The 115,343-nt window shown below is 38.9% G+C and carries 114 protein-coding genes, 1 tRNA gene, 1 other RNA gene and 1 pseudogene (1 of these 117 cut by a window edge); 96 read left to right on the plus strand and 21 right to left on the minus strand.

All coding sequences use genetic code 11. The features are described from left to right. Positions 1 to 134: 134 nt before the first annotated feature. The 13 genes from fliS (ACOZIR_RS22245) (at position 135) to cudC (ending at position 9,677) form a co-directional block, all read left to right on the plus strand. Positions 135 to 566 carry a flagellar export chaperone FliS gene (gene fliS / locus ACOZIR_RS22245; protein WP_310878187.1) on the plus strand — a complete coding sequence of 144 codons (432 nt, stop codon included), beginning with the start codon at positions 135 to 137 and terminating at the stop codon, positions 564 to 566. A gap of 120 nt (positions 567 to 686) precedes the next feature. Beyond that, positions 687 to 1,124: a YaaR family protein gene (locus ACOZIR_RS22250; protein ID WP_045293757.1), complete on the plus strand. Its 438-nt coding sequence runs from the start codon at positions 687 to 689 to the stop codon at positions 1,122 to 1,124. A 106-nt stretch (positions 1,125 to 1,230) separates the two neighbouring features. Further along, positions 1,231 to 2,076, plus strand: coding sequence for a DegV family protein (locus tag ACOZIR_RS22255; protein WP_045293755.1), 846 nt, complete (start codon positions 1,231 to 1,233; stop codon positions 2,074 to 2,076). Positions 2,077 to 2,155: 79 nt separating this feature from the next. Beyond that, positions 2,156 to 3,664 (plus strand): DEAD/DEAH box helicase, encoded by a 1,509-nt coding sequence (locus ACOZIR_RS22260; RefSeq protein WP_421535824.1) that lies wholly within the window; start codon positions 2,156 to 2,158, stop codon positions 3,662 to 3,664. After that, positions 3,661 to 4,353: a ComF family protein gene (locus ACOZIR_RS22265; protein ID WP_152640858.1), complete on the plus strand. Its 693-nt coding sequence runs from the start codon at positions 3,661 to 3,663 to the stop codon at positions 4,351 to 4,353. The genes ACOZIR_RS22260 and ACOZIR_RS22265 overlap by 4 nt, the downstream gene beginning before the upstream one ends. A 61-nt stretch (positions 4,354 to 4,414) precedes the next feature. Continuing rightward, positions 4,415 to 4,828 carry a TIGR03826 family flagellar region protein gene (locus ACOZIR_RS22270; protein WP_421535825.1) on the plus strand — a complete coding sequence of 138 codons (414 nt, stop codon included), beginning with the start codon at positions 4,415 to 4,417 and terminating at the stop codon, positions 4,826 to 4,828. 159 nt (positions 4,829 to 4,987) lie between these two features. After that, on the plus strand, positions 4,988 to 5,242 hold the full coding sequence (gene flgM, locus ACOZIR_RS22275; RefSeq protein WP_014457790.1) for a flagellar biosynthesis anti-sigma factor FlgM: 255 nt from the start codon (positions 4,988 to 4,990) through the stop codon (positions 5,240 to 5,242). 21 nt (positions 5,243 to 5,263) lie between these two features. Further along, entirely contained in the window at positions 5,264 to 5,725 is a 462-nt protein-coding gene (locus ACOZIR_RS22280) for a flagellar protein FlgN (protein WP_237758516.1), read from the plus strand. A gap of 18 nt (positions 5,726 to 5,743) precedes the next feature. Beyond that, positions 5,744 to 7,255, plus strand: a complete 1,512-nt coding sequence (gene flgK / locus ACOZIR_RS22285) for a flagellar hook-associated protein FlgK (protein WP_421535826.1) — start codon at positions 5,744 to 5,746, stop codon at positions 7,253 to 7,255. A 2-nt stretch (positions 7,256 to 7,257) separates the two neighbouring features. Further along, a complete protein-coding gene (gene flgL / locus ACOZIR_RS22290; protein WP_045293746.1) occupies positions 7,258 to 8,139 on the plus strand; it encodes a flagellar hook-associated protein FlgL in 882 nt (293 codons plus the stop codon). Between the two features lie 79 nt (positions 8,140 to 8,218). Further along, positions 8,219 to 8,641: a flagellar assembly protein FliW gene (fliW, locus tag ACOZIR_RS22295; RefSeq protein ID WP_045293745.1), complete on the plus strand. Its 423-nt coding sequence runs from the start codon at positions 8,219 to 8,221 to the stop codon at positions 8,639 to 8,641. A gap of 24 nt (positions 8,642 to 8,665) precedes the next feature. Next, positions 8,666 to 8,896 (plus strand): carbon storage regulator CsrA, encoded by a 231-nt coding sequence (csrA, locus tag ACOZIR_RS22300; RefSeq protein WP_029714345.1) that lies wholly within the window; start codon positions 8,666 to 8,668, stop codon positions 8,894 to 8,896. Positions 8,897 to 9,122: 226 nt separating this feature from the next. After that, on the plus strand, positions 9,123 to 9,677 hold the full coding sequence (gene cudC / locus ACOZIR_RS22305; protein WP_421535827.1) for a choline uptake/conversion transcriptional regulator CudC: 555 nt from the start codon (positions 9,123 to 9,125) through the stop codon (positions 9,675 to 9,677). Positions 9,678 to 9,719: 42 nt separating this feature from the next. On the opposite strand, the gene ACOZIR_RS22310 is transcribed toward cudC, so the two are convergent. Continuing rightward, on the minus strand, positions 9,720 to 10,922 hold the full coding sequence (locus tag ACOZIR_RS22310) for an iron-containing alcohol dehydrogenase (RefSeq protein ID WP_045293741.1): 1,203 nt from the start codon (positions 10,920 to 10,922) through the stop codon (positions 9,720 to 9,722). 24 nt (positions 10,923 to 10,946) lie between these two features. Next, positions 10,947 to 12,434 carry a betaine-aldehyde dehydrogenase gene (gene betB / locus ACOZIR_RS22315; protein WP_193377161.1) on the minus strand — a complete coding sequence of 496 codons (1,488 nt, stop codon included), beginning with the start codon at positions 12,432 to 12,434 and terminating at the stop codon, positions 10,947 to 10,949. A gap of 630 nt (positions 12,435 to 13,064) precedes the next feature. On the opposite strand from betB, the gene ACOZIR_RS22320 reads away from it, so the two are divergent. Then, on the plus strand, positions 13,065 to 14,777 hold the full coding sequence (locus ACOZIR_RS22320) for a sodium:solute symporter family protein (protein ID WP_088567452.1): 1,713 nt from the start codon (positions 13,065 to 13,067) through the stop codon (positions 14,775 to 14,777). Positions 14,778 to 14,816: 39 nt separating this feature from the next. Here ACOZIR_RS22320 and ACOZIR_RS22325 read toward each other — a convergent pair whose 3' ends face one another. Next, entirely contained in the window at positions 14,817 to 16,214 is a 1,398-nt protein-coding gene (locus tag ACOZIR_RS22325) for an amino acid permease (RefSeq protein WP_310878158.1), read from the minus strand. A 325-nt stretch (positions 16,215 to 16,539) separates the two neighbouring features. Here ACOZIR_RS22325 and ACOZIR_RS22330 point away from each other — a divergent pair, with 325 nt between their 5' ends. The 5 genes from ACOZIR_RS22330 to hpf all read left to right on the plus strand — a co-directional run bounded on the left by ACOZIR_RS22330 (position 16,540) and on the right by hpf (position 20,723). Further along, the gene (locus ACOZIR_RS22330) at positions 16,540 to 17,226 is read left to right on the plus strand and encodes a hypothetical protein (RefSeq protein ID WP_340142157.1); all 687 of its coding nucleotides are present in this window, start codon (positions 16,540 to 16,542) and stop codon (positions 17,224 to 17,226) included. A 201-nt stretch (positions 17,227 to 17,427) separates the two neighbouring features. Next, positions 17,428 to 19,224 (plus strand): flagellar filament capping protein FliD, encoded by a 1,797-nt coding sequence (gene fliD / locus ACOZIR_RS22335; protein WP_421535828.1) that lies wholly within the window; start codon positions 17,428 to 17,430, stop codon positions 19,222 to 19,224. A gap of 16 nt (positions 19,225 to 19,240) precedes the next feature. Continuing rightward, the gene (fliS, locus tag ACOZIR_RS22340) at positions 19,241 to 19,642 is read left to right on the plus strand and encodes a flagellar export chaperone FliS (protein ID WP_045291680.1); all 402 of its coding nucleotides are present in this window, start codon (positions 19,241 to 19,243) and stop codon (positions 19,640 to 19,642) included. 2 nt (positions 19,643 to 19,644) lie between these two features. Next, positions 19,645 to 19,983 carry a flagellar assembly protein FliT gene (locus tag ACOZIR_RS22345; RefSeq protein WP_421535829.1) on the plus strand — a complete coding sequence of 113 codons (339 nt, stop codon included), beginning with the start codon at positions 19,645 to 19,647 and terminating at the stop codon, positions 19,981 to 19,983. Between the two features lie 188 nt (positions 19,984 to 20,171). Then, on the plus strand, positions 20,172 to 20,723 hold the full coding sequence (hpf, locus tag ACOZIR_RS22350; protein WP_013059750.1) for a ribosome hibernation-promoting factor, HPF/YfiA family: 552 nt from the start codon (positions 20,172 to 20,174) through the stop codon (positions 20,721 to 20,723). A 73-nt stretch (positions 20,724 to 20,796) separates the two neighbouring features. Here the strand turns inward: hpf and ACOZIR_RS22355 are convergent, their stop codons facing one another. Then, positions 20,797 to 21,201, minus strand: coding sequence for a GNAT family N-acetyltransferase (locus ACOZIR_RS22355; RefSeq protein ID WP_421535830.1), 405 nt, complete (start codon positions 21,199 to 21,201; stop codon positions 20,797 to 20,799). Between the two features lie 226 nt (positions 21,202 to 21,427). On the opposite strand from ACOZIR_RS22355, the gene secA reads away from it, so the two are divergent. The 6 genes from secA to cccB all read left to right on the plus strand — a co-directional run bounded on the left by secA (position 21,428) and on the right by cccB (position 28,644). Continuing rightward, positions 21,428 to 23,944, plus strand: a complete 2,517-nt coding sequence (gene secA / locus ACOZIR_RS22360; protein ID WP_013059748.1) for a preprotein translocase subunit SecA — start codon at positions 21,428 to 21,430, stop codon at positions 23,942 to 23,944. A gap of 99 nt (positions 23,945 to 24,043) precedes the next feature. Beyond that, positions 24,044 to 25,142 (plus strand): peptide chain release factor 2 gene (gene prfB / locus ACOZIR_RS22365; protein WP_114896991.1). Its coding sequence is split into 2 segments (ribosomal slippage): positions 24,044 to 24,106 and positions 24,108 to 25,142, totalling 1,098 coding nucleotides; the frame shifts between segments, so codons are not numbered across the junction. Between the two features lie 305 nt (positions 25,143 to 25,447). Continuing rightward, a complete protein-coding gene (locus ACOZIR_RS22370; protein WP_421535840.1) occupies positions 25,448 to 27,181 on the plus strand; it encodes an alkaline phosphatase D family protein in 1,734 nt (577 codons plus the stop codon). Positions 27,182 to 27,207: 26 nt separating this feature from the next. After that, complete coding sequence (locus tag ACOZIR_RS22375; RefSeq protein ID WP_045291676.1) at positions 27,208 to 27,426, plus strand: twin-arginine translocase TatA/TatE family subunit; 219 nt, start codon at positions 27,208 to 27,210, stop codon at positions 27,424 to 27,426. A gap of 59 nt (positions 27,427 to 27,485) precedes the next feature. After that, on the plus strand, positions 27,486 to 28,202 hold the full coding sequence (tatC, locus tag ACOZIR_RS22380) for a twin-arginine translocase subunit TatC (RefSeq protein ID WP_045291675.1): 717 nt from the start codon (positions 27,486 to 27,488) through the stop codon (positions 28,200 to 28,202). A 124-nt stretch (positions 28,203 to 28,326) separates the two neighbouring features. Next, positions 28,327 to 28,644, plus strand: a complete 318-nt coding sequence (cccB, locus tag ACOZIR_RS22385; RefSeq protein WP_045291674.1) for a cytochrome c551 — start codon at positions 28,327 to 28,329, stop codon at positions 28,642 to 28,644. Positions 28,645 to 28,669: 25 nt separating this feature from the next. On the opposite strand, the pseudogene ACOZIR_RS22390 reads toward cccB, so the two are convergent. Continuing rightward, positions 28,670 to 29,206, minus strand: a pseudogene (locus ACOZIR_RS22390) (flavodoxin family protein). 340 nt (positions 29,207 to 29,546) lie between these two features. Here ACOZIR_RS22390 and ftsE point away from each other — a divergent pair. The 7 genes from ftsE to ACOZIR_RS22425 all read left to right on the plus strand — a co-directional run bounded on the left by ftsE (position 29,547) and on the right by ACOZIR_RS22425 (position 36,934). Next, positions 29,547 to 30,233: a cell division ATP-binding protein FtsE gene (gene ftsE / locus ACOZIR_RS22395; protein ID WP_014457812.1), complete on the plus strand. Its 687-nt coding sequence runs from the start codon at positions 29,547 to 29,549 to the stop codon at positions 30,231 to 30,233. Continuing rightward, the gene (ftsX, locus tag ACOZIR_RS22400; protein ID WP_221813879.1) at positions 30,223 to 31,113 is read left to right on the plus strand and encodes a permease-like cell division protein FtsX; all 891 of its coding nucleotides are present in this window, start codon (positions 30,223 to 30,225) and stop codon (positions 31,111 to 31,113) included. The genes ftsE and ftsX overlap by 11 nt, the downstream gene beginning before the upstream one ends. A 163-nt stretch (positions 31,114 to 31,276) precedes the next feature. After that, on the plus strand, positions 31,277 to 32,485 hold the full coding sequence (locus tag ACOZIR_RS22405; protein ID WP_328120439.1) for a murein hydrolase activator EnvC family protein: 1,209 nt from the start codon (positions 31,277 to 31,279) through the stop codon (positions 32,483 to 32,485). Between the two features lie 173 nt (positions 32,486 to 32,658). After that, entirely contained in the window at positions 32,659 to 34,098 is a 1,440-nt protein-coding gene (locus ACOZIR_RS22410) for a S41 family peptidase (protein ID WP_013059738.1), read from the plus strand. A 163-nt stretch (positions 34,099 to 34,261) separates the two neighbouring features. Continuing rightward, positions 34,262 to 35,452 carry a PDZ domain-containing protein gene (locus ACOZIR_RS22415; protein ID WP_045291670.1) on the plus strand — a complete coding sequence of 397 codons (1,191 nt, stop codon included), beginning with the start codon at positions 34,262 to 34,264 and terminating at the stop codon, positions 35,450 to 35,452. Between the two features lie 20 nt (positions 35,453 to 35,472). Next, positions 35,473 to 35,703: a DUF2198 family protein gene (locus ACOZIR_RS22420; protein ID WP_045291669.1), complete on the plus strand. Its 231-nt coding sequence runs from the start codon at positions 35,473 to 35,475 to the stop codon at positions 35,701 to 35,703. Between the two features lie 316 nt (positions 35,704 to 36,019). After that, positions 36,020 to 36,934 carry a proline dehydrogenase family protein gene (locus ACOZIR_RS22425; RefSeq protein WP_045291668.1) on the plus strand — a complete coding sequence of 305 codons (915 nt, stop codon included), beginning with the start codon at positions 36,020 to 36,022 and terminating at the stop codon, positions 36,932 to 36,934. Positions 36,935 to 36,997: 63 nt separating this feature from the next. Here the strand turns inward: ACOZIR_RS22425 and ACOZIR_RS22430 are convergent, their stop codons facing one another. Further along, positions 36,998 to 38,659, minus strand: a complete 1,662-nt coding sequence (locus tag ACOZIR_RS22430; protein ID WP_045291667.1) for a sigma-54 interaction domain-containing protein — start codon at positions 38,657 to 38,659, stop codon at positions 36,998 to 37,000. 336 nt (positions 38,660 to 38,995) lie between these two features. On the opposite strand from ACOZIR_RS22430, the gene uvrB reads away from it, so the two are divergent. The 25 genes from uvrB (at position 38,996) to ACOZIR_RS22555 (ending at position 62,578) form a co-directional block, all read left to right on the plus strand. Beyond that, the gene (gene uvrB / locus ACOZIR_RS22435; RefSeq protein ID WP_045291666.1) at positions 38,996 to 40,975 is read left to right on the plus strand and encodes an excinuclease ABC subunit UvrB; all 1,980 of its coding nucleotides are present in this window, start codon (positions 38,996 to 38,998) and stop codon (positions 40,973 to 40,975) included. A gap of 6 nt (positions 40,976 to 40,981) precedes the next feature. Continuing rightward, positions 40,982 to 43,858: an excinuclease ABC subunit UvrA gene (gene uvrA / locus ACOZIR_RS22440; protein ID WP_045291665.1), complete on the plus strand. Its 2,877-nt coding sequence runs from the start codon at positions 40,982 to 40,984 to the stop codon at positions 43,856 to 43,858. 87 nt (positions 43,859 to 43,945) lie between these two features. Then, positions 43,946 to 44,257, plus strand: coding sequence for a hypothetical protein (locus tag ACOZIR_RS22445; RefSeq protein WP_014457822.1), 312 nt, complete (start codon positions 43,946 to 43,948; stop codon positions 44,255 to 44,257). 39 nt (positions 44,258 to 44,296) lie between these two features. Next, a complete protein-coding gene (locus ACOZIR_RS22450; RefSeq protein WP_310878153.1) occupies positions 44,297 to 45,388 on the plus strand; it encodes a DUF4097 domain-containing protein in 1,092 nt (363 codons plus the stop codon). A 41-nt stretch (positions 45,389 to 45,429) separates the two neighbouring features. Next, the gene (locus tag ACOZIR_RS22455) at positions 45,430 to 45,624 is read left to right on the plus strand and encodes a PspC domain-containing protein (protein ID WP_029714382.1); all 195 of its coding nucleotides are present in this window, start codon (positions 45,430 to 45,432) and stop codon (positions 45,622 to 45,624) included. 2 nt (positions 45,625 to 45,626) lie between these two features. Then, the gene (locus ACOZIR_RS22460) at positions 45,627 to 45,992 is read left to right on the plus strand and encodes a phage holin family protein (RefSeq protein WP_045291664.1); all 366 of its coding nucleotides are present in this window, start codon (positions 45,627 to 45,629) and stop codon (positions 45,990 to 45,992) included. Positions 45,993 to 46,182: 190 nt separating this feature from the next. Beyond that, positions 46,183 to 47,118, plus strand: coding sequence for an HPr(Ser) kinase/phosphatase (hprK, locus tag ACOZIR_RS22465; protein WP_013059726.1), 936 nt, complete (start codon positions 46,183 to 46,185; stop codon positions 47,116 to 47,118). Between the two features lie 16 nt (positions 47,119 to 47,134). After that, the gene (gene lgt, locus ACOZIR_RS22470) at positions 47,135 to 47,968 is read left to right on the plus strand and encodes a prolipoprotein diacylglyceryl transferase (RefSeq protein ID WP_045291663.1); all 834 of its coding nucleotides are present in this window, start codon (positions 47,135 to 47,137) and stop codon (positions 47,966 to 47,968) included. Between the two features lie 60 nt (positions 47,969 to 48,028). Further along, positions 48,029 to 48,676, plus strand: coding sequence for a pyrophosphatase PpaX (gene ppaX, locus ACOZIR_RS22475; protein WP_045291662.1), 648 nt, complete (start codon positions 48,029 to 48,031; stop codon positions 48,674 to 48,676). Continuing rightward, positions 48,673 to 49,200, plus strand: a complete 528-nt coding sequence (locus ACOZIR_RS22480) for an acyltransferase (RefSeq protein ID WP_013059723.1) — start codon at positions 48,673 to 48,675, stop codon at positions 49,198 to 49,200. Before ppaX ends, ACOZIR_RS22480 begins: the two co-directional genes overlap by 4 nt. A gap of 183 nt (positions 49,201 to 49,383) precedes the next feature. Beyond that, complete coding sequence (locus ACOZIR_RS22485; protein WP_045291661.1) at positions 49,384 to 50,565, plus strand: ATP phosphoribosyltransferase regulatory subunit; 1,182 nt, start codon at positions 49,384 to 49,386, stop codon at positions 50,563 to 50,565. Further along, on the plus strand, positions 50,565 to 51,197 hold the full coding sequence (gene hisG / locus ACOZIR_RS22490; RefSeq protein WP_013059721.1) for an ATP phosphoribosyltransferase: 633 nt from the start codon (positions 50,565 to 50,567) through the stop codon (positions 51,195 to 51,197). The genes ACOZIR_RS22485 and hisG overlap by 1 nt, the downstream gene beginning before the upstream one ends. Positions 51,198 to 51,212: 15 nt before the next feature. After that, on the plus strand, positions 51,213 to 52,481 hold the full coding sequence (gene hisD, locus ACOZIR_RS22495; RefSeq protein ID WP_310878152.1) for a histidinol dehydrogenase: 1,269 nt from the start codon (positions 51,213 to 51,215) through the stop codon (positions 52,479 to 52,481). A gap of 75 nt (positions 52,482 to 52,556) precedes the next feature. Then, the gene (gene hisB, locus ACOZIR_RS22500; RefSeq protein ID WP_310878151.1) at positions 52,557 to 53,141 is read left to right on the plus strand and encodes an imidazoleglycerol-phosphate dehydratase HisB; all 585 of its coding nucleotides are present in this window, start codon (positions 52,557 to 52,559) and stop codon (positions 53,139 to 53,141) included. After that, complete coding sequence (gene hisH, locus ACOZIR_RS22505) at positions 53,142 to 53,789, plus strand: imidazole glycerol phosphate synthase subunit HisH (protein WP_045291659.1); 648 nt, start codon at positions 53,142 to 53,144, stop codon at positions 53,787 to 53,789. After that, a complete protein-coding gene (gene hisA / locus ACOZIR_RS22510; protein ID WP_045291658.1) occupies positions 53,776 to 54,510 on the plus strand; it encodes a 1-(5-phosphoribosyl)-5-[(5-phosphoribosylamino)methylideneamino]imidazole-4-carboxamide isomerase in 735 nt (244 codons plus the stop codon). Before hisH ends, hisA begins: the two co-directional genes overlap by 14 nt. Next, a complete protein-coding gene (hisF, locus tag ACOZIR_RS22515) occupies positions 54,510 to 55,268 on the plus strand; it encodes an imidazole glycerol phosphate synthase subunit HisF (protein WP_045291657.1) in 759 nt (252 codons plus the stop codon). The genes hisA and hisF overlap by 1 nt, the downstream gene beginning before the upstream one ends. Next, positions 55,265 to 55,888 carry a bifunctional phosphoribosyl-AMP cyclohydrolase/phosphoribosyl-ATP diphosphatase HisIE gene (gene hisIE / locus ACOZIR_RS22520; RefSeq protein ID WP_045291656.1) on the plus strand — a complete coding sequence of 208 codons (624 nt, stop codon included), beginning with the start codon at positions 55,265 to 55,267 and terminating at the stop codon, positions 55,886 to 55,888. The genes hisF and hisIE overlap by 4 nt, the downstream gene beginning before the upstream one ends. Positions 55,889 to 56,069: 181 nt before the next feature. Then, a complete protein-coding gene (locus tag ACOZIR_RS22525) occupies positions 56,070 to 57,572 on the plus strand; it encodes a tetratricopeptide repeat protein (RefSeq protein ID WP_045291655.1) in 1,503 nt (500 codons plus the stop codon). A gap of 111 nt (positions 57,573 to 57,683) precedes the next feature. After that, the gene (trxB, locus tag ACOZIR_RS22530; RefSeq protein ID WP_013059713.1) at positions 57,684 to 58,637 is read left to right on the plus strand and encodes a thioredoxin-disulfide reductase; all 954 of its coding nucleotides are present in this window, start codon (positions 57,684 to 57,686) and stop codon (positions 58,635 to 58,637) included. A gap of 303 nt (positions 58,638 to 58,940) precedes the next feature. Continuing rightward, a complete protein-coding gene (locus ACOZIR_RS22535; protein WP_013059712.1) occupies positions 58,941 to 59,399 on the plus strand; it encodes an 8-oxo-dGTP diphosphatase in 459 nt (152 codons plus the stop codon). A gap of 41 nt (positions 59,400 to 59,440) precedes the next feature. Further along, positions 59,441 to 60,334, plus strand: coding sequence for an RNase adapter RapZ (gene rapZ / locus ACOZIR_RS22540; protein WP_013059711.1), 894 nt, complete (start codon positions 59,441 to 59,443; stop codon positions 60,332 to 60,334). Then, the gene (locus ACOZIR_RS22545; RefSeq protein WP_013085391.1) at positions 60,331 to 61,317 is read left to right on the plus strand and encodes a gluconeogenesis factor YvcK family protein; all 987 of its coding nucleotides are present in this window, start codon (positions 60,331 to 60,333) and stop codon (positions 61,315 to 61,317) included. The genes rapZ and ACOZIR_RS22545 overlap by 4 nt, the downstream gene beginning before the upstream one ends. A gap of 33 nt (positions 61,318 to 61,350) precedes the next feature. After that, entirely contained in the window at positions 61,351 to 62,295 is a 945-nt protein-coding gene (gene whiA, locus ACOZIR_RS22550; protein WP_045291654.1) for a DNA-binding protein WhiA, read from the plus strand. A gap of 28 nt (positions 62,296 to 62,323) precedes the next feature. Then, positions 62,324 to 62,578 (plus strand): HPr family phosphocarrier protein, encoded by a 255-nt coding sequence (locus ACOZIR_RS22555; RefSeq protein ID WP_013059708.1) that lies wholly within the window; start codon positions 62,324 to 62,326, stop codon positions 62,576 to 62,578. Between the two features lie 34 nt (positions 62,579 to 62,612). Here ACOZIR_RS22555 and clpP read toward each other — a convergent pair whose 3' ends face one another. Beyond that, a complete protein-coding gene (gene clpP / locus ACOZIR_RS22560) occupies positions 62,613 to 63,200 on the minus strand; it encodes an ATP-dependent Clp endopeptidase proteolytic subunit ClpP (protein ID WP_013059707.1) in 588 nt (195 codons plus the stop codon). Positions 63,201 to 63,420: 220 nt separating this feature from the next. Between clpP and ACOZIR_RS22565 the strand changes: the two genes are divergently transcribed. The 15 genes from ACOZIR_RS22565 (at position 63,421) to ssrA (ending at position 78,666) form a co-directional block, all read left to right on the plus strand. Next, positions 63,421 to 63,492, plus strand: a tRNA-Arg gene (locus ACOZIR_RS22565). Between the two features lie 201 nt (positions 63,493 to 63,693). Continuing rightward, the gene (locus tag ACOZIR_RS22570; RefSeq protein ID WP_045291653.1) at positions 63,694 to 64,368 is read left to right on the plus strand and encodes a hypothetical protein; all 675 of its coding nucleotides are present in this window, start codon (positions 63,694 to 63,696) and stop codon (positions 64,366 to 64,368) included. Between the two features lie 286 nt (positions 64,369 to 64,654). Beyond that, on the plus strand, positions 64,655 to 65,965 hold the full coding sequence (rpoN, locus tag ACOZIR_RS22575; RefSeq protein ID WP_045291652.1) for an RNA polymerase factor sigma-54: 1,311 nt from the start codon (positions 64,655 to 64,657) through the stop codon (positions 65,963 to 65,965). Between the two features lie 12 nt (positions 65,966 to 65,977). Beyond that, on the plus strand, positions 65,978 to 66,226 hold the full coding sequence (locus ACOZIR_RS22580) for a glutaredoxin family protein (RefSeq protein WP_045291651.1): 249 nt from the start codon (positions 65,978 to 65,980) through the stop codon (positions 66,224 to 66,226). A gap of 133 nt (positions 66,227 to 66,359) precedes the next feature. Then, the gene (locus ACOZIR_RS22585; RefSeq protein ID WP_014457838.1) at positions 66,360 to 67,388 is read left to right on the plus strand and encodes a sugar-binding transcriptional regulator; all 1,029 of its coding nucleotides are present in this window, start codon (positions 66,360 to 66,362) and stop codon (positions 67,386 to 67,388) included. A 45-nt stretch (positions 67,389 to 67,433) separates the two neighbouring features. Beyond that, positions 67,434 to 68,441, plus strand: a complete 1,008-nt coding sequence (gene gap, locus ACOZIR_RS22590; RefSeq protein WP_013059702.1) for a type I glyceraldehyde-3-phosphate dehydrogenase — start codon at positions 67,434 to 67,436, stop codon at positions 68,439 to 68,441. A gap of 309 nt (positions 68,442 to 68,750) precedes the next feature. Next, positions 68,751 to 69,935 carry a phosphoglycerate kinase gene (locus ACOZIR_RS22595; RefSeq protein ID WP_014457840.1) on the plus strand — a complete coding sequence of 395 codons (1,185 nt, stop codon included), beginning with the start codon at positions 68,751 to 68,753 and terminating at the stop codon, positions 69,933 to 69,935. Between the two features lie 175 nt (positions 69,936 to 70,110). Next, the gene (tpiA, locus tag ACOZIR_RS22600) at positions 70,111 to 70,866 is read left to right on the plus strand and encodes a triose-phosphate isomerase (RefSeq protein ID WP_013085385.1); all 756 of its coding nucleotides are present in this window, start codon (positions 70,111 to 70,113) and stop codon (positions 70,864 to 70,866) included. Then, entirely contained in the window at positions 70,866 to 72,398 is a 1,533-nt protein-coding gene (gene gpmI / locus ACOZIR_RS22605; protein WP_028412054.1) for a 2,3-bisphosphoglycerate-independent phosphoglycerate mutase, read from the plus strand. The genes tpiA and gpmI overlap by 1 nt, the downstream gene beginning before the upstream one ends. Before the next feature lie 24 nt (positions 72,399 to 72,422). Then, entirely contained in the window at positions 72,423 to 73,718 is a 1,296-nt protein-coding gene (gene eno / locus ACOZIR_RS22610; protein ID WP_028412055.1) for a phosphopyruvate hydratase, read from the plus strand. Between the two features lie 208 nt (positions 73,719 to 73,926). Continuing rightward, positions 73,927 to 74,160 (plus strand): preprotein translocase subunit SecG, encoded by a 234-nt coding sequence (secG, locus tag ACOZIR_RS22615; RefSeq protein ID WP_014457843.1) that lies wholly within the window; start codon positions 73,927 to 73,929, stop codon positions 74,158 to 74,160. A 272-nt stretch (positions 74,161 to 74,432) separates the two neighbouring features. Next, positions 74,433 to 75,173, plus strand: a complete 741-nt coding sequence (locus tag ACOZIR_RS22620; RefSeq protein WP_029714523.1) for an alpha/beta hydrolase — start codon at positions 74,433 to 74,435, stop codon at positions 75,171 to 75,173. Between the two features lie 38 nt (positions 75,174 to 75,211). Continuing rightward, positions 75,212 to 77,554, plus strand: coding sequence for a ribonuclease R (gene rnr, locus ACOZIR_RS22625; RefSeq protein ID WP_071269831.1), 2,343 nt, complete (start codon positions 75,212 to 75,214; stop codon positions 77,552 to 77,554). Positions 77,555 to 77,699: 145 nt separating this feature from the next. Then, positions 77,700 to 78,167 (plus strand): SsrA-binding protein SmpB, encoded by a 468-nt coding sequence (gene smpB / locus ACOZIR_RS22630; RefSeq protein WP_013059694.1) that lies wholly within the window; start codon positions 77,700 to 77,702, stop codon positions 78,165 to 78,167. Positions 78,168 to 78,304: 137 nt separating this feature from the next. Then, positions 78,305 to 78,666: a transfer-messenger RNA gene (ssrA, locus tag ACOZIR_RS22635) on the plus strand. A gap of 154 nt (positions 78,667 to 78,820) precedes the next feature. On the opposite strand, the gene modB is transcribed toward ssrA, so the two are convergent. The 4 genes from modB to fdhF form a co-directional block, all read right to left on the minus strand. Then, complete coding sequence (modB, locus tag ACOZIR_RS22640; protein WP_045291648.1) at positions 78,821 to 79,477, minus strand: molybdate ABC transporter permease subunit; 657 nt, start codon at positions 79,475 to 79,477, stop codon at positions 78,821 to 78,823. 7 nt (positions 79,478 to 79,484) lie between these two features. Next, a complete protein-coding gene (gene modA / locus ACOZIR_RS22645; protein ID WP_045291647.1) occupies positions 79,485 to 80,282 on the minus strand; it encodes a molybdate ABC transporter substrate-binding protein in 798 nt (265 codons plus the stop codon). A gap of 126 nt (positions 80,283 to 80,408) precedes the next feature. After that, positions 80,409 to 80,888 (minus strand): DUF1641 domain-containing protein, encoded by a 480-nt coding sequence (locus ACOZIR_RS22650; protein WP_045291646.1) that lies wholly within the window; start codon positions 80,886 to 80,888, stop codon positions 80,409 to 80,411. An 11-nt stretch (positions 80,889 to 80,899) separates the two neighbouring features. Continuing rightward, a complete protein-coding gene (gene fdhF / locus ACOZIR_RS22655) occupies positions 80,900 to 83,839 on the minus strand; it encodes a formate dehydrogenase subunit alpha (protein WP_340141674.1) in 2,940 nt (979 codons plus the stop codon). A gap of 366 nt (positions 83,840 to 84,205) precedes the next feature. Here fdhF and ACOZIR_RS22660 point away from each other — a divergent pair, with 366 nt between their 5' ends. From ACOZIR_RS22660 to moaA, 3 genes are all read left to right on the plus strand, one after another. Next, positions 84,206 to 84,550: a DUF2294 domain-containing protein gene (locus ACOZIR_RS22660; protein WP_013059689.1), complete on the plus strand. Its 345-nt coding sequence runs from the start codon at positions 84,206 to 84,208 to the stop codon at positions 84,548 to 84,550. A 66-nt stretch (positions 84,551 to 84,616) separates the two neighbouring features. After that, positions 84,617 to 85,363, plus strand: a complete 747-nt coding sequence (fdhD, locus tag ACOZIR_RS22665; protein WP_371129337.1) for a formate dehydrogenase accessory sulfurtransferase FdhD — start codon at positions 84,617 to 84,619, stop codon at positions 85,361 to 85,363. A 46-nt stretch (positions 85,364 to 85,409) separates the two neighbouring features. Continuing rightward, positions 85,410 to 86,426, plus strand: a complete 1,017-nt coding sequence (moaA, locus tag ACOZIR_RS22670) for a GTP 3',8-cyclase MoaA (protein ID WP_415383713.1) — start codon at positions 85,410 to 85,412, stop codon at positions 86,424 to 86,426. A gap of 12 nt (positions 86,427 to 86,438) precedes the next feature. On the opposite strand, the gene ACOZIR_RS22675 is transcribed toward moaA, so the two are convergent. Then, positions 86,439 to 87,008, minus strand: coding sequence for a molybdenum cofactor guanylyltransferase (locus ACOZIR_RS22675; RefSeq protein WP_415383712.1), 570 nt, complete (start codon positions 87,006 to 87,008; stop codon positions 86,439 to 86,441). A gap of 161 nt (positions 87,009 to 87,169) precedes the next feature. On the opposite strand from ACOZIR_RS22675, the gene ACOZIR_RS22680 reads away from it, so the two are divergent. From ACOZIR_RS22680 to moaD, 5 genes are read left to right on the plus strand one after another with little or no spacing between them, the layout of a single operon-like run. Beyond that, positions 87,170 to 88,186 carry a molybdopterin-synthase adenylyltransferase MoeB gene (locus tag ACOZIR_RS22680; RefSeq protein ID WP_367048856.1) on the plus strand — a complete coding sequence of 339 codons (1,017 nt, stop codon included), beginning with the start codon at positions 87,170 to 87,172 and terminating at the stop codon, positions 88,184 to 88,186. 17 nt (positions 88,187 to 88,203) lie between these two features. Further along, on the plus strand, positions 88,204 to 89,469 hold the full coding sequence (gene glp, locus ACOZIR_RS22685; RefSeq protein ID WP_421535831.1) for a gephyrin-like molybdotransferase Glp: 1,266 nt from the start codon (positions 88,204 to 88,206) through the stop codon (positions 89,467 to 89,469). Continuing rightward, entirely contained in the window at positions 89,457 to 89,984 is a 528-nt protein-coding gene (gene mobB, locus ACOZIR_RS22690; protein WP_415383710.1) for a molybdopterin-guanine dinucleotide biosynthesis protein B, read from the plus strand. Before glp ends, mobB begins: the two co-directional genes overlap by 13 nt. Continuing rightward, complete coding sequence (locus ACOZIR_RS22695; protein WP_025752620.1) at positions 89,981 to 90,445, plus strand: molybdenum cofactor biosynthesis protein MoaE; 465 nt, start codon at positions 89,981 to 89,983, stop codon at positions 90,443 to 90,445. The genes mobB and ACOZIR_RS22695 overlap by 4 nt, the downstream gene beginning before the upstream one ends. A gap of 2 nt (positions 90,446 to 90,447) precedes the next feature. Next, positions 90,448 to 90,681: a molybdopterin converting factor subunit 1 gene (moaD, locus tag ACOZIR_RS22700; protein ID WP_415383709.1), complete on the plus strand. Its 234-nt coding sequence runs from the start codon at positions 90,448 to 90,450 to the stop codon at positions 90,679 to 90,681. Positions 90,682 to 90,715: 34 nt separating this feature from the next. Here the strand turns inward: moaD and ACOZIR_RS22705 are convergent, their stop codons facing one another. The 3 genes from ACOZIR_RS22705 to ACOZIR_RS22715 form a co-directional block, all read right to left on the minus strand. Further along, positions 90,716 to 91,357, minus strand: coding sequence for a nitroreductase family protein (locus ACOZIR_RS22705; RefSeq protein WP_013059680.1), 642 nt, complete (start codon positions 91,355 to 91,357; stop codon positions 90,716 to 90,718). A gap of 27 nt (positions 91,358 to 91,384) precedes the next feature. Beyond that, complete coding sequence (locus tag ACOZIR_RS22710; protein ID WP_013085370.1) at positions 91,385 to 91,822, minus strand: MarR family winged helix-turn-helix transcriptional regulator; 438 nt, start codon at positions 91,820 to 91,822, stop codon at positions 91,385 to 91,387. A gap of 420 nt (positions 91,823 to 92,242) precedes the next feature. Continuing rightward, a complete protein-coding gene (locus ACOZIR_RS22715; RefSeq protein ID WP_221778376.1) occupies positions 92,243 to 92,869 on the minus strand; it encodes an undecaprenyl-diphosphatase in 627 nt (208 codons plus the stop codon). 153 nt (positions 92,870 to 93,022) lie between these two features. On the opposite strand from ACOZIR_RS22715, the gene ACOZIR_RS22720 reads away from it, so the two are divergent. The 6 genes from ACOZIR_RS22720 to ACOZIR_RS22745 all read left to right on the plus strand — a co-directional run bounded on the left by ACOZIR_RS22720 (position 93,023) and on the right by ACOZIR_RS22745 (position 98,768). Further along, positions 93,023 to 94,159: an MGDG synthase family glycosyltransferase gene (locus ACOZIR_RS22720; RefSeq protein WP_421535832.1), complete on the plus strand. Its 1,137-nt coding sequence runs from the start codon at positions 93,023 to 93,025 to the stop codon at positions 94,157 to 94,159. A gap of 158 nt (positions 94,160 to 94,317) precedes the next feature. Then, positions 94,318 to 95,043 (plus strand): response regulator transcription factor, encoded by a 726-nt coding sequence (locus tag ACOZIR_RS22725; protein WP_328120583.1) that lies wholly within the window; start codon positions 94,318 to 94,320, stop codon positions 95,041 to 95,043. Further along, a complete protein-coding gene (locus ACOZIR_RS22730; protein WP_045291627.1) occupies positions 95,021 to 96,376 on the plus strand; it encodes a sensor histidine kinase in 1,356 nt (451 codons plus the stop codon). The genes ACOZIR_RS22725 and ACOZIR_RS22730 overlap by 23 nt, the downstream gene beginning before the upstream one ends. 146 nt (positions 96,377 to 96,522) lie before the next feature. Continuing rightward, the gene (locus tag ACOZIR_RS22735) at positions 96,523 to 97,149 is read left to right on the plus strand and encodes an FMN-dependent NADH-azoreductase (RefSeq protein ID WP_045291626.1); all 627 of its coding nucleotides are present in this window, start codon (positions 96,523 to 96,525) and stop codon (positions 97,147 to 97,149) included. A gap of 157 nt (positions 97,150 to 97,306) precedes the next feature. Continuing rightward, positions 97,307 to 98,200: a LysR family transcriptional regulator gene (locus ACOZIR_RS22740; RefSeq protein ID WP_045291625.1), complete on the plus strand. Its 894-nt coding sequence runs from the start codon at positions 97,307 to 97,309 to the stop codon at positions 98,198 to 98,200. Between the two features lie 136 nt (positions 98,201 to 98,336). Then, complete coding sequence (locus ACOZIR_RS22745) at positions 98,337 to 98,768, plus strand: carboxymuconolactone decarboxylase family protein (protein WP_045291623.1); 432 nt, start codon at positions 98,337 to 98,339, stop codon at positions 98,766 to 98,768. A 37-nt stretch (positions 98,769 to 98,805) separates the two neighbouring features. Here ACOZIR_RS22745 and ACOZIR_RS22750 read toward each other — a convergent pair whose 3' ends face one another. Both ACOZIR_RS22750 and ACOZIR_RS22755 read right to left on the minus strand, forming a co-directional pair. After that, positions 98,806 to 100,008 (minus strand): MFS transporter, encoded by a 1,203-nt coding sequence (locus tag ACOZIR_RS22750; RefSeq protein WP_310878141.1) that lies wholly within the window; start codon positions 100,006 to 100,008, stop codon positions 98,806 to 98,808. Positions 100,009 to 100,137: 129 nt separating this feature from the next. Continuing rightward, positions 100,138 to 100,932, minus strand: a complete 795-nt coding sequence (locus ACOZIR_RS22755; protein ID WP_310878140.1) for an SDR family oxidoreductase — start codon at positions 100,930 to 100,932, stop codon at positions 100,138 to 100,140. Between the two features lie 170 nt (positions 100,933 to 101,102). On the opposite strand from ACOZIR_RS22755, the gene ACOZIR_RS22760 reads away from it, so the two are divergent. Next, positions 101,103 to 101,687 (plus strand): DUF502 domain-containing protein, encoded by a 585-nt coding sequence (locus ACOZIR_RS22760; RefSeq protein ID WP_310878139.1) that lies wholly within the window; start codon positions 101,103 to 101,105, stop codon positions 101,685 to 101,687. 24 nt (positions 101,688 to 101,711) lie between these two features. On the opposite strand, the gene ACOZIR_RS22765 is transcribed toward ACOZIR_RS22760, so the two are convergent. After that, positions 101,712 to 102,584 (minus strand): TetR/AcrR family transcriptional regulator, encoded by an 873-nt coding sequence (locus ACOZIR_RS22765; protein WP_310878138.1) that lies wholly within the window; start codon positions 102,582 to 102,584, stop codon positions 101,712 to 101,714. 269 nt (positions 102,585 to 102,853) lie between these two features. On the opposite strand from ACOZIR_RS22765, the gene ACOZIR_RS22770 reads away from it, so the two are divergent. Both ACOZIR_RS22770 and ACOZIR_RS22775 read left to right on the plus strand, forming a co-directional pair. Continuing rightward, entirely contained in the window at positions 102,854 to 105,964 is a 3,111-nt protein-coding gene (locus ACOZIR_RS22770; protein WP_045291617.1) for an efflux RND transporter permease subunit, read from the plus strand. Between the two features lie 36 nt (positions 105,965 to 106,000). Next, positions 106,001 to 106,138, plus strand: coding sequence for a hypothetical protein (locus tag ACOZIR_RS22775; RefSeq protein WP_014457868.1), 138 nt, complete (start codon positions 106,001 to 106,003; stop codon positions 106,136 to 106,138). A gap of 33 nt (positions 106,139 to 106,171) precedes the next feature. On the opposite strand, the gene ACOZIR_RS22780 is transcribed toward ACOZIR_RS22775, so the two are convergent. Both ACOZIR_RS22780 and ACOZIR_RS22785 read right to left on the minus strand, forming a co-directional pair. Continuing rightward, the gene (locus ACOZIR_RS22780; protein ID WP_013085357.1) at positions 106,172 to 106,345 is read right to left on the minus strand and encodes a YozQ family protein; all 174 of its coding nucleotides are present in this window, start codon (positions 106,343 to 106,345) and stop codon (positions 106,172 to 106,174) included. 109 nt (positions 106,346 to 106,454) lie between these two features. Next, a complete protein-coding gene (locus ACOZIR_RS22785; RefSeq protein WP_080890158.1) occupies positions 106,455 to 107,444 on the minus strand; it encodes an ABC transporter substrate-binding protein in 990 nt (329 codons plus the stop codon). Between the two features lie 179 nt (positions 107,445 to 107,623). Here ACOZIR_RS22785 and ACOZIR_RS22790 point away from each other — a divergent pair, with 179 nt between their 5' ends. The 6 genes from ACOZIR_RS22790 (at position 107,624) to ACOZIR_RS22815 (ending at position 112,635) form a co-directional block, all read left to right on the plus strand. Beyond that, positions 107,624 to 108,628, plus strand: coding sequence for a FecCD family ABC transporter permease (locus tag ACOZIR_RS22790; protein WP_045291616.1), 1,005 nt, complete (start codon positions 107,624 to 107,626; stop codon positions 108,626 to 108,628). Further along, a complete protein-coding gene (locus ACOZIR_RS22795; RefSeq protein WP_045291614.1) occupies positions 108,625 to 109,674 on the plus strand; it encodes a FecCD family ABC transporter permease in 1,050 nt (349 codons plus the stop codon). The genes ACOZIR_RS22790 and ACOZIR_RS22795 overlap by 4 nt, the downstream gene beginning before the upstream one ends. 26 nt (positions 109,675 to 109,700) lie before the next feature. Then, positions 109,701 to 110,528, plus strand: a complete 828-nt coding sequence (locus ACOZIR_RS22800; protein WP_013059664.1) for an ABC transporter ATP-binding protein — start codon at positions 109,701 to 109,703, stop codon at positions 110,526 to 110,528. Positions 110,529 to 110,631: 103 nt separating this feature from the next. Then, positions 110,632 to 111,288, plus strand: coding sequence for an IucA/IucC family C-terminal-domain containing protein (locus tag ACOZIR_RS22805; RefSeq protein ID WP_340141677.1), 657 nt, complete (start codon positions 110,632 to 110,634; stop codon positions 111,286 to 111,288). Then, positions 111,281 to 111,538 carry a YusU family protein gene (locus ACOZIR_RS22810; protein ID WP_045291611.1) on the plus strand — a complete coding sequence of 86 codons (258 nt, stop codon included), beginning with the start codon at positions 111,281 to 111,283 and terminating at the stop codon, positions 111,536 to 111,538. The genes ACOZIR_RS22805 and ACOZIR_RS22810 overlap by 8 nt, the downstream gene beginning before the upstream one ends. 179 nt (positions 111,539 to 111,717) lie before the next feature. After that, entirely contained in the window at positions 111,718 to 112,635 is a 918-nt protein-coding gene (locus ACOZIR_RS22815) for a proline dehydrogenase family protein (RefSeq protein ID WP_045291610.1), read from the plus strand. 79 nt (positions 112,636 to 112,714) lie between these two features. Here the strand turns inward: ACOZIR_RS22815 and ACOZIR_RS22820 are convergent, their stop codons facing one another. Continuing rightward, the gene (locus tag ACOZIR_RS22820; RefSeq protein ID WP_013059660.1) at positions 112,715 to 112,864 is read right to left on the minus strand and encodes a YuzL family protein; all 150 of its coding nucleotides are present in this window, start codon (positions 112,862 to 112,864) and stop codon (positions 112,715 to 112,717) included. 184 nt (positions 112,865 to 113,048) lie between these two features. Between ACOZIR_RS22820 and ACOZIR_RS22825 the strand changes: the two genes are divergently transcribed. Then, positions 113,049 to 115,343 carry the 5' portion of a 3-hydroxyacyl-CoA dehydrogenase/enoyl-CoA hydratase family protein gene (locus tag ACOZIR_RS22825; protein ID WP_328120610.1) on the plus strand. It continues 87 nt past the right edge of the window, so only the first 2,295 of its 2,382 coding nucleotides appear in the window; it begins with the start codon at positions 113,049 to 113,051; its stop codon lies beyond the right edge, outside the window.

Raw genomic sequence — 115,343 nt, forward strand, 5'->3', positions numbered from 1 at the left:
AGGAAGGTCTTCAATACATTCAGATACATATGAGGTTGTAGAAGAATTTATTCAAACCTCAACTGGTACCCTTTAAAAATTTAAAAGTTAGAGTGAAACAAATAGAAAACTGATTTAAATAAGGCAAGAAGGTGATGAAGCTGAATTTTATAACGGAAGAATTAATTTATCATAAATCTCCGCAAGAGCTAACAGCTATGATGTATGAAAAATTTATTCAAAATATTGATGAAGCTGTAATAGCAATTCACCACAGCGATTATTTTACAGCGAATGAAAAAATTAAACAGTGCAACGATATTTTATATCGGCTAGGAATTGGCTTAACATATCAAGCAGGTATTATTGCAGAGCAGTTAGATACCCTTTACAACTATATGTCTGAGCGATTAATTATGGCTAATTTTAAAAAAGATACGTTTATTTTATGTGAAGTTCAACAAGTGATGAAGAAGCTTTCTAACGCTTGGAATGAAGTGTTAAAAGCGACGCCTAAAGTTACCTCTTCGCCCCGAAAAAGCAAGCTGTCTTCTTATGAACAGCACATAAGTATCACTCTTAGCTAAAGGATAATCATCATATCCACGCATCAGATGCCTCTCGAAACTTTTCAGCTAATCAAGCTAGCACATCTAAAAGTCTAAACGCAATGGAGTGTATACTAACAGAGAAAGGAGAGGTACATAGTGGAGTTACAGCGAATTAACGGTCTTTCTTCTTCCGTGAATCTCATTAGAGAAAAAGAAGTAAGTAGTTCGGCTTCATTTACAGGAGTAATGGTAAAGAAACAAAAAGAACTGACCTATGAACATTTAACTCAAGTAATAAATAAAATTGAAGAACAGGGAAAGCAGTTAGTAAAAAGTAACACTATTGATTCCTTGCGAAAATACAAGACACTTGTGAAGCAGTTTATGAACGAAGTCGTTAAAAATGGTTTTGAACTGCATGAAGAAAGAGGATTTAATCATAGAGGAACGACTAAAATATATAAGTTAGTGAAAGAAGTAGATATGAAACTAGTTGACTTGACAAATGATATCCTTCAAAAAGAAAAAGACAGTTTAAATTTACTCAAGCGGGTTGGAGAAATCCAAGGTTTGTTAATTAATATGTATACGTGAGTGAGCTTTTACTAATAGGTAAACCTCTCGTTACATGCATTTTAATCCTAAATGTTGTAGAATAGAGTGAAATTATTTTATATAACAAAGGATGGATCCCTATCTTATGAAAACAGCAATTATTACAGATAGTACCGCCTATATATCAGAGGAAATTCGATCAAACTATCATATACATATGGTACCGCTAAGCGTTATTTTTGGTGAAGAAACATATCGTGAAGAAGTAGATATGACCGCAGATCAATATTTTGAAAAAATTAAAGAAGCAAAAAATCTTCCAACCACTTCTCAGCCTGCTATCGGAGAATTTGTAGAGTTGTTTGAACAGTTAAAACGAGATCACTTCGATGCAGCTATCGTTATTACGTTATCTAGTGGAATTAGCGGAACGTACCAGGGTGCTTTGACGGCAGGTAGCATGGTAGAAGACTTTGACGTGCACGTATTTGATTCAGAGATCAGCTGTATGGTTCAAGGCTTTTATGCGATTGAAGGAGCCGAGATGGTCCGCTTAAATAAACATCCTGACGAAATCATTGCGCGTTTCGAAGAGATGAAACTATCAATGCATGCGTATTTCATGGTAGATGATCTATCGCATTTACAGCGCGGAGGTCGCCTAAATGCAGCTCAGGCTATTATCGGAAGTCTGCTTCAAGTAAAGCCCGTGCTCCATTTTGAATCTAAAAAAATTGTTCCGTTTGAAAAAATTCGTACGCGTAAGCGAGCATTAAAACGAATTACCGAGCTTCTTGATGAAGATGCAAAAGAAAACGTACCTATGAAAGCTGTAGTTATTCATTCTAATCGTGAAAATGAAGCAAAAGAAATTCAACGAGACTTAGAACAAGAATATCCTCATATTGAATGGAGCCTTTCTTATTTTGGCGCTGTCATTGGCACGCATTTAGGTGAAGGTGCCATCGGTATAGGCTGGTATAAAAAGTAATCGAAAACCAAATCATTTGATTTGGTTTTTTTGCAGGAAAAAACACCTTTTTTTGCGTATATAGATGTGTACGATAAACATGGAAAGGAATGAAGATATGCTTTTTACTGTTAAACAAGAATTGCTAGATCCCGTTCAAGTACCTGGCCCAGCTGCTTTTCCACTCTCAAAAATCGATACGTGGAGAACTCCACCTTTAAATCCTTCATACCCCTACTCTTTAGATCTTCAGCGCTCTCTAAGCGGAAAGCAGCTTCTACTAACTCGGACTCCCTATCCTTTATCTCTTATTCATGAACATTATCTAAACGGATATATTTCCTATCAAAAAGCACTTACCCAGAAAGAAAACGGATATAAATGCAACCGGTGTGGAAGTGATAGCCCCTTTTATTTTGCTTCATTTCCATGCAGTAGATGTCACCAGGAGTGCTGCTATTGCCGAGCGTGTATTGTAATGGGCAAAGTAAGTGAGTGCACACCCTTTATAAACTGGGAAGGACCAGAAAGGAATGTCCTGCCAAAAAGCAGCGTGATGAATTGGGAAGGAACGCTGTCTAAAGCTCAAGAACGTGCTTCAAATGAACTCATTCAAGCTATAAAAAAGGATGAAGAGCTGTTAATTTGGGCTGTTTGCGGAGCAGGAAAAACGGAAATTTTATTTAAAGGTATTGAATCAGCGCTGAACAGCGGAAAGAAAGTCTGTATTGCTACTCCAAGAACAGACGTAGTTATTGAGTTAAAGCCAAGAATTCAATCGGCATTTCCGGATATGGCTGTGCTGGCTATGTATGGAGGCAGCGAAGACCGTTTTCATGAATCCTCTCTTATTATTTCCACCACTCATCAACTTCTGCATTATTATCAAGCGTTCGATGTGCTGATTATTGACGAAGTAGATGCATTTCCGTATTCAACAGAGCCTATGCTGCACTATGCTGTTGCAAAAGCAGCTAAACACGCTGCGTCAAAGATTTATTTAACAGCGACTCCAAGTGAATCATTAAAAAAAGACGTTGAGCAAGGAAGAAAACAAGTAGTTAAAATTCCAGCCCGCTATCACCGCATGCTTATTCCTGTTCCTCGGTTTGAATGGTGTGGCAATTGGAAGAAAAAAATAAAAACAGATACCTTACCTGCTAATGTTGAGAAATGGCTGAAAAAAAGAATAGACGAAGGGAAACAATGCTTTGTCTTCGTCCCGCAAATTAAGTGGATTGCTCCGATCACAGACATGATTCGAAAGCTGACCGAAAAGGTAGACGGTGTCCATGCTGAAGATTCCCAGCGAAAAGAAAAAGTAATGAAATTTAGAGAAGGACAGCTAGTTATTTTAGTAACGACAACAATATTAGAGCGAGGCGTAACGGTTCCCAACATAGATGTTGCAGTATTGGGAGCAGAAAAAACGATTTTTACTGAAAGTGCTCTTGTGCAGATTTCAGGAAGAGTAGGGAGGAGTGCACAATTTCCAACGGGAGACGTGGTCTTTTTTCATTATGGACAATCTCTGTCTATGCGAAAAGCAAAAGGACATATTGAATATATGAATGCTCTAGCTTATAAGGAAGGGCTGATTGATCGATGACAATATGTCTGATTTGTTTTGAACCCCTTGTTTCTTCTTTCGATTGGAGATCATTGTTAAAACCTTCTTCAACGGATAGGATTTGTACTGTTTGCTTGCAAAGATGTCCCATCATCACCAGCAGCATTTGCAGGGGGTGCGGCCGCTCTCTTGCAGACCTGGCTCCTTCTCATTATGAGCTAGACACATGTAAGGACTGTCAGAAATGGAATGATGGTTCTTTTTTTAACCGTTCTCTTTATACGTACAGCAATTTTATGCAAAGTATAATAGAACGTTTTAAATTTCAAGGAGACTATGAAATTATCCAAGCATTCAAGGAGCAGTGGTATAAGTTCTATAAAAAAGAATGTAATCCAAAAGCTATACTAGTTCCTATACCTTTAACGGACGAGAGATTATACGAAAGAGGGTTTAACCAATCTTTAGCACTAGCTGAACTGATCAGTGACAATATAGAAATGCCGCTTGTTCGCTGTTCAGGAACAAAGCAATCAAAGAAAAATAGGCGAAGTCGGCTGGCAGAAAGACCGGAATTTAAAGTGGTGAATTCCTCAATGGTTACGAATCAAGAATTTCTCTTGATTGATGACATTTATACAACAGGAGCAACCGTGCGCCAAGCGGCAAAGTGTTTGCAGGAAGCTGGGGCACGTTCAGTTCGTTCGCTCACTTTAATTCGTGCATGAAGATGTATAATTTAAAACTTTGACCGATAGTAAAATAAAAAACAAATGAGGAGTTTCGAATATGGGAACGTTAGATAATTGCAGGGAATGCGGTAATTTATTTGTAAAAATGGGATCAATAAACATATGTAAATCATGTTTTGACAAAGAAGAAGCTCTATTTCAACGTGTCTCTTCATTCTTGAAGAAAAGAGCAAATCGTACAGCAACAACTTACGAAGTGATGAAAGAAACGGGCGTTTCAGATTCGTTAATTCATCAATTTATTCGACAAGGTCGCTTAGTGCTAACTAATTTTCCAAATATAGGCTATCCATGCATGCAATGCAACGCTCAGATTCAGGAAGGAAAACTTTGCCATTCATGTTCTCAAGAAATTAAACATGGGTTAGACAAGCATAATCGTGAGATCATTCGTTCAAATGAAGAGCCGACGCGTCCCACCTATCGTTCTAATGAAAGGAAAAAAGAGTAAAAGTGTGCTGAGTGTTTGCAGGTTCTCTATCTATAGACCTATGTTTAAGGTGGAATGTGAAAATGGTCTCAACTTCCTTGGCGATGCTAAAGGTTTAGGTGGAAATTCCGATATAATGAATAGAGATAACGGATACAAATATAAAAAGAGGTGAGAGAGATGAAGATTAACCCATCGAACTTATTTGGAATAAATCCGTACAAAAAACAATCAGAAAAAACAGAACAGGTCTCTAAAAAGAATCCACAAGATCAGATTCATATTTCATCTGAGGCGAAGAAACTTCAGGGAAATGAACCATCTCCAGAAAGACTTGAAAAATTGGAGAAACTAAAACAGCAAATTAACAGCGGAACATACGAAATTAACGGAAAAGAAATTGCTAAAAGTATTGTAGATTTCTATAAAAAATAAAAGGACTGACATTGATTGAACGTGCGAGAAATTCAAACGATACTAGAAAAACAAGTAACGCTTCACAAAAGTTTGTCTGTCATTGTTAAAGAGAAAACGAATTTTATTATTAAACAAGATGTAAGGGCATTGACGGCTTCTTTGCAAAAAGAGCAATCTCATATAGCTGCTATTTCTGCACTGGAAACAAAACGTATAGAAGCGATGGAAAAAAGCGGACATGCTGCTCGCTCCATTGAAGAAATAGCAGGCTCATTCTCTGAATACTCCATCTTGATACCCTTTCAAAAACAGCTAATAGATATAATTCAAGATATAAAGTATGCAAATGACTTGAACAATCAGCTGCTCACACAGTCTTTGCAGCTGATTCATACCGAACTAGACCTTCTTGTTCCATCGAAACGAGAGGATTCGTTCAATTACACAAAAACAAATAATAGATCGTTTCAGTCCAACTCTATTTTTAATTCGAAGGCATAAAGAACGGAGGAAAGCAGAATGAGTTCAACATTTCATGGTTTGCAGGTGGCTAAACGAGGAATGGATGCCCAACAAGCGGCTCTTTACACGATTGGCCATAACGTATCTAATGCAAATACGCCGGGCTATACGCGTCAGCGAGTAAGTTTAGAAACGTTCCCAGCCTATCCAGCCCCAGGGATGAATCAGACTGGAGCTGCGGGTCAAATAGGAATGGGAGTAGAAGCCAGCACGGTAGAGCGAATACGTGATACATTTTTAGATACCCAGTATCGAGATGAAACCATTAAAGTAGGGTATTGGGATGCACGCGCTGGTGCTCTTGAAAAAATGGAAGAAATTATGAATGAACCTACTGAAGATGGACTTTCAGCTGTTTTTAATCAATTCTTTGAGTCCATTCAAGATGTAGCTTCACATCCTTCAGAAGCAGGAGCCAGGTCTGTTATGATTGAACGAGCTGAAGCAGTAGGTGATACTTTCTCTTATTTATCTACTTCTTTAAAAACGATTCAAGGTGATTTACAAAACGAGCGTGACGTAGCCGTAACACAAGTGAATTCGGTGCTAGAGCAAATAAATAATGTAAACCAACAAATACAAAACGTAGAACCGAATGGCTATTTGCCTAATGATTTGTACGATGAAAGAGATCGGCTGCTAGATGAAATTTCTAAATTTATGCCGGTTTCTTTAGAGTATACAAAAAGCAGCGGGAACGCTTCTGCAACGTCAGAAGGAGTGGTAACGGTTCAGCTTCAAATGTCTCAAGGGCCTATTACTCTTTTAGATGGGAAAACTCATCAAGTAAATGCCATCAGTTTGACAACAAATCAAGATTCCTATGTGACGGAAATTCATATAGGGGATGAGATACGGAATCCTGAGTCATTTCCTAAAGGAAAACTTAAAGGGTTAATTGAGGCTTCTGGATATATAGATAATAGTGGTGATAAAACAGGTGTTTACGCTTCAATGATTGATGATTTAGATGAAATGGCATATGAATTTGTGAACTGGTTTAATGATAAGCACCAACAAGGTATCACGCTAGATGGTGATAATGGTGTGTCCTTTTTTAATGAGATTTTTCAGAAAGAAGGGGCTGCAACTGGAATTGTTATTGCTGATAAAATTAAACAAAACACGAACAATATTGCTGCTGCTTCTGGTGCTGCTGGAACTGATCGCCAAGGAGATGGGCAAAATGCTCACCTATTGTCTCAATTTCGTCAAAAGGTGCTTATTAATTCCGGGAATCAAGCTGTTTCCCTAGACGGCTTTTATCAATCTGTTATTGGCCAAATGTCAGTAGATGCCCAACAAGCCAACCGCTTAAAAAGTAATTCAGAAACTCTCCAAGGAGCTGTGGAGCAAAGGCGCCAGTCTACCAGTGCAGTTTCATTAGATGAAGAGATGACCAATATGATTCAGTTTCAGCATGCATATAACGCTAGTGCCCGTATGGTGACTATGATTGATGAAATGCTTGATAAAATTGTAAACGGTCTTGGAACTGGAGGAAGGTAAAGATGCGTGTCACACAAGGAATGTTAGCGGCTAATTCGTTAAAACAGATTAGCAATAGCTATAATAAGCTGGAAACCCTTCAAAACCAATTATCAACGGGAAAGAAAATTACTCGTCCTTCGGATGACCCGGTAGTGGCTACGAAAGGAATGGCGTATCGTTCTAATCTTTCTGAAGTAAATCAATATAAGCGTAATTTAACAGAAGCTCAGTCTTGGTTTGATAGTTCAGAATCAGGACTTGAACAAGTCAATTCCATTCTTCAGCGCACTAAAGAGCTGGTCGTGCAAGGGTTAAACGGTACGAATGAAAGTGATGACCGCCAAGCGATTGCACGTGAAATTGAACAGTTAAAGCTGGATTATATGCAAGTAGGCAATACGCAGGTGGCAGGAAACTATATCTTTAACGGTGTAAATGTGGGAGCACCGCCTATTAGTGAGAATGCAAGCGGTATGATAGAATCGAATATTAACCTGGATCCTTTTTCGGTTGAGGTATCAAAAGGTATCCAGCTGAGAGTCAATATTCATCCTGAAAACATTTTTGGACAAGGTGCATTCGACTTAATGAACAATGTTCAAACAGCTTTTGAACAAAACGATGTAAACTCACTAAAAGAGCTTTCTAAACAGGTAGACACGCAGCTGTCTACGCTATTAGCGGAGCGATCTGAATTGGGAGCAAGGAGCAATCGGCTTGAGCTGATCGAAAACCGCCTTGATTCACAAGAGATTACGGCTACTAAGATGCTTTCAAATAATGAAGATGCAGATATTGAAAAAGTCATTACGGATTTAACCGTACAAGAAAGCGTGCATCGTGCTGCTTTGGGAGTAGGGGCTCAAATTATTCAGCCTACGCTGCTAGATTTCTTGCGTTAAAAAGCTCCTTCTAAACAGAAGGGGCTTTTTTACAATGAAAAAAGATAATAAAAAAATCAATTAGCAAAGGTGTGATGAGATGAAAATTTCCACAAGCTATCATGGAGATATAGAAATAGATAATCAGCAAACACTGACGTTCAATCAAGGGATTCCAGGTTTTTTGGAAGAAACTGAATTTGTTATTTTACCACTTCCGGAAGCCGAAGCTTTTCAAGTTCTGCAGTCTATTCAAACCAAAGAATTAGCTTTTATTATCACAGATCCATTTCAGTTTTTTTTAGATTATGATTTCCAACTAGAACCTCAGGAAATCGAAAAGCTTCAATTACAACAAGCGGAAGATGCAGCTGTTTACGTATTGCTTACGATGTCAGATTCTGTGGAAAAGATAACGGCTAATTTGCAGGCTCCTGTTATTATTAATACAAAGCAACAGCTTGCTAAGCAAGTGATTTTAATGAATACAGCTTACGAAACGAAGCACAGGTTATTTGAGTAAGAGGAATAGATAAGGAGTGAGTCCATGCTTGTTTTAACACGAAAGTTACATGAAACAATCAAAATAGGTGATGAAATTGAAGTGACCGTCCTTGCAGTTAATGGTGATCAAGTAAAGTTAGGAATTCAAGCTCCAAAGTCTGTAGATATTCATAGACAAGAGATTTATGAAGAAATACGTAACGAAAATAAAAGTGCTTCTCAAATTACATTACATGCTATTGATATGCTGAAACAATTACCGAAAAAGAAATAAAACGATTAGGTTGAAAATAATCAAAAATATACGGTATAAATAATATCTAAATCGGGAAAGATAAACATATAGTATTCCCCACTATGTCTTAAGCCTTTCTCTTTAAGAGAAGGCTTCTTTTTTATCAAAAAATTGAACTTAATTTCTGTTTTTTTCCTTTTTATCGTGTATCATTAAATTTATTAAGTATAATTCAAATAAATTTAACAAAAGAGGAGAAGAGTGAATGAGTGATGTTCAAGAGTATCATGATTTATTAAAAGAAGCAGAAGATGTGGTTATCAGCGCTTTAGCTGATACGATGGATTTATATGGTGTCACACCTTCAGTAGGAAGGCTGTATGGCATGCTTTATTTTATGGATGAACCTGTGACACTAGATCAAATGAGTGAAGAATTAGGTATGAGTAAACCAACGATGAGTACATCTATTCGTTCACTGCAAAATATTGATATGGTCCACAAAGTGTGGAAAAAGGGTGTTCGAAAAGACTTATATGAAGCAGAAAAAGATTTTTCTAAGTCCTTTTTTTCATTTTTCTGTAAGAAGTGGCAAAGAGAAATTTCAGTTAATTTAGAGGCAATCGAAGAAGCGGAAAACAAGCTGCAGACTCTTTTAAATGATGAAGATGTACCTGAGGAGATCGCAGTAAAAGCAAAGCGTAATTTAGCGCAGATTATAGAGTCTAAACATTATTATCATTTCTTAAAAAAAGTAGTAAAAGTTTTTGACGATCGAAGAATCATCGATATTTTAAATGAAGAATTAGCGAAAGAGTAAATAAAAAAGGCTGTTGAAAAATCAACAGCCTTTTTATCATTTTTATACGGTTAATGGTGCAGCTTCAAAACAGCGGTTATAAATCCATTCGTAACTTTTTACAGTTAAATCACGAGGGTTACCAACTGTTTGTGGATCATTAAATGCTTCTTGAGCTAAGCGAGAAACCGCTTCTTTTGGAACACCTTGTTCTTCTAAAGAAGGGATTTGTACATCTTTAACTAATTGATATACTTCACGAACAGCTGCTTGAGCTGCTTCTTCAAGCGTTAATTCATGTGTATTAACTCCTAAAGCTTGAGCTATGCGCGCAAATTTTTCAGGCTCACCCATCCAGTTATATTCCATTACAGGACCTAGCATTGCTGCTACGCAAGGACCATGGGCAATTGGATAAATGCCTCCTAATGTTTGAGCCATCGCGTGAGCTGCTCCTGCAGATTCACTTCCATATGAAAGGCCAGCAAGCATAGCTGCATGCGCCATTCCATAGCGTGCTTCGATATCCTGTCCATTTGCAACTGCACGTCGTAAGTATTTTCCAACGTACTCAATAGCCAATAAAGCAACAGAGTCTGTCATTGGTTGCGCAAAGTGGCATGTATAACACTCAATTGCATGAGCTAATGCGTCAATTCCTGTACCGGCCGTAATATGTGAAGGCATAGATACGTGCAGTTCTGGATCAATAATTGTTAAGTGAGCAGCAATTAAAGGTCCACCTGTATTAAATTTAAACTCACGAACAGGATCCGTAATGACAGCCCATTGCGTGACTTCACTTCCTGTACCCGCAGTTGTAGGGATTGTTGTTAAAGGAGGGATACGTTTTGTTAAAGGTTTTTTTCCTTCAGCTGCTTCATAATCTAAGACGGGAGCATTATGAGCTACTTCTACACCAATAGCTTTTGCCGTATCCATTGAGCTTCCGCCTCCAACAGCTACTAGTCCGTTGCATCCATTTTCTTTGTACATTTTTGAGCCGTCTGCTACTACGTGAATAGAAGGGTTGGCTTCTACTTGGTCAAATAGAATAACGTCTACGTCCGCTTCTTTTAAACTAGCGATTACAGGATCTGCTAAACCTACTTTTTTTACACCAGGATCTGTTACTAATAAAACTTTAGACACACCTAGGTTTTTTACTTCCTCTCCAGTATGTTTTACAGCACCAATTCCATGTTTTACAACCGTTGGCATCTCAAAACTTTTTAAACGTTCCATTCTTTCAAATCGCATAAACATCTTTAAATTCCCCCTTAATTTTTATTAAAACCAGCGCATTGGCTGTGGATTTGTGTTGGTATAAATATGTTTAATTTCCGTATATTCTTCTAGACCGATATGGCTAAGCTCTCTTCCAATCCCAGATTGCTTATAACCTCCCCAAGGAGCCTGCGGGAAGTAAGGATGATAATCGTTAATCCAAGTTGTTCCCATACGGAGTGCTTTCACTACACGTTCAGCTCGATTCATATCACTTGTCCAAACAGCTCCAGCTAATCCATAAATCGTATCGTTAGCAAGTGCGACTGCTTCTTCTTCAGTGCTGAAGCGCTCAATTGTCATAATCGGACCGAATGACTCTTCTTGGACAACCTTCATATCTCCATGACAGTTTGTAAAAATAGTTGGTTCGATAAATAAGCCTTTTTGTAAAGAGTCCTGAGTTGGACGCTTGCCTCCTAAAACAAGAGAAGCACCTTCTTGTTTCCCAAGCTCAATATAATGTTCCACTTTAGCTAGATGTTCTTTTGAGATAACGGGTCCCATTTGAGTGGCTTCGTGCATACCGTCTCCTAGCTTAATTTTTTTGGCTTGTTCAATAACTGCTGAAACAAATTTATCGTGAATATCATCTTGAACGAGTAATCTCGCACCAGCTGAACAAACTTGACCAGCATGAAAGAAAACCGCATTTAATGCATAGTCAACCGCAGTGTCAAAGTCAGCGTCAGCAAAGACGATATTCGGATTTTTCCCACCGAGTTCAAGAGCGATTTTTTTAAAGTTCCCTGCGGCAGCCTGCATGACTTTACGTCCAGATACACCGCCACCTGTAAAGGAAACTAAATCTACTAAGTGACTTTCTGCCATTTCTTGTCCAACGGTCGCACCCGGGCCGAGTACAATGTTAATGACGCCTGCTGGAAAGCCAACTCTTTCAAAAATTTTCATCATATGAATAGTTGTTAAAGGGGTAATCTCGCTTGGTTTAATAACAATTGTGTTCCCAGCAGCAAGTGCGGGAGCCAATTTCCAAGAGGCTTGCAATAAAGGGTAATTCCAAGGAGTAATTTGGCTGCACACGCCTACAGGCTCGCGGACAACGCGGCTAACAGAATCGGGATTAGGTGACTCAATCATCTGTCCGCCATCTTTATCTGCTAATCCAGCATAGTATTGAAAGACGTCAGCAATTCCATCCATGTCTGCTAGGCTTTCAACGAGGGTTTTTCCGGTATTTAAGGTTTCAAGCTTTGCTAGTTCCTCGCGATCATTGCGAATTTCTTCCGCTACTTTAAATAGCAAAGAACCTCTTTCGGCCGCTGTAAATTTAGACCATTCACCTGCATCAAAAGCTTTTCTAGCTGATTCAATGGCTTCTACGGCATCAGCACGATTTCCTTCTGTAACAACAGCGATAACCTCCTGATTAAAGGGGTTAATAATCTCTCTTTTCTCGCCGCTGCGTGCTTCAACCCATTGGCCGTTTATGTGCATTTTTTCAAGCGTAAGTGTTTGTTCCAATAGCATCGACCTCCAAATAATAGAATTTGTTAAATTTATATTTAACGTTCTTAACAATTCAAATTATAGCATTGGCCATTTAATTTAGTCAAATCAAAAAACTTTAAATGTTCTGAATTTAAATTAATCTTCTTCTCTATTAAGAGCTGATTATTCGGATATTAAGAAAAAATTTAACAAAAAGTAATTAAAAAATACTGATTGCTATGTCCCTTGATACAAAAGGTTTTTTTATGTATAAGCTATGAGAATATTATTCTTTTTTTATATGAAAACCCTTAAACTTTTTTGACAATATCCTAAACATTCAGATATATTAACCATAGTACGATATCTGCTTGCATACAAACCTTGAAAAACAAAGGATTTTGAATGTGGAAATTAAGAAAGGAGTTTAGAGGGAAGATGAAAACAATTATGAGTTCTTAGCAAAATAATAAAATAAGTCAATTTAAATTATTTTAATATAATTATATAAACGCAATTTCTCCCCTTCGTATTGGTATTTATAATCCAACTATTTATAGTTTATTCTAAAAAAATCTATTTTTAGGTTTAATTGTATGCTGGTAGGAAAAAGGAATAGAGGACAATTATGTCTTTAGATTTCTTTATCAATTTAAAGGATGTGAGACGATGCAAAATGCTAAAAAGCCATTTCGTTCAGACACACAACAAGCCAGGCCTGAAAAGTCGAATGAGACTTCTGACTTTTCAGGGAAATCAAACAGGAACAACCGTCTACTAACCCCCTTATGGACAACTATTATAGGATTTTCCATCTTTATGGTTGTCGCATTTATCTATTCTCTCTATAATCCAGATCTCTATTGGCCAGGCCTCATTTTAATGTTCATTATGTATGGTGTTATTTATTTTATTGGTGCTCGAGCTGCTGCAAGTAAAAAAGGAAAATCAGATGATATGCTTGTTGCGGGAAGATCTATGCCGCTATGGATTTCAATGTTCACAATGACCGCTACTTGGGTAGGTGGAGGGTATATTGCTGGAACGGCCGAAACCGTTTATTCCTCAGGGCTGACTTGGACGCAAGCGCCATGGTGTTATTCAATCAGCTTAATTTTAGGCGGTATCTTTTTTGCTAGAAAGATGAGAAGGTTTGAGTTTATGACAATGCTCGATCCTCTAGAATCTCGTTTCGGTAAGAAAATGGCTACGGTTCTTTATTTTCCAGCTATACTAGGAGAGCTGTTTTGGAGCGCAGCCATCTTAACTGCTTTAGGAACAACATTCGGTGTGATTTTAGGCCTCAGTTTTTCAATTTCCATCATTCTTTCCGCACTTATTGCCATTGCATACACCGTGATTGGCGGCTTGTGGGCAGTAGCACATACCGATATCTTACAACTTTCTATTATGTTTTTAGGACTATTTCTGGTGCTTCCTTTTGCATTTTCGAATACGGGAGGGGTGGGAGCCGTTTTTTCTACTTATTCAGAAGGTATGGCTGGTTCTCTTCATTTATTTCCTCCACTAAAAGGCTGGGAAGATCCGAAATGGGGAAATACATATTGGCAATGGTGGGATAGCACATTTTTACTTATTTTTGGCGGTATTCCATGGCAAATTTATTTTCAGCGCGTGTTATCTGCTAAAAATGAAAAAGCAGCAATGTGGCTATCTATTACAGCCGGCATTTTTTGCGCTCTAGCTGCCTTGCCTCCAACTTTAATAGGAATGATTGGTTATAGTGCAGACTGGTCTTCATTTGGAGCGTCAAGCCCTGAAAGCGCGTCTATGATTTTAACATACGTATTTAAATATCTAACGCCTGATTTAGTAGGAGCGATTGCGCTTGGAGGACTAGCTGCTGCCGTCATGGCTGCAGTAGCGGCTTCGCTACTTTCAGCTTCGGGAATGGCAGCTTGGAACGTGTATCGTCCGATTGTAAAACCAAATGCGACACAGGCGCAGTTAGATAAAGTTATTAAACGTTCTATCATTATTATTGGAACCGGAGCAACTTTAATTGCTTTAAACTCTGAGAGTGTCTACTCCTTATGGTATTTATCAGGGGACCTAGTGTATTGTATTCTTTTTCCACAGTTGGTTTGCGCTTTGTTCTTTAAAGGAGCGAACTGGTACGGATCTTTGGCTGGGTTCATTGTGTCTCTTGTTCTTCGAATCGGTGGAGGGGAACCGCTGCTTCATTTAAAAGCGCTGCTTCCGTATCCGATGATAGAAGACGGGGTGGTCATGTTTCCATTTCGTACATTTGCGATGGTAGGCGGGCTGTTAACTATTTTTATTGTTTCTTACGCAACGCGACGTATTTGCCCTCCTCAGCCGCTTCGAAATCTTCATCGTGACATATCGGTTGAGAAATAATCAAAAACAAAATAAAAAAAGCCGCATCTGCGGCTTTTTTTATTTTGCAATATTTTCTGACTCGGAAAATTGATCGTCAGGTCGCTTGTTGTTTGTTTTTTTGATGAACGAGTATGAAAGAAGAACCACAACGGTTAATCCAAGAGTTAAGAAAAACTGTGAGCGCATCGAATCAATAAATGCCATTGATAAAAAGATCACGGTAATAACAGCAATTGTTACGTATGTTAAATACGGAAACAACCACATTTTCATTCCTTTAATTGGCTGGTTGGCTTGAATCATTTTCTTACGCAGGCGTAAATGCGAAATAGCGATAGCTAAGTAAACAATAAGAGCAATGGCTCCTGATGCGTTAACTAAGAATAAAAAGAGTTTATCCGGCGAAACGAAGCTAAAGATAGCACATACATATGCGGCAGCTGTGCTAATCCATACGGCTCTTGCCGGCACGCCTGATTTGCTTACCTTTGCTAAAGCGCGAGGAGCTTGTCCTTTTTGAGCTAATGATAAAATCATTCGTGAGTTCGTATATAAAGCAGAGTTTAAGCAAGACAAAACGGATACTAATACGACTAAATTCATAATTTGTGCAGCTGCTGGAATGTTGACCATTTCTAACATTGTTACGTACGGACTTTTTAGTAAATCAGCTGAGTTCCAAGGTAAAAGAGTTACTAAAATAGCAACTGAACCAATATAGAAAATTAAAATTCGCCATACAACACTGCGAATAGCAGTTGTAATAGCTTTTGCTGGATTTTCTGATTCACTAGCTGCAATAGCCGCAATTTCAGCTCCAAAATAAGAGAAAATAACGGTAATAACTCCTAAAAAGATAGAGTTCGTGCCTTTTGGCATAAAGCCACCGTGCCCCGTTAAATTAGCTAAACCAGGTGAAGATGTACCTGGGATTAACCCGAAAATAATCGCTAAACCAATTCCCATAAAGGCAACGATTGCCACAATTTTAATCATGGCAAACCAATATTCAAATTCTCCAAATGATTTGACAGAGAACAAGTTCGTTAAGGTTAATGCAAAGGTTAAGATTAAACTTAAAAGCCAAATTGGTACGGAAGGGAGCCATTCATGAACAATTGCTCCTCCTGCAGTGGCTTCGATTGCAATTACAATTAGCCAGAAAAACCAGTAAAGCCATCCAACAGCATAACCTGCCCACGCGCCAATTCCTTGCTGAGCATATGTCGCGAATGAACCTTTATCTGGATTTACCATAGCCATTTCACCGAGCATACGCATTAATAGAACGACTAACAGTCCGGCTGCTGCATATGAAACTACTGCTGCTGGTCCTGTTGCGTTAATAACGGATCCGCTTCCTACAAACAAGCCGGCTCCGATAATACCTGCAATGGAAATCATGGAAACGTGACGTTGCTTTAACTTTCCGTGTGATTCTGTTTTGTTTCCCATCGTATTCACTCCTTTAAAATTATCGAAAGACTATTAGAAAATAAAGTAAATTCTGAAAATATAAATAGAAATTCCTCCCCTTACCTTTATAATAAGCAAGAAGTGTGCCAATTATCAAATTCCTATAAAAATCGCTTTTAAGTTACAGAATTTCAAAAAAATCGAGTCGAAAAAGACTTAATTTATTCGTTATAGACTTATTTGTTGCTCCGAATTTCCGCTATATACGTACATCTTATACAAGTTTTCGACATATATCTTATTTATCTTGTATGATAAAAGATAAATCGTTATTATGTTCCAAGAAGAATGTTTGAAAGGGTGCGTGTGTTTGAGAAAATTTATAGCTATTATTTTTCTATTTATTATCCTTTTATTTGGGTTGTATTTTTTCATTAGTCCAGTTAGAAATGTTGAAAAGCTTGATCAGACTGCTTCATTATCTTCAATAGCACAAGAAAAGTCCGCACATGCGACGTCGCTAGAACTGAACGGAGGCTCCCCTATTTTAGGCTACCGATTGAGCGAGAGCGACGTTAACGATTATTTGCGCAGCTACCTTTATGAAAATGATGAAACGGTTGAGGGAGCAGAAGCCGAGTTGCTTCCGGAACATATAAAATTTTATATTAATAAACATGTAGTATCTTTTATGGAATCACAGTTTGTAGTTGACGTAACACCAAATGCCGAAAATGGAAAGCTTGTTTTAAAGGTGAACAGCGTGCATTTAGGAAGAATGCCGATTCCTATGTCCCTTGTATGGGATCGCTTAAATATTGACGAGTCTTCTGATGTCACAGTCGATAAAGACATGAACGAAATTACTTTACTCAATAACTTGCCAGATTCCATTTCGTTTGAACAAGCGGATACAACGGATGAATATATAAATTTATCTGCCTCTGTAACCATTGATTCATTACGAGATATTATAAATATAGCACCATATCTTATTCCTAAGGATATTCAAAGAAATTTATCTCAGAAACTAAACTTGTTTGGCCAATAATAAAAAGCTCACTTATTGTAGGAAAATAAGTGAGCTTTTTCTATCTTGCACCATTTGACCTATGAAAATTTGTTTTGTTTCACCGATACAAAATAGAGAAGCGGTAAACCTATATTCTAATAGAAAGCTTTCATACAATACACTCAAATTTTATAACGAACAGTTAATGAATAGATAAATAAAAAACGGTGGTGATGATAAGTGGTAAGAGTAAGTGGGTTAGCAAGCGGAATGGATATTGATCAAATCGTCAGTGATTTAATGAAGGCCGAACGACTGCCTATTGATAAAATGAAAAAACAAAAGCAAACGTTAGAGTGGCAGCGAGATGATTATCGCTCAATGAACTTGCTTCTATCAGACTTTAATAATCTTGCTTTTAATATGACCTTGCAGTCTTCTTATTCATCTAAAACGGTATCTTCAGCAGATGAAACGAAAGTAAAAGCAACTGCAACTTCCTCAGCAGGAAACGCGTCTTATACCCTTTCAAACGTGACAATGGCGACTGCTGCGCAAAATATTAGTAGTGGGAAAATTTCAGAGGGCACTATTGACCCTACTAAAAGTTTATGGGAGCAAAAAACCTTGCTTGGCAGTGCGTGGAGTGAAAAAGAGGTCAAGCAACCTGATATTACAATAAGTGCTGATACAAAGACTGCCAAGCTATCCGAAGGAGCCATTTTTGAGGGGAGCCTGCCTTCTTCTATTGAAGTGAAAAATGGAGAATCTTCTCAAGAGTTTAATATAAAAACTACAGGCGATCCTACTTTAATAGGAGAGAATGATGTATTCGTTAATATGAATACAGGAGAAATGACATTCGGTACCACGTTAGCAAACGGTAGTACTATTCAAGGATTTACGTATAAGCAAAATGTCCTTCAGTTTTCTATTACAACGTATGATAGCAATGGAAAAGCAACAGGAGATAATGAAGACGGCAGTATGTCATTTGAATTTGATGGTTCAGCGTCATTAAATACTGTTTTGACCCAACTCAGTAATTCAAAAGTAGGTATTTCAGCCTTTTACGACGAAGGAACAGATAAAGTTGTTTTTACTCGCAAAGACACAGGAGATTTATCAAAATCCGGTGGTGCAGGCGGTCAAAAGATGGTTTTTTCAGGAGCGTTTTTAACAAATTTCTTAAAATTAGATACCCAAGAGGAAACCGGCGGAACAGATGCAACATTTACGCTAAACGGTCTAGAAACAGCTCGTAAATCCAATACGTTTACAACGGGAGGTGTGACTTATACCCTCCAAAATAATTTCACAGGAGATGTGCGCGTTAACGTAAGCAATGATACGCAAAAAGTATTTGATACAATTAAAGATTTTGTGACCAAATATAATGAGCTGATTGAGAAAATTAACGGAAAGATCACGGAAGAAAGGGACCGAAGCTATCAGCCTTTGACGGATCAAGAAAGAGAAAAGCTAACGGACAAACAAGCTGAGCAGTGGGATGATAAAGCAAAAAGCGGTTTGTTAAAAGGAGACACAATTTTATCAAGCGGGCTGAATCAAATGCGTTCTAACTGGTATGCCTCTGTATCAGGAGTGAGCGGAGCATTTTCACAGCTAACGGACATCGGTATTTCAACTAGCGCAAACTATAGTGATCGAGGCAAGCTAGTGATTGAAGGTGACGGGACTAAATTAAAAGAAGCAATTGAAAAAGACCCGCAGTCTGTTATGGATTTATTTATGAAAAGTGGAAGTACAACAAGTGAAAAAGGAATTGTACGACGTTTACGAGATACGATTACTCAAACCGTATCCAAAGTCGAACAGCGCGCTGGCCGTTCAACATGGACAAGCGAACAATTTTTGCTTGGGCGTAATTTAAAAAGCGTAAATAGCCAAATCACTAGTTTTGAAAGCAGGCTCACACAAATAGAGGACCGGTATTATCGCCAGTTTACAGCAATGGAGAAAGCTATTCAAAATGCAAATGCCCAAAGCGCGCAGTTATCGCAATATTTTAGTTAAGAAGGAGTGAACGTTTATGGCAGCAAATAATCCGTATCAGGCGTATCAGCAAGGAGCTGTTCAGACTGCCTCTCCAGGAGAGTTAACGCTTATGCTGTATAACGGGTGTTTAAAATTTATCAAGCTTGCACGAACAGGCATACAGGAAAAAAATATGGAGCTAAAAAATATGAATTTGTTAAAAGCACAAAATATTATTCAAGAATTAATGATTACCCTTGATACAAACGTGCAAGTTGCTAAGTCTATGATGACTATGTATGACTATATCAACCAGTGTTTAATTGAAGCTAACACAAAAAATGACATAGAGAGCTTGGATGAAGCCGAACAATATGTAACAGAATTCCGCGATACATGGAAGCAAGTTGTGCAGCTTCACCGCCAGCAAGTCCATGGAAGCGGCGGCCAAGCATAAATATGATAAACGAACTGTATCAGATAACTGATGAGATTTACCAGCTTACTCAAACATTTTCTGACAAAAATCGAGAAGAAGACATTCAGAAATTAGAGTATCTTCTATTAAAAAGACGTGACCTCATGGAGAAGCTGCCCCCAAAAAGTAGAGATTATGAATGGATGGGTAAGAAAATTGTCGAAATGAATAAGACGATTGATCAAAAGCTGATCTTCATTCGGCATCGAATCATGGAGGATCTCCGTTTGCTAAAAGCGAAAAAAAAGCATAATAACAGCTATGTAAACCCTTACGAAATGAAATCGTTTGATGGGATGTTTTACGATAAAAAAAATTAATTTTGCGTAAAAAATACAACCCTTCTTCTTATGAAGAAGGTCTATTTTTTTGGTTTTTTCATAAACTTTTCTCAGGTTCCAAAAATTTTCACTAAATTTTCAAAAAATTTTAATAGTTTAGGAAGGGATTGTGTCGGGTATTGTAGAATTGTAGAAGTATAGCAATGGATTAAAGGAGGAGTTCGAACATGATGTATAACATTCGCGGTGAAAACATTGAGGTGACTCCAGCAATTAGGGAATACGTAGAGAAAAAGCTTGGTAAGTTAGAGCGTTATTTCGACGAGACACCAACTGCTGACGTAAATGTAAACTTAAAAGTCTACAATAACGATCAAAAAATAGAAGTCACAATCCCAATGAATGATCTCGTATTGAGAGCTGAAGAGACCCACAGTGATTTATACGCAGCTGTCGATCTTGTCCTAGATAAATTAGAACGTCAAATTCGTAAGCATAAAACAAAAGTGAATCGAAAAATGCGTGAAAAAGGTGCTGAGAAGTATCTATTTGCAGCATTAGAAAGCGAAGCGAACGTAGCTGTTGCAACTGAAGAAGATGAATTAGAGCTAGTTCGTACAAAACGATTTAATTTAAAACCAATGGATAGCGAAGAGGCTATTTTACAAATGAATATGTTAGGACATAGTTTTTTTGTATTTACAAACGCTGAGACAAACATTACAAATGTCGTGTACCGAAGAAAAGATGGACGATATGGATTGATTGAACCAAACTAAAGGTTAAAGTCTTTCTTAAATAAGAGCAGTAAAATAAAAGCAGCGTGCTTCCGCACGCTGCTTTTTTAGCTGTTTAAAAAAATAGTTCCATGACTACATAGCGCGTAGAAGATTTGGTGAATATACGCGTGGTTTCTTTCATTTTGAATGCCTGATAAAAAGATACTTTATTTTCTCTTGCGTTACACCAGACCCTTCGTATCCCAAGATTCTTGGCTTTGAACAAAACCTCTTTTAGCAAATGACTACCGTACCCTTTTCCCTGTTCTTCTTTGAGAGTAGCAAATTTCCGAAATTGAGCTTCATCACCTTTTATAAATAAGGAAACAACTGATTTTAACTCTCCTTTTTCAAACAGTCCATAGTGCATTCCTGATGGATCATCTTTCAGCTGAACATAGCTGAAATCTTTATCAGGCCACATGACGATATGTCGGACTTCCCAAGCTTGTTCTTTCGTAATCATTTGAACGTTCATTCTACATTCCCCTTTTTTATTGTAAGAGTGAGGCAGGGCAAATCACAATAGAAAATAACTCGTTAATAGAGTAGCACTAGTAAAGAGACAGACGAAAAAGGGTACAAGTTGCTACTTGTTTAGCTGCAATGTTACAATTTTACTCAGAATGTTTTATAATGAAAGATACAGATATGAATGAAAATAGTATAAAATGTACTGATTATAAATAGAGGAGCGTTTTAATATGCTTGGATTATTTAAAAAAGTGTTTGACGGCAATCAGCGCCAAATCGGCCGTTTAGAAAAAATGGCGGACCAAATTGATGCGTTAGGTCCTGAAATAGCGTCTTTAACGGACGATCAGCTTCGTGAAAAAACAGCTGAATTTCAACAGCGCTACCAAAATGGCGAATCGCTCGATAACCTATTAGATGAAGCTTTTGCGGTTGTACGTGAAGCAGCGAAACGTGTGTTAGGCATGTATCCGTACAAAGTTCAGCTAATGGGGGGTATTTCTCTGCATGAAGGGAATATCTCAGAAATGAAAACGGGTGAAGGTAAAACGTTGACAGCTACTATGCCTGTATACTTAAACGCCATTACAGGCAAAGGTGTACATGTAGTAACAGTCAATGAATACTTAGCGAGCCGTGATGCTAGTGAAATGGGTCGTTTATATGAATTCTTAGGCTTGAAAGTAGGGTTAAACTTAAACCATTTGACGCGTGAAGAAAAACAAGAAGCATATGCAGCGGATATTACGTATAGTACAAATAATGAATTAGGATTTGACTATTTACGTGATAACATGGTGCTTTATAAAGAACAAATGGTTCAACGTCCGCTTCATTTTGCTGTAATCGATGAAGTTGACTCTATCTTAATCGATGAAGCACGTACGCCGCTTATTATATCCGGCAGCGCACAGAAATCAACTGCGCTTTATATTCAAGCTAATGCATTCGTTCGCACGCTTGATAAAGAAACCGATTTTACTTTTGATATCAAAACAAAAAGCGTTCAGCTAACCGAAGAAGGTATGTCAAAAGCCGAGCGCGCATTTGGCATTGAAAACTTATTTGATATTTCACACGTAGCACTAAACCATCACATCAACCAAGCGCTTAAAGCACATGTAACGATGCAAAACGATGTGGATTACGTAATTGATGAAGATCAAGTCGTAATCGTTGACCAATTTACTGGTCGTTTAATGAAAGGAAGACGTTTTAGTGACGGCTTGCATCAAGCTATCGAAGCTAAAGAGAACGTTGAGATTCAAAATGAAAGCATGACGTTAGCTACAATTACATTCCAAAACTACTTCCGTATGTATGAAAAATTATCAGGTATGACGGGTACAGCTAAAACGGAAGAAGAAGAATTCCGTAATATCTACAACATGCACGTTGTTGTTATTCCGACAAACAAGCCAATTTCACGTGATGATAAAGCGGATTTAATTTACAAGTCAATGGAAGGCAAGTTTAATGCGGTAGTGGAAGATATTGCCGAGCGCCACGCAAAAGGACAGCCTGTTCTTGTTGGTACAGTTGCGATCGAAACATCTGAAGTTTTATCAGCTTTATTAAAGAAAAAAGGCATTCGCCATCACGTTTTAAATGCAAAACAGCATGAGCGTGAAGCGGATATTATCGAGAATGCGGGTCACAAAGGTGCGGTAACAATCGCAACAAATATGGCCGGTCGTGGTACGGATATCAAACTAGGTGAAGGTGTCGTTGAAGCTGGAGGTCTTGCTGTAATTGGTACAGAGCGTCATGAATCACGCCGTATTGATAATCAGCTCCGCGGACGTGCTGGACGTCAAGGGGACCCAGGGGTATCTCAATTCTATCTATCCATGGAAGATGAATTAATGCGCCGATTTGGTTCTGATAATATGATGGCCATGATGGATCGTCTTGGTATGGATGATTCACAGCCAATTCAAAGTAAAATTGTAACAAGAGCTGTTGAATCCGCTCAAAAACGTGTTGAAGGTAATAACTTTGATGCGCGTAAACAATTGCTTCAATATGATGATGTTCTTCGTCAGCAGCGTGAAGTTATTTACAAACAGCGCTTTGAAGTACTTGATTCAGACAACTTACGTGCAATTGTAGAACGTATGATTGAATCAACGCTACAGCGTGTGGTTGAGGTAAATACACCGCGTGAAGAATTAGAAGAAGAATGGAATTTACAAGCGATTATTGATTACGTAAATGCTAATGTTCTTGAGGAAGGTGAAGTCACAGAAGAAGATCTTCGCCGTAAAGAGCCTGAAGAAATGGTAGAACTGCTGGTAGATCATGCAAAAGCTCGTTATAATGAAAAAGAAGAGCAGCTCCCTGAAGAACAAATGCGTGAATTTGAAAAAGTAGTTGTTCTTAGAGCAGTTGATTCTAAATGGATGGATCATATCGATACGATGGATCAGCTTCGCCAAGGTATCCACCTTCGTGCGTACGGCCAAACAGATCCTCTTCGCGAATACCAAATGGAAGGTTTTGCGATGTTCGAAAATATGATTGCAACCATTGAAGAAGAAGTGACGAAGTATATCATGAAAGCAGAAATTAACAACAACCTTGAGCGTCAAGAAGTAGCACAAGGCCAGGCGGCTGTTCATCCAAAAGAAGGAGACGCGCCGGCTAAGAAGAAGCCAAAAGTAAATGCGATAGAAGTTGGCCGAAATGATCCTTGTATCTGCGGAAGTGGCAAAAAGTATAAAAACTGCTGCGGTAAAGAATCATAAAATAAGAGTCAATTAGTATAGAATGAACTAGTACAGGAAGGAAATGAGTCTTCTCATTTCCTTCCTGTGCGTCAAAAATAAAATAGAGGTGTTTAACTCATGGATTTAGTAGAAATTAAGCAAGAACTTGACAAAACAGCTAAGCGATTAGCGGACTTTAGGGGGTCTCTTTGACCTCGATACAAAACAAGCTCGTATCGATGAATTAGATGAGACTATGGCTGATCCAAATTTTTGGAATGACCAGCAGGCAGCTCAGACTGTTATTAATGAAGCCAATGGTTTAAAAGATGCAGTAAATCAATTTAACCACTTAGATGAAACATATGAAAATTTACAGATATCTCATGAACTTGTAAAAGAAGAATACGATGAAGATTTAGCAGAAGAACTAGTTAGTGAACTAAAAGAGCTTATTTCAGGCATGAACGACTTTGAATTACAGCTGCTTTTAAGCGAGCCGTATGATAAAAATAACGCCATTTTAGAATTGCACCCAGGTGCTGGTGGAACAGAATCACAGGATTGGGGTTCAATGTTACTACGTATGTATACGCGCTGGGCGGAGAAAAAAGGTTTCAAAGTAGAAACACTTGATTACTTACCTGGGGATGAAGCTGGTATTAAAAGTGTAACGCTTTTAATTAAAGGCCATAATGCGTACGGGTATTTAAAAGCTGAAAAAGGCGTTCATCGTCTCGTTCGTATTTCTCCGTTTGATTCATCAGGCCGTCGTCATACGTCATTCGTATCGTGCGACATAATGCCGGAATTTAACGATGAAATTTCAATTGATATTCGTACGGAAGATTTGAAGGTTGATACGTACCGTGCAAGCGGTGCCGGAGGTCAGCATATCAATACAACAGATTCAGCTGTTCGTATTACTCACCTCCCAACTAATGTAGTCGTATCTTGTCAGACGGAACGTTCACAAATTAAAAACCGTGAGCAAGCAATGAAGATGTTAAAATCTAAGTTGTATCAGTTAGAAATTGAGAAGCAGCAAGAACAGCTAGCTGAAATCCGCGGAGAACAAAAAGATATTGGATGGGGAAGTCAAATTCGTTCTTACGTATTCCATCCGTATTCGTTAGTAAAAGATCACCGCACAAATACGGAAGTCGGAAACACGCAAAGTGTAATGGATGGAGATCTAGATCCGTTTATTGATGCGTATTTACGTTCTCATATTTAATCAAAAGGCAGTATACCTCGGTATGCTGCCTTTTTTTAGTTGTTAGGACTTTGTAAAATTTGAATGAAGAAAAACGAGCGTAAAGAACTATTTGTAGATAGAAAATTAAGAAAATGCAGAAATTTAAAGGTTGCTGTCGTCTGTTCGCTTATTTTGTCAATGAAATAAAATGGTTTAAAATACCTATTTTATGGTAAATTCTTCTTTACAATCCTTTATACCTCTTTTACAAACAGCTTTTATAATTTGAGTTAAATCAAGAGGAAGGGGCATGTGCAGTGGCAAATAAATCGTTACACGAATTAATAGAGCAAGTAAAACAGAACAGTTTTTCTTCGAGTAAAGGGTTTGATAGAAGGCGTTTTTTACAAGGAGCTGGAAAAGTAGCAGGAGTATCACTTGGCTTAACAATTGCTCAGTCTATCGGTTTAAATGCAGTAGAAGTTTCAGCGGCAACGCCTAAATTTTCAAGTTACCCGTTCACTTTAGGCGTCGCATCGGGAGATCCTTTAGCAGACAGTATTGTTCTTTGGACAAGATTAGCACCAGACCCATTGAATGGCGGGAGAATGCCTAATCAACCCGTTCCAGTAAAATGGGAGCTTGCCGAAGATGAAGACTTTCATCGAATTGTCAAACGAGGAACAGAAATAGCTAGACCTGAACTTGCTCACTCTGTTCACGTTGATGTAAAAGGATTAAAGCCAGGCCGTATTTATTATTATCGATTTAAAAGCGGTCATGAGTTAAGCCCGGTTGGAAAAACAAAAACACTTCCTTCAGCAAATGCAGAAATAGCCAGCATGACGTTTGCATTCGCTTCGTGTCAACAGTATGAACATGGTTACTTTACAGCTTATGAACACATGGTTAAAGAACAATTGGATTTTGTGGTTCATTTGGGCGATTACATCTATGAATATGGACCAAACGAGTATGTGGCTGCAAGCGGAAATGTTCGTACTCACAGCAGCGCAGAAATTCAAACGCTTCAAGACTATCGAAACAGGCATGCTCAGTACAGGTCAGATGCCAATTTGAAGTCTGCTCATGCTGCCTTTCCGTGGATTGTGACGTGGGATGATCATGAAGTAGAAAACAATTATGCAAATGTAATTCCTGAAAAAGGCCAATCAGTAGAAGCATTTATTCAACGCCGCGCGGCAGCTTATCAAGCTTATTACGAACATATGCCTTTGCGTCAAACATCCTTGCCTCACGGAACGGATATGAGATTGTATCGTGACTTTTCATATGGGAAACTAGCTTCCTTTCAAGTGTTGGATACGCGTCAATACAGAGACGATCAGGCAAACGGAGACGGAACAAAGCCGCAAACGCCAGAATCTCTTGATCCTAAACGTACGCTATTAGGGATTGAACAAGAAAAATGGCTTTTTACTAATCTTGAAAAGTCAGCGTGTCACTGGAACGTACTAGCTCAACAAATTTTCTTTGCTCCCAGAAAATTTGGAACGGCGGCTAAGCCTACATACAGCATGGATGCATGGGATGGGTATACGGCGAATCGTCAGCGTGTTATTGATTTTATTGAAAAGAAAAAGTTGGACAACGTCATTGTACTAACTGGAGATGTGCACGCTAACTGGGCTTCTAATTTACACACGGATTTCTCCAATCTTAATTCAAAAATTATTGGTGCAGAGTTCGTGGGCACCTCCATCACTTCCGGAGGGAACGGGGCAGATAAACGAGCTGATACGGATAAAATTTTAAGTCAAAATCCACACCTCACATTCTTTAATGATTATAGAGGATATGTAAGGTGTACGGTAACTCCTGATATATGGCAAGCCGATTATCGCGTTGTGCCTTTTGTAACAGAACCTGGTGCGGAAATTTCAACTCGAGCTTCCTTTCAATATAAAAAAGATGGAAAAGGTATGACGGAAGTTGAAGTGAATAACGTGCCGCGCGGGCTAAAGATTTCTAAGGAAGTAGAGGAAGATCGTATGCGGGCACACGGGAAAGCACATGAAAAACAAGAGTTGAAAAAGAAAGAAAAAGTACGGCAGTAAACTGAGTAAGGGAAAGGAGGTCAAGTATGTTTTCTAATATTGGAATTCCTGGTTTAGTTATTATTTTGGTCATTGCGTTAATTATTTTTGGGCCGTCTAAGCTGCCGGAAGTTGGACGAGCGTTTGGGAGAACACTAACTGAATTTAAAGGAGCTGCAAAAGGGCTTGTATCAGATGATGAAAGTATCAAAGAAAAGCAGGCAGCAACCGTTTCTGAACAAAAAGAGAATGAATCGACATTGTAAGTAAAGAAATAGACGAGGAAACTCGTCTATTTCTACTTGTCGGAAAGGAGAGGAATATGATGGGGGAAATGAGTTTGATGGAGCACCTTGAAGAATTGCGAATTCGTATTATAAAAACACTTTGTGCGTTTGTAGTATTACTTATTTTTAGTTTTGTATTTGTACAAGACATTTATCAGTGGCTGGTGAAAGATTTGGAAGGCAAGCTTGCTGTACTTGGACCAAGTGAAATTGTATGGATTTATATGGTGATTGCATTTGTCTTTGCGCTTGCTTTTACGCTTCCGGTAGCTGCTTATCAAGTATTTCGGTTTGTTTCACCGGGGTTAAAAAAGGAAGAATACAAGGTTATGATTACCTTCATTCCATTCTTTTTTCTCTTGTTTGTAAGCGGATTGGGGTTCGGTTATTTTGTTCTGTTTCCAATGGTTTTAGCGTTTTTAACAGGCCTGTCGAATGATCAGTTTTCACTGATGTTTACGGCTGAGCATTATTTTCGTTTTATGCTTAATCTGTGTTTACCATTTGGTTTTTTATTTGAAATGCCTTTAGTTGTCTTATTTTTAACGCGTTTAGGGGTTCTAAATCCATTGAGGTTAGCTAAAGCAAGGAAGCTATCTTATTTTGCTTTAATTGTGATATCCGTACTTATTACTCCTCCTGATTTTATTTCGGATATTTTAGTCATTGTTCCGCTGCTTCTTTTATATGAACTCAGTGTGACAATTTCGCGCGTAGTATACAAAAAACGTTTAGGAAACGAATTAATTGCTTAATCGTATACATAAATGTGATGAGAGAATTCATGAAATTGAAACAAAGTCCTTGTAAACAGAGTGTTTTAAACATTCTGGAGTAGGTTATAATAGAGTGAAAACTCTACAGCAAGGGGGAGAAGGCTTGAAAAAAGTATTACTGACGTTAACAATCGGTCTAGCGCTTGTATTGTCCGCATGCGGAGGAGGAGGCAGCTCTAAAAATGAATCTGCTGGTGAATCTTCAGCGAGTGCAGAAGATATTGTGAAGAAAAACTGTACGGGCTGTCACGGAGTAGATTTAGGAGGAGCCAATGGACCAAGCCTGCAGCATGTAGGCAGCAAGCACTCGGAAGCTGAAATTGAAAACATTATTAATAATGGTCAAGGCGGTATGCCAAAAGGACTGATTAATGAAGAAGATGCCAAAAAAGTTGCTGCTTGGCTGGCAAAGAAAAAATAAGACGGATATCCGTCTTATTTTTGTGTTAAAGCTGCTTTAATTCTTCGTTTAAGACAATGGCTTGCTGTTGGGCTTTGACATCTTTAACAATGTCTCCAGGTGCATTTGCTTCTCCAATAATGTACCCGCTAAAGGAAGAACCGATAAAATCGACAATATATTGAAATTGCATAATAAGAGGAAGGGCCTTTACAGATGCGCCTGTGCCTCCGACTACTAATACATAAACGCGCTTATTTTTCATTTGTTCTTTAAAATTAATCGTTGAATCTCTAAGGCTTTCAGACCAACGATCCACAAAGTTCTTCATCAATCCGCTCATAGCTTACCAGTAGAGAGGTGTAACAAATAAAATAGTATCGTGTGCTGCCATTTTCTCCGCTATGTCATAATAATCATCTTGTTGATTAGTAAACCCATGTTCATCGTGACGCATATCAGTAATAGGGTGAATGGTATGCTGACGTAAGTAAACTTCTTCCGTATTGATATCTTTTAAGACTGCTTTAGCCAATTCTTCCGTATTTCCGTTTTCCCGTGAACTTCCATAAATAGTGATCATGTTATCTCTCCTCATCTTTTTCTTATTTATCATACCTTGTTTGTACAAAAGTAGACATGAATGTCCTCTGCCTAACGCTATTCATAAGAAGCAAATGAACAGTCAAAAACAACAAAATTAAAAATAAGGATAAATTCTCATCCCTTACTAAAAATATCCTACTTATGTCATATTTGAAATAAAAATGTAATATTTTTGGGGCTTATTTTCACGAAGAGTGATGTTATAATGAGAAAGCGCGTGAGAAGAGTCGAATTTTTGGTTTGAATTGTAGAGTTTTGTCGTATTTTGACAAGTTTTACATAGTATTAAAATAACACACTTGATTAGGTGATTACTTATGATTGAAATGCAAAATGTATATAAAACGTATCCGAACGGTGTAAAAGCAATCAATGGCATTAGCATCAAGATTAATCAAGGTGAGTTTGCTTATATCGTAGGACCAAGTGGAGCAGGAAAATCCACTTTTATTAAAATGATGTATCGTGAAGAAAAGCCTTCTTCAGGAAATATCATTGTAAACGGTGCAAATGTAGCAAAAATAAAAGATAGCAAAGTTCCTATCTTTAGACGTCATATTGGTGTAGTCTTTCAAGATTTCAAGCTGCTTCCAAAATTAACGGTCTATGAAAACATTGCTTTTGCACTAGAAGTAATTGAGCAAAGTCCCGAAGAAATTAAAAAGCGAGTGCTAGAGGTGCTAGAGCTTGTTAAGTTAAAGGGTAAAATGGATTCTTTCCCCGATGAACTATCTGGAGGAGAGCAGCAGCGTGTGTCTATTGCGCGTTCGATTGTGAATAGTCCTAAGGTTGTCATCGCCGACGAACCGACAGGAAATCTTGATCCGGAGACTTCGTGGGAAATTATGGATATATTTGAGGAGATTAATAAACGCGGTACGACTATTTTAATGGCAACGCATAACCGTGAAATTGTAAATACAATTAGAAAGCGTGTAATTGCGATTGAAAATGGAAATGTTGTACGCGATGAAGTAAGAGGTGAATACGGATATGAAGGCTAGAACATTCGGTCGCCACTTACGTGAAGGATCTAAAAGTTTAGGAAGAAACGGCTGGATGACATTCGCATCTGCAAGTGCGGTTACCGTAACGCTCTTGCTTGTAGGCGTGTTTTTTATGTTGATGATGAATTTAAATCATATTGCTAAATTGATTGAAAATGATGTGGAAATTCGTGTTCACGTTGATGCTGCAGCGACAGCAGATGATCGCAAAGCAATGAAAGAAAAGCTAGATGCAATTAAGCAAGTTGATACGGTGACGTTTTCTTCTAAAGATAAAGAGTTAAAAGATTTAATTAATAGTATGGGTGATGAAGGACAAGCTTTTGAACCGTTTGAACAGCAAAACCCATTAAATGATGTATTTGTTGTTAAAACAAAAGAGCCGACTGATGTCGCAAAAGTAGCTAAACAAATTGAGAAATATCCGTATGCAGCAAAAGTTCAATACGGACAAGATCAAGTTGAAAAGTTATTTAAAGTGCTGAAAGTAGCTCGTAATATCGGAGCAGTACTGATTTTAGGGCTTCTATTTACAGCGATGTTCCTAATTTCAAATACAATTAAAATTACGATTGTAGCTCGCCGTGAAGAGATCGAAATTATGCGCTTAGTTGGAGCCACAAACTCCTTTATTCGCTGGCCGTTCTTTATTGAAGGTCTGTTTTTAGGAGTACTTGGTTCTATTGTGCCAATTGCTGTTATTATCGGCGTGTACAGCGTTTTATATAATGAAGTTCAACCTAAATTTGATGGATTCTTTGAACTTTTACCTGCCTTTCCATTCGTGCTTCAAGTATCGCTATTGTTACTAGTAATCGGCGGTCTAATTGGAATGTGGGGAAGTACATTATCCATTCGTAAGTTTTTGCGAAAATAAAAATAGATTTTTAACATAATAGATTATAACAACCTCACATTTGATGTTTATCAGATGTGAGGTTGTTGTGTAATTAAAGATAAAAATAGAAAAAAGTGCTAATGGGGGTCTTGCTAATGCCCGTTTTTTATACGGGGAAATATGTGCAAATGGGGAGAAACAAATGACACGTAAGACATTAGTAACGACAGCAGCAGTTTTAGTTGGACTAAGTGCGGCTTGGATAGGTAATGAAAAAATTGCTTATGCAGAAAGTGCCAGCACTACTAAACTCAGTGATTTAGAGAAAAAAAGTAACGATGTGAACCAAAATATTAATGAAAATAAAGAGAAATTAAAAGAAGTTCAAGAAAAGCAAAAAAACGAAGAAGCTGAGCTTGCGCGTTTGGATTCAGAAGTCGGGCAAACAAATGCAGACATCCGAAGTCGTGAAGCTGAAGTAGAAAAAGCAAAGCAAGACATCGAAAAGCTGAAAAACGAAATTGGCGTTGTCAAAAAACGAATTGAAAAACGAAATGAGCTATTAAAAAAGCGTGCTCGTGCTTTACAAGAAAACGGCGGGTCTGTGGATTACATAGATGTACTGCTAGGCTCTGAAAGCTTCGGAGACTTTATTAGCAGGGTGAGTGCGGTTTCGACAATTGTAGGGGCTGACCGCGATTTGTTAATGCAGCATGAAGCCGATAAAAAAGCAAAAGAAGAGAAAGAAACAAAAGTACAAAACAAGCTAACGGAAGTAAATCAAGCGCTTGAAGAGCTTAAAAACCTTCGCTCGCAGCTGAAAAAGCAAGTCGATGAAAAGAATCAGCTCATGCAAACACTCAAAGATCAGGAAAAAGAATTTAATGAAGAAGCTGTTGGATTAGAAGAGCAAGCTTCTATTTTAGCTGATCAAAAAAATGCAGCGCAAGCTCAACAGGAAGAAGTTGAAGAAGCCGGATCAGGGGAAGAGGCCCCCCCTGTTACAAGCGGGTTGTTTATGAGGCCGGCAAAGGGCCCGGTAACGTCTCATTTTGGATATCGAGAAACGTTTGGAAGAGGACATTACGGTATTGATATTGGAAAGCGAGGAGAAAGTGTGCCAGTTGTAGCCGCAGCAAGCGGAAAGGTAATTAGAGCATACCATTCTTCTTCTTTTGGTAATGCCGTATTTATTCGTCACAATGTAGAAGGTCAGACGTGGGTTACAGTTTATGCTCATTTAGAGAGCTACAGCGTTTCGAATGGTCAATCTATCAATAAAGGTCAACAATTAGGTTATATAGGGAACACAGGTCGTTCGTTTGGTGCTCACTTGCATTTTGAATTGCATAAAGGCGATTGGAAAGGCAAAAGTTCCGCTGTAAACCCCGAAAGTTATATTAAATTTTAAGTTCCTAGCATACGTGGTACAAGCTCAACATATAGTTTAACAAAAAGGCATCGCACTTGATTTGTGTGGTGCCTTTTGCTACAAATAACACATGCATCCTTTTTATTACATAGTTTTGATTGTATCTATTATAATAAGAAGAGATGGCTTAAGGTTGAGGAGGATGAAAGAACTTGAATCGGAAAATCGTTGCACTATTAATGGCACTCTCCTTAGTTGTTGGAGCAGCAGGTACATATTTTGGCATTCAGTATGCAAATGCTGGAACGGTCAGTACCCCGCTTACAACTTCTTCAAATGATAGTAAAGTGGAAAAGGAAGAGCTAGACAAAATCAAGCAAGCTTATGAACTGATATCTTCAAAATATTACAAAGATGTAGATGACAAAAAATTATTAGATGGCGCAATCCAAGGAATGGTACAAACCTTAGGAGACCCTCACTCATCTTACATGGATAAGAAAACAGCACAGCAATTCACGCAGTCTCTTGACTCATCGTTTGAGGGAATTGGCGCTGAAGTAAGCATGGTAGATGGAAAGGTAACAATCGTAGCTCCGTTTAAACAATCTCCTGCGGAAAAAGCAGGATTAAAACCAAATGATCAGATTTTAAAGATCGATGGTAAAAGTATTGCGGGTCTTGAATTGAATGAAGCGGTATTAAAAATTCGCGGTAAAAAAGGCTCTACCGTGACATTGGATGTTCAACGACCAGGCGTGAAAGAAACGATGAAAGTAAAAGTTGTAAGAGATGAGATTCCAATTGAAACCGTCTATTCTTCTGTTAAAAATGTAAACAATAAAAAAATTGGCTACATGGAAATTACGTCATTCTCTGAGTCAACGGGAGACGAATTTACGAAACAGTTGAAAAAACTTGAAAATAAAAATATTGATGGCTTAGTTCTAGACGTTCGTGGAAATCCTGGTGGCTATTTAACGAGCGTTGAAAAAATGCTCGATAAATTAGTAACGAATAAAAAGCCATATATCCAAATTGAAGATCGTAACGGTGAACGTCAAAAAGTGGTTTCTTCAATGAAAAAGCAAAAGGATTATCCAATTGTGGCCTTGATTGATGGAGGAAGTGCATCTGCTTCTGAAATTCTTGCCGGGGCTTTAAAAGAAGCAGGAGGATACAAGCTAGTCGGTGAAAAATCCTATGGGAAAGGAACGGTTCAACAAGCTGTTCCAATGGAAGACGGCAGTAATTTAAAATTAACGTTCTATAAATGGCTAACGCCTGATGGAAACTGGATTAACGAAAAAGGTATAAAACCAACAGTAGAAGTCAAGCAGCCGGATTATTATTATGCAAATCCAATTCAAGTTGATAAAAAGCCATTAACACGTGATATGACAGGTGACCAAGTGAAAAATGCTCAAGTGATGCTAAAAGGTCTTGGGTTTGAACCTGGACGTACAGACGGATATTTTAGTAAAGAGACAGAAACAGCTGTAACAGCATTCCAAAAAGCCAATAAGCAAAAAGCCACAGGTGAAATTGATGAAGATACAGCAGCGCTTTTACAAACAAAACTATTAGAAAAAATCAAATCCAAAGATGAAGATCGTCAGCTTCAAACGGCTTTAAAGCTAGCTAGTCAATAAGAAGCAGAAAAAGTTCCGTGCTTTTCCAAAGCACGGAACTTTTTTTAGTAAAAACAACATTGTCGGTTAGTGATGCATTTTGATAAAATAAAGAAGCCTATGATACATAACAATCAATTGTAAATGTTGTAATACAAATGTGAAAAATACAGGTGGTGAAAAAATGGATTTTGCATTAGAGCTTTTAAAAGGTATCGGGCGTTTATTTTTGCACCCGCTAACTTATTTATTTCTGCTCGTCTCGTTTTTTGTAGGTCTTTCTCGCGTCAAGAGAGAGCGTCAGAATTTTCATGTTCGCGTGTTTGATTTTATTTTAGAAGCAAAATATTTATTTTTTCCAGGTATCATTATTGGGTTGATTTTATCCGTTGTTACCGTGTTGCTAGGTGTCTATGTATCTATAGGAACGATTGTACTTGTAGCTGTTTTAACTTTTATCATAAGCGGCCCGTGGACGTTTAAATGGCTTTCTCCTTCTTATACGGTAGGACTGGCTGTGCTTGCGACCTTGCTTATTCCTGCAGATGGTTTCGGTGAAGGATTTATTCAAACGTGGTCTGCGCAAGCTCATAACGCAGATTTACCTTCTCTTACTATTTTAATGTCGCTGCTTGTATTAGCAGAAGGATATTTAATTTGGAAATTTGGAGCAAAAGGTACGTCTCCAGCCATTGTGAAAAGTAAAAGAGGACAGGAAATTGGGGCTCATTACTCTCAAAAATTATGGGTTGTTCCGCTTTTTGTCTTAATTCCAGGCAGCGCCATTACGTCTGTGTTTCCATGGTGGCCTGTGTTGTCTATTGACGGAACATCATTTAGCCTGTTTTTTGTTCCTTTTGCTATTGGTTTTTATCAGCGAATTCAAAGTATGGTTCCGTTTAAATCTATTGAATTTACCGGTAAGCGCGTATTAGCATTAGGCGTGGGATTAACGATCATTACGATTGCTGCTATTTTTTATCCTCCTGCCGCTGTAGCTGTTGTTATTCTAGCGATCATAGGAAGAGAGTGGATTCGTTTGCAGCAGCGTCGAAGCGATGAAAAAGCGCCCGCACTATTTACTAAGCGTACACAAGGTTTGGTTGTATTAGGAATCATCCCTCATTCTCCGGCAGAGAAAATGGGTTTGAAAGTAGGAGAAGTGATTATTAAGGTAAATGGAATCGCTATATCTGAAGTCCATAAATTTTATGAAGCATTACAAGTTAATAACCGTGCTTTTTGTAAGCTAGAAGTTATTGACGAAAATGGAGAAGTTCGCTTTACTCAGCGAGCATTGTATGACAACGAACATCATGAACTAGGTATTTTGTTTGTACACAATTATACAAAACGTGATTCACAAGCTGGTTAAAAGACGGATAAAAAGGAGAAATGTTTGTGGAAGTCAAAACGATTGCCGCGATTTTTCTACCCGCCATATTGCTTGTTCTGTTTGCTAGAGTAACATATAACCTATATGTTGCCACAGCGCTGACGCTTTTGTTGATAGCTGTTTCTGTATATAAAGGGTACGCAGATTATCCGCTTATTATTTTAATAGATTTACTTTCAGCAGCCGTTGGTTTTATATATGCAAAAAGCATGCTAGCAGCTGGAAAATAAAGATTGTTGCTTTGATGATAAGTTAATCGCTTATTATTAAATTGTACACAAAAGCTCTCTACACAACGTGGAGAGCTTTTTTATGTGAAAAAATGAGTTAGAACTTATAACAATATTGTTTCGGTTCATTTAATGAACGAGTATAATCAAGTTAATTACACAAATATGTTTATATACAGAGTATTTTAAACAATTATGTATAAATTTATTTAAATAAGTGTACAGAAATGTGAGAAGGGTATAGAAAAATAACATTATTAATCTGAAAATTTAGTTTATTTTTTAATCTAAAAAAATAAAAGGAGGTTTAGGATTGATGGAAGTATTAATGAGAACGATGTTTCAGTCGCTTGGCAAAAATCATTCAATGAACAAATTAGCTAAAAAGTATGGATTGAGGATGGGGGCAGCTCGTTTTGTTGCTGGAGACTCAACCGAATCAGCAATTCAAACATCCAAGGAGCTTAACAATAGTGGGAAAGTTGTTACACTCGATCATTTAGGAGAATTTGTTTTTACAGAAGAGGAAGCCAGGTTGTCTACTGCCATGTGCATTCAGACACTAGAAGCCATTGCAGAATCGGGCGTTCAATCAAATTTATCATTAAAGATGACTTCTTTAGGATTGGATATTAGCAAAGAGCTTTGTATGGAAAATATGCGCAGAATTCTACACACGGCCAGAATGAATGATATTTTTGTTCGAATTGATATGGAAGACTACTTGCACTGCCAAATCTCCCTTGATATATATAAAGAATTACGCAAAGAATTCGATAATGTTGGAATTGTGATTCAAGCGTATCTTTATCGTACAGAACAAGATATGAATGACTTACATCACTATCAAGCCAATTTGCGTCTGGTAAAAGGAGCTTATAAAGAATCACCAGAAGTATCATTTCCGGAAAAGAAAGACGTAGATGAAAACTATAGAAAAATCATTAAAATGCATATATTAAATGGGCACTATACAGCTGTAGCGAGTCACGATGAAGAAATGATTCAGTACACAAAACGATTAGTAAGAGAAAATGGTATTTCAAATGATCAATTTGAGTTCCAAATGCTTTATGGAATTTGCGTAGAGCTGCAGGATCGTCTGGTGAAAGAAGGATATAAAGTCAGGGTTTATGTTCCTTACGGTATTGATTGGTTTGGGTATTTCATGAGACGCCTAGCCGAGCGTCCCGCCAACGTATGGTTCGTGTTGAAAAACTTCTCCAAATAAGTTCAGTCTAAAAAAATCAAAAAATTCGACACGAAGCTAAAATGCTTGTGTCGAATTTTTTGATTAGTTTAATCCGTATTCTTTGATTTTGTTATAAAGGGTGCCGCGCGAAATGCCAAGCAGATCTGCTGCTGCACTTTTGTTTCCATAGGTTTTTTGAAGAGTCTCTTCTATTAGCCTAGCTTCTTGGAGAGAATCTTCTTCTTTTTGAACTTCTGTGAAAGAACTTGCATCCTTCAGATTGTCAGGAAGGTGCGTAAGGGTAATCAACGACTGATCACTTAGAAAAATCATTCGTTCAATCGTATTTCTCAGCTCGCGAATATTACCTGGCCAATCGTATTGCATAAAGGCTTCAAGAACTTCAGAGCTGATGAAAGGAGCCTTCTTTTTATACTTTTTACTAAATTCCTGTACAAATTGCTGAGTTAATGCTTCAATGTCTTCTTTATGGTCTCGAAGCGGCGGAATGATAATATTAATGACGGTCAGCAAATAGTAAAGATTTTCATGGAATTCACCGGCTTTTAGCAACTCTTCCAAAGGCGTCGTGGTAGAGGCTACAATTCGAGTTTGGACTTGAATTTCTTCCGTGCCTCCAACGTGATAAAAGGATCGTTCTTCCAAGTAACGGAGAAACTTAACTTGAATTTCAAGAGGCATTTTATCAATTTCTTCAATAAATAACGTCCCGTTATGAGCCTGCTCGAGTTTTCCTGCAATGGTCGTTGGATCTTCTGAAAAGACATCTTTTTGATGACCAAAGAGCTCAATTTCCAGAAGTCCGGATGGAATAGTGGCGCAATTTAAAGATAAAAAAGGTTCTTTATGTTTGGATCCCCCATAGTGGATGGCCTGAGCCAGCATTTCTTTTCCAGAACCAGCTTCTCCTGTTAATAGAATAGGCATATCTGTAGATGCCACTTTTTTGGCAATATCAACGGCTTGCTTAATTTCAGGACTGATACCCGCAAAAGAAGAAAATGGATTATCTTTCGGAATGAGAAGAGACACATCAATTTCTTCATTTAATCTTACAATATTGGTAATGTCATGTTCGGTTGCGACTCCACCTATGACTCGGTTATTTCTTATAATAGGAGATGCATTGATGAGCACGTGAGTTTGTTCATTAGGACGATGATACGTTCCGCGCACAGGACGCCCTTCATTTAGAATCGTATGTAGAATGATGGATTCATCTTTGAAATGCTCTCCGATTTTTCTACCAATAATATCATCTCTCTGAATCTTATACGTATGTTCCGCAGCAGTATTCCACAAGATTACATTTCCTTCATTATCGACCGCTGTCACTGCATCATTAATGGTTTCTGCCAATGTATCAAAATAGGAAGCTAATATCTCATTTTGGCTATGCAAATGTGTAATCCACTGTGAAGGTGTTACAAGTCCTATTATGGTTTCTTGGTTTTCTGCTTGAATGAGGACTGGTCTATTCCAGTTTGTGTTGGCTTGTAAATTGGCTAACGTAGAAGTAGAAGATGAAGGCCAATTTGTGTCCGCTATTACTTTTTTAATGGACGATGCCCCGTCATGACCTGTTAAAAGGTATCGTTCATCTTTTTGTATTACATAAAAGGTACTTGCTGTGACTACAACGAAATCATAGTTAGAAAGTTCCGATTTCACTTTAGCTAAAGAAGTTGATTCTTCAACTGTTATAAAGGAGTTATTTATAAGAACTTGATCAACGCTTGCCATACTAAACCCCTCTCAGTACATATTTTTTATACTGTATCATAATTTAGAAATTGGCGCAAAAGCCTATCCTTTTCAAACAATTAAGCAGCTTACTCTCTTTTAATGCTTTCATCCAAAGAGTTGTATTCCTTTCGATAAGGGTAGCATAAGAATTTAGTGGGTAATAAAGTAACAGGGTAAAAAATAAAAACAAACAAACACTATATAAGATTAATACTCATTAGTTTCATTTATGAGTATAAAGTGATAAAATACGAATATCAGTTCGTGTTTTTCGGTTTTTACATATCGTAATAAAAATAGATAAAACAAGAAAATAGAAACGGAGGCCTTCATTTGAAAGATCAGTTTGAATTAGTATCCCCATATCAACCGCAAGGTGATCAGCCAAAGGCAATTGAAAAGATTGTGAAAGGAATTAAAGAAGGTAAGCAGCATCAAGTTTTGTTAGGTGCTACAGGAACGGGAAAAACCTTCACCATGTCTAATGTTATTAAGGAAATAAATAAGCCGACACTAATTATGGCTCATAATAAAACGCTTGCTGGTCAATTGTACAGTGAGTTTAAAGAGTTTTTTCCTAATAATGCAGTCGAATACTTTGTCAGTTACTATGATTACTATCAGCCTGAAGCTTATGTACCTCAAACAGATACATTTATTGAAAAAGATGCAAGCATTAATGACGAGATTGATAAACTTCGTCACTCGGCAACTTCCGCTCTTTTTGAACGAAAAGATGTCATTATTATTGCCAGCGTGTCCTGTATTTATGGATTAGGGTCTCCGGAAGAATACAAAGAAATGGTCGTATCTCTTCGAGTAGGAATGGAAAAAGAACGCAATCAGCTGCTTCGTACGCTAGTGGATGTCCAGTACGAAAGAAACGATATTGACTTCAAGCGCGGAACGTTTCGCGTTCGCGGTGATGTTGTTGAGATTTTTCCTGTGTCTCGAGATGAACATTGTATTCGCGTGGAATTTTTCGGGGATGAAATTGACCGCATCCGAGAAGTCGACGCCTTAACAGGAGAAATTATTGGAGATCGTGAACACGTGGCTATCTTCCCGGCATCTCACTTCGTCACGAGGGAAGAAAAAATGCGTGTGGCCATTCAAAATATTGAAAAAGAACTAGAAGAACAGCTAGAAAAGTTAAAAGAAGCAGGAAAGCTTTTAGAAGCGCAGCGATTGGAGCAGCGCACGCGCTACGACCTAGAAATGATGAGAGAAATGGGGTTTTGTTCGGGAATCGAGAATTACTCTCGTCATTTAACGCTTCGTCCGGCTGGTTCTACACCTTATACACTGCTGGATTTCTTCCCGGAAGATTTCCTCCTTGTGGTGGATGAATCCCACGTTACGATTCCTCAAGTTAGAGGAATGTATAATGGAGACCAAGCGCGTAAACAAGTGTTGGTGGACCATGGTTTCCGCCTGCCGTCTGCATTAGATAACCGTCCGCTTAAATTTGATGAATTTGAACAGCATATTAAACAAATCGTCCATGTTTCAGCAACACCAGGTCCTTACGAACTTGAGAAGGCGCCTGAGGTGATTGAACAAATTATCCGTCCAACGGGATTACTAGATCCAAATATTGAAGTTCGACCAATTGAAGGGCAGATTGATGATTTAATTGGAGAAATTCATGACCGGATTAAGCGAAATGAACGAGTGCTTGTTACGACGTTAACAAAGAAAATGTCTGAGGATTTAACGAACTACTTAAAAGAAATTGGCATTAAAGTTCAATATCTTCACTCTGAAGTGAAGACGCTCGAGCGCATTGAAATCATCCGAGAGCTGCGTCTTGGAAAATATGATGTGCTTATAGGGATTAACTTACTCCGTGAAGGTTTAGATATTCCGGAAGTTTCGTTAGTAACCATATTAGACGCGGATAAAGAAGGATTCTTGCGTTCAGAACGATCGCTTATTCAAACCATTGGACGTGCCGCGCGAAATGCTAATGGACATGTCATTATGTATGCAGATCGCATCACAAACTCCATGGACATTGCAATCAATGAGACAAAGCGTCGTAGAAGTATTCAAGAAGCTTACAATGAAGAGCACGGCATTACGCCGACAACGATTCAAAAAGAAGTTCGAGGTTCAATTCGTGCAACAGTAGTGGCAGAAGATACAGAAACGTATGAAGAAGCACCGGCATTTGATAAGCTCAACAAAAAAGAAAAAGCAAAGCTCATAGAAGAAATGGAACAAGAAATGAAAGAAGCAGCCAAAGCGCTTAACTTTGAGCGCGCAGCTGAGCTTCGTGACTTGATTCTAGAATTAAAAGCGGAAGGGTGATCAAACATGGCGATGGAAAAAATCGTGGTAAAAGGTGCACGAGCTCACAACTTGAAAAATATCGATATTGAAATACCGCGGGACAAATTAGTGGTGTTAACAGGGTTATCAGGTTCTGGTAAATCTTCTTTAGCTTTCGATACAATCTATGCAGAAGGACAAAGACGTTATGTTGAATCGCTTTCGGCGTATGCAAGACAGTTTTTAGGTCAAATGGATAAGCCCGATGTAGATTCGATCGAAGGGTTGTCGCCTGCTATTTCAATCGATCAAAAAACAACGAGCCGAAACCCTCGTTCCACCGTCGGAACTGTGACCGAAATCTATGACTATTTGCGCCTTTTGTTTGCTCGTGTAGGAAAGCCTATTTGTCCTAATCATGGAATTGAAATCACGTCTCAAACGATTGAGCAAATGGTAGATAGAATTTTAGAGTACCCTGAACGGACAAAACTTCAAGTACTGGCCCCTGTGGTATCTGGCCGAAAAGGCACCCATGTAAAAGTATTAGAAGATATTAAAAAGGAAGGGTACGTTCGCATTCGAGTAGACGGAGAAATGCGTGAAATAACAGAAGAAATTGAACTGGAAAAAAACAAAAAGCACTCCATTGAAGTAGTGATTGATCGCGTTGTTGTAAAAGAAGGTGTAGCCGCTCGCTTGTCGGACTCTTTGGAATCAGCTCTTCGCCTTGGAGATGGGAAAGTAATTATTGATGTAATAGGTGAGGAAGAACTGCTTTTTAGCGAGCATCATGCTTGTCCAAAATGTGGCTTCTCAATTGGAGAACTTGAGCCCCGCATGTTTTCATTTAATAGTCCGTACGGGGCGTGTCCAACGTGTGACGGGTTAGGAACGAAATTGGAAGTGGATAAAGATTTAGTGATTCCTAACTATGACTTAACACTTCATCAGCACGCAATTGCACCTTGGGAGCCAACAAGTTCTCAATACTATCCGCAGCTGCTTGAAGCCGTATGTACACATTACGGCATTGATATGGATGTGCCGGTTCGAGATATTCCGGAACATTTATTTGATAAAGTATTATATGGCAGCGGTAAAGAAAAAATTTACTTTCGCTATGAAAATGACTTTGGCCAAGTAAGAGAAAATCATATCGAATTTGAAGGCGTGCTTCGGAACGTAGAGCGTCGCTATCATGAAACAAGTTCAGATTATATCCGAGAGCAAATGGAAAAATATATGGCTCAGCAGGCTTGTCCAAAATGTAAAGGAAATCGCTTGAAACGCGAAAGCTTAGCGGTGCTTATTGACGAAAAGCATATAGGAGATACAACGCGTTTTTCAGTAAAAGAAGCATATGACTTTTTTGAAAGTCTCAGTTTATCTGAAAAAGACATGAAGATTGCGGATATGATACTGCGTGAAATTCGTGAGCGTCTAAGCTTTCTCATTAACGTGGGACTTGATTACTTAACTTTGAACCGCTCTGCTGGAACTCTTTCAGGAGGAGAAGCGCAGCGCATTCGCTTGGCTACTCAAATCGGTTCTCGTTTGACCGGGGTTCTTTATATTTTAGATGAACCTTCTATCGGTCTTCATCAACGTGACAATGATCGCTTAATTCGCACAATGCAAGACATGCGCGATATTGGGAATACGTTGATTGTTGTAGAGCATGATGAAGATACGATGATGGCAGCTGATTATTTAATTGATATCGGACCAGGAGCCGGCGTACACGGGGGTGCCGTGGTTTCTCAAGGCACCCCTCAGGAAGTGATGGATGATGAAAATTCCTTAACGGGTCAATATCTATCAGGAGAGAAGTTTATTCCACTTCCAGCCGAAAGACGTTCGATAGATAAAGATCGGATGATTGAAATTATAGGAGCAAAAGAAAACAATTTAAAAAATGTAAAAGCAAGGCTTCCGTTAGGTGTATTCACGGCTGTTACAGGTGTATCTGGATCAGGTAAGAGTACGCTTGTAAATGATATTCTTCACAAGTCATTGGCGCAAAAGCTGCATAAAGCAAAAAGCAAAGCAGGAGAACATAAAGAAATCAAAGGCATTGAACATTTAGATAAAGTCATTGATATTGACCAGTCTCCAATAGGTCGTACGCCTCGTTCAAACCCTGCAACCTATACAGGTGTATTTGATGACATTCGAGATGTATTTGCACAAACAAACGAAGCAAAAGTGCGCGGATATAAAAAAGGCCGTTTTAGCTTTAACGTGAAAGGCGGCCGCTGTGAAGCTTGTCGAGGAGACGGTATTATTAAAATCGAAATGCATTTCCTGCCAGATGTATACGTCCCTTGCGAAGTCTGCCACGGCAAACGATATAATCGTGAAACTTTAGAAGTAAAATACAAAGATAAAAACATTTCAGATGTGTTGGATATGACGGTTGAAGACGCGCTTCACTTCTTTGAAAACATTCCAAAGATCAAGCGGAAGCTGCAGACCATTTACGATGTAGGACTTGGCTATATCACGCTTGGACAGCCGGCCACTACTTTATCCGGTGGAGAGGCACAGCGTGTAAAGTTAGCTTCAGAGCTTCACCGTCGCTCAACAGGAAGAACGCTGTACATTTTAGACGAACCGACTACCGGTCTTCATGTCGATGATATCGCACGGTTATTAAAAGTGCTCCAGCGTTTAGTTGAAAATGGAGATACAGTTCTAGTGATCGAACATAATTTAGACGTGATCAAAGCAGCTGATTATCTACTTGATTTAGGGCCTGAAGGTGGAGATAAAGGCGGACAAATCGTGGCTACGGGTACGCCGGAAGAAGTGGCAAAAGTAAAAGAATCCTATACGGGTCATTATTTGAAGCCAATTTTAGAACGTGACCGTAAGCGTATGGAGAAAAAAGTTGAAAAAGCAGAGGCATTAACTCGTTAAAAGACACCAGCACTGGTGTCTTTTTTATAAAGAATGAAACTTTTTAACTCATTAAACCGTAATACATGATATAAGGAGTTGATTATCATGGAAGGAAATCGCGTACTATCTTCCTTAAATTATTTCAGCGTTTTCTTTGCACCATTTTTATTACCTATTATTATTTATTTTGTTGTTCATAACATAGAAGTAAAGAAACATGCAAAAACTGCATTTTTGTCACATTTATTACCTATCGCTACAGCGATCTTGTTCTTATTCTTCTTGCTTCCTGCTCTTACTGGCTCTAGTGGAACGGTATTTATTCTTTTAATTGTAGCTTTAGTTGTTGTTTCTTTAGTTAATGTTGTTGTGTTTGTATGGAATATTGTAAAAGGGATACAAATATTAAGTAGATAAAAAATTAAATGACTAAAACGTAAAGAGGAGATGGAACGTATGAGTGAAAAGCGCAAACAAATTTTACAGATGGTAGAAGAAGGAAAGCTTAGCGTAGATGAGGCTTTAACTTTGCTAAATTCACTGGAAAAAGACTCAGCTAATGATTCTTCCTCTGCTACGCCTGATAAAGCTGAGCTTTCCCCTTATGTAGGAGGAAAACAGAAAAAAACGTACGCTTCTAAGTCATCTCAAAGCTCTTTAAAAGAAAAATTATTTACATTTGTAGATCAAACGGTAAAAAAAGTAAAAGAAGGAGATTTAGATTTTAACTTTGGTCCTTCGATTGACGTTCAGCACATCTTTCAACAATCAGAAGCATATATTCAAGAGATTGACGTAGATTTAGCAAATGGAAGCGTCCAACTCCGACCATGGGGGAGTACAGAAGTAAGAATAGAGTGTGAAGCTGCTATCTACAAAGTAGAGAATTCGGATGAAGCGCGCCGCACTTTTTTGCAGCATACGGCATTTTCCATTGAAAATGGCAAACTGCGCTTTGCAATTCAGCAAAAGCAAATGAAGGTGAAAGCAATTATTTATATTCCAGAAATGGAATATGAACACGTTAAACTCCGTATGTTTAATGGTTCAATCGATGGGGAAAGACTAAGCGTACGAGACCTGAAAGCCAAAACAGCTAATGGCACCATCCGCTTTTACGATGTGAATAGCCATTCTCTTGAAATGGAGACGTCAAATGGGCATATGGAACTTTCTCGAATACTCGCTTCAAAATGTGAGCTTGAAACAATCAATGGAACGGTTAAATTTGATGGGGACACAAAGAAAATTGACGTTCAAACATTTAACGGAGATATTGATACGTATTTAAAAGGAGAGCGCATTGAAAAAGCATTTTTCAAAACGACTACGGGGAGCATTACGCTCTATACGCCGCCCCACCTCTCCGTTGATGGAGATTTGAAATCTAACTTTGGGAATTTTACATGTACCCTTCCTGAGATGGAAATAGTAGATGAGAAAAAAGAAACAGTGATGAAACAACTTCGTTTCAAAGCCAATGTCGCTTCGCCTAAAGGCTATAAATTGTTAGCGGAATCCAAAACGGGCTCAATTGTTATAAAATAGAAAACGCTTGTTTTAGTAAAAAAGCAAAGGAGATGATTAACGTGCGAAAGTTGTATCGTTCGCGAACAAATCGCAAGCTTGCGGGTGTTATCGGCGGTATTTCTCAGTATATCGGACTAGACGCTTCGCTACTGCGCGTATTGTTTATCATCAGTTTATTTTTTACAGTAGGTACCCCGGTCATTTTATATATGATTTTTGTGTTTTTAGTTCCAAATGAAGAAGGAGATTTCTAAAAATGTTATTGCGTGGAATCATTAGTATTTTAATCAATGCCCTCGTATTAATCGTAATCGCAGGTTATATTGACACCTTTCACTTGGAATCAGTCAGTGCAGCTATTATCGCAAGCTTGATTCTATCGATTTTGAATGTGTTTGTTAAGCCGATTTTAATTTTACTCACCCTGCCGGTGACATTTCTTACGCTTGGCCTATTCTTATTCGTCATTAATGCCATTACGCTGATGATTACACAAAGTGTTATGGGAGATTCTTTTAATATTGACGGGTTTGGTACAGCGCTTTTAGCCTCGGTAATCATGTCGCTTCTAAATGCGCTTATTCAACGAGTGATTGTTGAACCGCTTCAAAATAAAAGATAACTTTCTTGCAATATTTAATTTTCTAAAAAAGATGGTAAGGCGATGCAGCCTATGCCATCTTTTTTTCTTTTCTTTCCGTATTAATGATAAAATAAAGTGGCTAGTAGAACCAAACGCGACATAAAAGCGAGAGTTGGATATACTGTAGACATGAACAGGTATATGACTGTTCATAAAAGGAGGATGCACGGTGGTTAAAGTACGTACAAAAGACATCATTGAGAAATTTAAATTAGAGCTTATTAGCGGAGAAGAAGGAATCGACCGCCCGATTTCAACGAGTGATATTTCACGTCCAGGTATTGAAATGGCAGGTTATTTTACATATTACCCAGCAGAACGTATCCAGCTGTTAGGTAAAACAGAACTATCATTTTTTAAACAGTTAGATGATGAACAAAAAAAAGTTCGAATGGAAAAAATGTGTACAGATATCACGCCGGCTATCATTGTTTCCCGCGAAATGGATGTACCGAAAGAACTTATTGAAGCTTCAGAGCGTGAATCAGTTCCTGTGCTGCGTTCAAGCTTTAAAACAACGCGACTTTCCAGCCATTTAACGAATTTTCTTGAAAGCCGGCTAGCACCTACTACTGCCCTGCACGGCGTATTAGTTGATATATACGGAATTGGTGTATTAATCATGGGAAAAAGCGGCGTTGGTAAAAGTGAAACAGCTCTAGAGCTTGTTAAGAGGGGACATCGCCTAGTAGCTGATGACTGTGTGGAAATCCGTCAAGAAGATCAAGACACGCTTGTAGGAAATGCACCTGGCTTAATCGAGCATTTGCTTGAAATTCGAGGACTAGGGATCATCAATGTGATGACGCTATTCGGCGCAGGAGCTGTACGAAGCTATAAGCGAATTTCACTTGTTATTCAGTTAGAGACATGGGATCAGCAGAAACATTATGATCGCCTTGGTTTAGAGGAAGATAAAATGAAAATTATTGATACAGACGTTACAAAAATTACATTGCCAGTACGTCCGGGACGAAACTTAGCTGTTATTATTGAAGTGGCAGCAATGAACTTCCGCTTAAAGCGTATGGGTATTAACGCAGCAGAACAATTTTCTGCACGTCTAACAGATGTAATTGAAGAAGGAGACCGTGAAGATTTATAAGAAAGGGTGTTAACTTGTGGAAGCAACTATTCAGCCGTTAGATCGCGTTTTCCTTGAAATTGGCCCTCTAACGGTCTACTGGTACGGTGTAATTATCGGTGCAGGTGTTCTGTTAGGTCTTTATATTGCGACAAGAGAAAGTGTAAGAAGAGGCTTATCAAAAGATACATTTGTTGATCTTATTCTATTTGCTGTGCCAATAGCTATTATTTGTGCACGAATTTATTATGTATCCTTTGAATGGGGATACTATTCAAAGCATTTAAATGAAATACCTCAGATTTGGCAAGGTGGGATCGCCATTCATGGTGGCTTAATCGGAGGCGTATTAACTGCCATTGTGTATTCGAGAGTAAAAAAGATTTCATTCTGGAAGTTGGCTGATATTGCTGCGCCTAGTTTAATCCTTGGCCAAGCCATTGGGCGCTGGGGCAACTTTATGAATCAAGAGGCACATGGGGGGCCGGTTACCCGTGCTTTTTTAGAAGGGTTGCACCTTCCAAATTTTATTATTAACCAAATGTATATTAACGGTACATATTATCACCCTACATTTTTATACGAATCATTATGGGATTTTGCCGGATTTATCCTGTTGATGGTACTTCGCCGCACCAGTCTGCGAAAAGGAGAAATCTTCTTATCTTATTTAATCTGGTACTCAGTTGGACGCTTCTTTGTAGAAGGGCTTCGCACGGATAGCTTAATGCTGACGCATACACTCAGAATCGCTCAAGTTGTTTCACTTGCACTGATTGTCATAGCCATTATCTTAATTATTATCCGCCGCGTGACGGGAATGAGTAAACAGAAATACTTAGAGAATGAAGAAGCACAATCTAAGGCGTAAATGAAGAAAAGCTACAAGGTTTACAAAAACTTGATTTGACGCAAGGGAAGGAAATGAATAATGACGATTAATACGGTTTTGTTTGATTTAGACGGTACGTTAATTGATACAAATGAATTAATTATTGCCTCATTTACTCATACGCTTAATCACTATTATCCTGAACAATATACTCGTGAAGATATTTTACAGTTCATGGGTCCGCCTTTATACGACACGTTTGTAGAAATGGATAAAACGAAAGTAAACGAAATGATTGAGATGTATCGCACGCATAATCTAGCCAATCATGATTTGCTTGTTAAAGAATTTGAAGGTGTAATTGAAACAGTTAAATGGCTGCACGAGAAGAATTATAAATTAGGTATTGTCACAACAAAGCAAAGAAATACGGTTATGATGGGGCTTAAGTTAACAAAGTTAGATCAGTTCTTTGATACGATTGTCGCAATTGAAGACGTAACAAATGCAAAGCCGCATCCTGAGCCGGTAGAAAAAGCACTGAAGCTGCTTGATGCTAAACCTGAAGAAGCCCTGATGGTGGGAGATAACCATCACGACATCGTTTCTGGCCAAAGAGCTTATACGAAAACAGCTGGAGTTGCTTGGAGTGCAAAAGGAAGAGACCATATCGCTTCTTATAATCCTGATATTATTTTAGAAAATATGACGGATTTAATTGATATATTAAAAGGAGAACGTCAGTGAGAAAAACGACGCGCTATCCGGTTAAAGGAGCTAACTCCCTTTGGCATGTCTATAAGACCGTGCCTTTTTGGAAAGTAGTGCGCAACTTCCTTATCATTCAATGCGCTCGCTATACGCCGTTTCTTTCGATGAAAAACTGGCTGTATAAAGCGTGCTTAGGGATGAAAGTAGGACCTCAAACATCCTTTGCCCTTATGGTGATGCTCGATATTATGTTTCCTGAAAAAATACAAGTGGGACGCAATACGGTCATTGGATACAATACAACTATTCTCGCTCATGAATATCTGATAACGGAATATCGTCTTGGAGATGTCATCATTGGAGATGAAGTGATGATTGGAGCAAATAGCACCATCCTTCCAGGTGTAACAATCGGCAACGAAGCGGTTGTAGCGGCTGGAACGGTGGTTCATAAAGATGTAGCACCCGGTTTCTTTGTTGGAGGTAACCCTATGCGTGTCATCTATACAAAAGAAGAAATGGAAAAGCGCAGGGAAGCAGAACCTAAAGCCACAACTTAGCAAGAACTAAGCTGTGGCTTTTTTTGTAAATTTGAACAGCTGGCGGTTGACGGCTGACTTTATCGGGTGTAAACTATCAATAACTTTAATTTGTTATTTCGCTAATACATTAGTGTGATAAAGCAAAATCAACCTATCAATGGTTCCTTAATAGATAAAATCAAGCTTAAAGGACGTGTCGGAATGTCAAAGTTATTTATGTTTGAAAAACCCCTTGGAATGAGAGATACCCTGCCAGCTCTTTTTGAAAGAAAAAAACAAGTTCGCAGTCAGCTGGCAGATGAAATCAGCAGCTGGGGCTATCAATATATGGCAACGCCTACTGTGGAATACTACGAGACGGTAGGAAGCGCATCAGCTATTTTAGATCAACAATTGTTTAAACTTTTAGATAAAGAAGGGCATACACTTGTGTTGCGACCGGATGTAACAACGCCATTTGCACGTGTGGCCGCTTCAAAACTTTTGAATAATTCTCCTTTGCGCTTAGCTTATGAAGCAAATGTATTCCGAGCTCAGCAGCGTGAGGGTGGCCGCCCGGCGGAGTTTGAACAAATAGGCGTTGAGCTAATTGGAGACGCTACGATGAGCAGCGATGCTGAAGTCATTGCTCTCATGATCGGCGCGTTAAAAAGAGCCGGACTTAAATCATTTAAAGTGGCAATTGGCCACATCGGTTTCGTTAATTCGCTTTTTTTAGAAATTGTCGGAAATGAAGAACGTGCTAACGTGCTTCGCCGCTTTTTATATGAGAAAAATTACGTGGGCTATCGTAATCATGTAAAAGATTTGAATCTATCTTCTATTGATAAACAGCGTCTCCTTCAGCTGCTTAATCTGCGCGGAGATGAAAAGAAGATTGAAGAAGCGGTTGAACTAGTTGAAAACGAAGCCGGTAAAAAAGCAGCAGGTGATTTGAAAAAGCTATGGAATATGCTTGATGCGTACGGTGTAACGGATGAAATTAAAATTGATTTTAACTTAGTCAGTCATATGAGCTATTACACAGGTATTTTATTTGAGGTTTTTGCTGAAAATGTTGGTTTCCATATTGGTAATGGAGGACGTTATGACCAGCTTCTTGAAAAATTCGCATCTAAAACGCCAGCTACAGGATTTGGAATTCAGCTCGACCGCTTAATTGAAGCGCTGGGCGAAGAAGTATATGAGCCTTCAGCAATATACGGGATATTATATAGTCAAGAGCGTTTAGATGAGGCATTAGCTTTAGCTGCTGAACAGCGCAAGCAAGGATACCGGGTAGTGACTCAGGAAATTGCAGGCGTTGATGATGTTGATGTATTTACTGCACAGTTTGAAGAAGTCACGTTTCTAATTGGAAAACGAGGCAAGGGGGGACAATAATGAGTGAATTATTAACAATTGCAATGCCAAAAGGACGTATTTTTGAAGAAGCAGCTGAACTTTTGCGTCAAGCAGACTTTCAATTGCCGCCAGAATTTGACGATTCGCGCAAGCTTATTGTAGACATTCCTGAAGAGAACATGCGCTTTATTTTAGCGAAACCAATGGACGTTACTACTTATGTAGAATACGGAGTAGCGGATCTTGGTATTGCAGGTAAAGACGTAATGTTAGAAGAAGAACGAGATGTCTATGAGCTGTTGGATTTAAATATTAGTAAATGTCACCTGGCCGTTGCCGGTTTGCCTAATGCTAAAAAATCAGAAATTGCTCAAAAAGTGGCAACCAAATATCCAAATGTAGCATCCACTTATTTCAGGGAGCAAGGAGAGCAAGTAGAAATTATTAAATTGAATGGTTCGATTGAATTAGCGCCTTTAATCGGCCTTGCTGATCGGATCGTTGATATTGTATCAACGGGACAAACACTAAAAGAGAACGGACTTGTTGAATTGGAGCATATTGAAGATATTACATCGCGTTTGATTGTGAACCCTGTGAGCTATCGTTTAAAAGACGAACGAATTGATGATTTAGTGAATCGTTTAGCCCAAGTGGTTCAACCTGTATAAAAGAGGTGACATACATTGAAAATTACACGTGTAACAGAACAAGTGAGCTTAAAGCGTACAATTGATCAAGGGACGAGTGCTCAAAGAGAAATTGTCGTAAATATTTTAAAGCAGGTGCAAGAGCAAAAAGACGAAGCTTTAAAAGGTTATACAGCCCAATTTGACGGCGTTAAGCTTTCTTCTTTGCTTGTGACAGAAGAAGAAAAGAAGCGTGCTTATGAGCTGGTTGATTCAGATATGCTGTCAATTATTCGTGAAGCTGCTGACAACATTCGTGATTACCACGAAAGAATGGTCGAGCAGTCTTGGATGACAACAAAAGAAGACGGCACCATTTTAGGGCAGAAAGTAACGCCTTTAGATGCAGTAGGTGTTTATGTACCGGGAGGCCTTGCAGCGTATCCTTCCTCCGTTTTAATGAATGTCATTCCTGCTCAAGTGGCAGGTGTAAAACGTATCGTGATGGTTTCACCTCCAGGAAAAGACGGTGCGCTTCCTGCTGGAGTAGTTGTAGCAGCGAGTGAGCTTGGGGTCGAAGAAATTTATAAAGTAGGGGGAGCTCAGGCAGTAGGAGCCCTTGCCTATGGAACAGAAACAATTCAACCTGTCGATAAAATTGTAGGGCCTGGTAATATCTTTGTAGCATTAGCAAAAAGAGAAGTATATGGCTTAGTAGACATTGACTCAATTGCTGGACCTAGTGAAATTGTCGTACTAGCAGACGATACGGCTAAGCCGAACGAAGTGGCAGCTGATTTATTGTCTCAAGCAGAACATGACAAATTAGCTTCAAGTATTTTAGTTACGCCTTCTATGAAGTTAGCCGAAGCTGTTAAAGAAGAAGTGGAAAGACAAGTAGAATCTTTACCACGTAAAGAAATTGCAAAACCTTCTATTGATAACCATGGCGCTATTTATGTGACCGGTTCATTAGAAGAAGCGCTTGAAGCTGTTAATCAATTAGCTCCCGAGCATTTAGAAATTATGACTGAAAGTCCGCTTGAACTTTTAGGTTCCATTCGTCATGCCGGTGCTATTTTTCTAGGAAGATATAGCTCAGAACCTGTTGGTGATTATTTCGCTGGACCAAACCATGTTCTTCCAACCAATGGGACAGCGAAATTCTCAAGTCCTTTATCAGTTGATTCATTTGTGAAGAAGTCTAGCATTATTTCATACAGCCAACAAGCCCTGCAGAAAAATGTCTCGAAAATCGCAGCGTTTGCTCGTTTAGAAGGGCTAGAAGCACATGCAAGGGCAGTTGAAGAACGCTTTAAAAAATAAGGTGGAGATTAAAAGAAAAGAGTAGAAATGTGCTTTTCTTTACTTATTACATGCACAGTTGAAAGGAGTTTCACAATGAGAGAGTCAAGTATTAAACGTACAACAAACGAAACGGATATTACATTAGCGATTGGAATCGATGGAGAAGGAAAAGCGAACATTGATACAGGCGTTCCTTTTTTGAATCATATGCTCGATTTATTTACAAAACACGGACAGTTTAACCTCGATGTAAAAGCAGATGGAGACACCGAGATTGATGATCACCATACAACGGAAGATATCGGTATTTGCCTTGGTCAAACGTTCAAAGAAGCGCTCGGTGATAAAAAAGGAATTAAACGCTATGGAAATGCTTTTGTACCAATGGATGACGCGTTGGCTCAAGTCGTAGTAGATTTAAGCAATCGTCCTCATTTTGAATTTAAAGGTGACATTCCCGCGTCGCGCGTCGGTACATTTGATACAGAGCTTGTGTATGAATTTTTATGGAAATTTGCATTAGAATCTCGCATGAATGTACATGTAATCGTACACTACGGTAAAAATACACACCACATTATTGAAGCGGTATTTAAGGCATTAGCACGTGCTTTGGACGAAGCGACAACCATCGATCCGCGTGTCAAAGGTGTGCCTTCGACGAAAGGGATGTTGTAAATGATTGGGATTATTGACTATGGGATGGGAAACTTGTACAGCGTAAGTAAAGCTCTTGAACGATTAAACTATGACTATATTATCTCCGCAGATCCTGCAGAACTAAGAAAGGCAAAAGGGCTGATTCTTCCTGGAGTTGGAGCATTTAAAGATGCGATGGAACAGCTGAATCAAACAAAGCTGACGGACTTTATTAAAGAAGAAGTAGCAACAGGAATGCCTTTGCTTGGAATTTGTTTAGGTATGCAGCTTTTATTTGAAGAAAGCGATGAGAACGGCGTAACAAAAGGGTTGGAACTGTTAAAAGGGAGAGTAGAGCGTATTCCCGGCATTACTGCCGAAGGACAGACATATAAAGTGCCGCATATGGGCTGGAACTCTTTAGATTTTCATCAGCAGTCTCCTCTGCTTGATGGAATCAGTGAAGGTCACGTTTACTTTGTTCACTCTTATTACGTAAAAACAAATGACCAAGACGTGCTTTTAGCAACAAGTCCTTATGATGTTGAAGTTCCAGCGGTTGTTGGAAAAGAACACGTATTTGGCACTCAATTCCATCCTGAAAAAAGCAGTGCAATCGGAATGCAAATGCTGCAAAATTATGCAAACTTCGTAGAGAAAAGGAGCCCATCGTATGAGCAAATTTGAAATATATCCAGCCATTGATATGCGCGGAGGAAAGTGCGTCCGTTTACTTCAAGGAGATTACACAAAAGAAACGGTATACGGTGATTCTCCGGTAGATATGGCCACACAATTCGCAAGTGAAGGCGCTCAGTGGATTCATATGGTTGATTTGGACGGGGCAAAAGCGGCCAAGCGCGTGAATGATGAATTTGTGCTAGGCGTGAAAAAGAAATTAGGTGTACGTGTGCAAATTGGAGGAGGCATTCGCTCAGAAGCTGACGTTGCTTACTATTTAGAACACGGAATTGACCGCGTTATTTTAGGAAGTGCAGCTATTTCTAATCCTGAATTTGTGAAAAAAATGCTGAAGGAATATGGTGCGCGTATTGCTATTGGTATCGATGCACGTGATGGCTATGTGGCGACGGAAGGCTGGGTGGAAACATCTACAATCAAAGCAACAGAACTAGGAAAAGAATTGGCTAATGCTGGTGCGGAAACATTTATTTTCACGGATATCTCTACGGATGGTATGCTGTCTGGTCCTAATGTGGAAGGAATTGTTGAAATGGCTAAGGCTACTGGAAAAGGTGTTATTGCATCAGGGGGAGTTAGTAAACTTGCTGATTTAGATGCACTAAAGAAATATGAAGCTGACGGCGTTATTGGTGCGATTGTAGGGAAAGCACTTTATACAAATAAGTTTACAGTAGCTGAAGCACTTCAAGAGGTGAAAGCGTAATGATTACAAAACGAATCATTCCTTGTTTAGATGTAAAGGACGGCCGTGTGGTAAAAGGAGTTCAGTTTGTGGAACTTCGAGATGCAGGAGATCCTGTAGAGTTGGCGAAATTTTACGATGAGGAAGGCGCAGATGAATTAGTCTTTTTAGATATTTCTGCTTCTCATGAAGGACGCAAAACGATGGTACATGTTGTAGAAGAAGTAGCATCTCAGCTAGCGATTCCTTTTACGGTGGGCGGAGGAATTAATGCATTAGAAGATATGAAGAGAATGCTTCGTGCTGGTGCAGACAAAGTGTCATTAAATACAGCGGCCGTACTCAATCCAGCACTGATTACAGAAGGATCCGACTTTTTTGGAGCTCAGTGTATTGTGGTAGCCATCGATGCTAAGTACGATGAAAGCTTACAATCATGGCGAGTCTATACACACGGAGGCCGCAACGCAACGGACTGGGAAGTAATCGACTGGGCAAGAGAAGCAGTGAAGCGCGGTGCTGGTGAGATCTTGTTAACGAGTATGGATAAAGACGGCGAAAAGTCAGGGTTTGATTTAGCGTTAACCAAAGCAGTCAGTCAAGCGGTGAGCGTTCCCGTTATTGCTTCTGGCGGCGCAGGGAATGGTCAAGATTTTGTCGATGCGTTTGAAAAAGGAGCAGCTGACGCGGCTCTGGCGGCTTCGATCTTTCACTATAAAGAAACATCTGTAAAAGAAATTAAAAGCTATGCAAAACAACAAGGAGTGAGCATTCGATGACGATTGAAAACATTAAATTCAACAGTGATGGACTTGTGCCAGCTATTGTACAAGATGCTGTGAGCAAAGAAGTCTTAACATTGGCTTATATGAACGAAGAATCACTTCAAAAATCAATTGATACACGTGAAACTTGGTTTTACAGCCGTTCTCGACAAGAGTTGTGGCACAAGGGCGCAACCTCTGGTAATACACAAAAAATTGTGAGCATGGCATATGACTGTGATGCTGATTCTCTTGTTGTAAAAGTGGAGCCTCAAGGTCCCGCTTGTCATACGGGGGCTTACAGCTGTTTTAATGAAACAATTCTTGGCGAAAATAAACAAAACGATAATCGGTTTGCAATTATTAATGAGCTAGAAGAAGTAATCGCTAAGCGTGAAGCTGAAATGCCAGAAGGAGCTTATACGACGTACTTATTCGATAAAGGCGTAGATAAAATCCTCAAAAAAGTAGGAGAAGAAGCTGGTGAAGTGATTATTGCAGCAAAAAATCGTGACCATGATGAGCTGAAGTGGGAAGTTGCAGATTTACTGTACCACGTACTTGTTTTACTTCGTGAGCAAAAGCTGCCTTTAGACGATGTCCTATCAGTATTAAAGGAACGTCACACTAGCTAATAGCTACATAGTAAAAGGAGAGAAGGAGTTGTCTCATTTTAGATAAAAGAGGCAAAACCTTCTCTTATTTGCGTCAAGAAACGACTGCTTGCAGGCTCCTTTTTTGAATAGAGGTATTAAACTTCTTGGCAAATGTGATATACTACGAACGTCGAAATTATCAACTTATTTGGAGGGCTTAATGGAAAAACACTCAAAAGTAATTCAAAAAATGGCACAAGTAATTCCATTTTCGCAAACGGGTGACTTCTATTTCGAAAAAGCGCTGCAGGCGTTTGAAGAAGAGGAGTCAGATAAAGCGCTCAAGTATTTAACGCGTGCAAACAAAGAAAATGCCCGTAATCCACAGCTTCTTACAAACGTTGGAGTAGCTTTAACGGAGCGGGGAGATTATCAAGATGCCAACGAGCTTTTTCTCCATGTGATTCATCATATGGACGATACATTAGGAAGCTGTTACTACTATATAGCCAACAGCTATGCGCATCTTGGACTGTTTGAAGAATCAAAAAAATACGCGATGTATTACATTGAGCATTTTCCAAATGGTGACCTCTTTCGATCGGCTACAGATCTGTTAGATTTACTATCAATTGATGTGGATGAAGAAGATGAAGAGCCTAAAAATCAGCTAGGCGACATGCTGATTATAAAACAAGAACAAGCAAAAAGACTGCTTGAAGCAACGAATTTTGAAGAAGCAGTGGATTTGTTAACTGAAATAATTGATGAGTATCCAGAATTCTGGTCTGCATATAATAATTTAGCGTTAGCTTATTTTTATTTAAATAAAATTGATGAGGCAATGGATTTGCTGAATGAAGTATTGGAGAAAAACCCTGGAAATCTTCATGCGTTATGCAATCAGCTGATTTTCTATTATTATTGCCATAAGCATAAAGAAGTTGAGGAGCTTACAGACGGGCTTAGCCGCGTTTATCCGATGTCATTTGAACACCGCTATAAGCTTGGAGCAACATTTGCGTTGATTGGTCAATACAGACTATCATACAGATGGTTAAAAAAGCTTTATACACAAGGTTTTCAAGGAGACAACTCATTTCATTATTGGCTTTCATACGCCTCTTACTATACTGGACATGAAGCCTTCGCTAAAGAAATGTGGAAGCTGGCATTGGAAGACGTTCCTGATAAAGAAGGAGAGGAGCCTTGGCGCATCAGTCAAAAAGCTGCGAAGGTTTTTCAATCGAAAGTGGATGTTACAGCGAAAAAGAAGTGTGCAACAAACAATGTTCACGATCAGCTTTACAGCTTGTATATGGCAAAAAAGCTTCCTGAACAGCAGCGTCTGCTTCTTTTAGAAGAAATCAAGTCGTCCATACATATGAGTACACTTTTGGATGAAGTATATACGTATGTATGGCAGGATAAACAACATGTGATTTTTGAGGTGGCAGATGTTATTGAACTGGAGATGGAATCGCAGACTGAAAGTGATACCCAGGATCTTTTAAGCTTTTGGTTTTATGTATATGTACAGGTATATAAACAATCCTATGATTTTCAGCATGTGAACGTAAATGCATGGGCTGCAGCCGTCACATATATATGGGCGAAAGAAAAAAGCCAGGCTATTACTCAAGCCGATGCGGCAAAACAATATTCCATTTCCGCTGCAACAGTTAGAAAGTACAGTAAAATTGTGAATACGTTATTAAATTGAGCAAAAAAATAGACGATAATAGGAAGAACATATTAGGATAGTGGTAACGAAATAATTATCCATAAATTTGGAATCAACTACGAAGGAATTTCCTAAAAGGAGTGTAAAGCAATGACAGAAGAAAAAATTTATGATGTCATTATTATTGGAGCAGGTCCAGCAGGTATGACTGCTGCTGTATATACATCTCGTGCAGATTTATCAACACTAATGATTGAACGCGGAATTCCAGGCGGTCAAATGGCTAATACGGAAGATGTAGAAAACTATCCAGGTTATGATCATATCCTTGGTCCAGACCTTTCTAACAAAATGTTTGAGCATGCAAAAAAATTCGGTGCGGAATATGCGTACGGTGATATTAAAGAAATCATCGACGGAGAAGAATACAAGACAGTTCGTGCAGGCAGCAAAGAATATAAAACACGTTCAGTAATCGTTGCTACTGGTGCTGAATATAAAAAATTAGGCGCGCCAGGAGAAAAAGAACTAGGCGGCCGCGGCGTATCTTATTGTGCTGTATGTGACGGCGCATTTTTTAAAGGTAAAGAGCTAGTCGTTGTAGGCGGTGGAGACTCTGCGGTTGAAGAAGGCGTATATTTAACACGCTTCGCAACAAAAGTAACAATTATTCACCGACGCGATGAGCTTCGCGCGCAGAAAATCCTACAGCAGCGTGCATTCGACAACGAAAAAGTTGATTTTATTTGGAATACAACGGTCAAAGAAGTAAATGAAAAAGACGGTAAAGTAGGCAGCGTAACGTTAGTAGACACAAAAACAGGTGAAGAGCGCGAGTTCGGTGCGGACGGCGTATTCATTTATGTTGGAATGGTTCCACTAACAAAACCATTCGAAAGCCTAAACATCACGAATAAAGAAGGATATATTGAAACGAACGAGCAAATGGAAACAAAAGTACCAGGTGTGTTCGCAGCTGGAGACGTTCGTGAAAAAGCTCTTCGTCAAATTGTAACAGCTACAGGTGATGGCAGCATTGCTGCTCAAGCGGCTCAGCACTATGTAGAAGAGTTAAAAGAAAAGTTAAAAGCTATTCAGCAATAAGGCTGAAATCAATCTTTTACAAAACGTAATTCGGTTTTAACTGTTCTGTAACACCTGTGAAACATTGATGGGGTACTATATAGATAGTAATTGACCCCCTTTTATAAAATATATGTATGTCGGGCATAGGACGTGTTCCTATGCCTCTTTTTTGTGACTATAACAGATTGAATTTACGTATATAACAGCACTGTTTTATTTTCAGAAAATTTAGTAATAGTTAGTTCATCTCCGTTGTGAGAGAAGTTTGTTTCGTAGTATAATAAAAGAAAATGTCAGTATACATATGATGAGGTGGAAAACATGCAAAGGGTCACAAATTGTGTATTAATGAAAGACGATAAAGTATTGTTGCTTCAAAAGCCACGAAGAAACTGGTGGGTGGCCCCTGGTGGGAAAATGGAGCAAGGAGAATCTGTAAAAGACTCTGTTGTAAGAGAATTTCGTGAAGAAACAGGAATTTATTTGAAAAATCCCACTGTAAAAGGTATCTTTACTTTTACGATGAAAGAAAACGATCAAATTTCATCTGAGTGGATGATGTTTACTTTTTTTGCTACAGATTTTGATGGGACAAATGTGCTAGAATCAGAAGAAGGCAAACTCGGTTGGCATAATTTGAGTGAAGTAAGTGAATTGCCGATGGCACCGGGAGATCATCACATTATCGATTATGTAGCAAAAGGGTCGGGTGTTATTTATGGCAACTTTACGTATACAACGGATTTCGAGTTATTATCTTATCGAATTGATCCTTGTTAATGATAAATAGACATGTATGCATAGATTGAGGGGGATGGAAAATGAGTACTGGGTCTGTAAGCGATATTCAATTAGTGATTATTACTGGAATGTCAGGTGCAGGAAAAACAGTAGCAATTCAGAGTTTTGAAGATTTAGGGTTCTTTTGTGTAGATAATTTACCCCCTACATTGCTACCGAAATTTTTAGAACTCATGAAAGAGTCAGGGAATAAAATGAATAAAGTTGCTCTTGTTATGGATTTGCGAGGCAGAGAGTTTTTTGAAAGCCTATTTGAAGCATTGGATAACATGAGTGAAACAACGTGGGTCACGCCACAAATTTTATTTTTAGATGCAAAAGATTCTGTACTGGTGACGCGCTACAAAGAAACGAGACGTTCACATCCGCTAGCTCCTTCGGGGTTACCGTTAGAAGGAATTGGTATGGAACGGGAGCTGCTTGAGGAGTTAAAAGGAAGAGCTCAGCTTATTTACGAGACATCAGAGTTAAAGCCAAGAGAGCTTAGAGAAAAGATTTTAACTCAGTTTTCTTCCCACGCTTCACAAGTTTTTACTGTTAATGTGATGTCATTTGGTTTTAAATACGGGGTGCCTATTGACGCTGATTTAGTCTTTGATGTGCGCTTTTTGCCGAACCCTCACTACATTGACCATATGCGTCCTAAAACAGGGCTTGAAGAAGAGGTTTCTTCTTACGTATTAAAATGGACGGAAACTCAAAAGTTCATTGAAAAAGTAGTAGACCTACTTTCGTTTATGCTTCCACAGTACAAGCGAGAAGGTAAAAGCCAGCTAGTCATCGCTATAGGATGTACAGGCGGACAGCATCGCTCCGTCACATTAGCTGAATATTTAGGTCACCATTTCCAGAATGAATACAAAACTCATATTTCTCATCGTGACATTGAGAGGAGAAAGGAAAATCATAGATGAGCAGTGAACAGCTTCCAAAAGTTGTCGTCATTGGGGGAGGAACGGGTTTACCAGTGCTGTTAAGAGGGTTGAAGGAATACCCTCTTGATCTTACAGCCATCGTAACCGTAGCAGACGACGGGGGAAGTTCTGGCCGATTGCGCGATGAACTTGAAATCCCTGCTCCTGGTGATATTCGAAATGTGCTAGTTGCTTTATCTGATGTAGAGCCACTAGTTGAAGAGCTTTTTCAGCATCGATTTGATACAGGAAATGAGCTTACAGGCCATTCTCTTGGTAATTTGTTGCTTGCAGCTATGACGTCTATTACTGGCGATTTTGTGCATGCTATACGAGAAATGAGCAAAGTACTAAACGTCAGAGGGAAAGTGCTTCCGGCAGCTAATCAAAGCGTTGTGCTGCATGCGGAGATGCAAGATGGATCCATCGTAACAGGTGAATCTAAAATTCCAGAAGTTAATAAAAAAATTAATAAAGTGTTTTTATCGCCTGCCGATGTGAAACCGCTTGTCGAGACAATAAAAGCTATTCGACGCGCTGATTTAATTGTATTGGGGCCCGGAAGTCTTTATACAAGTATTTTGCCGAATTTACTGGTGCAAGATATTTGTAATGAGCTTTGTTCGACAAAAGCAAAGAAAGTATACGTGTGCAACGTGATGACACAGCCGGGTGAGACATTGGGTTTTAAGGCAAGTGATCATATTAAAGCGCTTTACAACCATATGCCATGTGCGTTTTTAGATGCGATTATCGTCAATAATGCACCTATTCCAGCACCCTTAAAAAAGAAATATCAAGTAGAGCAGGCTCAGCCTGTAGAATATGACCGTGAAGTATTGCTAAAATTAGGGTTAGAAGTGATTGAAGATCAAATTATTCAGTATGACGGCAGCGTAATTAGGCATGATACAAAAAAAGTAGCAAAGCTTGTGTATTCTATGCTGACATCGCTGCAAGGTAAAGCGAATACGGGTGTTTAACACTATTTCCGTATGTAGATTGGAGGTGAAGTTATGTCATTTGCATCAGAAACAAAAAAAGAGTTAACGAATTTAGAAGTCAAAGATTGCTGTGCAAAAGCAGAGCTCTCTGCATTAATTCGAATGAATGGTTCACTTTCTTTTTCGAATAAAAAATTCACAGTTGATGTTCAAACTGAAAACGCAGCGATTGCTCGACGCATTTATGTCTTGCTTAAGAAAAATTATGATGTGTCAGTAGAACTGCTTGTGCGTAAGAAAATGCGGCTGAAAAAAAACAATGTGTATATTGTTCGATTAGTAGAGAAAACGAGAATGCTTTTGGAAGACTTAAAAATTGTAGAAGAAGGATTCACATTTACACATCGTATTTCATCAGAGTTAGTACAAAAGAAATGCTGTAAGCGATCCTACTTAAGAGGCGCATTTTTAGCCGGCGGCTCTATTAATAACCCGGAGACATCATCTTACCATCTTGAAATTTTTTCATTGTATGAAGAGCACAATGAAGCTTTATGCAATTTAATGAACGAATTTCAACTGAATAGTAAAACATTAGAACGGAAAAAAGGCTATATTAACTATTTGAAAGAAGCTGAGAAAATTACGGAGTTTCTAAATATCATTGGAGCCCATAACGCTCTTTTACGGTTTGAGGATGTAAGAATCGTCCGAGATATGCGAAATTCCGTTAATCGCTTAGTTAATTGTGAAACAGCTAACTTAAATAAAACGATCGGAGCGGCCATTCGTCAAGTGGAAAACATCCGTTATATTGATGAAACAGCTGGATTAGATATCTTACCAGAAAAGCTAAGAGAAATTGCTCGTTTGCGTGTGGAATATCAAGACGTTACGTTAAAGGAGCTTGGCGAGATGGTATCTGGAGGTCAAATTAGCAAATCGGGCATTAACCATCGGTTGCGTAAAATTGACCAAATAGCAGACAAGCTTCGCGCCGGTCAGCCAGTCACATAAGGGGAATTGCAAGGGGGAGGATTTTATCATGGAAAAACAAGTAGAAGTAAAATTAAAAACGGGATTACAAGCTCGTGTTGCGGCACTATTCGTGCAAGAAGCAACTCGTTTTACATCTGATGTGTACTTGAAGAAAGATGAGAAAGTAGTCAACGCTAAAAGTATCATGGGGTTAATGAGCTTAGCGATTAATAACGGTTCTCTTATTACGCTCATTGTTGAAGGGGTAGATGAAAAAGAAGCAATGGATGCGTTAGTCGCTTACGTAGAGAACGATGCATAAAAAAGCCTTTCCCAAAGTGGGAAAGGCTTTTTTCTTATTTAGGATCGTTTTCTAATACTTTGTCAATTAGACCGTATTCTAAAGCGCGTTCAGCAGTCATGAAATTATCACGATCTGTATCACGTTGTAGCACTTCTAACGGTTGACCTGTACGCTCAGCTAAAATTGAATTTAGTTTTTCACGTAAGAATAGAATACGTTTTGCCGCAATTTCGATTTCAGTAGCTTGTCCTTGAGCACCACCAAGAGGTTGATGAATCATTACTTCGCTGTTTGGAAGAGCAAAACGTTTGCCCTTTTCACCAGCAGCCAGTAAGAAAGCACCCATTGATGCAGCCATACCGATACAAATTGTAGAAACTTTTGGCTTAATGAATTGCATCGTATCATAGATAGCCATTCCAGCTGTAATAGAGCCACCTGGGCTGTTGATATAAAGTGAGATATCTTTTTCTGGGTCTTCAGCAGCTAAGAATAGAAGCTGAGAAACGATTGAGTTAGCTACGTTATCGTCAATAGCACTACCTAAAATAATAATGCGGTCTTTTAATAAACGTGAATAAATGTCATAAGCACGTTCACCACGGTTTGTTTGTTCAATAACTGTAGGAATTAAGTTCATATTAAATTCCTCCTTAACAAGAATAATTTGTTATGTACCTATAATACACGTATGGTCAATAAAGGTCAAACAAAAGAACCTCTACTACACATATTCGCTTAAAAGACTATGTATTCCTCTTTGACATTATTAAAATTTTTCCCCCTTCTAAAAAAAATAAACGTAGTATTCTATTGAAAAGAGAAGTTTTCTCTCCTATAATGGAAGTTGTGACAAATATGCCCTCGTAGTGTAGTGGATAGCACAAGAGATTCCGGTTCTCTTAGGGTGGGTTCGAATCCTGTCGAGGGCGTCTTAAAACGTTGCGGATTATGCAACGTTTTTTATTTTGAGTAAAAAGACTCATCTTCTCAAAAAATAATATTTATTTTTCTCCTATAACCCTTTATACGCGTAAGGAAGCAAGAAATTAATTCCATTGTACCGGTTGCGGAATTTGTCAGAATACTATAAAACAGTATATAAGGAAAAGAAACACGGAGGAGGAATAAATATGAAATACATGAACAAACTTTTCATTGTCAGTGCATCGGTAGCACTATTGCTGTCTGCATGCGGGACGAACGACGATTCTGCTCAGCCGAAGTCTAATGATCAAGCAGAAAATGTTCAGCAGGATACAGCTTCTAAATCTGATCAAACATCAGGCGTTGCAAAAGAAGAGTCGAAAAAAGATGTGGATTCTTCTGAGGTCTCAGCCAAACCTTCAGGAAGTCAATCATCAACTAGCGAAACAGCGAAAGATGGAGAGTCAACGTCTTCTTCAAAAACAAAACTAACAAAAAGCCCACAACAGGATTATGCTGTTCAAGTAATGGACGGTTATAAACTAACGGGTGAAGAACCAGGAAAAGATGCGTTAGTATTAACTTCAGATGATTCTCAATTTATGCGTATTGAAATGCTTTCATCAGAAGCATCGCTGGACGACGCTGCTCAATCTGTTAAACAAACGGCAACAGCAGTTAATAAAAATGCAGCAGAGAAAAAGAATCTTGAAGAGAATGGGATCTTCAAAGATTCTGTTTGGTATGAAGCCACATCTGGCGATCATACGGTAAACGCCGTGTTAGTTAAAGGAAAGAAACCAATGAAGCTAACCATTTTTACGAAAAATGACGAAGAAAACTTAGACAAGTTTATGCAAATGGCACAGACTATTCAATAAGCAATTCTTCTATATATTATACAAATGCAGAAAATTCGACATGATGAAGAAAACGTCATGTCGGATTATTACTCGAATCATGTGGTTGGTGCGAATTATAATGAAAAGTTATAAAGGTGTATAGCTCTATTACTTTTTTGATGATTAGTAATTAAAAATAGGATGAACCGCTTCGTTAACAAAGGTTGACGGAGATTTTTTGATGAAAAAATTACATATAAAAAATAGTTACATGCTCTTTGAAAGCGTTTTTATAGTAAAATAGATGAAGGGGAGGGGAGAAATAATGGAAATTGGATTATTTCAGCAGCAGTCGTTAAAGCTGACGATGTCAAAAGAATTATCACAAGCTATTTCTCTTTTACAATATTCATCAATGGATATTGTAGCGTTTTTACATGAGCAGGCGCTTCAAAATCCGCTTATAGATTTTTCAGAGCTGCCCGTCTATACATCTCACAATCAAAAAAATCATGCAACTTCTGATTCAACAGATTATATGAGCAGTATACCAGCTCCTAAAGAAACGCTGTACGAACATTTAATGAATCAATCCGCATTATTAAAATTAGATGAATGTGAGCAGGCAGCCGTTGAGTTTGTTATTCATAGTCTGGATGATGCTGGCTATTTGCACGATGAGTTAATCATACTTGCTAACCAGCTTGGGCAAGGTCAAGAGCAGGTTGAAAAGGCTCTTCAACTTGTGCAGCAGATGGACCCGGCAGGAGTAGGGGCGAGAAGTTTACAAGAGTGCTTAATGCTTCAATTAAAAAGAAGTAATCAATGGACAGAAAAAATAGAGCAAATTTTGACATATCACTTTGAAGAATTTGCGTATAAAAAATGGATGAAAATCTCAAAGTTATGTCAAATCTCACTTGAAGCTCTTCAACAATTACATGAACAGATTAAGAAATTAAATCCTCGTCCTGGATCATTTTATATGAAGTCCAATGAACGATTCATTGTACCGGATTTTATTGTAAAAGTTGAAGATGGAAATGTCGTTGCTTATGCAAATGAGGATTTGGAACCTCGTCTTTCAGTGAATGAACAATACAAACTTCAGCTGAAAAATAGGCAGAACCAAGAAATGTTTTCTTATTTGCAAGAGAAATATCGTGAATTTCAATGGATTATGAAAAGTTTACACACACGCAAAGACACATTAAACGCGTTAATGAATACCTTACTCGTTGAACAAGAAGCATTTTTTAAGAAGGGTCCGTCGTATTTGAAGCCGTTAACAATGAAGGAAGTAGCAGAGCAAACGTCTGTGCATGAATCAACAATTAGCCGTGCTACTCGGCACAAATATATTCAAACGCCTTTTGGCACCTTTTCAATGAAATCTTTTTTCTCAACTAGTATTCAACTGGGCAACAACGAAGCGACTTCTACAACTCACGTAAAAGAACTGCTTAAAAAGCTAGTATCAGAAGAAAACAAACAGCGTCCGCTTTCAGATCAGCAGTTGGCTAACGTCTTGCAAAGCAATTATAACGTTACTATTTCAAGAAGAACGGTAGCCAAATATCGAGACCAATTAAATGTTTTACCATCCAGTCAACGAAAACTTTTTGTCACGCAGTAAAGGAGTGGGAATGTGGAAGTCGTACTGTATACCAAAAATGGCTGTCACTTATGCGATGATGCAAAGAAGCTGCTTGCAGAGATGCAGTCTGAGTTTCCCTTTCAGCTTATTGAACGAGATATTTACAAAAACGATGAGTGGCTGGAAAAGTATCATCTTGCGATTCCTGTAGTAGAAATGGACGGAGAAGAAGTGGAATATGGAAAAATAACAGGTATCCCACTAAGAAAACGCTTACTTTTAAAAATAGGCAACACATGAGTTGAATAAAGGATTCACTCCTGTTAGAATAGATTTTGTAGCAGGGTGAATTTTTTTTGCGCAAGGTGGGACATAATATGTCTATACGGGACAAAATATGTCCAGCGAGTTTATGCCTTAAGGGGATTTTAACATGCGTTCTTTAATAGAAGTACAACGAAAATTATTACCTGAACTTCTCTCAGTTATGCAAAAGCGCTATCAAATCTTGCAATACATACGTTTAATGCAGCCGATTGGTCGCAGAAACTTAGCTGTAAGCCTTGGGCTCACAGAGCGTGTGTTACGAAGCGAAGTAACATTCTTAAAAGAACAAGATTTGATTGACATTTACCCTAGTGGGATGACGCTTACAAACGAGGGAGAACTACTTCTAGCTGAATTAGAAGAAGTAATGAAGGAAGTTTCAGGACTTCGATTATTGGAAACAACATTAAAAGAGGCGTTTTCTTTATCAGAAGTTGTTGTTGTATCTGGAGATAGTGATCAGTCTCCTTGGGTTAAAAATGAAATGGGTCGAGCATCTGTTTCATGTATCAAGGAGCGCCTTGTTGGTGAAAAAAATACCGTTGCTGTTACAGGTGGTACAACGCTTGCCGCCGTTGCCGAAATGATGACACCTGATTCAAAACACCCTGATGTACTTTTTGTACCTGCTCGCGGAGGGCTAGGTGAAAATGTACAAAACCAAGCAAACACGATTTGTGCTAAGATGGCTGAAAAGTCCATGAGTCACTATCGCTTGCTTCATGTTCCAGATCAGCTTAGTGATGAAGCATACCGATCCATTATCGGCGAGCCATCTATTAAAGATATGCTTCATTTAATCAAGTCCGCTGGTATGGTTGTTCACGGAATAGGAGACGCTATGACAATGGCAGAACGCCGTAAAACACCACAAGCTGACTTAGAAAAAGTGAAAAATGGACATGCTGTAGGTGAGGCATTTGGATACTATTTTAATCATCAAGGCGAAGTTGTTCATAAAGTTAAAACAGTTGGCATACAACTCGATGATTTAAAGAACAATAAATGTGTTATTGCTGTTGCAGGAGGTTCATCAAAAGCAAAGGCAATTAAAGCGTTTATGCAACAAGCGCATGATTCGATTCTCATTACAGATGAAGGCGCCGCAAAAGAGTTAGTAAGGGATTTTAATTAATCCCTCATATAAAAAATACTTTTTACATTCAAGGAGGAAATACCCATGGCAGTAAAAATTGGTATTAACGGATTTGGTCGTATCGGCCGTAATGTATTCCGCGCAGCTTTAAAAAATGATAACGTTGAAGTAGTAGCAATCAATGATTTAACAGATGCTAACATGCTTGCTCACCTTCTAAAATATGATTCTGTACACGGAAAATTAGATGCAGAAGTAGTAGTAGATGGTAGCAACTTAGTAGTAAACGGTAAAACAATCGAAATTTCTGCTGAACGTGACCCAGCTCAATTATCTTGGGGCAAACAAGGCGTAGAAATCGTTGTTGAATCTACTGGATTCTTCACAAAACGCGCTGACGCTGCAAAACATTTAGAAGCAGGAGCTAAAAAAGTAATTATCTCTGCTCCAGCATCTGATGAAGACATCACAATCGTAATGGGTGTTAACGAAGACAAATACGATGCAGCTAACCACAACGTAATTTCAAATGCTTCTTGTACGACTAACTGCTTAGCGCCATTTGCTAAAGTGTTAAACGACAAGTTCGGTCTTAAACGCGGAATGATGACAACAGTTCACTCTTACACAAACGACCAACAAATCTTAGACTTACCACACAAAGATTACCGTCGTGCTCGTGCAGCTGCTGAAAACATCATCCCAACTTCAACTGGTGCTGCTAAAGCTGTATCTCTAGTATTACCTGAATTAAAAGGTAAATTAAACGGTGGAGCTATGCGTGTTCCAACTCCAAACGTTTCTTTAGTAGACTTAGTTGCTGAACTTGACAAAGAAGTAACTGTTGAAGATGTAAACAACGCTCTTAAAGAAGCTGCTGAAGGCGATCTTAAAGGCATCCTTGGTTACAGCGAAGAGCCACTAGTATCTGGTGACTACAACGGTAACATCAACTCTTCTACAATCGATGCATTATCTACAATGGTAATGGAAGGTAACATGGTTAAAGTTATCTCTTGGTACGATAACGAGAGCGGATATTCTAACCGTGTAGTAGACCTTGCTCAATACATCGCTGCTAAAGGACTATAAGAATAACTTAAAATTCGCTTCTATTTTATTCAATAAGACAGAAATCGACTAGACTTTCCTTTTTTATTGGATATCTGAAAATAGAACGACTATAATAAGACTTGCTAAGGAAGAGAGGGGCATACCCCCTCTTCCTTGATTTATGTATTGGCTTCTACATGAAAAAGCGTCATAAACAGCTAACTGGAGTTTCACTTTATATAGAAAGGCGCCAATATATAAAATGAAATGTACGGTGGTTTGTGGATTGATGATTACATAGAAGCCTACTTGCTTAGTACCATAAATACTTAAGGAGGCCTTTTAACGATGAACAAAAAAACGTTGAAAGACATCGATGTAAAAGGAAAGCGAGTATTTTGTCGCGTAGACTTTAACGTACCAATGAAAGACGGAAAAGTAACAGACGAAACTCGTATTCGTGCAGCTGTTCCTACTATTCAATATTTAGTAGAACAAGGTGCAAAAGTAATTTTAGCTAGCCATCTTGGACGTCCAAAAGGCGAAGTTGTTGAAGAATTACGTCTAAATGCTGTTGCAGAACGTTTACAAGCTCTTCTTGGTAAAGACGTTGCAAAAGCTGACGAAGCTTTTGGTGAAGAAGTAAAGAAAACAATCGACGGCATGAGCGAAGGCGATGTTTTAGTACTTGAAAACGTACGTTTTTACCCAGGCGAAGAGAAAAACGATCCTGAATTAGCAAAAGCGTTTGCTGAATTAGCAGATGTATACGTAAACGATGCATTCGGTGCAGCTCACCGTGCGCATGCTTCAACAGAAGGAATTGCTCAACACATTCCAGCAGTAGCAGGTTTCTTAATGGAAAAAGAGCTTGATGTGCTTTCAAAAGCATTGTCAAACCCAGAACGTCCATTTACTGCAATCGTTGGTGGAGCAAAAGTTAAAGACAAAATCGGTGTAATTGACCACTTACTTGATAAAGTAGATAACTTAATCATCGGTGGAGGACTTTCTTACACATTTATTAAGGCACTAGGCCATGAAGTAGGTAAATCACTTCTTGAAGAAGACAAGATTGAACTTGCAAAATCTTTCATGGAAAAAGCTAAGAAAAATGGAGTAAACTTCTACATGCCAGTGGACGTGGTAGTAGCAGATGACTTCTCAAATGATGCTAATATTCAAGTTGTATCAATTGAAGACATTCCAAGCGATTGGGAAGGCTTAGATGCAGGACCGAAAACGCGTGAAATCTATGCTGACGTAATCAAAAACTCTAAGTTAGTTATTTGGAACGGACCAATGGGTGTGTTTGAATTAGACGCATTTGCTAACGGAACAAAAGCAGTAGCGGAAGCTTTAGCAGAAGCAACTGACACATATTCAGTAATTGGCGGAGGAGATTCTGCAGCAGCTGTTGAAAAATTCAACCTAGCTGATAAAATGAGCCATATTTCTACAGGTGGCGGTGCGTCACTAGAGTTTATGGAAGGTAAAGAACTTCCAGGCGTAGTTGCACTAAACGATAAGTAAGTTTATGTTTCAGTAAGACGGAGGACCGACCTGACGACTGATAATATAAATAATTATCAAGCAGCGAAGAAGGATGACCAAGAGATAAAAGGGACCGAATCACTTTTAACAGCACCCTCTTGGACATCTAACGCGTGAAGGGAAAACCCACAATAAACAAAGGACGGTGTTACACATGCGTAAACCAATTATTGCAGGAAACTGGAAAATGAACAAAGTACTTTCTGAAGCAACTAGCTTTGTTGAAGAAGTAAAAGGAGCAGTACCATCTCCTGAAAGCGTAGATTCAGTAGTATGTGCACCTGCACTATTTTTAGATCGTTTAGTAGAAGCGACTAAAGGCACAGACTTAAAAATTGGTGCACAAAACATGCATTTCGAAGAAAACGGTGCGTTCACTGGAGAAGTGAGCCCTGTTGCATTAGCAGACCTAGGTGTGAACTACGTAATTTTAGGACACTCTGAACGTCGTGAAATGTTTGCTGAAACGGACGAAACAGTAAACCAAAAAACAATTGCTGCATTCAAACACGGTTTAACACCAATCGTTTGCTGCGGTGAAACAAACGAAGAGTATGAGCAAGACCAAACAAAAACAGTTGTAGCTAATCAAGTACAAAAAGCATTAGCTGGTCTAACTGATGAGCAAGTAAAACAAACGGTTATCGCATATGAGCCAATCTGGGCCATCGGTACAGGTAAATCTTCAACTGCTGAAGGTGCAAACGAAGTTTGTGCATACATCCGTAGCGTTGTTGCAGAACAATTCTCTCAAGATGTTGCAGATGCTGTACGTATTCAATACGGCGGTAGCGTAAAGCCTGCTAATATTAAAGAATATATGTCTCAATCAGACATTGACGGAGCTTTAGTAGGTGGAGCAAGCTTAGAAGCAGATTCTTTCTTACAGCTTTTGGAGGCTGGTAAGTAATGAGTAAAAAGCCAGTAGCATTAATCATCTTAGATGGTTTTGCATTACGCGATGAAGATAAAGGTAATGCGGTAACACATGCAAAAAAACCAAACTTCGACCGTTTCTGGAACGAGTATCCTCATGCTACACTTCAGGCGTCTGGAGAAGCTGTAGGCTTACCAGAAGGCCAAATGGGTAACTCTGAAGTAGGTCACTTAAACATCGGCGCAGGCCGAATTGTGTACCAAAGCTTAACTCGTGTAAACGTAGCAATTCGTGAAGGCGAGTTTGAACAAAATGAAACGCTTGTAGCAGCTGTAAAGCACGCAAAAGAAAAGGGTACAAACCTTCATCTTTTCGGACTTTTATCTGATGGCGGTGTACACAGTCATATCGAACATCTTTATGCATTATTGCGTCTAGCTAAGAGTGAAGGCTTAGAAAAAGTCTACATTCATGGCTTCTTAGATGGTCGTGACGTAGCACCTCAATCTGCTGAAACGTATTTAAAAGAACTTAATGAAAAAATTGAAGAGTACGGCGTTGGTGAAATTGCAACACTTTCAGGACGTTACTACTCAATGGACCGCGACAAACGCTGGGAGCGCGTAGAGAAATCATACCGCGCAATGGTGTACGGTGAAGGTCCATCATATACAAGCGCTGAAGAGTGCGTAAAAGATTCATATGAAAATGGAATCTATGACGAATTCGTTTTACCTTCTGTTATTACAAAAGAAGACGGATCGCCAGTTGCGACAATTCAAGACGAAGATGCAGTCATTTTCTACAACTTCCGTCCTGATCGCGCAATTCAAATTTCAAATACGTTCGCAAACGAAGATTTCCGCTCATTTGATCGCGGTGAAAAACATCCGAAAAACTTACATTTTGTATGTTTAACTCACTTCAGCGAAACAGTTGACGGATATGTAGCCTTTAAGCCAATTAACTTAGATAATACGCTTGGTGAAGTATTATCTCAAAATAACTTAAAGCAGCTTCGTATTGCTGAAACGGAAAAATATCCTCACGTAACGTTCTTTATGAGCGGTGGACGTGAAGCAGAGTTTCCTGGTGAAACACGTATCTTAATCGATTCACCAAAAGTAGCAACATATGACTTGAAACCTGAGATGAGTGCTTATGAAGTGACGGACGCGTTGCTTGCAGAAATCGAGGGCGATAAGCAGGACGCTATTTTATTAAACTTTGCAAACCCTGATATGGTAGGTCATTCAGGTATGTTAGAACCAACGGTAAAAGCGATTGAAACAGTAGATGAGTGCTTAGGCAAAATTGTAGATGCAATTTTAGCTAAAGGCGGTACAGCAATTATCACAGCAGACCATGGTAATGCTGATGAAGTGATTACACTTGAAGGTAATCCAATGACGGCTCATACAACGAATCCTGTTCCAGTAATTGTAACCAAACAAGGCTTAGAGCTTCGTGAAGACGGTATTCTAGGGGATCTAGCTCCTACAATGCTTACTCTTCTAGATGTAGCACAGCCAAAAGAAATGACAGGTAAAACATTAATTAAATAATTAATTATAAAGGAGAGTTTTAAAATGCCAACAATTCTTGACATTTATGCACGCGAAGTATTAGATTCTCGCGGTAACCCAACAGTTGAAGTAGAAGTATATACTGAATCAGGCGCTTTCGGACGCGCAATCGTACCAAGTGGTGCTTCTACTGGTGAACACGAAGCAGTAGAATTACGCGATGGTGACAAATCTCGCTACCTAGGTAAAGGTGTATTAAAAGCAGTAGAAAACGTAAACGAAATTATCGCTCCTGAATTAGTAGGTATGGACGCAACTGATCAAATCGGTATCGACCGCCTTATGATTGAGCTAGATGGTACGGAAAACAAAGGTAAATTAGGTGCTAACGCTATTCTTGGTGTATCTATGGCAGTAGCTCACGCAGCAGCTGACTTCGTAGGTCTTCCATTATATCGTTACCTTGGTGGATTCAACGCGAAGCAATTACCAACTCCAATGATGAACATCATCAACGGTGGTTCTCATGCTGATAACAACGTTGACTTCCAAGAGTTCATGATTTTACCTGTAGGAGCTCCTACATTCAAAGAAGCAATCCGTATGGGTGCTGAAGTATTCCACGCGTTAAAATCTGTTTTATCTGCAAAAGGCTTAAACACAGCTGTAGGTGACGAAGGTGGATTCGCTCCAAACCTTGGTTCTAACCGTGAAGCATTAGAAGTAATTGTTGAAGCAATCGAAAAAGCTGGCTACAAAGCTGGTCAAGACATCCAATTAGGTATGGACGTTGCTTCTTCTGAATTCTTCAACAAAGAAACTGGTAAATATGACTTAGCAGGCGAAGGCCGTACAGGCGTAACTTCTGCTGAAATGGTAGATTTCTACGAGCAGTTAGTTAACGAGTTCCCAATCGTTTCAATCGAAGACGGTTTAGACGAAAATGACTGGGATGGTCACAAGCTATTAACTGAGCGCATTGGCGGCAAAGTACAGCTTGTTGGTGACGATTTATTTGTAACAAACACGAAAAAACTTTCTCAAGGTATCGAACAAGGCGTAGGTAACTCTATCCTTATCAAAGTTAACCAAATCGGTACATTAACTGAAACGTTCGAAGCTATTGAAATGGCTAAACGTGCTGGTTACACAGCAGTAGTTTCTCACCGTTCTGGTGAAACTGAAGATGCAACAATCGCTGATATCGCTGTTGCAACAAATGCTGGCCAAATCAAAACTGGTTCTATGAGCCGTACAGACCGTATTGCGAAATATAACCAATTACTACGCATCGAAGACGAGCTAGGTGTTCTAGCTGTATACGATGGCGCTAAATCTTTCTACAACTTAAAAAAATAAGTTGAAATCATAAAAAACGGATGACGATTGTCATCCGTTTTTTTATGTTAAAATCCGGTGTATTTCGCTGTCATTACTTGTATGAGGGGGGTTTTTGTGATAAATTAACCTTAGCGTAGTGCGCGTACTTTATCCCCGGTAATGCCAATCAGAAGGGATGAAGAAACCCCGCTGATTGACTATTACTTGGTGTAGGAGGTGTGTCTTAGTGCATACATTGCTGATTACTTTACTAGTGATTGTTTCAATTGCATTGATTGTTGTGGTCGTTTTACAATCAAGCAAAACTACTGGATTATCTGGAGCTATTTCCGGTGGAGCTGAAACGTTATTTGGAAAACAAAAAGCACGTGGAATTGACTTAGTTTTACACCGTTTGACAGTAGTGTTATCTATCTTATTCTTTGCGTTAACACTTGCTGTATCTTATTTCAAACTTTAATATGTTACTGGATAGACTGCCACCTAATGCATACGTACTTGGTGTATACCAACTTATGTATGCATTAGGTGGCTTTTTTAATGGGCGTGTTGAATACTTTAATTTCATTTTTAAGTAATGATATAATATAGCTTTAGAAAAAAGTACTAAATATAGTATAAAAGCGTAAAAGCTGACGGTCACATCTCTTTTTATGTGATGACCGTCACATAAATACATGTTTTTTTCTATTATGACTGCAGATATTATAACTAAAAGGAGTTAAATGATATATGAAAATTGCACAACCAAAGCCATTTACATTTGAAGGCGGCGAAAAAGCTGTTTTATTACTTCACGGTTTTACCGGAAATTCTGCTGATGTTCGTATGTTAGGTCGTTTTTTAGAGAAAAAAGGATACACATGCCACGCACCTCACTATAAAGGACACGGTGTAGCGCCTGAAGAGCTTGTTCATACTGGTCCAGAAGATTGGTGGAAAGATGTCATGGAAGGCTATGAGTTTTTGAAAAGCAAAGGCCATGAAAGTATTGCCGCTGTAGGTCTTTCACTAGGTGGCGTATTTTCACTGAAATTAGGTTACACTGTACCTATAAAGGGTATTGTGCCTATGTGCGCGCCTATGTATATAAAGAGTGAAGAAGTCATGTATGAAGGTGTTTTAGCGTATGCACGCGAATATAAAAAGCGTGAAGGTAAATCGTCTGAACAGATTGAACAAGAAATGGAAGAGTTCAAACAAACACCAATGAACACATTAAAGTCTTTACAGGAATTAATCGCTGAAGTGCGAAATTCAGTTGATATGATTTATGCACCGACATTTGTTGTACAAGGTCGTCATGATCATATGATTAATACAGACAGCGCCAATATTATTTATAATAGCGTCGAGTCTCCTACAAAAGATATAAAATGGTACGAAGAATCTGGTCATACCATTACCTTTGATAAAGAGCGTGATCAGCTTCACGAGGATGTATATGCATTTTTGGAATCACTTGATTGGTAATAGAGATAATACGAATAAAGAAAAAGGAGGGACATGATGTGAAAGAAGAAAATCAGCCCTATATGAATGAAATATTGGATTTTATGAAAAGGGATAATTATAAACCTTTGACTGTCCAAGAGCTTGCAAAAGAATTCAATACTGAGGATGCAGAGTCATTCAAAGAGTTTGTTAAGGCACTTGTTATTATGGAAGAGAAGGGTTTAATTATCCGAGCAAGAAATGACCGCTACGGGCTGCCGGAACAAATGAATTTTGTCAAAGGGAAAGTAAGCGGACATGCAAAAGGGTTTGCGTTTGTAGTTCCTGAAGAGAAAGATGCGGGTGATGTATTTATTCCGCCTACTGAAACAAACAATGCTATGCATGGAGATATTGTGCTTGCAAGAGTGTTATCAGAATCATCAGGTGCTCGTCGTGAAGGAACCATTGTAAAAATCTTAGAACGAGGTACCCAGCAAATTGTAGGTACGTATACGCAAAGCAAAAATTTTGGCTTTGTGATTGCGGATGACAAAAAAATTGCAGGTGATATTTTTATTCCCAAAGCAGCAAGAAACGGTGCCGTTGAAGGCCATAAAGTAGTAGTAGAGCTGACAACCTATCCGGAAGGCCGCATGAATGCAGAAGGAAAAGTTGTTCAAATTCTTGGACATAAAAACGATCCGGGGATCGATATCATTTCTGTTATCCATAAGCACGGTCTTCCTCAAGAATTTCCTGCTGACGCTTTAACGCAAGCAATTGATACACCTGAGACAATTGATGAAAAAGATATCGGTAACCGCCGCGATCTTCGTGATCAAGTTATTGTAACCATTGACGGAGCAGATGCAAAAGATTTGGATGACGCTGTAACGGTTACAGAGCTTGAAAACGGAAACTACAAATTAGGCGTTCATATTGCAGATGTAAGTCACTACGTTAAAGAAGGTTCTCCGATTGATGTAGAAGCAGCAGAGCGCGGAACAAGCGTCTATTTAGTAGACCGAGTTATTCCGATGATTCCTCACCGTTTATCTAACGGAATCTGTTCATTAAATCCAAAAGTTAACCGTTTTACGCTTTCTTGTGAGATGGAAATTAATCCACAAGGTGAAGTAGTCAAACATGAGATTTTTGAAAGTGTCATCAAAACGACAGAACGAATGACGTATTCAGACGTGAACAAAATCTTAGTGGATAAAGATGAAGAAGTATTAGAACGCTACGAGCCAATCGTTCCGATGTTTGAGCGTATGGAAAAGCTGGCGGCTATTCTTCGTAAAAAGAGAATGGATCGCGGTGCCATTGATTTTGATTTCAAAGAAGCAAAAGTATTGGTAGACGATGATGGCCATCCGCACGATGTTATTTTGCGTGAACGCTCAGTTGCTGAAAAGCTAATCGAAGAATTTATGCTGGCGGCGAATGAAACAGTAGCAGAACATTTTCACTGGATGAACGTACCGTTTATTTATCGTATTCATGAAGATCCAGATGCAGAGAAGCTTACTCGTTTCTTAGAGTTTATTACAAACTTTGGTTATACAGTGAAAGGGACAGGCAACGATATTCATCCGCGTGCGCTGCAAGATATTTTAGAAGAAGTAAAGGGTACGCCTGAAGAGATGGTTATTTCAACTGTTATGCTTCGTTCGATGAAACAAGCGAAATATGAAGCAGAAAGTTTAGGCCACTTTGGTTTATCAGCTGAGTTCTATACGCATTTTACGTCTCCAATCCGTCGTTATCCGGATTTAATCGTTCATCGTCTCATTCGTACGTATTTAATTGAAGGAAAAACAAATCAGCAAACGCAAGAAAAATGGCGCGAGCTTCTGCCTGATATTGCTGAGCATTCTTCTAATATGGAACGTCGTTCAGTTGACGCTGAGCGAGAAACGGACGATATGAAAAAAGCTGAGTTTATGGCTGATAAAGTTGGGGAAGTATTTAATGGTATTATTAGCTCTGTTACAAACTTTGGAATGTTCGTGGAGCTAGAAAATACGATTGAAGGGTTAGTTCATGTTAGTGACTTAACGGATGACTATTATCGTTACGACGAACGTCACTATGCGATGATTGGAGAAAGAACGGGCAACGTCTTCCGAATTGGAGACGAAATTGAAGTGAAAGTTGCCGATGTGAATAAAGACGAGCGTTCAGTGGACTTTGTTATTGTGGGAATGAAAGAAGGCCGCAAACGCTTATCTAAAGATCGTCCTAAAGTGATTAAAGCAAAACAAAAGTCACGCAAAGATGATAAAGGAAAAGGTCGAGAGGGCAGTCGAAGCAAAAATGAAGAGTGGTCTACTCAAAAACCAAAGAAGAAAAAGAAAAAAAGATTCTTCGAAGGCGCTCCAAACGTTAAGCGCAAAAAGAAAAAGCGCAAATAATCGACAGCAGTGAAGCAGAAGGGTAGCCCTTCTGCTTCAAAACAGCTCTATTAAACGTTTTAGTTGTTGTTTAGATTTCCATACAGTAAAATGATACATAATATCATACATATACGTAAGTACGGCTGAAGGGAAGGAACGTTTTATGCCAAAAGGTGAAGGGAAATTAATTGCACAAAACAAAAAAGCCCGCCACGACTTTTTTATTGAAGAAACATATGAGACGGGTATTGTTCTACAAGGAACGGAAATCAAATCAATTCGTAATGGCCGTGTGAATTTAAAGGACTCTTTTGCTCGTGTGCAAAATGGAGAAGTATTTTTACACAATATGCACGTTAGTCCTTACGAACAAGGCAATCGATACAATCATGAGCCACTTCGTACACGAAAGCTATTACTGCATAAACGCGAAATCAGCAAGCTAATTGGCTATTCAAAAGAAACAGGTTATTCACTAGTTCCTTTAAAAGTGTATTTGAAAAACGGATACGCAAAGGTTTTACTAGGGCTTGGTAAGGGTAAAAAGAAATATGATAAGCGTGAAGACTTAAAGCGCAAAGAAGCCAAGCGCGATATCGAACGAGCATTTCGTGATCGCCAAAAGATGTGATATTACAAAATCTTACAATTGCAAAATGCTCATTTTGTGATATAATAAATATTGTTATCAGTTAGATTTCATTTTGCACACTGAAGTCGCTATCTGATGTAAGGATTTTTCTTACACATTCCGACTCCCTTTTATATGGGGACGTTACGGATTCGACAGGGGTAGTTCGAGCTTAGGTTGCGAGTCGAGGAGATGGCCTCGTTAAAACATCAACGCCAATAATAACTGGCAAATCTAACAATAACTTCGCTTTAGCTGCATAATAGTAGCTTAGCGGTTCCTCCCTCCATCGCCCATGTGGTAGGGTAAGGGACTCACTTTAAGTGGGCTACGCCGGAGTTCGCCGTCTGAGGACGAAGGAAGAGAATAATCAGACTAGCGACTGGGACGCCTGTTGGTAGGCAGAACAGCTCGCGAATTATCAATATGCCAACTACACTCGTAGACGCTTAAGTGGCGATATTTCTGGACGTGGGTTCGACTCCCACCGTCTCCACCAAATACATATTTTTGGTGGCTTACCTTACTTATACCAGGAGCTAATCAAATGTATGATCTGCATTTGATTAGCTCCTTTTTAATTTATGATGGATGTAAAATTGAAAAAGCGGTACAAAAGTAAAAGGATGCCTCTTACACAAAGAGGCATCCTTTTACTTTTGTTTAAGCTGAACAAAAAGCAGCATAAGAAAGGAAAGAAAGACGATCGAGATAACCCATAGCCAAGCGAGATTCATGTTTCCAGAGTCAATCGCGACGTAGATAGCGGTAGGAACAGTTTGAGTTTCACCTGGAATATTGCCAGCAAACATCAAAGTGGCTCCAAATTCTCCGAGTGCTCTTGCCAGACTTAACACACCTCCTGTTACAATAGCTTTAGAAGCTAAAGGAATGGAAATAAAGAAAAAGACTTTCCATTCGCTTGCACCATCTACTCGAGCCGCATCTTCAATTTCATGATCAACGCCTTGGAAGCCCGTTTTGGCAGATTGATACATAAGGGGGAATGCAACGACAACGGATGCAATAACAGCTGCCCACCACGTAAAAATAACGGGTTGTTGAAAGACCCATTCAATTGCTCGGCCGAGCAGGCTGTGTTTTCCGAATATGACAATCAATAAAAATCCAACAACGGACGGAGGTAGGACCAACGGTAGCATCAACACCGTTTCAACTATCACTTTTCCTTTAAAATGTTTCCTGGATAACAGTTTTCCTATAACAGTGCCTAGAATAATTACGACAAATCCTGCTACTAATGCAATTTTGAGCGATAGCTGAAGAGGAGATAAAAACTCTTGAATCATAGCAATCTCAATTCGCAGTGAAACCGTAATTTTTTAACGTGTTAAGAGCCGTCTTACTTTGTAAAAATTGATAAAAATCCTTTGCTTCTTGTGGATGTTTCGAATCCTTAATAACGCCTACAGGATATACAATTGGTTTGTGAGTGCTATGATCTGCAGTGGCTACAATCTTCACTTTTTTTGAAATCAACGCATCGGTTTTATAAACAACTCCAGCTTCAACGTTTCCTGTCTCCACATAGGAAAGCACCTGGCGTACGTCTTTTGCATAGACGGTTTTAGGCTCAATGTTTTTCCACAGATTCATGTGTTCAAAAGTCTCTTTTGCATACTGTCCAGCAGGAACGGATTCCGGTATGCCAAGTGCAATTTTTTGAACAGCAGGCTTTGATAGATCTTCAAAATTTTTGATAGCAGCCGAATTATTCTTTGGGACGATAAGCACAAGGTCGTTGCCAACCAAGTCAGTTCCATTTTCTTTAGAAATAGCTCCTGACTTTACCAGTGCATCAAACTTATCTTCCGCTGCTGAAAAAAACAAATCAGCCGGTGCGCCATTTTCGATTTGCTGTTGCAGCGAGCCTGAAGCTCCAAAATTAAATTTTAAGTCGATATTCGAATGCTTTGTTTCATATTGCTTTTGAATATCAGTAAGCGCATCTTTTAAGCTGGCCGCAGCGGATATCGTTAAGCTGACGTTTTGGTGCTGAGCCGCTGATTGACTCGTATTTGTTCCGTTCGAACAAGCAGCAGTAAACATAATTAAAAATAATAGTGCGAATAAGGGTTTAAAGTATTGTTGCATCGTGTCACCTCAATTAGTTGTAGTAAAGCAATTTAGTATAACTATATCACGTTCACTTAGAAATGGACTTCCTAAAAAGAAAACAGCGACTTGAAAGGGGAAAAAACTTTCAAGTCGCTGCCTTATTTACTCTTCCAACGCTTTGCCCATTCCTTTTAAAAAGTGAAGTCCAAATCCAATTGCACGATTAACATCTGGATCGTTTAGCGCTTTTATAAGAGCTAATGCACTTACTTTTTTTCCTGTTTTTACATACTCATTTGCTTCGTTCATACCAACTGTTGCACTGTTCACAAGTTTAGCGGTTACCTCTGGGTCTGCCTTCATCAAACCGCTGCTTGCACCCATAAGGGTATTAATTAAATTGGTTACCGGTTCTCTAGAAATTTGATGAAGCGCAATTTTTGAGATTTTTTCTTTTGCTTGAATCATTGAATCAGCAGCTTCAAGAACACCCATGTCGTTAAGTTCTCCGACAATACCGAGAATACGATTCAGCGCTTCTTCATTATCTGCCAGAAGAGAAGTCAAGTCTTCTAATTTTTGCTGTTTTTTTTCTTCCTCGCTTAGAAGAGGCTTTTTAATTTCTGTAATAGGTTGTGCCATCTTTTCTCCTCCTATTTACTTGTTAAATGGACGTAGCCAGGACGGTTCCATTTACGCTGAACCTCGACCCCATTTTGAGGATGACGTTTTTTGTTGCGCGGATTTGTAGACGGTAAAGGCGTTTCTCCACCTTTGCTTAATACTTCCATCCGTACTTTTGTTTGTTTGTAAGCCGGCGTATTTGTTCGTTGGTCGACTGCAGGTCCCGTCAAGAAGTTAATAGCCGAATCTTTATGAACGGAGTGCATCGGAAGATACAGCTCATTTGCTTTTACCCGCTCTGTAATTAATGCCTGTACTTTTACTGCTCCAAACGGTGAGATTAATCTGACAAGCGAACCTTCTTCAATTTCACGCTCCTTGGCAAGCTGAGGTGAAATTTCTACAAATACTTCCGGTACTTTTGATTGAATACCGCTCGATTTATTGGTCATATTCCCTTCATGAAAATGTTCTAACATTCGTCCGTTATTAATGTGCAAATCATATTCCTCTGGAAATTCAGCAGGAAGCACCCAATCTGATAAAGCAAAGCGCGCTTTTTTATCTGGGAAATTAAACCCATCGACGTAAAGTAAAGGCGTGCTTTCCCCCTCTAAGCTCCCCCATAAGAAGCTATTCCAGCCTTCAAGGTTTTCATAGCTGGCTTGGCTGAATAGAGGTGATAGACTAGCTATTTCTGAAAAGATGTCACCCGGGTGTGTATACGTCCAATTTGCACCTAAGCGATTTGCAATCTCTTGAACAATCCACCAATCCGGCTTTGAATCACCAAGCGTTGGCAATGCTTGATACAATCTTTGTACACGTCGCTCCGTATTGGTAAACGTTCCGTCTTTTTCAAGAGAAGGAACAGCAGGGAATACAACATCAGCATATTGAGCCGTTCTTGAAAGGAAAATATCTTGGACGACAAAAAAGTCTAGATTTGATAATATTTCATGTACGTGATTAGCATTCGAATCGACAAGAGCCATATCTTCTCCTACAAGGTACATGGCTTTCATTTTTCCTTCATCAATTGAATGAAGCATTTGGATATTATCAAGACCCGGCTTGTCTTTAATTTTTACGCCGTATGCTTTTTCAAATTTTTCTCGAGCGACTGAGTCCGTGACGTGCTGATAGCCTGGCAGCCAAGCAGGAAGAGTTCCCATATCGCATGCTCCTTGCACGTTATTGTGGCCTCGGAGCGGATAAGCGCCTGCACCAGGGCGTCGATAGTTTCCAGTAGCAAGCAACAGGTTTGAGATAGCCGCTGATGTATCAGAGCCTCCTGTATTTTGCGTCACGCCCATGCCCCACAGCACACAGGTTCCATCGGCGTCTCGAATCATTTCAGCTATTTGAATGAGTGTTGCTGCTGGAATACTCGTAATTTGTTCAGCATATTCAAGCGTGTACTTTTCAAGCAAAGAGTTAAAGTCTTCAAAATAGTTGACGTTTTCTTGGATAAATTTTTCGTTGTGCCATCCTTGATCAATCATGTATTTTGTTACAGCCATTAGCCATACTTGGTCCGTACCTTGTTTTGGACTGATAAAAATGTCAGAGCGTTCAGCCATTTCGTTTTTGCGCAAATCTGCGACGATTAGTTTTTGGTTATGAAGCTTATGCGCTCGTTTGATGCGAGTTGCTAATACAGGGTGACCTTCAGCAGGGTTAGCTCCAACGATGATAACCAGTCCAGCTTTTGCGATGTCTTTTATCGTGCCGGCATCGCCTCCCATTCCGACTGTTCGAAATAATCCATCGGTTGCAGGAGACTGACAGTAGCGAGAGCAGTTGTCTACGTCATTTGTTTCAAACATTTGGCGAGCCAGCTTTTGAATAACATAGTTTTCTTCGTTTGTAATTTTAGAAGAAGAGATAAAACCAACTGACCCATGTCCATACTGCTGATTGATAGAGCTTAACCTGCTTGCTACTAAATCGAGCGCTTCTTCCCATGACGACTCTACAAATGCGCCATTTTTTCGGATTAAAGGCTTAGTAATACGTTTTTCAGAGTTTACAAAATCCCAGCCGAATTTTCCTTTCACACAGGTTGAAATAGCATTTGCGGGAGCATCTGAGCTAGGCTGAACTTTAAGGATTTCGCGGCCTTTTGTCCACACTTCAAACGAACATCCAACTCCACAAAATGTACAGACGGTTTTTGTTTTTTTCGTCCGAGTTTCGCGCATAGCTGCTTCCACTTCTGAAACAGCAAATATTCCGCTGTACCCCGGTTCCACTTCTTTAACTAGATCAATCATTGGATTCAAAACGCCTTTTGGAAGTCCAGTCATGAATCCAGCTTCTCCGAGCATAGATTTTTCCATTAAGGCATTACAAGGGCATACGGTTACACATTGACCGCAGCTCACACAAGAAGATTCATTGATTGCTACACCATCATCCCAGAGAACGCGGGGACGTTTCGCTTCCCAGTCGATAGAGAGCGTTTCATTAACTTGAAGATTTTGACAAACCTCTACACATTGTCCACAAGCAATGCATTGGTTAGGGTCATAACGGTAGAACGGATGAGACATATCGACTTCATCCTCTGAGGCCTTTGGCGTATAGGGGTATTTTTGATATTCAATCTCCATCATTTCGGCTGTGTTATGTAATTTACAGTTTCCGTTGTTATTATCGCAAACGGTGCAGTATAGCAAATGATTCTCTAATAAACGATCCATTGCTTCCGTTTGTGCCGCTTTTGCGGGTGCTGATTGTAATTCAATCTTCATGCCGTTTTCAGCTTTTGTAGAACAAGAACGGATTAACTCGCCATTCATTTCAACAATACACGTGTCACAAGTTTGAATAGGGTCGACTTCAGGCACATAACAAATCTGAGGATGCTCAATGCTTTGCTGGTTAATAATTTCAAGTATGGTAGAACCTGAAGCTGCCTTGTATTCGTTGCCATTTATATGAACAGTGATGGTTTCACGACTCATTTGTTTTCCTCCTTTATATAAAACAAAAAACCACCATGAATACACACGCCTAATTAAATAAGGGAAGTGCAATCATGGTGGAATAGTTTACTAGCAGGTCTTACTAATATGCCAATCCGGCCCATTTATATCGTTAAGAAAAAGTGATAGAGTAATAACAATTCATTATTATTATTATTCCATCTCGGTTATTTATAATTATATCGCTACGTTTTTAAATGCACAACTTTTTTAAATACCCAACTCTCTTCAAAAGTTTTGCTGCAAAGATTTTAGGCTTTTATTTTTTGAAGTGTTGATTTATGATAAAAAAACTGTAGGAATAAAATGCACAATTTAATTTTAATCGGTGGGAGAGCGTTGATTATGTCAAAAACTATTCATGAATTTAATGATATTATTCGGAAACTTCGAAAAGATTTATTTGGAAAAGGACCGGAAAGAATACATACGGTTTTTGTTGAAAATATGGCTGTCTCAACACTGTATGGAAATTTAACTCCGACAGAAACATTTATTGCAAGCACTTCTGAAGGATGTGACATGGTTCATCTAGCTCGAACAAAAATGATCCAAGATGTATATGCATCGAATCCGCCGGAAGGGCTAGAAGAATTGGTAGGAGCAAAGCTGGTTAATTTATTTTCAGATATGAAAATAAAAGAAAATATAGCGGTTTCCGTATTCGTTTTTGATAAAAACATTATTTGAAAAAGGAGACATCACATGAATTCGACCGTTAAGAAGCGTACAGTTCTTAGATTTAAAAATGGTGAAATGGAAAGCGTGGAAGATAAAATTGTAACGGAGTTTCCTGTGACTGTGAAAATTAATGAAGAAGAGTTTGTCACGATGGTATGTAGCCCTCAATACATTGAAGATATGGTAATTGGCTATTTAGCATCTGAAGGGGTTATTCGAGAATACAAAGACATTAAAAACATATGGGTTCAAGAAAAAGAAGGGTATGTTCATGTTACAATAGATAAATTAAACCCATATTTTCAAAACCTTCAAAATAAGCGATATATCACGTCTTGCTGCGGGGCCAGCAGACAAGGGTTTGTCTTTATAAATGATGCGCTGACTGCTAAAAAAATGAATGATATATCGGTCGAACTTTCCATTAAGGATTGTTTTCAATTGATGAATAAGCTGCAGCAATCTGCTGCTACGTTTCAAGAAACGGGTGGCGTTCATAACGCTGCCATTTGTGATAAGAATGGTTTTATGCTTAGCAGAATGGACATTGGTAGGCATAATGCTTTAGATAAACTATACGGATATTGCTTAAAACACCATATTTCAATTAGGGATAAAGTAGTCGTTTTTAGCGGCCGTATTTCTTCAGAAATTTTGTTGAAAGTAGCGAAGATCGGGTGTGAAGTGGTTCTTTCAAAATCCGCTCCGACTGAACTTGCTTTAAATCTAGCAGAAGAATTGAGAATTACAACGGTAGGATTTATTCGAAATGATTCGTTGAATATTTATACATGCCCGGAAAGAATTTTAAAAGAAAGTTAATCTGCTGTGGAGAAGCTGACAGCTAGAGAGAGGAGAGATGAGGCAGATGTCATACGCTATAGTTGATACGTTAAAGCGTCCTTTGCGAGACTTGCGTTTATCCGTAACAGATCGCTGTAACTTTCGCTGTCGATATTGTATGCCTGAAGAAATTTTTGGGGCAGACTATCCATTTTTACCTGCCGAAAACATTCTTTCGTTTGATGAATTAGAGAGACTGACTAGATTATTCGCATCGCTAGGAGTAAAAAAAGTGCGTATAACTGGAGGAGAGCCACTGCTAAGAAAAGGCTTGCCAGATCTAATCACTCGTCTGAAGCAAATTGAGGGGATAGATGATATTGCCATAACAACAAACGGCTCACTTTTAAAGAAGCATGCAGAAGCTTTATCAAAAGCGGGATTATCAAGAGTAACCGTCAGCCTAGACTCGCTTGATGAAGTGAGATTTCAAGAGTTGAATGGAAACCGAGGAAGCGTAAAGCGAGTATTAGAAGGAATAGAGGCAGCAGCTCTTGTGGGAATTTCAGTAAAAATAAACATGGTTGTCCAAAAAGGCAAGAACGAGCAGGATATCCTTCCGATGGCTCAATATTTTAAAGGCAAAAACCATACGCTGCGCTTTATTGAATACATGGATGTGGGAAATTCAAACGGATGGAAAATGGATGAGGTTATAACAAAGAAACAAATTCTTGATATAGTTGGACAAGAAATGCCTCTTGAAGAAATTCCGCCTCATTATAAGGGAGAAGTAGCCACCAGGTATCGGTACGTCGGGACAGAAGAGGAAATTGGTATCATTTCATCTGTCACAGATTCATTTTGTTCCACTTGTTCACGCGCAAGAGTATCGGCTGAAGGAAAGCTCTATACCTGCTTGTTTGCGTCAAAAGGGTACGACCTCCGGAAACTGATACGATCAGAAGCATCTGATCATACTGTTTGTGACACCATTTCTGATATCTGGAATCATCGGAAAGATCGTTATTCAGATGAGCGAGCTAACGGAAGACAGGTCCAAGGCGCTGAGAAAGTGGAAATGTCTCATATTGGTGGATAATTCAAAAAAGCTTTATACATGCCAATCACTGCGATGATTCACATTTATAAAAGTGGGATCTTTTGCTGAAAAAGGTACACGAAGGACGTTTGCCTGATTCAACAATTGTGTAAGCCTTCTTTCACCTTGTGTAACGAGTTGTTCAATAAGAGGAAGCGTTCTACGGTGATAGAGTGCTAGAAGCGGGTGAATGTGATCAGGCTGAACAGGAAGAACAATGTCAGGTGAATCCGTTTGAGTCAGTGTGATCATGTGATGAACGAACTCAGCATTAATAAAAGGAATGTCGCAAGAAAGAATAAAGAACCATTCAGCATCGCAATCGATGGCAGTTAAAGCATGATGAATTGCATACAAAGGTCCTTGATACGGGCATTTTTCAACTGCAAATGCAACATCTTTTCTTTGAAAATAAGGGAGTAAATCTAGGTTGGTAGACACAAGTATAGGTGTGACGTGATTTTCTTTTAATGCATCTATACTATATTCGTAAAATGATTTCTTGTTATAGGTTTCAAACATTTTTGGTTGACCGTAGCGAGAAGATTTTCCTCCTGCTAATACAATGCCGGCAATGGACATTTATTAAATACCTCCATCAAAATATATTTGTATATTTATGCACGTAAGCGTCCGTAAAGCAGCTTAGCTTTATGTGTATGATAGCATGTTTTTAAAGAAATATCTTTGACGAAGGAATAGATAGTGAAGTCAGAGATTGAATGAGAAAGGGAGAGAAAAGAGTGACAGAACGTTATTCACGTCAGCAGCTTTTCCAGCCCGTTGGAAACAAAGGGCAGCAGCAAATTAGAAGTAAGCATGTTTTAGTTGTAGGTGCAGGGGCTCTAGGCAGCGCCAGCGCAGAAGCTCTCGTGCGTGCTGGAATCGGAAAATTGACGCTTGTAGATCGCGATTATGTAGAATGGAGTAATCTACAGCGTCAGCAGCTTTATACAGAACAAGATGCCCAAAATAAACTACCTAAAGCTGTAGCAGCAAAAAATCGTTTGAGTCAAATAAACACAGAAGTGAAGATCGAAGCGCTGGTGATGGATGCTCAGCCTGCTAATTTAGAAAGTATCGTCCAAACAGCTGATGTGATCATCGATGCGACAGACAATTTCGACATTCGCTTTATTTTAAATGATTTGTCACATAAGCATGAGGTGCCTTGGATATATGGCTCATGTGTCGGCAGCTATGGCACCACTTATACGATTATCCCAAATGTAACGCCTTGCCTGCACTGTATACTAAAAAAGATCCCTGTGGGAGGAGCAACGTGTGAGACAGCAGGAATTATCAGTCCAGCTGTTCAAATCGTGGCAGCCTATCAAATAACCGAAGCATTAAAAATTTTAGTCGGAGATGTTGAAGCTTTGCGACAGACATTTCTAACTTTTGACGTCTGGAATAATCAGCACGCTGAATTTAAGACGGGTAAAATGAAAAGTCATGAATGTTCTTCTTGCGGATCGACCCGAACATATCCGTACTTAGCGTATGAAAATCAGCTTAAAACAGAAGTTCTGTGCGGCAGAGAGACGGTTCAAATCAGGCCCTCGCAGCGCCATTTGTACAACTTTGATGAATTGGAAAAACGGTTAGAAAAACAAGGGAAAGTAGAACGTAACCCATATCTTCTGTCATGTCAGCTTCCCTCGCAGCGCTTTGTTATTTTTCAAGATGGCCGTGTATTTATTCATGGAACGAATGATATTCAATTTGCCAGAAGCTTATATTATCGTTTATTAGGATGAGTAAAGGAGTGAAAAAAATGAGAGAAAAGCGAACTCCTATCCCTGTCGGAGAATGCGTTGGGCGAGTGATGCAGTATGTCAAAAGCGGAAAGCAAGAAATTATTGCGCTTGAAGAAGCTCACGGCAGATTTTTAGCAGAAGATTTAATGGCAGATCATGATATTCCTGCTTTTAATCGTTCTCCATACGATGGTTTTGCCATTCGGTCACAAGATACGAAAGAAGCATCATCACTTCATCCAGTAGAACTGGATGTTCGAGGAGAGATAGGAGCGGGTTCTGTTTTTGAACATACAGTCAACGCAATGCAGGCTGTGCGTATTATGACGGGAGCTCCTATTCCAAAAGGCTGCGATGCGGTGGCGATGCTTGAAGTAACAAAAGAATATACAAAAGACAATCAGCCCATCGTTCAAATCAAGCGTTCGTTTAACAGCGGAGATAACATTTCTTTTCAAGGGGAAGAAACAACAAAAGGCACCGTGTTAGCTTCAAAAGGAACGTATATCACTCCGGGCGTAGCTGCTCTTCTAGCCACGTTTGGCTATAGTAACGTAGCTGTCTTCAAAAAGCCTGTAGTTGGACTACTTGCAACGGGAAGTGAACTAGTGGAAGTACGTGATCCTGTTCAGCGAGGAAAAATTCGTAATAGCAATGCTCATATGCTTCGTGCGCAAATTGAAAAAGCTGGAGGAGAAGTAAACTATTTTGGTATTATGCCCGATGATTTAAGTCAGTGCTACAGCGCGGTAAAATCTGCGCTATCAGAAGTGGACATGCTGATTACAACGGGCGGTGTTTCAGTAGGAGACTATGATTATCTACCAGATGTGTATAAGCAATTAAAAGCGGAAGTTCTTTTTAATAAAATAGCTATGAGACCAGGCAGTGTCACAACAGTTGCACGTATGGAAGACAAGCTTTTATTTGGCCTATCGGGAAACCCTACAGCGTGCTATGTCGGTTTTGAACTTCTGGCTCGTCCGGTCATCAGTACATATGCGGGGAAAAGAACCCCTCACCTCCGGAAAGAAAAAGCTTTGTTAGGAAAAGACTTCTTAAAGCCAAATCCTTTTATGCGATTTGTATCTGGCAGGCTTTCATACAGAAAAGGACAGCTGATTGCTTCTCCATTAAGCTTTACAAAATCTAGTGCTGTTTCTTCCTTAGCTCATGCGGATACGTTAATTATATTTCCCGGAGGGACGAGAGGATACAAAGAAGGAATGCTGGTTGACGTCTTATTGCTAGATGACGTGCGGGGAAGTGAATGGTCTTGGTAGCAAGTTGCACTGTTTTACAAGTAGTTGGATTTCAAAACAGCGGAAAAACTACTTTAGTGGAAAAGCTAATTAAAAAAGCGAAACAATTCGATCTACGTGTAGGTTCTATTAAGCATCATGGACACGGCGGACCTCCAGATAGCAGCAGTGAGCTAAAAGACAGTCATCGCCACCAGCAAGCAGGTGCCGATGTGGCAGGTGTAGAAGGAGGTGGAATCCTTCAGCTTACGGCAAACAGTAAAGACTGGAGTCTAAAAAAGCTGATTGATTTTTATCAATTTTTCTCGCCAGACGTCATTTTTGTTGAAGGATATAAAAAAGAATCCTATCCAAAAGCGGTCTTGATTCGAAGTGAAGAAGATCTTTTTCTGCTTTCCTCTCTAACCAATATTATATGCGTGATTAGTCACGTTCCGCTTAAAAAAGAAGTGCAGCGAGCATATCCAATGTTTCACTTACAAGAAGACGAGTTTTATCTTAATTTTTTATTGAAAGAAGTGGGGGAAATAAGATGAACCAGCACTTATTTGAAGTAGTAAATCAGCCAATTGCCGTAGATGAAATAATTAAAAAAGTTTCTAGAAGAGACGCGGGAGCTATTACGACATTTATTGGAACGGTAAGAGAATTTACAAAAGGCAAGAAGACGCTCTCTCTTGAATATCAAGCCTATGTGCCAATGGCAGTGAAAATGCTTAGCCAAATTGGTGACGAAATTCAGGAAAAGTGGCCTGATGCGTTGACAGCTATTACTCATCGAATCGGAAAGCTTGATATAACAGAAGTTGCAGTAGTTATTGCCGTTTCTTCTCCGCACCGCAAAACAGCTTATGAAGCAAACGAGTATGCTATTGAACGTATTAAGCAAATTGTGCCGATTTGGAAAAAGGAATTTTGGGAAGACGGAACAAAATGGATTGGAGATCAGTTAGAAACGAAAGAATATCCTGAAGGAAAGCCATTAAAGGAGATGTAAAAATGATTAACGTCTTATTTTTCGCTGCTGTACGTGAAGAGGCTGGAGTGGAACAAGTAACAGTTGATAAACAAGATATAACAGTGAAGGAATTAAAGGAATATGTGCAAAAAACATATAAGCTATCCTCTCTGAATCAAACGATGACAGCAGTCAACGAAGAGTTTGTACCAGATGAAGAAACCATTGGAGCGGGAGATACCGTTGCATTTATTCCGCCCGTTAGTGGAGGATAAAAAAAAGGTGCTGAATACACAGCACCTTTTTTTATTATCTAAATTGAGCTACTTTTTCGATTGGTAAACGTACAGACGGGTAACCGCTATTTGCTGCTTTGCCGATTGAAAGTAACATAACCGGTGCATAGCGCTCTTTGTCTAAACCGAATGCTTCGGCAATTTGGTCTTTTTCATAACCGCCGATAGCGTTTGTATCGTAACCGTGAGCACGTGCAGCAAGCATTAACTGCATAGATACTAAACCGCCGTCAATTAATACTGTTTCTTTATTTAATTCTTCAGAAGCAGCTGCGTAGTGCGCTTTGATTTTAGGAATTTGCATGTCTCTAATTTCTTGTGGCATATAGCCTAGCTCAACAGCTTTATCGTAAATTTCATCTAAATTTTCTTCACTTTTTAAATCGCCGAATATCGCAATAACAGCTGCTGATGTTTCTACTTGTGATTGATTAAATTTAGCAAGCGGAGCTAATGTTGCTTTTCCTTCAGGGCTATCAATTACTAGAAAGCGCCAAGGCTGTGCATTAACAGAAGATGGAGCTAGCGTCGCTTCTGTTAAAATTTCTTTCATTTCTTCACGGCTGATTTTGACAGATGGATCGTAATAACGAATAGATCTGCGCCCTGTAATAATATCTTGGAAATCATTATTTAGTGTTTTTGTTTGTGTCATGATGAACTCTCCTTTATGTTAAAAATGTTATGACCGTTCAATGGCCGAAATGTTTACTTTTAAACGCTCAAGCATTTTTGAAAGCAGCAGCTGTTCTTCTTCGCTGAAATCTTTAAATGCTTCATCAATAAAGCGAGCTTTTTCGTTTCGAAATGCACCGATTTTTTCATGTCCGCTTTTCGTAAGCTTTACAAATGTTACGCGGTTGTCATCAGGGTTTTTACGGCGTGATACGACATCTCTTTCTTCGAGCTGCTTTAAATGCCTTGTAATTGCAGCATTGTCAATGTTTACTTGCTGTTGAAGCGCCTTTTGACTCATTTCACCTGTTTCATAAAGCTGATGTAAAATATCAAGACGTGATTGGCTAACACCGGTACAATGCTCAAACTTTTGATTAATTTGTTTATTAACTTCTTGCAGAGCATACAGAACATTTGCTTTTTCAGAACATGAATGTGACAAGAAAGTCGCTCCCTTTTTTCTATAATATTTATTGATGATTAATATTTGATACATCAATGTTTGATACCTCAACTAATATAAAATAAATAAAAGTGAAAGTCAAGAAAGTGAGCTCTCTTTTTTTATAAATAATAAAGAGAGATTGAGACATAACGAAATCAATTCAATGTAAAGACGAACATATGGGATAAAGGAGCCTGTATGGACCGCTTGTGGGACGGCAGTTGATTTCCGTGCAAGGCTCCGCTTTTCGCGGGCGGGCGGTGAGCCTCCTCGTTGCTTGCGCTCCAATCAACTGCTGGAAGGAACGAAACAGATAAAATCTACGTTCACCGTAACAAAAAAAACGAACCCCTAATCATATATTTTGATTAGGGGTTCGTTTTTCACTTCCGCTAAACTATTTTTGTCTCAGCCTCTTTAAGCTGAATGATTTTTTTTACTGATTTGTTCATGCGTATAAGGAGACAGAAAGGGAATACGCTTGATAATCACATCGTGAATCCAGAATAGTCGCTGGATAAGAGGAGCTGTTTTATCTGAAAGATAGATAACAAAGCAGCTGATAGCTCCCCCAATTACCATGCCTCCAAGTACATCTGCTGGATAGTGGACACCTACGTAAATGCGTGAAAGGCCCGAGATGACAGCCCATATAAAAATGACGCTTCTCCATTTGTTTTTTCGTAACCACATGATCCAAGCAGCAGAAAAGACTAAAATCGAATGATCACTGACAAAAGATGAATTAGCCGGGTGCGGAATCAGCTTATGAACATGATGAGTCACAAACGGACGCGGGTGGTAATACACCAAGTGAATGACTTCATTGATACATAGAGAAAGTACAATTGTAAACAACATGTATAAAGCTGTATAACGGTGATAAATTGTTCTTTCTGTTTTTCCGCTAAACCAAAGCAAAAGCAAACAAGCCATTATAAAATAAGGAACGCTATTCGTAATCATAACCATTACAGAATCCATTGCGCTGGATTTACCAGCAAATGAGTTAATCCATTGAAATACTTCGTAATTAAGGTTCATTTGTTTTCTCCTTATGCAGTACTTTTCACTCTTAGTTTAGATTGACACTCTAAAAAAACGATGAATTTCACATTAAAAATCAATTAAAATCCGAAATTTAAGGGCATTTAATGATATAAAAAGGAGAGGAAGAAACTGCTTTTAGAATAGGAGATGAAACAGTTGAAAAAGGTTTTATTTTTACCTCTTCTAAAAATGCCTTCTGGCCATCATCAAGTGGCAGAGGCGTTAATGGATATATTGGAAAGAAGAACAACAAATATTTGTTATAAAAAAATAGATTTATTAAGCTATACAAACGAACTATTAGAAAAAGTGGTCACAGGCACGTATTTGAAATGGATTCGTTATGCTCCAGAAACGTACAATATGGCATACAAACATCTCTTTTATGAACCGCCTGTTCATTCATTCAAATGGTATCATCACGTATTCGCAAAAAAAATGGAGCACTTAGTTAAAGAAGAAAATCCGGATTTAATTATATGCACACATGGATTTCCTTCTTATTTGCTCAGTCAATTAAAAGCAAAAGGCAAGTGTGATGTTCCTATTATAAATGTCTACACGGATTTTTTTATTAATAATTTATGGGGAAAAGAAGAGATTGACTTTCACTTTCTCCCTAGTGAAGAAGTAAGAAAAGGACTTCGTGCTCAAAGTGAAATTCCACTTCAAAATATGATGGTCACAGGGATACCGGTACATGAAGAAATAACAAAAACAAGAACTGTTAAGCATCATGGTAACGGAAATATTTTAATTGCCGGAGGCAGCAGCGGCTTAGGCAATATTATGGATTTCTACAATGATTTAAAAGACGCGCACCATTTTCATTACTTTGTCTTATGCGGCAAAAATCAAAAGTTATATGAAGAAATCAAAGGGTGGGAACTACAGCACGTTACACCAATTCCGTACATTTCATCACGCACAGAAATGAATGAACTGTATGAACAAGTGGATGCTATTGTAACAAAGCCAGGTGGTATCACGGTTAGTGAAGCTCTTCGTAAGAGTTTACCAATTTTTGTTCACTCCGCTTTACCAGGTCAAGAAGAAGTGAATTTACGCTATTTAACAGAACGAAACTTAGTTCAAGAACTAAAGGCGGATCAATCCTTAGAAAACCAGTTGCAGACAGTGCTGCAGGATGCTGATAAAATGAGCACATTATATAACGCGATTGCTGCTTACCATAAAGAAATCGAAGCACAAACGCCTGAAGAACTTTTAGCAGTAGTCAATTGGATTCTAGGTGAAAAGCAAACGATTGGTCTTCATGCGTAAAACATTCATGTTTACAAACAATAAGGATAAGCTAAAGAACAAGTATGTTGAAAAAGTAGGGTTTAGATAAAAAAAACAAACATCTTTTGAAAAAGGTGTTGTTTTTTATCTAAAGAAGCTATTCTTTCACTTAAGACACGTGGTGAGAGGTGCATAATATGAAAGAGAAAATTTTAATTGTGGAAGATGAAGCGCAAATTGCGAAAGTGTTAAAGATTGAATTGGAATTTGAAGATTATGAAGTAGATATTGAGTACGACGGGAAAGCGGGGTTAGAGACGGCAATATCCTCTCAATATGACCTCATTTTACTCGACGTGATGCTTCCAAGTCTGAGCGGTATTGAGGTGTTAAGAAGACTTCGGAAAGCGGAAGTATTTACCCCAGTTATTTTATTAACTGCCCGAAATACGACGCTAGATAAGGTAATGGGATTAGACCAAGGGGCTAATGATTATGTGACAAAACCGTTTGAAATTGAAGAGCTGTTAGCGCGAGTTCGCTCTTGTATTCGCTATCGTTCGCTCGTAGAAGCATCAGGGACGAAAGAAGCTGAAGCAGAGCTCTTAACGATCAGTGATTTGACCATTAATCTTGAAACACGGGAAGTCCTAAGAAACAATGAATCCATTACGTTGACACCGAAAGAGTATGATTTAGTCGTGTATTTGCTTACCAATAAAAATAAAATTGTCACAAGAGAAGGAATTCTCACAAACGTTTGGGGCTATGAATATGAAGGAGAAACCAACGTAATTGATGTGTATATTCGCCACTTAAGAAAAAAAGTAGATGAAGGTTTTTCTACTTCTCTCATTCATACGGTGCGGGGCGTAGGATATATGATGAAAGAGGAGAAACATGAAGATCACGACCAAGATTAATTTGCTGACAACAGCATGGCTAGTGGTTATTTTATTAATCATGAACATCGTTGTTTTTTTCTCCTTTACTAAATCTACGGTGAATATGGAACAGGACATTTTATTCGAAAAAGCACGCGAGATTATTCAAAAAGGTCAGCAAGATCATTCCGTGGAGCTCTCGCCGGAGTTACTAAAATTTTATTTGACCAACCATTCATTTATCCGAACAGTCTCAGAAAATTCTACCGTCATTAACCAGGTATCAAATGATCCTCATCTGGTGAAAATTAAGCCCGAGTTTTCAAAGAAAAAAAAGGTGAAGCTTCGCAAAATTAGAGAAAAGCAAGTATTGGTTATTCGCATGCCTGTCAAAGTCAATAATCAAGTCGTTGAAACGCTTGAGATTGGTGAGCTCCTGACTGGTTTTGAAACCCGTAAAGATATTTTGCTATCAATTTTGATTTTTTGTTCGCTTGTGTCCATTTTACTGTCTCTTTTAGGAGGAAGATGGTTATCACGCGTCATTATGCATCCTATTAAAAATATGGTCACAACGATGAAAGAGATCGAAGAGAGCGGTGTTCCTAAAAAAGTCCTCATTCAAACGGAAACGAGAGATGAACTGCAGGGTATGACCGTTACTTTTAATCATATGATTGACCGCTTGCGAGAAAATATTGAAAAGCAAAACCAGTTTGTTTCCGACGCTTCTCACGAATTAAAAACCCCTCTAACCGTTATTCGCAGTTATTCTAATTTATTAAGAAGAAGAGGGATTAAAAATGAAGAAATTACGCTCGATGCGATCGACACCATCTATGCAGAAGCAACCAAAATGCAAAAAATGATTGAAACGCTGCTTGATCTGGCAAGTGTGGAAAAAGAACAAACGCTTGATATGAAGCAAACAGATCTTGTTCTTATTTTTGAACAAATCGTTAAGCAGCTGCAGCAGGTATACAAAAGAGAATTAGTTCTTCACTATGATCAAACGCCCATTATGATTGAAGTGGATGAACTAAAAATGAAGCAAGTGTTGATTATTTTGCTTGATAATGCAATTAAATACAGTACGGATAAAATCGAAGTGACCGTTGAAAAAAAGCAGGAAGATGTCATTATCAAAGTAAAAGACTATGGAATCGGCATTCCAAAAGAAGATCTTGCACATATTTTTGAACGCTTCTATCGAGTTGATAAAGCTAGAAGCAGAGCCACGGGAGGAACGGGGCTTGGACTGTCGATTGCGCAAACTATTGTTCGTCAGCATAAAGGCGAGATTTTTATTAAAAGCGAAGAAGAACAAGGGACGGAAGTTGTGATTCATCTTCCCGTTTCATCTATAAACTGAAAAAGCCGCCATTAGGCGGCTTTTGTGTGATTATGATGCTGATTTTTCTCAGACTAAAGTATGAAAGTATTTCATTATAAAGTCGTTCGAAACGCAAGGACAAAGCGAATAAAATAAGAGTATCAACAATCAGTGGAGGTTTTAGTATGAGTTATACTCTTTTTATAAAAGCAAATGACAGATCGGCAAGTGAAGCGGTCAGCGTAAAATTATATGATGCGTTTTTAGAAAGCTATCAACAATCGCACCAAGGTGAAGAAATAATAGAGCTGAATTTGTTCAAAGAAGAACTTCCTTATTTAGGTGCTGACATGATAAACGGTCAGTTTAAATTAGCAAGAGGGCTAGAAGTGACGGCAGCGGAAAACAAAGCAGCAGAAATTGCTAATCGTTACCTAGAACAATTTGTGAAAGCTGATAAAATTGTCATTGCCTTTCCGCTTTGGAATTTTACCGTGCCGGCCGTGCTTCATACGTACTTTGATTATTTAAATCAAGCAGGCAAAACGTTTAAGTATACGCCAGAAGGCCCTGTGGGATTACTAGGCGATAAAAAAGTGATGTTATTAAACGCGCGAGGCGGAGTGTATTCAGAAGGTCCAGCAGCTGCGGTCGAAATGGCCGTTAAATATGTCAGCAGCGTACTTCAATTTTTCGGGGTCACGGATGTGAACTCTATTATTATTGAAGGACACAATCAGTTTCCAGAGCGTGCTCAAGAAATTATTGAAAGTGGCTTAAAGCAAGCAGCACAAGCAGCTAAAACATTTTAAATAATAGTAGTAAAAGAAGACGGGACAGAAGTATTTTAGGTGAAGGTATATCCGAACGATGAATCGTTCGGATTTTTTGCTGTATATCTTAAAAATTAATAGGTAAAATGAATAAATAAGATAAAAGATATTCGCTTTATCTATAGGAGGAGCAGAGATGGATGTTCGTCAGCTTAATTATTTTTTAGAAGTCGCTAAATTAAGGAGCTTTACTAAAGCATCTCAAAGTCTTCATATTTCACAGCCGACCTTGAGCAAAATGGTGAAAAACTTAGAAGAAGAATTGGAAGTAGAATTAATTGATCGATCCGCAAGACAGATTGATTTAACGGATGCCGGGGAAGTTGTGTATGCGCAAGGACAAAAAGTTATGGCATCAATTGATGAGCTATCGACTTATTTATATGATGTGATGAATTTGAAAAAAGGGATGATTAAAATTGGAATTCCTCCATTGATTGGAGTACTGTTCTTTCCAAAGATTATTAAAGGGTTTCAGCAGCTCTATCCAGATATCACAATTAAACTTATTGAATACGGAGCCAATCGTGTTCAAAAAGCAGTAGAAAAAGGAGAGTCAGACTTAGGTGTAGCGGTGCTTCCGGTAAATGAACATCTTTTTGATATTAATCCTTTTATCTCTGAAAAGATGCTTTTATATGTTCACCATTCTCATCCTTTGGCCTCTAAAACTCATGTGGAAATTAATGAACTAGCTCAAGAGAAATTTATTTTATTTAATGAAGATTTTACGCTTCGCGACCGGCTTATTCAGGCGTGTCAACAAGCCGGGTTTGAACCTAACGTAGCTTACGAGAGCTCTCAATGGGATTTTATTGGTGAGATGATTGCGGAAAACTTAGGTGTATCTATCTTTCCACAGTCCATTGCAGCAAAAGTGGATTCTGCTATCGTAAAAGCAGTTCCTATTACTAATCCTTCAATTTCATGGGATTTAGGATTGATTTTTAAAAAAGATAAATATATTTCATATGCCTCTAAACAATTCCTCCACTACATGAATGAACAGCATTCTGTTTTATATAGATAAAATGCATATGTTGTATTGAATATATGTATTTTACGAAAGAAAGAATGTGCGTTAAAGTAGATAGTGTAGAAAACATATAAGAAAACAAACATTGATTCCGCGCGGTGTCAGTAAAAAACACGGAGGCTGATTTTACATGGCACAAGATAGTTATCAAAAAGGTTTAGATAAATTAATGGAATATACGTTAACGAGTAACGATGATATTTCGACTCATTTAAAAATTACGGAAGACTTAAAAGACCTAGCTCCTGACGTTGGGAAATATATTATTGAATTTGCCTATGGAGACATTTATTCACGACCAGGTTTAACGAATAAGCAGCGAGCATTAGTTACCATTTCGTCATTGGTTACTCAGGGTACAGAGCCTCAGCTTGAGCTGCATTTAAACACAGGTTTAACAGCTGGACTAGAGCCGAATGAAATTGTGGAAAGCATCATTCAATTAATTCCATATACAGGTTTCCCTCGCGTGTTAAATGCTTTAAGCGTAGTCAAGAAAGTATTCGCTCAGCGCGACGTGGAAGTAGAGACAGGCGAAAAAGAACTAGTAGAAAATAAATAATAAGCACAAAAAAGACGCTCTAAAAGAGCGTCTTTGTTTATGCGAGCTGCTTTTGTTTGGTTTCTTTTCCTAGAAAAACAACCGAACCAACACCGATTAAAATAGCTGCACAAAAGATTGAGAACGTAATGGTTAAAGACGCACCTTGGGTTGACATATACCCAACTAACAGCGGTCCTAAAATTCCTCCAATTCGTCCAAAAGAGGCTGCCATTCCAGCTCCTGTGCCTCGAATAGATGTCGGATATTGCTCAGGTGTATACGCGTATAAAGCTCCCCAAGCCCCTAAGTTGAAGAAAGACAACAGCATACCTGCTGTTAGCAGCAGCCAAAGTGACTCCGCATTTCCGAAGATATATGCGCTGGTAGCCGTACCTAACAAGTATGTGACCAATACGAATTTTCGGCCCATGCGTTCAATAAACCAAGCAGCCGTATAATAGCCAGGCAGTTGAGCTAATGTCATAATCAATACGTATTCAAAGCTTTTGATTAAGCTAAATCCTTTAATGACCATGACGCTAGGTAGCCATAAAAACATGCCGTAATATGAAAATACAACGCAAAACCACAGAACCCACAGCATAATGGTAGATTGACGATAAGGCTTAGACCACACGCTTCTTACATTGTCTGCAATCGACGATTTCTTTTCCTTTGTCGCTTCCACAAACTTGGGAGAATCGGGCAGTTTAATGCGCAAATAAATGGCATAAAACGCTGGAATAGCCGTTAGGATAAGCGCTAGCTGCCACCCGTAAGCTGGGATTACAAAATAAGAAATAAGCGCTGCCAGTAGCCAGCCGAACGCCCAAAAACTTTCTAACAAGACGACCACTTTACCGCGCTTTTCCGGCGCCACGGTCTCAGACACAAGTGTAGAAGCAACAGGCAGCTCTCCTCCTAAACCCATTCCAATTAAAAATCGAAATACTAAAAAAGCAGCAAGGGTAGTAGTAAGAGCGGAAAGGCCGCTTGCCACTGAAAAAAGAACAAGAGTCACAATAAAAACGGTTTTTCGCCCAATTCGATCAGCCAGCAACCCGAACACCAGAGCTCCGACGGCCATTCCGATCGAGTTAACGCTGCCTATCCAACTCATTTCAGTAGGGGAAAGCCCCCATTCAGCGTGAAGAGCTGCAATGATAAAAGACAAAATGCCAACATCCATTGCATCGAAGAGCCATCCGAGTCCTGCGATGCCAAGCAGCTGACGTTCTGATAATTGTTTTGTTTTCATGTCTTCCTCCTAGAAGCAAAGAATTTTGCTTTAAGTTTACACCTGTCTTGACATAATGTCACGTCTATTTTAAAGAAAAAGTTCAAACGGAAAAGCTCTATACCTTATGGTATAGAGTTAATTTTATTCTCACATTTTATCGTAAAGCATTTTTCCAGGCCATGTATATGCCATATGACCGCCGTCTACCGTAATGCAATCACCCGTTACATATGAGCTGTCATCAGATGCTAAAAATAATACAGCGCCAGCTACTTCTTCGGGTTTGCCTAAACGGCCCATCGGATCGACCCATTCATATGCTTTTCTGAATTTTTTTCCTTCTTCAGCGCCTGATAAATCATCAAGAAGAGGTGTTTCGATTGTCCCAGGAGCAATTGAGTTAACGCGAATACCTTCACGAGCGTAGTCAATTGCCATAGTTCTTGTTAAGTTGGTAATAGCGCCTTTTGCCGCATTATAGCCAGAACGGTCTAAGTCTGCTGCCAGTCCGGATACGGATGAATTATTGATAATCGATCCGCCATTTTCTAACATCAGCGGAATAACGTATTTGCTTACAAGAAATGTTCCGCGTAAATCTACCGACATTAAGCGATCCCAGAGTTCTACTGGATATTCGTGAAGCTTGCCGCCTTCTGTGTCTGTCCCCGCATTATTAAAAAGAATGTCCACTTTTCCAAATTTCTTTTCAATTTGCGCTGTGAACCCTTTTACTTTTTCTTCTTCAGCTACATCGATATAGTAGGCGTATGCTTCACCGCCAGCGTCTTTAATTTCTTGTGCTACTTTTTTCACACCGTCTAAATTAATATCGGCACAAATAACAACCGCTCCTTCTTTCGCAAAGCGCTCAGCAGTTGCTTTTCCTATGCCAGAGCTTGACCCTGTAATAACAGCAATTTTTGATTCTAAACGTCCCAATTGTATCCCTCCGAAAAAATAAATATATAAGTATGTATGTTCATGTACCCATCTATTATTTTGATAAAACGTTGCTAGTTTATACGTATATGAATAGAAATAAAGAGAGGCAGCAAAACAAATCCATTGTATAATGAACAGCAGTATGTCAGAAAAAATGAGGTGTTTGCATGAAAGCAATCATAAAAAGCTTTATTAATGGACTCTTAACGATTGTCCCTATTATCCTTGTTATTTATATTTTGGTAAGAGTGTTTAATTTTTTAGACAGCATTTTAGGAAACGTATTGAAGCCCTATATGAAGCAGGATTATATACCTGGTATTGGAATCTTAGCAACGCTTGTCTTAATTACGTTCTTAGGGTGGTTATCCACCCGTTTTTTCGCTGGGAAAATCATTAACTTAATTGATCGATTGTTAGAAAAAATACCGCTTGTTAAAACGCTATATAGTGTCATTAAAGATACATTTCAATCTTTTCTTGGAGAGAAAAAGTCTTTTTCAAAAGTAGCTTTAGTGTCAATGCCCGGCACGTCAATGAAAGTCATTGGATTTGTGACCTCTGAAGAAGTAGAAGAGGTGATTCACTCGTTAAAAGACCACGTCGCTGTCTATGTTCCACAAACTTTTCAAGTGGCTGGTTTTACTTTTTTGATTCCAAAAGAAGAAATTGAATGGTTAGATATTAAGCCGGAAGAAGCAATGAAGTTCGTGTTATCTGGGGGAGTATCTAGTTCAAAAGCAGAAAAATAACAGAAGGCTTATTGAAGCCTTCTGTTATTTTTGTTGGAGTAAGGCTGTTAAAAGATTAAGCGGTTCTTCCAACGGTTTAAGTTCCGTTAAATTTCCAAGCATGCCTTTTACAATAGCAGTGGTAGGCTGCTCTTTTTTTAGCTCCGTTTGTAAAATGTAAAAGCTGTCTGCGTGTTCATCAGAAATATGATTGCTGGTGTCTAGCAAATGTTGAATTTCCTCAAGAGCTTGTTTTACCTGCTCATTTTTACTGAGAAAAGTCGTTCGTTCTTTTCCGTATATATCTTCACCAAAAGAAGCGGGAATAAGGGGACGAGGTTTTCTAACTAATAAATCTTCTACTAATACATCAACTCGGTCCATTATGTACTGCGCTACTTCTTTAAAGGTAAGCTCGTATTGATTGAAGATAATAATTTCTAAAAAGGAATGATGAATACCTTCAATCATTTTCGTTAAATCCGAGATATAAGGAGTTACGTCTTCTCCGTATACGCTAATGAGGCTTTTGCGATGAAAGTAAAACGTTTCTCGCTGCATTTTATGAACAAAAGTCTCCACTTCTTTGTTAAATGGAATAGATTTTTCACGGATTTGCATGATAATAAAATCTCTGTGCTCCGTAATAAATTCATAAAAATAGATGAGCTGATTCATATAGCGGATGCGGGCATCGTTTACTTCCTCGTCGAGAGCATAAACAGAGCTAAAGAGCTTTTCATAGTAAAAGTTTAGAATTGATAATAAAAGTGCATCCTTAGATTTGAAGTGCAGGTAAAACGCGCCTTTAGAAATATTGCATTCATCTACAATTTCTTGTACAGAGGTAGCATTAAACCCTTTCTTTGCAAAAAGCTTAATGGAAGCTTCAATTATTCTTTTTTCTTTTTCTTTCACGTATTCTACCTCCTTTATTGAACAATTTGGCCATTCATTTCGTTAGATAATAGTATCATACACTAAAAAAGATAAAGGTATATATCAAAGTTAAGACCGGGATTCAGTTCCTTTAAAAAACGATTTATCGTAAATATGTCTTTATTATGAACATGTTAGGAGAGAGCCTGCTTAGGGTTGACACTGACCGGTTAGTCATTTATATTTTAAGTTGTTGTGACCGATCAGTCAATTTTATTAGTATACATATATTTTAAGGAGGATATGCATTGGGGAAGTTTATTAAATTTTCATTGAAAAATAAATTTGCAGTATGGCTGTTAACGCTCTTTGTCATTATTGCAGGGCTGTATTCAGGGTTTAATATGAAGCTAGAGACCATTCCTGATATTTCAACGCCTGTTGTAACAGTCAGTGCAACTTATCCGGGAGCCACTCCGGAACAAGTGGCAGATAAGGTGAGTAAGCCGATTGAACAAAAGCTTCAGGGACTGAGCGGCGTTGATACAGTTAGCTCATCTTCTTATGAAAATATGGCTACCATTCAAGTTGAATATAGTTTTAGTAAAGATATGGAAAAGGCAGAAGACGAAGTTAGGCGAGCTCTTTCAAACGTAGATCTGCCAGATGATGTAGAGGAACCAAATGTTTCAAGACAAAGCATCAGTGATTTTCCGATTATTTCATTAAGTGTTTCAGATGATAAAAAATCATTAGAAGACTTAACGAAGTATGTAAAAAATACCGTTGTTCCACAAGTTGAAAAAGTGCAAGGGATTTCTTCGGTCAGCGTGTCAGGAGAACAAGTTGAAGAAGCAGAACTTGTATTCAAACAAGACAAGCTCAAGCAGCTAGGACTTGATGAAGATACGGTGAAAAAGCTTATTCAAGCATCCGATGCAAAAGTGCCGGCTGGCACGTATACGATGGATGGATCTCAAAAATCTGTTGTGGTAGACGGAAAGATGACAACAGAAAAAGATTTAGAAAACTTAGAGATTCCAGCTGTGCCTAGTCAAGGAGCTGCTCAAGGTCAGCAACAAGGAATGAGCCAGCAGCAGACACAAGGCGCCGTGCAGCAGGCGCCGTCCGCAGCTTCGATTCCAACTGTGAAATTAAAAGAAATTGCGGATGTTAAAGTGACGGGGAAAGCAGAATCCATTTCTCGCACGAACGGAAAACCTTCAATTGCTGTACAAGTTGTCAAAGCGAAGGATGCGAACACAGTAAATGTTGTAAATGATATTAAAGAAAAAATGAATAGCCTAGAAAAGAAAAATAAAGACCTTCACGTTGACAATATTTTTGATCAAGGTAAACCAATTGAAGATTCTGTTCATACGATGCTAAATAAAGCTATTATCGGTGCGGTCTTTGCGGTTATTATTATTCTTTTATTTTTACGTGATATTCGTTCAACGATTATTGCCGTTATTTCAATTCCGCTTTCGCTATTAATCGCCATTTTAGCGCTCAAATCAATGGATATATCTTTAAATATTATGACGCTTGGAGCGATGACTGTAGCCATCGGAAGGGTTGTAGATGATTCCATTGTCGTTATTGAAAATATTTACCGCCGCATGGCTTATCAGGAAGAAAAGCTTAAAGGAAAAGATTTAATTGTCGCGGCGACGAAAGAAATGTTTGTTCCAATTTTCTCTTCTACAATCGTAACCGTGGCCGTATTCTTACCGTTAGGTCTCGTAGAAGGACCGGTAGGAGAGCTATTCTTACCGTTTGCGTTAACGGTTGTTTTTGCACTGTTAGCATCACTGCTAGTAGCGGTAACACTCGTGCCAATGCTTGCTCATTCGTTATTTAAAACAAATGTAAAAGTCAAAGAAGAAAAGCCAAGCAAACTAGCGCACGGATATAAGCGAATTTTGAACTGGACGCTAAACCATAAGCTTATTTCCTTTGGGTTAGCCGTACTACTGTTAGTAGGAAGTTTATTTTTAGTTCCTTCTATTGGGGTTAGCTTTTTATCATCCGATCAAGAAAAAACGCTGACGCTTACGTATACACCGAAAGCCGGACAGTCTCAAAGCGACGTAGAAAAAGCAGCGAATCGTGCAGAAGCGTACTTGATGAAGCGAGATGGTGTCAAAACGGTTCAGTATTCGTTCGGTGAAGGCAACTCTTTTAATCCGGGAAGCAAAAATAACGTTTTAACATTCGTGCAATATGACGAGGATACACAAAACTTTGATAAAGAGCAGGACAAAGTATTAAAAGCTCTTAACAAACAAGCGAATCAAGGTGAATGGGGCTCAATGAATACGGCGTCTAGCGGCAGCAATAATTCATTAAACGTCCTTATTTACGGAGATAGCTTAGACGAAATCAAACCTTATGCTGATAAAGTTCAGCATGTTTTAGAAAAGCATAAAGAACTGAAAAATGTCGATTCTACGCTTTCAGATACGTTTGATGAATATACGCTAGTACCGAACCAAAAGAAAGCCGCTGAACTCGGCTTGTCTGCTAGTCAAATCGGCATGCAAATTTCGAACCTTGGACAGCGTGAAGTATTAACAACTATCCAAAAAGACGGAAACGAAATTAACGTGTACCTTCCAAAAGAAAAAGAGGATTTCTCTACTTTTGCCGAACTTTCAAGCACAAAAGTAACCTCTCAAACTGGACAGGAAGTCACATTAAATGAAGTTGTCGACATTAAAAAAGGGAAAACGTCGAATACGGTAACGCGCCGTGATAATAAAATTTATGCAGAGGTAAGTGCCGATATTAAGAGTGACGATGTAGGCGGTGTTTCTTCTAACGTCCAAAAAGAAGTGAAGAAAATTGATTTGCCAAGTGATATGGACATTAACTTTGGCGGAGCATCAGAGCAAATTAATGACTCATTTAGTCAATTAGGAATTGCTATGCTCGCCGCCATCGGTATTGTCTACTTCGTACTAGTACTGACATTTGGTGGAGGTTTAGCGCCATTTGCTATCTTATTCTCACTTCCATTTACACTTATTGGTGCGCTAGTGGCGCTTTTAATCTCTGGGGAAACGATCAGTATTTCTTCGATGATTGGAGCTCTTATGCTAATTGGAATCGTGGTAACAAATGCGATTGTTCTGATTGACCGCGTGATTCATAAAGAGCAAGAGGGTCTTTCAACGCGTGAAGCTTTACTAGAAGCTGGGATGACACGTCTTCGCCCAATCTTAATGACGGCTATTGCAACGATTGGTGCACTGCTTCCATTAGCTTTTGGATTTGAAGGTGGAGGCCTTATTTCAAAAGGGCTAGGGGTTACCGTGATTGGAGGACTAACAAGTTCTACGCTGCTTACGCTCATTATCGTTCCAATTGTCTATGAGTTTTTTATGAAGTTTAAGCGCAAAAAAGTAAAAGAGTAGAAGCAAAACAAATTTCCGCTTTTGAGGTGAATAGCGATGAAGTCAATTGATAAACTAATGAAACAGCTGATCCAACAAGGAATTAAAGCAAAGAAAGTGACGATTGATAAATCAAAGCGCCAGCAGTGGATGTCCATGTCATTGCCTAAAACGGCATGGCAGCATTCAAAATAAAAAAGAGCTGACTTAGAGTCAGCTCTTTTTTTATTAACGATCTGTATCTTCAAATGATCCTTCTTGATAGGCGTCGCTTACTTGCTCATGTGTTTCTGCTAGACCTTGCGAGAGTGCATCTTGTCGGTTATAATCTTCTGTTTCGAACTGGCGGTCAGCCATTTCATTTGTATCTGGCTGCTTTTTAGGCTGTTTTTTTGAATTCATTTTCACCACTCCTATTTAATAAAGTGAGACCACGTTTAGTGTGCGATGAAAGGAAATACATTATACATGAAAGAAAGAGCTTCGATTCGTCGAAGCTCTTTCTTTCATATTATTGTTGTTTTTTATCTAAGAAGATTTTTTCAATATCATCAAGGACGATATTAGCTGCTAAAACACCGCCTGCTGTATTCCAAGTAGCATCATCTACTTTATGAACATGATTTTCTTGAGCCACTTTTAGCTTTTTAAAGAGAGGATCGTTTATCCATTCTTTTTCAAGCTTTGTTGCTTCACCGTCTCCTGTTTCATAAGAGAAGTAGAATAGCTGATCACCGTCCATTGCCGGAATGCGTTCTTTTGTTGCATTCATTTCCGCAAAATCATCCTTGTCTTGAGATTCAGGGCGAGCAAAGCCAAGCTGATCTAAAATAACGCCTGAGAACGAATCTTTATGATAGATACGAACGTCTCCGGCTGTAAAGCGTACAACTGAGATTTTTTGTTTTAACTGATCACCAAGGCGTTTCTTTAAATCCGCTACGCGGTTGTCGTAGTCCGCTAATACTTCCTTGCCTTTTTCTTCTTTATTTACCGCTTTTGCATATAGCTTAAAGTTTGATTTCCAGTCTCCGCGCAGCTCGTCAGAAAATACAGTCGGAGCAATTTGACTTAGCTGATCGTAAACTTTTTCTTGGCGCATCTTATTTCCGATAATCAAGTCAGGCTTTAAAGCAGCAATTGCTTCTAAGCTCGGCTCGCTTTCTGTACCTACACTTTTAACGCCTTTCATTTGACCTTTAATATGGTCATACCACGGATTTCCTAACCATGATTGAACAGCACCAACAGGCTTTACACCCATTGCAAGAAGAGCTTCAGTACCTTCGTTTGTTAAAACGACCACTCGTTTAGGTGTTCCTTTAATGTCTGTTTTATCCATTGCGTGTTTTACTGTATAAGTTTCGCCAGAACCCTCAGTTTTTTCTTTTTTATCGCCGTCAGCGCTGTTTGAATTACCGCAGGCTGCCAGCACAAGCAGTGTCATAATGGTAAGAATGGATAACAAATATGACAACTTGTTTTTACGATATGTATTCACGTCTTTTCCCCCTTGTGAGTGATAATGATTTTCATTAACAATTAAGATAATATTCTAACTTTTAAGCGGTGTCAATTAAAAAATGAAAATGATTCTCAAAATCATTGACACTTTTTTCAATGTTTCCTAAACTAAAGGTTAGATATATATAGGAATCATCTTAGAGGAGAGCAATGAAAATGATGCTACGCAGTGTTCAAATGAAAGTAATGGGGCTCATCATTGGAATCATGCTGCTTTTAATCTGTATTGGATTAAGTATCGTACTGGGATACACAGATACAAGTATCAAAACAGCATTTGAAGCTTTTCAAGCGTTTAACGGTTCGAATGAGCACATAGTTATTCAAAATATTCGATTGCCGCGCGCTATAATCGGTGCTGTGGTAGGTATTTGTTTAGGAATTGCAGGAGCAATGATGCAGGCGTTAACGAAAAACCCACTTGCTTCACCGGATATTATTGGTGTGAACGCTGGGGCCAGCTTTTTTATTGTTGTTGCAGTGATGATTTTTTCGGTCAATTCACTTCAAGCTTTTACATGGATTGCATTTGTAGGAGCGGCATTAACCGTAGTGGTTGTCTATTTTCTTGGGTCCATCGGAAAAGAAGGATTAACGCCTATTAAACTGACGCTCGCAGGAGCGGCTATTGCAGCCTTTTTCTCTTCTTTAACACAAGGACTGCTGGCTGTGGATGAATCTTCGCTTGATCAAGTCCTTTTTTGGCTGGCTGGGTCTGTGCAAGGACGCAAGGTGGAAATGCTGTATGGCATACTGCCTTATGTAGTGCCAGCAATTATTGTTACTTTTTTTATCGCTTCAAAAATTAATATTTTAACGATTGGTGAAGATGTAGCTAAAGGATTAGGTCAAAGAACGGCTCTTGTCAAAATTATAAGCGGGATCATTATTGCGATCTTAGCCGGGGGAGCCGTTGCAGTAGCCGGTCCGATTAGCTTTGTAGGAATCATTGTTCCTCACGTTGTAAGAGCAATTGTAGGACAAGATTATCGCTGGGTATTTCCCTATAGTGCGGTTGTCGGCGGGATTTTAATTTTATTAGCTGATGTTGGCGCAAGGTACGTCATTATGCCTCAAGAAATCCCTGTTGGAGTCATGACTGCTGTTATTGGTACACCTTTCTTTATCTATATGGCAAGGAAAGGGGCGAAGGCGTCATGAAAACATACTTATCTCTTCGTTTAAAGAGAATTTCATTTTTAGTTAATATAAAAGCTGCTCTAATCATTATCGGATTTTCAGCTGTCCTTGTTGCACTCTTTTTGGTAAGTGCAGGTACGGGTGACTTATTTATCAATCCTTTTCGTGTGATTAAAATTTTAGCGGGGCATGGATTGGAGTTTGAACGGTTAGTCGTTACCTCCTTTAGACTTCCGCGCATTATCGTTGCCATTTGTGCCGGTATTTGTTTAGCCATTGCCGGTGCTATCTTGCAGGGGCTTGTGAGAAATCCGCTTGCTTCACCAGATTTAATCGGATTAACAGGAGGAGCGTCAGTCGGTGTGGTGTTATTTTTGGCACTATTTAGTGATAAAAGCAACTCGTTAACCGTAAGTATTAATTGGATGCCTGTTAGCGCATTTTTAGGTGCGGTGGCAGTGGCGCTTTTACTTTATGTGTTTGCCTGGAAAAATGGCGTCTCTCCTATTACACTAGTATTAATAGGAATTGGATTAACAGCGCTAACGAAAGCTATGACCACGCTGTTTATGATTATGGGTCCTATCTATCGCGCCAGTCAGGCAAATATTTGGATTACGGGAACGGTGTATGGCTCAAACTGGGCCAGTGTTTCCGTACTAGTTCCTGTTACAATAGGGCTGGTTATAATCACGATTTTAATGATTCGAAATTTAAATGTTCAAGAATTAGGTGAAGAAATTGCGACTAACGTTGGAAGTCGCGTTCAAAAAAATCGATTGGCACTATTGCTAATGAGCACAGCTTTAACAGGAAGCGCCGTTGCATTTGCAGGCGGAATTAGCTTTGTAGGATTACTTGCTCCACATATTGCCCGAAAGCTTGTAGGTTCATCATTCGGAGCTTTAATACCGCTATCGGCACTAATCGGAGCGATTTTAATCACAGCAGCAGATTTAATTGGCCGAACATTCTTCTTGCCAATCGAAGTGCCAGCAGGTGTATTTACAGCTGCAATTGGTGCACCGTACTTCATTTATTTACTATATAAACAAAGAAACGTATAGCATTCTTTGTAGAAGGAGCGATTCGCATGCATTCATTAGAAACAAAATCGCTAACATTATCATATGGAGAAGCGATGATTATAGATGAGCTTGACGTTACCATCCCAAAGGGTGAGATTACGGTTTTTATCGGCAGTAATGGATGCGGAAAATCTACGCTGCTGCGTTCACTAGCAAGATTATTAAAGCCACATGCCGGCTCTATTTTACTAGAAGGCTCTAAAATTTCTTCTCTTCCTACAAAGGAAATTGCAAAGCAGCTAGCAATCCTTCCGCAAGGTCCTGTTGCACCTGAAGGGCTGACTGTGCTGCAGCTTGTTAAGCAAGGGCGCTATCCGTATCAAAATTGGTTCCGTCAGTGGTCTCAAGAAGATGAAGAGAAAGTACAAAACGCGCTTGAAGCCACAGGTTTAGCAGACTTGGCTGACCGTCAAGTTGATTCGCTTTCCGGAGGACAGCGTCAGCGCGCATGGATTGCCATGACATTAGCGCAAGATACGGATATTATTTTACTTGATGAACCGACAACGTATTTAGATATGACGCATCAAATTGAGATCTTGGACTTGTTGTTTGAACTGAATGAAAAAGAAAATCGTACCATCGTAATGGTGCTGCATGATTTAAACCTAGCCTGCCGCTATGCTCATCATATTGTGGCGCTTCAAGATAAAAAAATCTATGCACAAGGAAGACCAGAAGAAGTCATTAACTGCGATTTAGTGCAGCGAGTTTTTAATATGAACTGTGAAGTGACGGTGGATCCGTTATTTGGAACACCTCTTTGTATTCCTCATGGGCGCGGACGATGTATTGTGAATAAGCTGCGAGTTGAAACACAGCATGCTCAGTAGGAATGAGCAAAGCGAGTTAGCAGAAAAATTCCGCTGTACGTTTAAAGATAACTCGCTGTACAGGTTTTCTCCCTCCAGTTGCATGGATGAAAGTGCGCTGAGGGTGCAGCTGCTATGGATTCAACAGACGATGGAGGCTGCTAACTTGAGAGCAGCGGCTTCCATGCTAGCGAAGCGATATAGCTTTGTTGCGGTGGCGGCTTTGTATTCATTTATTGTGTTTCAAAAAAAGATAAACGCATCGATTAAAAATATTTCGTTGCATACAGAAGACGCTGAAACGATGTGGCTTCCAAAAGTATTTATCTCAGAAATTGAGACAATAGAAGTAACAGAGGACAATCGGAAAATTCTTCTTGATGAACTTCTTGATGAATTGTTTGCTCATCAAATTGAGCCGATATGGTCAGCACTGCGTAAAGTAACAAAAATTTCAAAGCTGACGCTGTGGGAAAACGTAGCTGTTTATATCCACTGGCTTTATGATTTGCTTTTAGCAAAGGAAGAAATAGACAATGTGGAAGTGAAAAAAGATTTACGATACGTGTTGGAAGAAGCTGAGGATCATCACTTTGGTTCATATCATCATAATCCGCTTGCTCGGTACAGTTCACTTCCTCAATATGTAGAGAAGCAAAAGCAGGAGATAAGAGTTCGGCAAACGTGCTGTCTGTCTTACCAGACAGGAGATAAAAAGACTTATTGTCGAACGTGTCCGGTTATTTGTAAACCAAAGAAAGGAGTGATTGTGCATGAATAAAACCTTTCAAGAGCAATTCGACGGTTTGATTGAAAAGTATACGGAACTAATGGTTGGTAAAAGTGACGAGCAGCTGCAGGAAAAAGTGAAAATGTGGGCACTTTACAACCATATCTCAAAATCTATGCCGCCTTTAACAAAGCATTGGAATCAATTATATCCAGAAGCAAAAGCGGAGATGGTCGAGATTGTGAAGGAAATAAAAGAGCTGAATGAAGCGCATCGAGCGTCACAGCGAAAACCAGAATAAAAAACATTCATCACGAAGCTGATGGATGTTTTTTTATCAAAAAAGCCCCAGGTCGCTTTTTGATCTAGTGTGCATATGTTAATTAAGGGTGCCTATCTATCTGATTGATAAAATGGTAAAATTAATGATAATTGGATAAAATTTGTGAGGTGTATGACAAGTGAAGGCGGGGGGTTGCTTTGGAACAAACGATAAGAAACTTTTTTTTATTGTTATCAAAAAGCAAAAAGTTAACAAAGCTGGCTAAGCGCTATGGCTTACGTTTTGGAGCAGCACGTTTTGTTGCAGGGGAAACCATCGACGAAGCGGTTAGTGTGATAAAAAGGCTAAATGAAAAGGGGTTAAAAGTAACGATTGATTATCTGGGAGAATTTGTGGAAAGTGAAGCTGAAGTCGATCATGCAGCGGCTCAATGCATAAAGGCCATCCACCTTATACACAAAGAAAGATTAGATTCAGAAATTTCTTTAAAATTAACGTCTATGGGACTGGATATTTCAGAAGATTTAGCGCTTCATCATATGCGGCGTATTCTTGAAGAAGCGGAAAAACATAGCGTATTTGTGACGATTGATATGGAAGACTATAAGCGATGCAGCAAGACGATTAAGCTATTTAAACAATTAAAAAATGAGTATGAACACGTAGGGACGGTGCTTCAAGCATACTTATATCGTACAGAAAGTGACGTCCGTGAATTAGATGCTTATGCTCCTAAATTAAGGTTAGTGAAAGGTGCGTACAAAGAAGCAGCAGACGTGGCGTTTCCTGATAAAGAAGACGTGGACGAAAACTTTCAAAACATCATTGGACTTCACTTATTAAACGGCCACTACACAGCAGTTGCTACTCACGATGAACGAATCATTCAGTATACAAAAGAGTTTGTTAAAAAGCATGGAATTTCAATGAATCAGTTTGAATTTCAGATGCTGTACGGCATTCGATCAGAAAGGCAAGTTCAGCTCGTAGCAGAACAATATAAAATGAGAGTGTACGTTCCTTATGGAACGGACTGGTATGGGTATTTTATGAGGCGCCTTGCAGAAAGACCTGCAAACGTCGCATTTGTCTTAAAAGGAATCGTAAAAAAATAATAATGAAATGGTCGTGATGACAAAGTAAGAAATAATCAAAAATCGAACATGATTCGATTACTCATGTTCGATTTTGAGGTTAATGTCCTTGAGTATTATGCTTTGTGTACTGTTGGTTTTGAGATGTCTTTTTGCCGCGACCGTGCGGTTCATTAACCGGTCCAGCATTTCCTTTAACGCTTGCTGCGCTTACGCCTGCTGACGATGGATCCTTCTTTAATTTGCTCACAAAATCACCTCCTGTGTATTAAGATAACCAAACACATTAAAAATAGTTAGAGATAATATTGTGAATATATTGCGAAAATTTAAAAAATGTTTTATAGTAAAAACAGAGATTAACTGTGACTCTCTTTTTTTACACATAAAATGAATGACCATTCATTCAATATATTAAAGGGGATGTGGGGATAATTATGAACATAAAAAAAGCCGCCGTTTTAGGTTCAGGAGTTATGGGCTCTGGAATTGCAGCTCATTTAGCAAATGTAGGAATTCCAACGCTTTTGCTAGACGTGGTTCCAACTTCATTAACAGCAGACGAGGAAAAAAAACAGCTAACGCTTGAAGATAGGCAAGTGAGAAATCGGTTGAGTACAACTGCTCTAGCTAAATTAACGAAGCAAAAACCGGCGCCTTTAACGTCTAAGTCGTCACTATCGTTAATTACGCCAGGGAATTTTGAAGATCATTTGCAGCAGTTAAGTGAGTGCGATTGGATTATTGAAGTAGTAGTCGAACGTCTTGATATTAAACAACAGCTGTTTGAAAGAATTGACAGTGTGCGAAAAAAAGGCAGTATCGTAAGTTCAAATACTTCGGGAATATCCATCCATGAAATGGCCAAAGGACGCTCAGAAGATTTTAAAGCGCATTTCTTAGGAACGCACTTTTTTAATCCACCGCGTTATTTAAAGTTATTGGAAATCATTCCAACTCATAACACAAAATCAGAAATTGTTGAATATATGAAAACGTTTGGTGAAGATGTATTAGGTAAAGGAGTAGTTATTGCAAAAGATACGCCTAACTTTATCGCCAACCGTATTGGTACGTACGGTTTACTTGTGACCGTTCAAGAAATGTTAAAAGGTAATTACAGCGTGGGAGAAGTTGACTCTGTGACGGGTCCCTTAATTGGAAGACCAAAAAGTGCAACGTTTCGAACGTTAGACGTAGTGGGACTAGACACATTTATTCATGTGGCCAACAATGTGTTTGACAAAGTGGAAGGCAAAGAAAAAGAAGTATTCGATGTGCCTTTATTTATGAAACAAATGCAGGAAAATGGCTGGCTAGGAAGCAAGTCAGGGCAAGGCTTCTTTTTAAAGAAAGGCAAGGAAATTCTAGAACTTGATCCTAGTACACTTCAATACGTCGAGAGAAAGAAGTTAAAAACAGTTTCTACGGAATTAAGCAAGCAGGCAAAAGGGCTGCAAAACAAAATGAAAGCGCTTATATACTCCGATGATCGTGCTGGGCAGCTTCTTTGGAACATCATCAGTCCCGTTCTTGTGTATGCAGCTCAGTTAAAAGATGAAATTGCCGGCGATATCGTGGCCATTGATCAAGCTATGAAGTGGGGGTTTGGCTGGAAACTGGGTCCGTTTGAGACGTGGGATGCAATTGGTTTAGAAAAATCAATGGAGAAAATGGAGCAGGAGGGCTTAGCAATTCCGCAGTGGGTAAAACAAATGCAGGAAAACGGATTTACAAGCTTTTATAAAGAAATGGAAGGTCAAACGCTTTACTACGAAGATGATGAGTATAAAGCGGTAAAAGAAAATAAAAAGGTGATTCACCTGTCGTCTTTACGCTCTCAAAATAATGTCATTTTAGAAAACAGCGGAGCGAGTTTAATTGATTTAGGAGATGATGTGGCGTGCCTGCAGTTCACTTCTCCTAACAATGCAATTGGGCTAGATATTATCAGTTTATTAAATCAGTCTCTCGAAGAAGTGAATAAGAACTATAAAGGGCTGGTCATAGGAAATCAAGGGAAAAATTTCTGCGTTGGCGCTAACTTAGCTATGATTTTAATGGAAGCACAAGATGACAATTATTTTGAAATTGAATTTGTTATTAAACAATTTCAACAGGCAATGATGAAGGTGAAATACAACGAGAAGCCGGTTGTTGCAGCTCCGTTTGCAATGGCTCTTGGAGGCGGAGCAGAAATTTGCTTGCCGTCAGCTAAAATTCAAGCTTCTGCTGAAACTTACATGGGCCTTGTAGAAGTAGGAGTCGGACTCATTCCTGGTGGAGGAGGTAACAAGGAGCTTTATATCAAACAGTTAAGTGGTTTACCTAACGGTGTAACGCTCGACCTTCAGCAAATTGCGAATAAAACATTTGAAACAATTGCTACTGCAAAAGTATCCACTTCTGCTGCAGAAGCTAAACAGCTAAATTTCTTAAATCGCCACGATGGCATCAGCGTAAACGGAGATCACTTACTGAATGACGCGAAGAACTCAGTCCTTGCTTTACATGACACGGGCTATAAACCGCCTGTAAAAGCTAAGGTTCCTGTCGTTGGAGAAACAGGATATGCAACGTTGCTGCTAGGAGCTCAATCCATGAAGTATTCAGGATATATATCAGAACATGATTATAAAATTGCTAGTAAGTTAGCATTTGTGTTAGCCGGAGGACGTGTAGCGTTTGGTTCCGAAGTTGATGAAGAGTATTTGCTGGACTTAGAGAGA

Origin of the sequence: Priestia sp. D3YE.R1 (assembly GCF_049199565.1) — a bacterium.
GTDB lineage: Bacteria > Bacillota > Bacilli > Bacillales > Bacillaceae_H > Priestia > Priestia aryabhattai.

What these genes read in the sequence shown, in the direction of transcription:
- ACOZIR_RS22445 (WP_014457822.1), top strand. Translation starts at nt 43,946, where the DNA reads ATGGAAGGAAATCGCGTACTATCTTCCTTAAATTATTTCAGCGTTTTC.
- ACOZIR_RS22405 (WP_328120439.1), top strand. Translation starts at nt 31,277, where the DNA reads ATGACACGTAAGACATTAGTAACGACAGCAGCAGTTTTAGTTGGACTA.
- ACOZIR_RS22425 (WP_045291668.1), top strand. Translation starts at nt 36,020, where the DNA reads ATGGAAGTATTAATGAGAACGATGTTTCAGTCGCTTGGCAAAAATCAT.
- fliW (WP_045293745.1), top strand. Translation starts at nt 8,219, where the DNA reads ATGAAAATTTCCACAAGCTATCATGGAGATATAGAAATAGATAATCAG.
- flgL (WP_045293746.1), top strand. Translation starts at nt 7,258, where the DNA reads ATGCGTGTCACACAAGGAATGTTAGCGGCTAATTCGTTAAAACAGATT.
- gap (WP_013059702.1), top strand. Translation starts at nt 67,434, where the DNA reads ATGGCAGTAAAAATTGGTATTAACGGATTTGGTCGTATCGGCCGTAAT.
- ACOZIR_RS22320 (WP_088567452.1), top strand. Translation starts at nt 13,065, where the DNA reads ATGCAAAATGCTAAAAAGCCATTTCGTTCAGACACACAACAAGCCAGG.
- ACOZIR_RS22450 (WP_310878153.1), top strand. Translation starts at nt 44,297, where the DNA reads ATGAGTGAAAAGCGCAAACAAATTTTACAGATGGTAGAAGAAGGAAAG.
- ACOZIR_RS22620 (WP_029714523.1), top strand. Translation starts at nt 74,433, where the DNA reads ATGAAAATTGCACAACCAAAGCCATTTACATTTGAAGGCGGCGAAAAA.
- ACOZIR_RS22255 (WP_045293755.1), top strand. Translation starts at nt 1,231, where the DNA reads ATGAAAACAGCAATTATTACAGATAGTACCGCCTATATATCAGAGGAA.
- gpmI (WP_028412054.1), top strand. Translation starts at nt 70,866, where the DNA reads ATGAGTAAAAAGCCAGTAGCATTAATCATCTTAGATGGTTTTGCATTA.
- ACOZIR_RS22535 (WP_013059712.1), top strand. Translation starts at nt 58,941, where the DNA reads ATGCAAAGGGTCACAAATTGTGTATTAATGAAAGACGATAAAGTATTG.
- ACOZIR_RS22730 (WP_045291627.1), top strand. Translation starts at nt 95,021, where the DNA reads ATGAAGATCACGACCAAGATTAATTTGCTGACAACAGCATGGCTAGTG.
- whiA (WP_045291654.1), top strand. Translation starts at nt 61,351, where the DNA reads ATGTCATTTGCATCAGAAACAAAAAAAGAGTTAACGAATTTAGAAGTC.
- ftsE (WP_014457812.1), top strand. Translation starts at nt 29,547, where the DNA reads ATGATTGAAATGCAAAATGTATATAAAACGTATCCGAACGGTGTAAAA.
- fliS (WP_045291680.1), top strand. Translation starts at nt 19,241, where the DNA reads ATGGCAGCAAATAATCCGTATCAGGCGTATCAGCAAGGAGCTGTTCAG.
- ACOZIR_RS22810 (WP_045291611.1), top strand. Translation starts at nt 111,281, where the DNA reads ATGAATAAAACCTTTCAAGAGCAATTCGACGGTTTGATTGAAAAGTAT.
- ACOZIR_RS22795 (WP_045291614.1), top strand. Translation starts at nt 108,625, where the DNA reads ATGAAAACATACTTATCTCTTCGTTTAAAGAGAATTTCATTTTTAGTT.
- rpoN (WP_045291652.1), top strand. Translation starts at nt 64,655, where the DNA reads ATGGAAATTGGATTATTTCAGCAGCAGTCGTTAAAGCTGACGATGTCA.
- rapZ (WP_013059711.1), top strand. Translation starts at nt 59,441, where the DNA reads ATGAGTACTGGGTCTGTAAGCGATATTCAATTAGTGATTATTACTGGA.
- ACOZIR_RS22345 (WP_421535829.1), top strand. Translation starts at nt 19,645, where the DNA reads ATGATAAACGAACTGTATCAGATAACTGATGAGATTTACCAGCTTACT.
- ACOZIR_RS22650 (WP_045291646.1), bottom strand. Translation starts at nt 80,888, where the DNA reads ATGGCACAACCTATTACAGAAATTAAAAAGCCTCTTCTAAGCGAGGAA.
- hisIE (WP_045291656.1), top strand. Translation starts at nt 55,265, where the DNA reads ATGACGATTGAAAACATTAAATTCAACAGTGATGGACTTGTGCCAGCT.
- ACOZIR_RS22675 (WP_415383712.1), bottom strand. Translation starts at nt 87,008, where the DNA reads ATGTCCATTGCCGGCATTGTATTAGCAGGAGGAAAATCTTCTCGCTAC.
- ACOZIR_RS22570 (WP_045291653.1), top strand. Translation starts at nt 63,694, where the DNA reads ATGAAATACATGAACAAACTTTTCATTGTCAGTGCATCGGTAGCACTA.
- ACOZIR_RS22460 (WP_045291664.1), top strand. Translation starts at nt 45,627, where the DNA reads ATGTTATTGCGTGGAATCATTAGTATTTTAATCAATGCCCTCGTATTA.
- smpB (WP_013059694.1), top strand. Translation starts at nt 77,700, where the DNA reads ATGCCAAAAGGTGAAGGGAAATTAATTGCACAAAACAAAAAAGCCCGC.
- hisH (WP_045291659.1), top strand. Translation starts at nt 53,142, where the DNA reads ATGATTGGGATTATTGACTATGGGATGGGAAACTTGTACAGCGTAAGT.
- ACOZIR_RS22485 (WP_045291661.1), top strand. Translation starts at nt 49,384, where the DNA reads ATGTCAAAGTTATTTATGTTTGAAAAACCCCTTGGAATGAGAGATACC.
- betB (WP_193377161.1), bottom strand. Translation starts at nt 12,434, where the DNA reads ATGCTATTGGAACAAACACTTACGCTTGAAAAAATGCACATAAACGGC.
- ACOZIR_RS22265 (WP_152640858.1), top strand. Translation starts at nt 3,661, where the DNA reads ATGACAATATGTCTGATTTGTTTTGAACCCCTTGTTTCTTCTTTCGAT.
- ACOZIR_RS22525 (WP_045291655.1), top strand. Translation starts at nt 56,070, where the DNA reads ATGGAAAAACACTCAAAAGTAATTCAAAAAATGGCACAAGTAATTCCA.
- ACOZIR_RS22740 (WP_045291625.1), top strand. Translation starts at nt 97,307, where the DNA reads ATGGATGTTCGTCAGCTTAATTATTTTTTAGAAGTCGCTAAATTAAGG.
- ACOZIR_RS22745 (WP_045291623.1), top strand. Translation starts at nt 98,337, where the DNA reads ATGGCACAAGATAGTTATCAAAAAGGTTTAGATAAATTAATGGAATAT.
- ACOZIR_RS22595 (WP_014457840.1), top strand. Translation starts at nt 68,751, where the DNA reads ATGAACAAAAAAACGTTGAAAGACATCGATGTAAAAGGAAAGCGAGTA.
- cudC (WP_421535827.1), top strand. Translation starts at nt 9,123, where the DNA reads ATGAGTGATGTTCAAGAGTATCATGATTTATTAAAAGAAGCAGAAGAT.
- ACOZIR_RS22660 (WP_013059689.1), top strand. Translation starts at nt 84,206, where the DNA reads ATGTCAAAAACTATTCATGAATTTAATGATATTATTCGGAAACTTCGA.
- moaD (WP_415383709.1), top strand. Translation starts at nt 90,448, where the DNA reads ATGATTAACGTCTTATTTTTCGCTGCTGTACGTGAAGAGGCTGGAGTG.
- ACOZIR_RS22715 (WP_221778376.1), bottom strand. Translation starts at nt 92,869, where the DNA reads ATGAACCTTAATTACGAAGTATTTCAATGGATTAACTCATTTGCTGGT.
- csrA (WP_029714345.1), top strand. Translation starts at nt 8,666, where the DNA reads ATGCTTGTTTTAACACGAAAGTTACATGAAACAATCAAAATAGGTGAT.
- ACOZIR_RS22800 (WP_013059664.1), top strand. Translation starts at nt 109,701, where the DNA reads ATGCATTCATTAGAAACAAAATCGCTAACATTATCATATGGAGAAGCG.
- tatC (WP_045291675.1), top strand. Translation starts at nt 27,486, where the DNA reads ATGGGGGAAATGAGTTTGATGGAGCACCTTGAAGAATTGCGAATTCGT.
- ACOZIR_RS22750 (WP_310878141.1), bottom strand. Translation starts at nt 100,008, where the DNA reads ATGAAAACAAAACAATTATCAGAACGTCAGCTGCTTGGCATCGCAGGA.
- ACOZIR_RS22585 (WP_014457838.1), top strand. Translation starts at nt 66,360, where the DNA reads ATGCGTTCTTTAATAGAAGTACAACGAAAATTATTACCTGAACTTCTC.
- hisB (WP_310878151.1), top strand. Translation starts at nt 52,557, where the DNA reads ATGAGAGAGTCAAGTATTAAACGTACAACAAACGAAACGGATATTACA.
- hpf (WP_013059750.1), top strand. Translation starts at nt 20,172, where the DNA reads ATGATGTATAACATTCGCGGTGAAAACATTGAGGTGACTCCAGCAATT.
- ACOZIR_RS22310 (WP_045293741.1), bottom strand. Translation starts at nt 10,922, where the DNA reads ATGTTTATGCGATTTGAAAGAATGGAACGTTTAAAAAGTTTTGAGATG.
- hisA (WP_045291658.1), top strand. Translation starts at nt 53,776, where the DNA reads ATGAGCAAATTTGAAATATATCCAGCCATTGATATGCGCGGAGGAAAG.
- ACOZIR_RS22270 (WP_421535825.1), top strand. Translation starts at nt 4,415, where the DNA reads ATGGGAACGTTAGATAATTGCAGGGAATGCGGTAATTTATTTGTAAAA.
- fliS (WP_310878187.1), top strand. Translation starts at nt 135, where the DNA reads ATGAAGCTGAATTTTATAACGGAAGAATTAATTTATCATAAATCTCCG.
- glp (WP_421535831.1), top strand. Translation starts at nt 88,204, where the DNA reads ATGAGAGAAAAGCGAACTCCTATCCCTGTCGGAGAATGCGTTGGGCGA.
- ACOZIR_RS22355 (WP_421535830.1), bottom strand. Translation starts at nt 21,201, where the DNA reads ATGAACGTTCAAATGATTACGAAAGAACAAGCTTGGGAAGTCCGACAT.
- ACOZIR_RS22430 (WP_045291667.1), bottom strand. Translation starts at nt 38,659, where the DNA reads ATGGCAAGCGTTGATCAAGTTCTTATAAATAACTCCTTTATAACAGTT.
- tpiA (WP_013085385.1), top strand. Translation starts at nt 70,111, where the DNA reads ATGCGTAAACCAATTATTGCAGGAAACTGGAAAATGAACAAAGTACTT.
- ACOZIR_RS22375 (WP_045291676.1), top strand. Translation starts at nt 27,208, where the DNA reads ATGTTTTCTAATATTGGAATTCCTGGTTTAGTTATTATTTTGGTCATT.
- uvrA (WP_045291665.1), top strand. Translation starts at nt 40,982, where the DNA reads ATGGCGATGGAAAAAATCGTGGTAAAAGGTGCACGAGCTCACAACTTG.
- clpP (WP_013059707.1), bottom strand. Translation starts at nt 63,200, where the DNA reads ATGAACTTAATTCCTACAGTTATTGAACAAACAAACCGTGGTGAACGT.
- mobB (WP_415383710.1), top strand. Translation starts at nt 89,457, where the DNA reads ATGGTCTTGGTAGCAAGTTGCACTGTTTTACAAGTAGTTGGATTTCAA.
- modA (WP_045291647.1), bottom strand. Translation starts at nt 80,282, where the DNA reads ATGCAACAATACTTTAAACCCTTATTCGCACTATTATTTTTAATTATG.
- ACOZIR_RS22420 (WP_045291669.1), top strand. Translation starts at nt 35,473, where the DNA reads ATGTTTGTGGAAGTCAAAACGATTGCCGCGATTTTTCTACCCGCCATA.
- ppaX (WP_045291662.1), top strand. Translation starts at nt 48,029, where the DNA reads ATGACGATTAATACGGTTTTGTTTGATTTAGACGGTACGTTAATTGAT.
- eno (WP_028412055.1), top strand. Translation starts at nt 72,423, where the DNA reads ATGCCAACAATTCTTGACATTTATGCACGCGAAGTATTAGATTCTCGC.
- trxB (WP_013059713.1), top strand. Translation starts at nt 57,684, where the DNA reads ATGACAGAAGAAAAAATTTATGATGTCATTATTATTGGAGCAGGTCCA.
- moaA (WP_415383713.1), top strand. Translation starts at nt 85,410, where the DNA reads ATGTCATACGCTATAGTTGATACGTTAAAGCGTCCTTTGCGAGACTTG.
- ftsX (WP_221813879.1), top strand. Translation starts at nt 30,223, where the DNA reads ATGAAGGCTAGAACATTCGGTCGCCACTTACGTGAAGGATCTAAAAGT.
- fdhF (WP_340141674.1), bottom strand. Translation starts at nt 83,839, where the DNA reads ATGAGTCGTGAAACCATCACTGTTCATATAAATGGCAACGAATACAAG.
- modB (WP_045291648.1), bottom strand. Translation starts at nt 79,477, where the DNA reads ATGATTCAAGAGTTTTTATCTCCTCTTCAGCTATCGCTCAAAATTGCA.
- fdhD (WP_371129337.1), top strand. Translation starts at nt 84,617, where the DNA reads ATGGAAAGCGTGGAAGATAAAATTGTAACGGAGTTTCCTGTGACTGTG.
- ACOZIR_RS22760 (WP_310878139.1), top strand. Translation starts at nt 101,103, where the DNA reads ATGAAAGCAATCATAAAAAGCTTTATTAATGGACTCTTAACGATTGTC.
- ACOZIR_RS22705 (WP_013059680.1), bottom strand. Translation starts at nt 91,357, where the DNA reads ATGACACAAACAAAAACACTAAATAATGATTTCCAAGATATTATTACA.
- flgK (WP_421535826.1), top strand. Translation starts at nt 5,744, where the DNA reads ATGAGTTCAACATTTCATGGTTTGCAGGTGGCTAAACGAGGAATGGAT.
- ACOZIR_RS22695 (WP_025752620.1), top strand. Translation starts at nt 89,981, where the DNA reads ATGAACCAGCACTTATTTGAAGTAGTAAATCAGCCAATTGCCGTAGAT.
- ACOZIR_RS22720 (WP_421535832.1), top strand. Translation starts at nt 93,023, where the DNA reads ATGAAACAGTTGAAAAAGGTTTTATTTTTACCTCTTCTAAAAATGCCT.
- ACOZIR_RS22260 (WP_421535824.1), top strand. Translation starts at nt 2,156, where the DNA reads ATGGAAAGGAATGAAGATATGCTTTTTACTGTTAAACAAGAATTGCTA.
- ACOZIR_RS22775 (WP_014457868.1), top strand. Translation starts at nt 106,001, where the DNA reads ATGAAGTCAATTGATAAACTAATGAAACAGCTGATCCAACAAGGAATT.
- ACOZIR_RS22325 (WP_310878158.1), bottom strand. Translation starts at nt 16,214, where the DNA reads ATGGGAAACAAAACAGAATCACACGGAAAGTTAAAGCAACGTCACGTT.
- ACOZIR_RS22415 (WP_045291670.1), top strand. Translation starts at nt 34,262, where the DNA reads ATGGATTTTGCATTAGAGCTTTTAAAAGGTATCGGGCGTTTATTTTTG.
- ACOZIR_RS22555 (WP_013059708.1), top strand. Translation starts at nt 62,324, where the DNA reads ATGGAAAAACAAGTAGAAGTAAAATTAAAAACGGGATTACAAGCTCGT.
- hisF (WP_045291657.1), top strand. Translation starts at nt 54,510, where the DNA reads ATGATTACAAAACGAATCATTCCTTGTTTAGATGTAAAGGACGGCCGT.
- flgM (WP_014457790.1), top strand. Translation starts at nt 4,988, where the DNA reads ATGAAGATTAACCCATCGAACTTATTTGGAATAAATCCGTACAAAAAA.
- hisG (WP_013059721.1), top strand. Translation starts at nt 50,565, where the DNA reads ATGAGTGAATTATTAACAATTGCAATGCCAAAAGGACGTATTTTTGAA.
- ACOZIR_RS22780 (WP_013085357.1), bottom strand. Translation starts at nt 106,345, where the DNA reads ATGAATTCAAAAAAACAGCCTAAAAAGCAGCCAGATACAAATGAAATG.
- ACOZIR_RS22790 (WP_045291616.1), top strand. Translation starts at nt 107,624, where the DNA reads ATGATGCTACGCAGTGTTCAAATGAAAGTAATGGGGCTCATCATTGGA.
- secA (WP_013059748.1), top strand. Translation starts at nt 21,428, where the DNA reads ATGCTTGGATTATTTAAAAAAGTGTTTGACGGCAATCAGCGCCAAATC.
- ACOZIR_RS22545 (WP_013085391.1), top strand. Translation starts at nt 60,331, where the DNA reads ATGAGCAGTGAACAGCTTCCAAAAGTTGTCGTCATTGGGGGAGGAACG.
- ACOZIR_RS22735 (WP_045291626.1), top strand. Translation starts at nt 96,523, where the DNA reads ATGAGTTATACTCTTTTTATAAAAGCAAATGACAGATCGGCAAGTGAA.
- ACOZIR_RS22725 (WP_328120583.1), top strand. Translation starts at nt 94,318, where the DNA reads ATGAAAGAGAAAATTTTAATTGTGGAAGATGAAGCGCAAATTGCGAAA.